The 113,913-nt window shown below is 71.8% G+C and carries 103 protein-coding genes and 1 pseudogene (2 of these 104 cut by a window edge); 40 read left to right on the forward strand and 64 right to left on the reverse strand.

The features are described from left to right. Positions 1 to 521, forward strand: partial view of an Lrp/AsnC family transcriptional regulator gene (locus GNZ18_RS28405; protein ID WP_156219614.1) — the 3' portion only. Its footprint begins 490 nt before the window's first position; only the last 521 of its 1,011 coding nucleotides appear in the window; the start codon falls outside the window, past its left edge; its stop codon occupies positions 519 to 521. On the opposite strand, the gene pcrA is transcribed toward GNZ18_RS28405, so the two are convergent. From pcrA to dhaK, 4 genes are all read right to left on the reverse strand, one after another. Beyond that, positions 497 to 2,758, reverse strand: coding sequence for a DNA helicase PcrA (gene pcrA, locus GNZ18_RS28410; RefSeq protein WP_214618300.1), 2,262 nt, complete (start codon positions 2,756 to 2,758; stop codon positions 497 to 499). The two genes, GNZ18_RS28405 and pcrA, sit on opposite strands and share 25 nt — an antisense overlap. Positions 2,759 to 2,852: 94 nt before the next feature. Continuing rightward, complete coding sequence (gene dhaM / locus GNZ18_RS28415; RefSeq protein ID WP_156219615.1) at positions 2,853 to 3,248, reverse strand: dihydroxyacetone kinase phosphoryl donor subunit DhaM; 396 nt, start codon at positions 3,246 to 3,248, stop codon at positions 2,853 to 2,855. A 4-nt stretch (positions 3,249 to 3,252) separates the two neighbouring features. Continuing rightward, positions 3,253 to 3,885 carry a dihydroxyacetone kinase subunit DhaL gene (gene dhaL, locus GNZ18_RS28420; protein WP_312874801.1) on the reverse strand — a complete coding sequence of 211 codons (633 nt, stop codon included), beginning with the start codon at positions 3,883 to 3,885 and terminating at the stop codon, positions 3,253 to 3,255. Further along, the gene (dhaK, locus tag GNZ18_RS28425; RefSeq protein WP_156219616.1) at positions 3,882 to 4,877 is read right to left on the reverse strand and encodes a dihydroxyacetone kinase subunit DhaK; all 996 of its coding nucleotides are present in this window, start codon (positions 4,875 to 4,877) and stop codon (positions 3,882 to 3,884) included. The genes dhaL and dhaK overlap by 4 nt, the downstream gene beginning before the upstream one ends. Positions 4,878 to 5,046: 169 nt before the next feature. Here dhaK and GNZ18_RS28430 point away from each other — a divergent pair, with 169 nt between their 5' ends. The 3 genes from GNZ18_RS28430 (at position 5,047) to GNZ18_RS28440 (ending at position 8,094) form a co-directional block, all read left to right on the forward strand. Next, complete coding sequence (locus tag GNZ18_RS28430; RefSeq protein WP_156219863.1) at positions 5,047 to 5,727, forward strand: PIG-L deacetylase family protein; 681 nt, start codon at positions 5,047 to 5,049, stop codon at positions 5,725 to 5,727. A gap of 182 nt (positions 5,728 to 5,909) precedes the next feature. Then, positions 5,910 to 6,800 carry a serine hydrolase gene (locus GNZ18_RS28435; protein WP_173390907.1) on the forward strand — a complete coding sequence of 297 codons (891 nt, stop codon included), beginning with the start codon at positions 5,910 to 5,912 and terminating at the stop codon, positions 6,798 to 6,800. A gap of 118 nt (positions 6,801 to 6,918) precedes the next feature. Continuing rightward, positions 6,919 to 8,094 carry an FAD-dependent monooxygenase gene (locus GNZ18_RS28440; RefSeq protein WP_156219619.1) on the forward strand — a complete coding sequence of 392 codons (1,176 nt, stop codon included), beginning with the start codon at positions 6,919 to 6,921 and terminating at the stop codon, positions 8,092 to 8,094. Positions 8,095 to 8,161: 67 nt separating this feature from the next. Here GNZ18_RS28440 and GNZ18_RS28445 read toward each other — a convergent pair whose 3' ends face one another. From GNZ18_RS28445 to GNZ18_RS28455, 3 genes are all read right to left on the reverse strand, one after another. Further along, entirely contained in the window at positions 8,162 to 8,962 is an 801-nt protein-coding gene (locus GNZ18_RS28445; RefSeq protein WP_173390908.1) for a DUF4190 domain-containing protein, read from the reverse strand. A 159-nt stretch (positions 8,963 to 9,121) separates the two neighbouring features. Continuing rightward, entirely contained in the window at positions 9,122 to 9,763 is a 642-nt protein-coding gene (locus tag GNZ18_RS28450) for a LuxR C-terminal-related transcriptional regulator (protein ID WP_308166087.1), read from the reverse strand. Continuing rightward, positions 9,760 to 11,013, reverse strand: coding sequence for an ATP-binding protein (locus tag GNZ18_RS28455; protein ID WP_156219623.1), 1,254 nt, complete (start codon positions 11,011 to 11,013; stop codon positions 9,760 to 9,762). Before GNZ18_RS28455 ends, GNZ18_RS28450 begins: the two co-directional genes overlap by 4 nt. A 144-nt stretch (positions 11,014 to 11,157) precedes the next feature. Here GNZ18_RS28455 and GNZ18_RS28460 point away from each other — a divergent pair, with 144 nt between their 5' ends. The 4 genes from GNZ18_RS28460 (at position 11,158) to GNZ18_RS28470 (ending at position 14,330) form a co-directional block, all read left to right on the forward strand. After that, positions 11,158 to 12,432: a PspC domain-containing protein gene (locus tag GNZ18_RS28460; protein ID WP_173390909.1), complete on the forward strand. Its 1,275-nt coding sequence runs from the start codon at positions 11,158 to 11,160 to the stop codon at positions 12,430 to 12,432. Continuing rightward, entirely contained in the window at positions 12,425 to 12,652 is a 228-nt protein-coding gene (locus GNZ18_RS28465; protein ID WP_156219626.1) for a hypothetical protein, read from the forward strand. Before GNZ18_RS28460 ends, GNZ18_RS28465 begins: the two co-directional genes overlap by 8 nt. Before the next feature lie 92 nt (positions 12,653 to 12,744). Beyond that, on the forward strand, positions 12,745 to 12,831 hold the full coding sequence (locus GNZ18_RS44095) for a putative leader peptide (protein WP_372490868.1): 87 nt from the start codon (positions 12,745 to 12,747) through the stop codon (positions 12,829 to 12,831). Positions 12,832 to 12,989: 158 nt separating this feature from the next. Then, positions 12,990 to 14,330 carry a dicarboxylate/amino acid:cation symporter gene (locus tag GNZ18_RS28470; RefSeq protein WP_156219628.1) on the forward strand — a complete coding sequence of 447 codons (1,341 nt, stop codon included), beginning with the start codon at positions 12,990 to 12,992 and terminating at the stop codon, positions 14,328 to 14,330. Positions 14,331 to 14,591: 261 nt separating this feature from the next. Here GNZ18_RS28470 and GNZ18_RS28475 read toward each other — a convergent pair whose 3' ends face one another. Beyond that, the gene (locus GNZ18_RS28475) at positions 14,592 to 14,993 is read right to left on the reverse strand and encodes a cupin domain-containing protein (protein ID WP_156219630.1); all 402 of its coding nucleotides are present in this window, start codon (positions 14,991 to 14,993) and stop codon (positions 14,592 to 14,594) included. Between the two features lie 239 nt (positions 14,994 to 15,232). On the opposite strand from GNZ18_RS28475, the gene GNZ18_RS28480 reads away from it, so the two are divergent. The 4 genes from GNZ18_RS28480 (at position 15,233) to GNZ18_RS28495 (ending at position 27,326) form a co-directional block, all read left to right on the forward strand. Further along, the gene (locus tag GNZ18_RS28480) at positions 15,233 to 16,777 is read left to right on the forward strand and encodes an alkaline phosphatase D family protein (RefSeq protein ID WP_156219632.1); all 1,545 of its coding nucleotides are present in this window, start codon (positions 15,233 to 15,235) and stop codon (positions 16,775 to 16,777) included. Between the two features lie 531 nt (positions 16,778 to 17,308). Further along, positions 17,309 to 21,220, forward strand: a complete 3,912-nt coding sequence (locus GNZ18_RS28485) for a bifunctional glycosyltransferase/CDP-glycerol:glycerophosphate glycerophosphotransferase (protein WP_173390911.1) — start codon at positions 17,309 to 17,311, stop codon at positions 21,218 to 21,220. 14 nt (positions 21,221 to 21,234) lie between these two features. Beyond that, positions 21,235 to 24,921: a CDP-glycerol glycerophosphotransferase family protein gene (locus GNZ18_RS28490; protein ID WP_173390912.1), complete on the forward strand. Its 3,687-nt coding sequence runs from the start codon at positions 21,235 to 21,237 to the stop codon at positions 24,919 to 24,921. A 1,985-nt stretch (positions 24,922 to 26,906) separates the two neighbouring features. Then, positions 26,907 to 27,326, forward strand: a complete 420-nt coding sequence (locus GNZ18_RS28495; RefSeq protein ID WP_156219637.1) for a RidA family protein — start codon at positions 26,907 to 26,909, stop codon at positions 27,324 to 27,326. 163 nt (positions 27,327 to 27,489) lie between these two features. On the opposite strand, the gene GNZ18_RS28500 is transcribed toward GNZ18_RS28495, so the two are convergent. The 17 genes from GNZ18_RS28500 to GNZ18_RS28580 form a co-directional block, all read right to left on the reverse strand. Beyond that, the gene (locus tag GNZ18_RS28500) at positions 27,490 to 28,077 is read right to left on the reverse strand and encodes a hypothetical protein (protein ID WP_156219639.1); all 588 of its coding nucleotides are present in this window, start codon (positions 28,075 to 28,077) and stop codon (positions 27,490 to 27,492) included. 433 nt (positions 28,078 to 28,510) lie between these two features. After that, complete coding sequence (locus GNZ18_RS28505; protein WP_156219641.1) at positions 28,511 to 28,933, reverse strand: hypothetical protein; 423 nt, start codon at positions 28,931 to 28,933, stop codon at positions 28,511 to 28,513. 49 nt (positions 28,934 to 28,982) lie between these two features. After that, complete coding sequence (locus GNZ18_RS28510; RefSeq protein ID WP_312874802.1) at positions 28,983 to 29,684, reverse strand: class I SAM-dependent methyltransferase; 702 nt, start codon at positions 29,682 to 29,684, stop codon at positions 28,983 to 28,985. A 110-nt stretch (positions 29,685 to 29,794) separates the two neighbouring features. Further along, the gene (locus tag GNZ18_RS43305; protein WP_156219645.1) at positions 29,795 to 30,883 is read right to left on the reverse strand and encodes an SRPBCC family protein; all 1,089 of its coding nucleotides are present in this window, start codon (positions 30,881 to 30,883) and stop codon (positions 29,795 to 29,797) included. Positions 30,884 to 31,123: 240 nt separating this feature from the next. Further along, positions 31,124 to 31,978, reverse strand: a complete 855-nt coding sequence (locus GNZ18_RS28520) for an FAD binding domain-containing protein (protein WP_156219646.1) — start codon at positions 31,976 to 31,978, stop codon at positions 31,124 to 31,126. After that, on the reverse strand, positions 31,975 to 34,419 hold the full coding sequence (locus GNZ18_RS28525) for a xanthine dehydrogenase family protein molybdopterin-binding subunit (RefSeq protein WP_156219648.1): 2,445 nt from the start codon (positions 34,417 to 34,419) through the stop codon (positions 31,975 to 31,977). The genes GNZ18_RS28520 and GNZ18_RS28525 overlap by 4 nt, the downstream gene beginning before the upstream one ends. Next, positions 34,416 to 34,907, reverse strand: coding sequence for a (2Fe-2S)-binding protein (locus tag GNZ18_RS28530; RefSeq protein WP_156219649.1), 492 nt, complete (start codon positions 34,905 to 34,907; stop codon positions 34,416 to 34,418). Before GNZ18_RS28530 ends, GNZ18_RS28525 begins: the two co-directional genes overlap by 4 nt. A gap of 384 nt (positions 34,908 to 35,291) precedes the next feature. After that, positions 35,292 to 35,999: a peptidoglycan-binding protein gene (locus GNZ18_RS28535; protein ID WP_156219651.1), complete on the reverse strand. Its 708-nt coding sequence runs from the start codon at positions 35,997 to 35,999 to the stop codon at positions 35,292 to 35,294. Then, the gene (locus GNZ18_RS28540; RefSeq protein ID WP_156219653.1) at positions 35,999 to 36,247 is read right to left on the reverse strand and encodes a hypothetical protein; all 249 of its coding nucleotides are present in this window, start codon (positions 36,245 to 36,247) and stop codon (positions 35,999 to 36,001) included. Before GNZ18_RS28540 ends, GNZ18_RS28535 begins: the two co-directional genes overlap by 1 nt. A 133-nt stretch (positions 36,248 to 36,380) precedes the next feature. After that, positions 36,381 to 36,707, reverse strand: a complete 327-nt coding sequence (locus GNZ18_RS28545) for a hypothetical protein (RefSeq protein ID WP_156219654.1) — start codon at positions 36,705 to 36,707, stop codon at positions 36,381 to 36,383. A gap of 33 nt (positions 36,708 to 36,740) precedes the next feature. Beyond that, a complete protein-coding gene (locus GNZ18_RS28550) occupies positions 36,741 to 37,721 on the reverse strand; it encodes a bile acid:sodium symporter family protein (protein WP_156219656.1) in 981 nt (326 codons plus the stop codon). Positions 37,722 to 37,749: 28 nt separating this feature from the next. Beyond that, positions 37,750 to 38,622: an isocitrate lyase/PEP mutase family protein gene (locus GNZ18_RS28555; RefSeq protein WP_214618283.1), complete on the reverse strand. Its 873-nt coding sequence runs from the start codon at positions 38,620 to 38,622 to the stop codon at positions 37,750 to 37,752. 209 nt (positions 38,623 to 38,831) lie between these two features. Continuing rightward, the gene (locus GNZ18_RS28560) at positions 38,832 to 39,752 is read right to left on the reverse strand and encodes a hydrogen peroxide-inducible genes activator (RefSeq protein ID WP_156219658.1); all 921 of its coding nucleotides are present in this window, start codon (positions 39,750 to 39,752) and stop codon (positions 38,832 to 38,834) included. 72 nt (positions 39,753 to 39,824) lie between these two features. Next, positions 39,825 to 41,873: a transglycosylase domain-containing protein gene (locus GNZ18_RS28565; protein WP_173390913.1), complete on the reverse strand. Its 2,049-nt coding sequence runs from the start codon at positions 41,871 to 41,873 to the stop codon at positions 39,825 to 39,827. A 689-nt stretch (positions 41,874 to 42,562) separates the two neighbouring features. Continuing rightward, positions 42,563 to 43,030 (reverse strand): NUDIX domain-containing protein, encoded by a 468-nt coding sequence (locus GNZ18_RS28570; RefSeq protein ID WP_312874803.1) that lies wholly within the window; start codon positions 43,028 to 43,030, stop codon positions 42,563 to 42,565. Further along, a complete protein-coding gene (locus GNZ18_RS28575) occupies positions 43,027 to 44,244 on the reverse strand; it encodes a DegT/DnrJ/EryC1/StrS family aminotransferase (RefSeq protein WP_156219662.1) in 1,218 nt (405 codons plus the stop codon). Before GNZ18_RS28575 ends, GNZ18_RS28570 begins: the two co-directional genes overlap by 4 nt. Continuing rightward, a complete protein-coding gene (locus GNZ18_RS28580; protein ID WP_173390914.1) occupies positions 44,241 to 45,332 on the reverse strand; it encodes a Gfo/Idh/MocA family protein in 1,092 nt (363 codons plus the stop codon). The genes GNZ18_RS28575 and GNZ18_RS28580 overlap by 4 nt, the downstream gene beginning before the upstream one ends. A gap of 170 nt (positions 45,333 to 45,502) precedes the next feature. Between GNZ18_RS28580 and GNZ18_RS28585 the strand changes: the two genes are divergently transcribed. Beyond that, positions 45,503 to 47,032 carry a peptide deformylase gene (locus GNZ18_RS28585; protein WP_156219666.1) on the forward strand — a complete coding sequence of 510 codons (1,530 nt, stop codon included), beginning with the start codon at positions 45,503 to 45,505 and terminating at the stop codon, positions 47,030 to 47,032. On the opposite strand, the gene GNZ18_RS28590 is transcribed toward GNZ18_RS28585, so the two are convergent. Then, complete coding sequence (locus tag GNZ18_RS28590) at positions 47,011 to 47,259, reverse strand: hypothetical protein (RefSeq protein ID WP_156219667.1); 249 nt, start codon at positions 47,257 to 47,259, stop codon at positions 47,011 to 47,013. The genes GNZ18_RS28585 and GNZ18_RS28590 overlap by 22 nt on opposite strands. A 246-nt stretch (positions 47,260 to 47,505) precedes the next feature. On the opposite strand from GNZ18_RS28590, the gene GNZ18_RS28595 reads away from it, so the two are divergent. Next, a complete protein-coding gene (locus tag GNZ18_RS28595) occupies positions 47,506 to 47,886 on the forward strand; it encodes a hypothetical protein (protein WP_156219669.1) in 381 nt (126 codons plus the stop codon). A 59-nt stretch (positions 47,887 to 47,945) separates the two neighbouring features. On the opposite strand, the gene GNZ18_RS28600 is transcribed toward GNZ18_RS28595, so the two are convergent. Next, positions 47,946 to 48,143 (reverse strand): DUF397 domain-containing protein, encoded by a 198-nt coding sequence (locus GNZ18_RS28600; RefSeq protein ID WP_156219670.1) that lies wholly within the window; start codon positions 48,141 to 48,143, stop codon positions 47,946 to 47,948. A 132-nt stretch (positions 48,144 to 48,275) separates the two neighbouring features. Here GNZ18_RS28600 and GNZ18_RS28605 point away from each other — a divergent pair, with 132 nt between their 5' ends. From GNZ18_RS28605 to ahpD, 8 genes and pseudogenes are all read left to right on the forward strand, one after another. Further along, entirely contained in the window at positions 48,276 to 48,533 is a 258-nt protein-coding gene (locus GNZ18_RS28605) for a hypothetical protein (RefSeq protein ID WP_214618277.1), read from the forward strand. Continuing rightward, positions 48,505 to 49,026: a DUF6879 family protein gene (locus GNZ18_RS28610; protein ID WP_156219672.1), complete on the forward strand. Its 522-nt coding sequence runs from the start codon at positions 48,505 to 48,507 to the stop codon at positions 49,024 to 49,026. Before GNZ18_RS28605 ends, GNZ18_RS28610 begins: the two co-directional genes overlap by 29 nt. 29 nt (positions 49,027 to 49,055) lie before the next feature. Beyond that, the gene (locus GNZ18_RS28615) at positions 49,056 to 49,916 is read left to right on the forward strand and encodes a helix-turn-helix domain-containing protein (protein WP_156219673.1); all 861 of its coding nucleotides are present in this window, start codon (positions 49,056 to 49,058) and stop codon (positions 49,914 to 49,916) included. Positions 49,917 to 50,022: 106 nt separating this feature from the next. Next, positions 50,023 to 50,298: a hypothetical protein gene (locus GNZ18_RS28620; protein ID WP_156219675.1), complete on the forward strand. Its 276-nt coding sequence runs from the start codon at positions 50,023 to 50,025 to the stop codon at positions 50,296 to 50,298. Next, positions 50,295 to 50,765: an ATP-binding protein gene (locus GNZ18_RS28625; RefSeq protein WP_156219677.1), complete on the forward strand. Its 471-nt coding sequence runs from the start codon at positions 50,295 to 50,297 to the stop codon at positions 50,763 to 50,765. Before GNZ18_RS28620 ends, GNZ18_RS28625 begins: the two co-directional genes overlap by 4 nt. Positions 50,766 to 50,867: 102 nt before the next feature. Then, positions 50,868 to 51,076 (forward strand): annotated as a pseudogene (locus GNZ18_RS40925) (BldC family transcriptional regulator). 337 nt (positions 51,077 to 51,413) lie between these two features. After that, a complete protein-coding gene (locus GNZ18_RS28635) occupies positions 51,414 to 51,968 on the forward strand; it encodes a peroxiredoxin (RefSeq protein WP_214618272.1) in 555 nt (184 codons plus the stop codon). A gap of 68 nt (positions 51,969 to 52,036) precedes the next feature. Beyond that, on the forward strand, positions 52,037 to 52,579 hold the full coding sequence (gene ahpD / locus GNZ18_RS28640) for an alkylhydroperoxidase, AhpD family (protein WP_156219680.1): 543 nt from the start codon (positions 52,037 to 52,039) through the stop codon (positions 52,577 to 52,579). A 40-nt stretch (positions 52,580 to 52,619) separates the two neighbouring features. On the opposite strand, the gene guaA is transcribed toward ahpD, so the two are convergent. Further along, the gene (guaA, locus tag GNZ18_RS28645; protein ID WP_156219868.1) at positions 52,620 to 54,191 is read right to left on the reverse strand and encodes a glutamine-hydrolyzing GMP synthase; all 1,572 of its coding nucleotides are present in this window, start codon (positions 54,189 to 54,191) and stop codon (positions 52,620 to 52,622) included. Positions 54,192 to 54,415: 224 nt separating this feature from the next. On the opposite strand from guaA, the gene GNZ18_RS28650 reads away from it, so the two are divergent. Beyond that, entirely contained in the window at positions 54,416 to 55,366 is a 951-nt protein-coding gene (locus GNZ18_RS28650) for a zinc metalloprotease (RefSeq protein ID WP_312874804.1), read from the forward strand. A gap of 172 nt (positions 55,367 to 55,538) precedes the next feature. Here GNZ18_RS28650 and GNZ18_RS28655 read toward each other — a convergent pair whose 3' ends face one another. Continuing rightward, positions 55,539 to 56,291 (reverse strand): DNA alkylation repair protein, encoded by a 753-nt coding sequence (locus tag GNZ18_RS28655; RefSeq protein WP_156219682.1) that lies wholly within the window; start codon positions 56,289 to 56,291, stop codon positions 55,539 to 55,541. Positions 56,292 to 56,489: 198 nt separating this feature from the next. Here GNZ18_RS28655 and GNZ18_RS28660 point away from each other — a divergent pair, with 198 nt between their 5' ends. After that, on the forward strand, positions 56,490 to 57,395 hold the full coding sequence (locus GNZ18_RS28660) for a zinc metalloprotease (protein WP_156219683.1): 906 nt from the start codon (positions 56,490 to 56,492) through the stop codon (positions 57,393 to 57,395). Here the strand turns inward: GNZ18_RS28660 and GNZ18_RS28665 are convergent. Next, a complete protein-coding gene (locus GNZ18_RS28665) occupies positions 57,383 to 59,185 on the reverse strand; it encodes a GMC family oxidoreductase N-terminal domain-containing protein (RefSeq protein WP_312874805.1) in 1,803 nt (600 codons plus the stop codon). The genes GNZ18_RS28660 and GNZ18_RS28665 overlap by 13 nt on opposite strands. An 8-nt stretch (positions 59,186 to 59,193) precedes the next feature. Next, a complete protein-coding gene (locus tag GNZ18_RS28670) occupies positions 59,194 to 60,768 on the reverse strand; it encodes a succinic semialdehyde dehydrogenase (protein WP_156219685.1) in 1,575 nt (524 codons plus the stop codon). Between the two features lie 260 nt (positions 60,769 to 61,028). Here GNZ18_RS28670 and GNZ18_RS28675 point away from each other — a divergent pair, with 260 nt between their 5' ends. Both GNZ18_RS28675 and GNZ18_RS28680 read left to right on the forward strand, forming a co-directional pair. Continuing rightward, positions 61,029 to 61,676 carry a TetR/AcrR family transcriptional regulator gene (locus tag GNZ18_RS28675; protein ID WP_156219687.1) on the forward strand — a complete coding sequence of 216 codons (648 nt, stop codon included), beginning with the start codon at positions 61,029 to 61,031 and terminating at the stop codon, positions 61,674 to 61,676. 118 nt (positions 61,677 to 61,794) lie between these two features. After that, positions 61,795 to 62,484 carry a phosphatase PAP2 family protein gene (locus GNZ18_RS28680; protein WP_156219689.1) on the forward strand — a complete coding sequence of 230 codons (690 nt, stop codon included), beginning with the start codon at positions 61,795 to 61,797 and terminating at the stop codon, positions 62,482 to 62,484. On the opposite strand, the gene GNZ18_RS28685 is transcribed toward GNZ18_RS28680, so the two are convergent. From GNZ18_RS28685 to guaB, 4 genes are all read right to left on the reverse strand, one after another. Continuing rightward, complete coding sequence (locus GNZ18_RS28685) at positions 62,454 to 64,475, reverse strand: NACHT domain-containing protein (RefSeq protein ID WP_156219690.1); 2,022 nt, start codon at positions 64,473 to 64,475, stop codon at positions 62,454 to 62,456. The two genes, GNZ18_RS28680 and GNZ18_RS28685, sit on opposite strands and share 31 nt — an antisense overlap. 343 nt (positions 64,476 to 64,818) lie before the next feature. Next, complete coding sequence (glpD, locus tag GNZ18_RS28690; RefSeq protein WP_156219692.1) at positions 64,819 to 66,558, reverse strand: glycerol-3-phosphate dehydrogenase; 1,740 nt, start codon at positions 66,556 to 66,558, stop codon at positions 64,819 to 64,821. A 107-nt stretch (positions 66,559 to 66,665) separates the two neighbouring features. Beyond that, on the reverse strand, positions 66,666 to 67,781 hold the full coding sequence (locus tag GNZ18_RS28695) for a GuaB3 family IMP dehydrogenase-related protein (RefSeq protein ID WP_242889504.1): 1,116 nt from the start codon (positions 67,779 to 67,781) through the stop codon (positions 66,666 to 66,668). 81 nt (positions 67,782 to 67,862) lie between these two features. Then, on the reverse strand, positions 67,863 to 69,362 hold the full coding sequence (gene guaB, locus GNZ18_RS28700) for an IMP dehydrogenase (protein ID WP_156219693.1): 1,500 nt from the start codon (positions 69,360 to 69,362) through the stop codon (positions 67,863 to 67,865). A gap of 240 nt (positions 69,363 to 69,602) precedes the next feature. Between guaB and GNZ18_RS28705 the strand changes: the two genes are divergently transcribed. Continuing rightward, the gene (locus tag GNZ18_RS28705; RefSeq protein ID WP_214618267.1) at positions 69,603 to 69,989 is read left to right on the forward strand and encodes a DUF5319 domain-containing protein; all 387 of its coding nucleotides are present in this window, start codon (positions 69,603 to 69,605) and stop codon (positions 69,987 to 69,989) included. Positions 69,990 to 70,001: 12 nt separating this feature from the next. Here GNZ18_RS28705 and GNZ18_RS28710 read toward each other — a convergent pair whose 3' ends face one another. From GNZ18_RS28710 to groES, 4 genes are all read right to left on the reverse strand, one after another. Further along, a complete protein-coding gene (locus tag GNZ18_RS28710) occupies positions 70,002 to 70,862 on the reverse strand; it encodes a hypothetical protein (RefSeq protein ID WP_156219695.1) in 861 nt (286 codons plus the stop codon). 107 nt (positions 70,863 to 70,969) lie between these two features. Next, positions 70,970 to 71,662, reverse strand: a complete 693-nt coding sequence (locus tag GNZ18_RS28715) for a sigma-70 family RNA polymerase sigma factor (RefSeq protein ID WP_372492413.1) — start codon at positions 71,660 to 71,662, stop codon at positions 70,970 to 70,972. 344 nt (positions 71,663 to 72,006) lie between these two features. Then, on the reverse strand, positions 72,007 to 73,635 hold the full coding sequence (gene groL / locus GNZ18_RS28720) for a chaperonin GroEL (RefSeq protein ID WP_156219696.1): 1,629 nt from the start codon (positions 73,633 to 73,635) through the stop codon (positions 72,007 to 72,009). Positions 73,636 to 73,720: 85 nt separating this feature from the next. Continuing rightward, positions 73,721 to 74,029: a co-chaperone GroES gene (gene groES / locus GNZ18_RS28725; protein ID WP_067454521.1), complete on the reverse strand. Its 309-nt coding sequence runs from the start codon at positions 74,027 to 74,029 to the stop codon at positions 73,721 to 73,723. Between the two features lie 247 nt (positions 74,030 to 74,276). Here groES and GNZ18_RS28730 point away from each other — a divergent pair, with 247 nt between their 5' ends. From GNZ18_RS28730 to GNZ18_RS28740, 3 genes are all read left to right on the forward strand, one after another. Next, positions 74,277 to 75,506: a class I SAM-dependent methyltransferase gene (locus GNZ18_RS28730; RefSeq protein ID WP_156219698.1), complete on the forward strand. Its 1,230-nt coding sequence runs from the start codon at positions 74,277 to 74,279 to the stop codon at positions 75,504 to 75,506. A 609-nt stretch (positions 75,507 to 76,115) separates the two neighbouring features. Next, complete coding sequence (locus GNZ18_RS28735; protein WP_214618264.1) at positions 76,116 to 77,768, forward strand: hypothetical protein; 1,653 nt, start codon at positions 76,116 to 76,118, stop codon at positions 77,766 to 77,768. 170 nt (positions 77,769 to 77,938) lie between these two features. Further along, complete coding sequence (locus tag GNZ18_RS28740; protein ID WP_156219700.1) at positions 77,939 to 78,922, forward strand: phosphotransferase family protein; 984 nt, start codon at positions 77,939 to 77,941, stop codon at positions 78,920 to 78,922. A 40-nt stretch (positions 78,923 to 78,962) separates the two neighbouring features. Here the strand turns inward: GNZ18_RS28740 and tsaD are convergent, their stop codons facing one another. The 8 genes from tsaD to GNZ18_RS28780 all read right to left on the reverse strand — a co-directional run bounded on the left by tsaD (position 78,963) and on the right by GNZ18_RS28780 (position 86,497). After that, positions 78,963 to 79,997, reverse strand: a complete 1,035-nt coding sequence (tsaD, locus tag GNZ18_RS28745; RefSeq protein WP_156219702.1) for a tRNA (adenosine(37)-N6)-threonylcarbamoyltransferase complex transferase subunit TsaD — start codon at positions 79,995 to 79,997, stop codon at positions 78,963 to 78,965. Next, a complete protein-coding gene (gene rimI, locus GNZ18_RS28750) occupies positions 79,997 to 80,485 on the reverse strand; it encodes a ribosomal protein S18-alanine N-acetyltransferase (protein ID WP_308166085.1) in 489 nt (162 codons plus the stop codon). Before rimI ends, tsaD begins: the two co-directional genes overlap by 1 nt. After that, the gene (gene tsaB, locus GNZ18_RS28755; RefSeq protein ID WP_214618261.1) at positions 80,482 to 81,162 is read right to left on the reverse strand and encodes a tRNA (adenosine(37)-N6)-threonylcarbamoyltransferase complex dimerization subunit type 1 TsaB; all 681 of its coding nucleotides are present in this window, start codon (positions 81,160 to 81,162) and stop codon (positions 80,482 to 80,484) included. Before tsaB ends, rimI begins: the two co-directional genes overlap by 4 nt. Positions 81,163 to 81,187: 25 nt before the next feature. Further along, on the reverse strand, positions 81,188 to 81,985 hold the full coding sequence (locus GNZ18_RS28760) for a hypothetical protein (RefSeq protein WP_156219704.1): 798 nt from the start codon (positions 81,983 to 81,985) through the stop codon (positions 81,188 to 81,190). Between the two features lie 129 nt (positions 81,986 to 82,114). Beyond that, entirely contained in the window at positions 82,115 to 82,546 is a 432-nt protein-coding gene (gene tsaE / locus GNZ18_RS28765) for a tRNA (adenosine(37)-N6)-threonylcarbamoyltransferase complex ATPase subunit type 1 TsaE (protein WP_156219874.1), read from the reverse strand. Positions 82,547 to 82,596: 50 nt separating this feature from the next. Then, on the reverse strand, positions 82,597 to 83,694 hold the full coding sequence (locus tag GNZ18_RS28770; protein ID WP_156219706.1) for an alpha/beta fold hydrolase: 1,098 nt from the start codon (positions 83,692 to 83,694) through the stop codon (positions 82,597 to 82,599). Positions 83,695 to 83,705: 11 nt separating this feature from the next. Further along, positions 83,706 to 84,830 carry an alanine racemase gene (gene alr / locus GNZ18_RS28775; RefSeq protein WP_156219708.1) on the reverse strand — a complete coding sequence of 375 codons (1,125 nt, stop codon included), beginning with the start codon at positions 84,828 to 84,830 and terminating at the stop codon, positions 83,706 to 83,708. 161 nt (positions 84,831 to 84,991) lie between these two features. Then, on the reverse strand, positions 84,992 to 86,497 hold the full coding sequence (locus tag GNZ18_RS28780) for an NAD(P)H-hydrate dehydratase (RefSeq protein ID WP_156219711.1): 1,506 nt from the start codon (positions 86,495 to 86,497) through the stop codon (positions 84,992 to 84,994). A 246-nt stretch (positions 86,498 to 86,743) separates the two neighbouring features. Here GNZ18_RS28780 and GNZ18_RS28785 point away from each other — a divergent pair, with 246 nt between their 5' ends. The 3 genes from GNZ18_RS28785 (at position 86,744) to GNZ18_RS43310 (ending at position 88,365) form a co-directional block, all read left to right on the forward strand. After that, the gene (locus GNZ18_RS28785; protein ID WP_156219875.1) at positions 86,744 to 87,604 is read left to right on the forward strand and encodes a helix-turn-helix domain-containing protein; all 861 of its coding nucleotides are present in this window, start codon (positions 86,744 to 86,746) and stop codon (positions 87,602 to 87,604) included. Positions 87,605 to 87,643: 39 nt separating this feature from the next. Next, positions 87,644 to 87,862 carry a DUF397 domain-containing protein gene (locus GNZ18_RS28790; protein WP_214618256.1) on the forward strand — a complete coding sequence of 73 codons (219 nt, stop codon included), beginning with the start codon at positions 87,644 to 87,646 and terminating at the stop codon, positions 87,860 to 87,862. Positions 87,863 to 88,146: 284 nt separating this feature from the next. Next, a complete protein-coding gene (locus GNZ18_RS43310) occupies positions 88,147 to 88,365 on the forward strand; it encodes a DUF397 domain-containing protein (protein WP_156219713.1) in 219 nt (72 codons plus the stop codon). A 57-nt stretch (positions 88,366 to 88,422) separates the two neighbouring features. Here GNZ18_RS43310 and GNZ18_RS28800 read toward each other — a convergent pair whose 3' ends face one another. From GNZ18_RS28800 to glmS, 3 genes are all read right to left on the reverse strand, one after another. Further along, the gene (locus GNZ18_RS28800) at positions 88,423 to 89,418 is read right to left on the reverse strand and encodes an ABC transporter permease (protein WP_156219715.1); all 996 of its coding nucleotides are present in this window, start codon (positions 89,416 to 89,418) and stop codon (positions 88,423 to 88,425) included. Between the two features lie 7 nt (positions 89,419 to 89,425). Continuing rightward, positions 89,426 to 90,388: an ABC transporter ATP-binding protein gene (locus GNZ18_RS28805; protein ID WP_312874806.1), complete on the reverse strand. Its 963-nt coding sequence runs from the start codon at positions 90,386 to 90,388 to the stop codon at positions 89,426 to 89,428. A gap of 151 nt (positions 90,389 to 90,539) precedes the next feature. Beyond that, positions 90,540 to 92,384 carry a glutamine--fructose-6-phosphate transaminase (isomerizing) gene (gene glmS / locus GNZ18_RS28810; RefSeq protein WP_156219717.1) on the reverse strand — a complete coding sequence of 615 codons (1,845 nt, stop codon included), beginning with the start codon at positions 92,382 to 92,384 and terminating at the stop codon, positions 90,540 to 90,542. A 139-nt stretch (positions 92,385 to 92,523) separates the two neighbouring features. Between glmS and coaA the strand changes: the two genes are divergently transcribed. Further along, on the forward strand, positions 92,524 to 93,465 hold the full coding sequence (coaA, locus tag GNZ18_RS28815) for a type I pantothenate kinase (protein ID WP_156219719.1): 942 nt from the start codon (positions 92,524 to 92,526) through the stop codon (positions 93,463 to 93,465). A gap of 92 nt (positions 93,466 to 93,557) precedes the next feature. After that, entirely contained in the window at positions 93,558 to 95,723 is a 2,166-nt protein-coding gene (locus GNZ18_RS28820) for a DUF4132 domain-containing protein (protein ID WP_156219721.1), read from the forward strand. Here GNZ18_RS28820 and GNZ18_RS28825 read toward each other — a convergent pair. The 6 genes from GNZ18_RS28825 to GNZ18_RS28850 form a co-directional block, all read right to left on the reverse strand. After that, a complete protein-coding gene (locus GNZ18_RS28825; RefSeq protein ID WP_156219723.1) occupies positions 95,720 to 97,348 on the reverse strand; it encodes a DUF885 family protein in 1,629 nt (542 codons plus the stop codon). The two genes, GNZ18_RS28820 and GNZ18_RS28825, sit on opposite strands and share 4 nt — an antisense overlap. 11 nt (positions 97,349 to 97,359) lie before the next feature. Beyond that, entirely contained in the window at positions 97,360 to 98,076 is a 717-nt protein-coding gene (locus tag GNZ18_RS28830) for an ABC transporter permease (protein WP_156219725.1), read from the reverse strand. Beyond that, a complete protein-coding gene (locus GNZ18_RS28835) occupies positions 98,073 to 98,984 on the reverse strand; it encodes an ABC transporter ATP-binding protein (protein ID WP_214618249.1) in 912 nt (303 codons plus the stop codon). Before GNZ18_RS28835 ends, GNZ18_RS28830 begins: the two co-directional genes overlap by 4 nt. After that, entirely contained in the window at positions 98,981 to 99,859 is an 879-nt protein-coding gene (locus GNZ18_RS28840; RefSeq protein WP_156219727.1) for an ABC transporter permease, read from the reverse strand. The genes GNZ18_RS28835 and GNZ18_RS28840 overlap by 4 nt, the downstream gene beginning before the upstream one ends. Beyond that, a complete protein-coding gene (locus GNZ18_RS28845) occupies positions 99,856 to 100,812 on the reverse strand; it encodes an ABC transporter ATP-binding protein (RefSeq protein WP_156219729.1) in 957 nt (318 codons plus the stop codon). The genes GNZ18_RS28840 and GNZ18_RS28845 overlap by 4 nt, the downstream gene beginning before the upstream one ends. Positions 100,813 to 100,896: 84 nt before the next feature. Then, entirely contained in the window at positions 100,897 to 101,853 is a 957-nt protein-coding gene (locus GNZ18_RS28850; RefSeq protein WP_214618247.1) for a DUF389 domain-containing protein, read from the reverse strand. 102 nt (positions 101,854 to 101,955) lie between these two features. On the opposite strand from GNZ18_RS28850, the gene GNZ18_RS28855 reads away from it, so the two are divergent. Together GNZ18_RS28855 and GNZ18_RS28860 are read left to right on the forward strand one after the other, a co-directional pair. Then, positions 101,956 to 102,609, forward strand: coding sequence for an HNH endonuclease family protein (locus tag GNZ18_RS28855; RefSeq protein WP_156219732.1), 654 nt, complete (start codon positions 101,956 to 101,958; stop codon positions 102,607 to 102,609). A gap of 15 nt (positions 102,610 to 102,624) precedes the next feature. Beyond that, positions 102,625 to 102,957 (forward strand): hypothetical protein, encoded by a 333-nt coding sequence (locus GNZ18_RS28860; RefSeq protein WP_156219734.1) that lies wholly within the window; start codon positions 102,625 to 102,627, stop codon positions 102,955 to 102,957. A gap of 16 nt (positions 102,958 to 102,973) precedes the next feature. On the opposite strand, the gene glmM is transcribed toward GNZ18_RS28860, so the two are convergent. The 3 genes from glmM to rplM all read right to left on the reverse strand — a co-directional run bounded on the left by glmM (position 102,974) and on the right by rplM (position 105,667). Beyond that, entirely contained in the window at positions 102,974 to 104,320 is a 1,347-nt protein-coding gene (gene glmM / locus GNZ18_RS28865) for a phosphoglucosamine mutase (RefSeq protein WP_214618244.1), read from the reverse strand. A 275-nt stretch (positions 104,321 to 104,595) separates the two neighbouring features. After that, entirely contained in the window at positions 104,596 to 105,114 is a 519-nt protein-coding gene (rpsI, locus tag GNZ18_RS28870; protein WP_214618243.1) for a 30S ribosomal protein S9, read from the reverse strand. 100 nt (positions 105,115 to 105,214) lie between these two features. Further along, on the reverse strand, positions 105,215 to 105,667 hold the full coding sequence (gene rplM, locus GNZ18_RS28875) for a 50S ribosomal protein L13 (RefSeq protein WP_214618242.1): 453 nt from the start codon (positions 105,665 to 105,667) through the stop codon (positions 105,215 to 105,217). A gap of 288 nt (positions 105,668 to 105,955) precedes the next feature. Between rplM and GNZ18_RS43815 the strand changes: the two genes are divergently transcribed. From GNZ18_RS43815 to GNZ18_RS28890, 3 genes are all read left to right on the forward strand, one after another. Continuing rightward, a complete protein-coding gene (locus GNZ18_RS43815) occupies positions 105,956 to 106,864 on the forward strand; it encodes a CAP domain-containing protein (RefSeq protein WP_156219739.1) in 909 nt (302 codons plus the stop codon). A gap of 173 nt (positions 106,865 to 107,037) precedes the next feature. After that, positions 107,038 to 108,372: a hypothetical protein gene (locus GNZ18_RS28885; RefSeq protein WP_156219741.1), complete on the forward strand. Its 1,335-nt coding sequence runs from the start codon at positions 107,038 to 107,040 to the stop codon at positions 108,370 to 108,372. Positions 108,373 to 108,396: 24 nt separating this feature from the next. Continuing rightward, positions 108,397 to 109,899 carry a hypothetical protein gene (locus tag GNZ18_RS28890; protein WP_156219742.1) on the forward strand — a complete coding sequence of 501 codons (1,503 nt, stop codon included), beginning with the start codon at positions 108,397 to 108,399 and terminating at the stop codon, positions 109,897 to 109,899. Between the two features lie 282 nt (positions 109,900 to 110,181). On the opposite strand, the gene truA is transcribed toward GNZ18_RS28890, so the two are convergent. The 5 genes from truA to rpsK all read right to left on the reverse strand — a co-directional run. Next, positions 110,182 to 111,042, reverse strand: a complete 861-nt coding sequence (gene truA / locus GNZ18_RS28895; protein WP_156219743.1) for a tRNA pseudouridine(38-40) synthase TruA — start codon at positions 111,040 to 111,042, stop codon at positions 110,182 to 110,184. Between the two features lie 268 nt (positions 111,043 to 111,310). Next, a complete protein-coding gene (gene rplQ, locus GNZ18_RS28900; protein ID WP_156219745.1) occupies positions 111,311 to 111,859 on the reverse strand; it encodes a 50S ribosomal protein L17 in 549 nt (182 codons plus the stop codon). A 91-nt stretch (positions 111,860 to 111,950) separates the two neighbouring features. Continuing rightward, the gene (locus tag GNZ18_RS28905; RefSeq protein WP_131741171.1) at positions 111,951 to 112,964 is read right to left on the reverse strand and encodes a DNA-directed RNA polymerase subunit alpha; all 1,014 of its coding nucleotides are present in this window, start codon (positions 112,962 to 112,964) and stop codon (positions 111,951 to 111,953) included. 112 nt (positions 112,965 to 113,076) lie between these two features. Beyond that, entirely contained in the window at positions 113,077 to 113,703 is a 627-nt protein-coding gene (gene rpsD / locus GNZ18_RS28910; RefSeq protein ID WP_156219747.1) for a 30S ribosomal protein S4, read from the reverse strand. Positions 113,704 to 113,723: 20 nt separating this feature from the next. Beyond that, positions 113,724 to 113,913 carry the final stretch of a 30S ribosomal protein S11 gene (gene rpsK / locus GNZ18_RS28915; RefSeq protein WP_021596710.1) on the reverse strand. It continues 212 nt past the right edge of the window, so 190 of the gene's 402 nt are visible here — the last part of the coding sequence; its start codon lies beyond the right edge, outside the window; it ends in the stop codon at positions 113,724 to 113,726.

Consider the following 113,913-nt stretch of genomic DNA (forward strand, 5'->3'; position numbering starts at 1 on the left):
GGCCGTCCCTCGAAGCCTCCGACGCCTCCGACGACCGGCCGCCGTCCCCCGCCGACCAGGCCCTCCTCGACGTCCTCGGCCGGGACGGGCGCGCCGGGCTCGCCGACCTCGCCGAGGCCACCGGCTGGTCGCGGGCCACCGCCGCGCGCCGGCTGGCCGCCCTCCGCGCCCGCGGGTCGGTCTTCTTCGACGTGGAGGTCGAGTCGCGGCTGCTCGGCGCGCGGACGCAGGCGCTGCTGTGGATGTCGGTCGTCCCGGCGCGGCTGGACGGGGTCGCCGCGGCCCTCGCCGGGCACGAGGAGATGGCCGTCGTCGCGACGACGACCGGCCCCACCAACCTCGTCGCCCAGGCCCTCTGCTCCGGGTACGCGGACCTGCACCGCTACCTCACACGGCGGCTGGGCCCCCTGGAGGGGATCCGGTCGCTGGAGACCGCGCCGGTGCTGCGCACGCTGAAGCGCTCCGGCCCGCTACCCGGCCCCGCGGGCTCACCGCGTCAGAGCTTCTCCACCGGCGCGTAGCGCAGGACGAGCCGCTTGACGCCGTACTCGCCCCCGAAGTCGACGCTGGCGGCGGCCTTCTCCCCCGCGCCGTCCACCGAGACGACGGTGCCGAGGCCGAACGAGTCGTGGGTGACCTTGTCGCCCGCGGACAGGGACGGGACGTCGCGGTTGCCCGGGGACCGCGCCCCGGGGCGGGCCGCCATCCGCGACATCGCCGGGGACGAGGTGGAGGACGCCTCGCGCTCCCACTCGACCAGCGTGTTCGGGACCTCGCCGAGGAAGCGGGACGCCGGGTTCACCTGCGGCGCGCCCCACGAGCTGCGCATCGCGGCGCGGGAGAGGTAGAGGCGCTGCCTGGCGCGGGTGATGCCCACGTAGGCGAGGCGGCGCTCCTCTTCGAGCTCCTTGGGGTTGCTCATGGCCCGCAGGTGCGGGAAGACGCCGTCCTCCATGCCGGTGAGGAAGACGACGGGGAACTCCAGGCCCTTCGCCGTGTGCAGGGTCATGAGCGTGACGACGCCCTGGTCGCTCTCCTCGGGCTGCTCGCCGGGCGGGACGGGGCCGCCCTTGGCGCCGCCGGGGATGGAGTCGGCGTCGGCGACGAGCGCGACCTGCTCCAGGAAGTCGGGCAGCCGGCCCTCGGCGGACTCGCCGTCGAGGCGCTCCTCGAACTCGCGGGCGACGGCCTCCAGCTCCTGGAGGTTCTCGACGCGGGTCTCGTCCTGCGGGTCCTTGGAGTTCTGGAGTTCGGCGAGGTAGCCGCTCCTGTGCAGGATCCGGCCGATCAGGTCGGCCGGGGTCGCGGTCTCGGCGGCCTCGCGCAGCTCGTCCAACAGCGCGACGAACTCGCGGACGGAGTTGATCGAGCGCGTCGCCATGCCGGGCACGTCCTCGGGGCGGCGGAGGGCCTGCCAGAACGAGACGCGCTCGCGGGACGCGTGCGCCTCCACGCACGCCTCGGCGCGGTCGCCGATGCCGCGCTTGGGCACGTTCAGGACGCGGCGCAGCGACACCGTGTCCTCGGGGTTGGCGAGGACGCGCAGGTAGGCGAGGAGGTCGCGGATCTCCTTGCGCTCGTAGAAGCGGACGCCGCCGACGACCTTGTATGGCAGGCCGACGCGGATGAACACCTCTTCGAAGACACGGGACTGCGCGTTGGTGCGGTAGAAGACGGCGACGTCGCCGGGCCGCGCGTCACCGGCGTCGGTGAGCTTGTCGACCTCGTGGGCGACGAACGCGGCCTCGTCGTGCTCGTTGTCGGCCACATAGCCGGTGATCTTGTGGCCCGCGCCCTGGTCGGACCAGAGCTTCTTGGGCTTGCGGTCGGCGTTGCGCTCGATGACCGCGTTGGCCGCCGACAGGATCGTCTGCGTCGAGCGGTAGTTCTGCTCCAGCAGGATCGTGGTGGCCTCGGGGTAGTCGCGCTCGAACTCCAGGATGTTGCGGATCGTCGCGCCCCGGAACGCGTAGATCGACTGGTCGGCGTCCCCGACCACGCACAGCTCCGCCGCCCCGATCCCCTCGATGGGCGCGGTCAGCTCGCGAACCAGCTCGTACTGCGCGTGGTTGGTGTCCTGGTACTCGTCGACGAGCACGTGCCGGAAGCGGCGCCGGTAATGCTCGGCCGCCTCGGGGAACACCTGGAGCAGGTTGACCGTCATCATGATCAGGTCGTCGAAGTCCATGGCGCCGGCCTGCTGGAGGCGCGCCTGGTACATCTCGTAGGCCTCGGCGAGCGTCTGCTCCATGTGGGTGGACGCGCGGTTCTTGAACGTCTCGTAGTCGATCAGCTCGTTCTTCAGGTTGGAGACCTGGGCGCTGAACGACTTCGGCGGATACCGCTTGGGGTCGAGGTCGAGCTCGCGGCAGACCAGCGCCATCAGGCGGTTCGCGTCGGCCTGGTCGTAGATCGAGAAGCTCGTCGGGAAGCCGAGCCGCTTGGCCTCGCGGCGCAGGATCCGGACGCAGGCGGAGTGGAACGTCATCACCCACATGGCGCGCGAGCGCGGGCCGACGAGGGCGTCCACGCGCTCCTTCATCTCGGCCGCGGCCTTGTTGGTGAACGTGATCGCCAGGATCTGCCCGGGGTGGACGTCCCGCTCGCCCAGCAGGTGGGCGATGCGGTGGGTGAGCACGCGGGTCTTGCCCGAACCGGCGCCCGCGACGATCAGCAGGGGGCCGCCGGAGTGCACGACGGCGGCGCGCTGCTGCGGGTTGAGGCCGTCGAGCAGGGGATGGGATTCGGTCTTCGACATCACGTGCGAGTGTACGGCGCGGCGCGGACGTTTTCGGCGCCCTCGGCGGTACCAGCGCGTTTCCCAGCGGGTCGCCCGGGGTGACCGGCGCGGTTCAGCGCAGCTTGCGGTGGTCGCGGGCGGCCTCGGCGGCGTCGCGGACGGCGGCGAGGCCGGCGCCGGTCGCGGCCATCGACGCGGCGGCCACCGCCCCCTCGACCAGGGGCGCGTCGGCGAGCAGCACGGCGACGTCGCCCGCGTCCTCGGCGTCCTCGATGAAGGTCCGCGCGGTGAGCACGGAGCTGCCGAGGTCGGCCAGCAGCAGCACGCCGTCGCCGGCGTCGGCCCGCGCGACCGCGTGCTCGACCAGCTCGATGCTGGTGCCGAGGCCGCCGTCCACGTCGCCTCCGGCGGGCTCGACGACGGCCTTGCCGACGCCCATCGCGCGGGCGAGTTCGGCGGCGCCCTCGGCGAGCGCGGGGCTGTGCGAGATCAGCACGATTCCGACCATGCGGTCATCCCTCCACGGTGACGTCGGCCAGCGCCCGCAGGATGAGCGCGGTGGACGCGGCGCCCGGGTCCATGTGCCCCTCGCTGCGTTCGCCCAGGTAGCTGGCGCGCCCCTTGCGCGCCCGGAGCGGGACGGTCGCCTCGGCCCCCTTCGCCGCGCCGTCGGCGGCGGCGCGCACGCAGGACGCGAGGTCGGCGCCGCCCGCCAGCGCGCCCTCGTATGCGGAGACGGCCGGGATCAGGGCGTCCACCATGGTCTTGTCTCCCTCGGCGGCCTTGCCGAGCTCCTGGACCCCTTCCAGCGCGGCGGCGAGCGCGGCCCCGAGCGCGGCTGCGTCGACCTCCGTCCGGTCGCCGAGGGCCTTGCCCGCGCGGCGCAGCGCCGTGCCGTACAGGGGGCCGGACGCGCCGCCGGTCTTGGACACGATCGCGCGGCCCGCCGTGAGGACCACCTTCCCGGGCGTCGCGTCGTCGGACAGCGCCCCGACCGCCTCGGCGGCGGCGCCGAACCCCCGGTCGAGGTTGAGGCCGTGGTCGCCGTCGCCGACGGCCGCGTCCAGCCGGGTGAGGTGCTCGGCGTCGGCGGAGACGAGGTGCGCGGCGTGCCGGATCCAGGCCGCGAGGCCGGCGGCGTTCACCGGCCCCACCGCAGCGCCGGGGTCTGCACGGGCGCGTCCCACAGCCGGGTCAGCTCGGGGGTCAGCCGGCACACGCTGACCATGCAGCCCGCCATCTCCAGGCTCGTGACGAACGGCCCGACCAGCGGGCGGACGACGCTCGCGCCGTGCCCCTCCAGCCACCGCGCCGCCTCCGCGTAGGCGACGTACTGCTCGATCAGCGGCGTCCCGCCCATCCCGTTCACCAGCACGAGCAGCTCGGCGCCCGCGACCGGCATGTCGGCGTCGATGGCGCTGAGCGAGGCGTCGACGATCTCGGCGGCCGTGCCCGCCTTGACCCGCTCGCGGCCGGGCTCGCCGTGGATGCCGATGCCGAGCTCCATCTCGTCGGGGCCCAGCTCGAAGGTGGGCTCCCCGGAGGCGGGCACCGTGCACGGCGACAGCGCGACGCCGAACGACCGGCTGCGCTCGTTCACCTCGCGCGCCGCGGCCGCGACCGCGCCGAGGTCCGCGCCCTCCTCGGCGAGCGCGCCCGCGATCTTCTCCACGAACAGCGTCGCGCCGGTGCCGCGCCGCCCGGCGGTGAAGGTGGAGTCCTCGACGGCGACGTCGTCGTCGACCACGACGGTGGCGACCTCGATGTCCTCGTCCTCGGCCAGCTCGGCCGCCATGCGGAAGTTCAGGATGTCGCCGGTGTAGTTCTTCACGACCAGCAGGACGCCCGCGCCGCCGTGCACCGCCATGGTCGCGGCGATGATCTGGTCGGGCACCGGGGAGGTGAACACCTCGCCCGCGCACGCCGCGTCCAGCATGCCGTGGCCGACGAACCCGGCGTGCAGCGGCTCGTGGCCCGAGCCGCCGCCCGACACCAGGCCGACCTTCCCCGGCCGCGGCGCGTCGGCCCGGCGGACCGTCCCGCTCGCCGCGTCGACCCGCAGCGAGGGGTGGGCCGCGGCGAGGCCGCGCAGCGCGTCGGAGACGACGTCCGCCGGGGCGTTGATGAGTTTGCGCATGTCTCAGCTCTACCCCGGCAGCGCGCCGCGTCCCAGGCCCAATCGCGATCAGCACCGGAACCGCCGTGCGAGCGCACGATGGCGGGGGCGAGAACCTTGATCGCCGCATAGGCTTGAAGCCGTGACCAACGTTCTGGACGACGGCGAGGTGCAGCGGATCCTCGCCGTGATGGCGCATCCCGACGACGTCGACTTCGGCGTGGCGGGATCGGTGGCGAACTGGACCGACCGGGGCATCGAGGTGGTCTACCTCATGGTCACCGACGGCGACGCGGGCGGGTTCGACGACGGGCTCACCCGTCCGGAGATGGCGGCGCTGCGGCGCGAGGAGCAGCGCGCGGCGGCCAAGTGCGTCGGCGTCGGCGACGTCCGGTTCCTCGGCTACCCCGACGGCCGGGTCGAGGCCACGCTCGACCTGCGCCGCGACATCGCCCGGGTGATCCGGCAGGTCCGTCCCGACCGGGTGGTCATACCGACGCCGGAGCGGAACTACGAGCGGATCTACCCGAGCCACCCCGACCACCGGGCGGTCGGCTCGGCCGCGCTGGACGCCGTCTACCCCGACGCGCGCAACCCCTACGCCTTCCCCGAGCTGCGCGCCGAGGGCCTGGAGGCCTGGACGGTGCGCGAGGTGTGGCTCTCGGGCGGCTCGTCGGTGAACCACCATGTCGACATCACCGACCAGTTCGACCGCAAGATGAACGCGCTGCGGGCGCACGCCAGCCAGACCGCCCACATGGGCGACGAGCTCCAGAAGATGCTGCGCGGCTGGTTGGGCGCGCAGGCGGCGGCGGCGGGCCTCCCGGAGGGGCGGCTCGCCGAGTCCTTCCAGGTCGTCGAAACGGCCTGACGCGCTCGCCCCCGCGGCGCAGCTTCCGGATTGGGCGGTCGGATTCCCGCAAGCCGGTAATGGACGACAAAGGATCCGTACGGGTGTAACGCCGCAAGGTGAGCGTTCCGCGACCCCGGGTAGGGCCGCCAGTGATCATGGCGGCTCGGGGGGCCGCCGCCGTCGCGCGAATCGGGGGATCGATGCGACGCCAGCTCATCATGCCCGTCGTCGCGGCGGGCGCGGCGCTCACCGCCGGGGCCGGGCTCACCGTCTGGGTCGTCTCGGACGGGCCGGAGCGCGAGAAGGGCGTCCAGGCCGGGGCCACCGCGCCCCTCGGACGCGCCGCGGGCGCCGTGGCGGCGCGGCCGCCGCTCGACACCGCCGCGCTGCGCCGGAGCGTGCGCGCCTACGCGGCGACGCGTCCGGGCGAGGCGGGCGTGATGGCGACCGACCTGCGCACCGGGCGCGCGTTCGGGGAGAACGAGAGCGGCCGGTTCGTGTCCGCCAGCATCATGAAGGTCGACATCCTGACCGGTCTGCTGATGCAGCGGCAGCAGCGGCGCCGGAGCCTGTCGGCGCGGGAGCGCGACCTGGCCGGGCAGATGATCAGGGAGAGCGACAACAACGCCGCCGACGCCCTGTACGCGATGTCGGGGGACCGCTCGGGCATCGGCAGGTCGAACAAGCTCATCGGGCTGACGCAGACCACGCCGTTCCGGTCGTCGTGGGGCTCCTCCCTCACCAGCCCGGCCGACCAGGTCCGCCTGCTCACGACGCTGGCCTCCCCCGGCAGCCCGCTCGGCGCGGCCGGACGCGGATACGTGCTGGGTCTCATGGGCTCGGTCATCCGCGAGCAGGCGTGGGGGGTGAGCGCGGCGGCACGGCCCGGCGAGCGGGTGGCGCTGAAGAACGGCTGGACGCCCGTCCACGAGCAGGGGCACGGCTGGTCGGTCAACAGCATCGGCCGCATCACCGGGCCGGACCACGACTTCCTCGTCGCGGTGTGCAGCCGCGAGAACCCGACCATGGAGTCGGGCGTGGACACGGTCGAGCACGTCGCCGATCTCGTGGTGTCCGCGATGCGGCGCTGAGCCGCTCAGCTCGGGATATCAGCGCGGTGTCAGGGGCGGGCGCCCCCGTAACCGCGGCGTCAGCGTGTTCTCAGCACGGGCGGCGACCCTTCAGGCACGACGAGATGAGGGGTGCCTGATGCGGAACACGACGGTACTGGTCTCCGGCGCGAGCATCGCCGGGACGGCCACGGCGTACTGGCTCGACCGGCACGGTTTCGAGGTCACGGTGGTGGAGCTGTCGCCCGGCCCGAGGCCGGGCGGGCAGGCGATCGACGTGCGCGGTCCCGCGCTCGACGTCGCCGAGCGGATGGGGGTGCTCGACGGCCTGCGGCGGCGGAGCACCGCGCTGCGCGGGATGTCGGTGGTCGACACGTCCGGGAAGGAGCTCTACCGGACGGACGAGCGCACCTTCAGCGGGGGCGACCTCGACAGCCCCGACGTCGAGATCCTGCGGGACGACCTGGCCGCCCTGCTGTCCGCCGCGTCCGGCGACCGGGTCGAGTACCTCTTCGGCGACTCGATCGCGACCCTCGACCAGGACGGCGCCGGGGTGCGCGTCGTCTTCGACGGCGGGACGGCCCGCACGTTCGACCTGGTCGTCGGCGCGGACGGGCTGCGCTCCAACACGCGCCGGCTCGCCTTCGAGGACCCGGCGCCGCTGCGCTACCTCGGCGGCTACCTCGGGGTGTGGACGGCGCCGAACACCTTCGGGCTCGACCACTGGCAGACGGTCATCCACACGCCGGACGCCGACACCTACGGCGCGATGATGATGAGCGTCCGCGACGACACCGAGATCCGCGCCTACGTGGGCTTCGAGTCCCCCGACCCGATCGACTACGACCACCGCGACGTGCCCGCGCAGCGGCGGCTGCTCGCGAGCCGGTACGCGGACGCCGACGGCGACCTGCGGCGGCTGGTCGAGACGATGGCGGACGCGCCCGACTTCCACTTCGACGCGCTGGCGCAGGTCCATCTGGACACCTGGTCGCGGGGGCGGGTCGCGCTGGTCGGCGACGCCGGGTACTGCGGGTCCCCCGCGTCCGGGCAGGGCACCAGCATGGCCATGGTCGGCGCCTACGTGCTGGCCGGCGAGCTGAAGGCCGCCGGCGGCGACCACGTCAGGGCGTTCGCCGCCTACGAGGACGAGCTGCGCGACTACGTCACGGCGAACCAGGCGTTCGGGGAGAGGGGGATGACGGACCTGGGCGAGGAGCTCGCCAGGCTCGCGGAAGGCGCCGAGTCCCCCGAACCCTACGACCTGGCCGAGCTCGCCGCCATCGTCGACTCCTACAAGCTCAAGTCCTATTAGGGGCCGCTGAGGGAGGCGTCCCCGGACCGGGCGGCGGGCCGGCCGCCCAGCGTGCGGGTGGTGCCCGTCAGCGGTGGATCGGACGGGTGAGCTTCTTGCCCTCGGTCGCGTGCACCGCGACGCAGGTGACCGCGCGGTCGCCGCGCGTCCACGACTCGGCCGTCGGGTAGTAGTAGGACGTCGCGAGGCTGCGGGCGGCGGGCTCGCGACGCATCCGCGGCGCGACGAGCCGCTTGCAGCCGGCGGACGCCTTCTGGCTCATCTCGCGCTCGCTCGGGAACAGCCCGCCGAGCTTGAAGGTGGCGAGCACCTCGCCGTCGTGCGGGCCGGTGCACGGCACGACCTTGACGCTCTCCACCTCCACCGGGCCCTCCGAGGCCGTCGAGGTGGACGCGCCGCTGCTGTCGTTGATGCAGTCGCCGACCTTCATCTTCTTGGCGGCGACGTCCTTGGGCTTGGTGATGGAGATCTTGGGCTTGGCGCCGCCCTTGCCGTCGTCGTCGGAGCCGCCGCTGGTGGCGGAGTAGATTCCCGCCCCGATGCCGATCACCAGCCACAGGCACGACAGGACGATGCCCGCCATGGCGAGCCCGCCGCCCTTGCCGCCCTTCTCCTTGATCTGGCGGCGCGCGATGAGGCCGAGGATGAGGCCGAGCACGCCGAGGCAGCCGAGCAGGCCGGTGACGAACGCGGCGATGGCCATGCCGTTGGTCTTGTCGTCGTTGCGCTGCTGCCCGAAGCCGGGCCCCGCGCCGGGCATGCCGGGGGCGCCGGGCGCGCCGAAGGAGGACGGCTCGCCCGGCATCGGATAAGGGGACGGCGGGGGCGGATCGATGCCCGGCTGTCCGGGTCCAGGTGGATAGGTCATGGGGAGCGACTGTCCCATATCTCCGGCATCGCGTGATCTTTGAGACCGAAGTATGAATATTACGATTTGTTCACAGTCGCGCCCGAACCGTTGCGCATAAGCGCAGGTTGCGCGCATGGGGAGCGCCGTGACCAGCGTGGACGCGGTGCGGCGAAAACGTCAGACGAGTCGCCGGGCGGCAGCCCAGCGTGACAGCTCGTGGCGGTTGGAGAGCTGGAGCTTGCGCAGCACGCTGCTGACGTGCGTCTCCACCGTCTTCACCGAGATGAACAGCTCCTTGGCGATCTCCTTGTAGGCGTAGCCGCGGGCGATCAGCCGCAGCACGTCGCGCTCCCGCTGGGTGATCTGGTCGAGCTCCGGGTCGACGGCGGGGACGTCGGTCGCGGCGAACGCGTCCAGCACGAAGCCCGCGAGCCGGGGCGAGAACACCGCGTCACCGTCCGCGACGCGGCCGATCGCGTCGGTCAGCTCCGCCCCGGAGATCGTCTTGGTCACATAGCCCCGGGCGCCGCCCCGGACGACGCCGATCACGTCCTCCGCCGCGTCCGACACCGACAGGGCGAGGAACTTGGACGCGACGCTCCCGTGCAGGCGGCGCAGCACCTCGATGCCGCCGCCGCCCGGCAGGTGGACGTCCAGCAGCACCACGTCCGGCTGGACGGCCTTGATCACCGAGACCGCCTCGTCGACGTCGCCGGCCTCCCCGACGATCTCCACGCCGCCGCCCAGCTCCGCCTTCACACCGGTCCGGAACATCTGGTGGTCGTCGACCAGCACGACCCGCCTCAACGCCTCGCTCACGATCTCCTGATCTCCAAACGCACCTCGGTGCCCTCGCCCGGCGCGGTCCGGACGGTCGCCTTGCCGCCGTTGCGCTCCATACGTCCGATGATGGACCCCCGGACGCCCATCCTGTCCTCCGGGACCTGGTCGAGGTCGAAGCCCTTGCCCCGGTCGCGGACGAAGATGGCGATCTCCTCGCCCGCCACCTCCGCGTAGACCGACACCGACGGCGCCTCCGCGTACTTGGCGGCGTTCACCATCGCCTCCCGCGCGGCCTGCAGCGCCGCGCCGAGCCGCTCGTCCAGCACGGTGTCGCCGACGCAGACGACCTCGATCGGCACGCCGTGGTCGTCCTCGACCTCGCCCGCCGCCTCCCGGATCGCGGCGGCGAAGGTCTGGTCGGGGTCGGCGCGCGGCTGGTAGAGCCACGTGCGCAGCGTCCGCTCCTGGGACCGCGCGAGCCGCTGCACCTCGCGGGGATCGGCCGCGTTCCGCTGGATGAGCGTCAACGTGTGCAGGACGGAGTCGTGGATGTGCGCGGCGAGTTCCGCGCGCTCCTGGGAGCGGATGCGCTCGTGCCGTTCCGCGTCCAGGTCCTGCCAGAGCCGCACCACCCACGGCGTGACGATCACCGCGACGCCGGTGAGGATGATCAGCATGGCGATGACGACCGAGCGCGCCTGCCCCGCGTCCACCTTCTGCGCCACGACACCGCCGATGCCGCCGACGACCAGCAGCAGGCCGACCAGGCTGCGCAGCCACCGCTGGCGCAGCGGCAGCACCCAGCGCTGCCGCTGGTCGCGGTCGGCCTGCTGCCACAGGATCGCCGCGCCGACGCCGCCGACGATGAACGGCCACAGCGCCAGCTTCACGATCCCGACCCCGAGCGGCAGCGCCGCCAGCCCGATCGTGAGCGCGCTGTAGGCGAGGAGCTTGCCCCAGTCGCGGCCGCGCCTGCCCTGGCCGCCGGCCCCCGGCTCGGTGTCCGGATCCCGGCGCGGGACCAGCACCCAGAACGCGGTGTAGGCGGCGACGCCGAGCCCGCTCGCCGTCGTCAGCGCGACGAACGCGAGCCGGACGATCAGCACGTCCACGCCGAGGTGGTCGGCGAGCCCGCGGCACACCCCGGCCACGAGCCGGCCGCGCACGGCCCGCTCCAGCCTCGGGCGCGGCTCGTCCTTCTTCCTGGTCGGGGGCGTCTGGTCCGCCGGGGCGCGCGGATCGGCGCCGCGGCCGTCCGAACCGGCCCCGCCGCTCACCGCCGCCATGATTCCTCGCGATCCCCCACGTCACCGATCGTCACACGCCGACCTCCCACCCCGCATCAGGGAACCTCCCCCGGTTCCGGCTCAGGGTCGGGTCAGGGACCTCCCGGATACCGCGCGGAGCGGCCGGACGCCACGATGGTGACCATGGGCGAGGAGCAGAACCAGACCACGGGCGGGGCGCACGCCGCCGGACCGGCGGGACAGCTCGGCTACCTGCGGCTCGCACGCGACCCGCAGCGGCGCGTGCTGGCCGGGGTGTGCACCGGGCTCGGCCGCCACACCGGCATCGACCCGGTCGTGTACCGGGTCGGGTTCGGGATCCTCGTCCTCGCGCACGGGCAGGGGATCATCCTCTACGTCGTGGCGGCACTGCTGATGCCGGGCTCTCCCGGCACGTCGTCGCCGATCGAGCAGGTGTTCCGGCGCTGGTTCGACGCCGCGGCCGTGCTGACGATCCTCGGCGCGCTGCTGTGCGTCGGCGTCGCGGGCAGCCTGTTCGGCGGCGTGTCCTCGGACGCGATCGCGCTCGTGGTGGTATTCGGGCTGGTGCTGCTGGTCTCGCACGCCCGGGGGGTGGACCTCGTCTCGGTCGCGCGGTCGGTCCCGGAGCGGTTCGCGGGGCATCCGCCCGAGACGTCCGCCTTCTCGCAGGACCGGGGCGCCGCGTCCGGGACGGGCGGCGGCCTGCCCGAGGGCATGATCGACCTGGCCGACTACGGCCGCTCCTCCTCGGCCACGTCCGTCGACGACACGCCCTACGCCCCGCCCGTCCGGCCCGCGCCCGCTCCCGCGCCGAAGCCGGAGCGGGGCACCTCACCGGTCGCGTCGATCACGCTGCTGGCCGCGATGGCGGCGGGCGCCGCGATGATCCCCGTCGCGCGCACCTACCCGGCGCCCGACTCCTGGCTCATCGTCATGGCGCCCGCGCTCGCGGTGATCGGCTTCGGCCTGGTCCTGGGCGGCTGGCTGCGGACGCGCGGGCTCGCCACCGCCGGGACCGTGCTCACGCTGGCGCTGCTCACCACGTCCGCCGCCGCCGAGGTGCCCCGGCACGCCAAGTACGGCGAGGTGGAGTGGCGCCCGTCCGACGCGAGCCAGACCAACCAGGAGTACAAGGTCGGCGCCGGGCGGGGCACGCTCGACCTGACCGCGCTCCCGGTCGTCCCCGGCCAGAGCATCACGATCAACGCCGGTGTCACGTTCGGGGAGCTGCGGGTCACGCTCCCGCGCGGCGCCCGCGTCCGGCTGGACGCCCGGATCAGCCTCGGCGACCTGCGCGTCGAACTCCACACCACCAGCGGCCCGAACGCCAAGGTGAAGCGGGTGCTGGAGCCCGAGGGACCGGCCGTCGCGAACCCGCCGGAGATCATCCTGCGCATCCGTGGCAGGATCGGCGACGTGGAGGTGTCCCGTGTCTGACGGCCCCCGGGACCGCCGTCCCGCCCGCCGCCGGTTCGACCCGGCGGGCCCGGTCTCCGGCGTGTTCTTCCTGGCCCTCGCCGGGATCTTCCTCGCCGACGGGCTCTCCGACGACTCCGTGCTGCCCGCCGCGACGCTGATCCCGGTCGTCCTGATCGGCCTCGCGCTGGTCGGCACCGTCCGCATCATCACCCGGGGACGCCGCCGAAACCTCCGCTGAAAACGGCCGCCATCGCCTATTCCCGACCATTGTGATATAGATCATGATGGTGATCGGGAACCCCCGGTCCGTCCCCGTCGTTGAAGCAACCCGTGAAGTTCTCCGAGAAGAGCGTTCTGCTCGTGGCCCGGCTGCACGTCGACCTGTGCCGCCTGGCCAGCGTGCTGTGTCACGCGTGAGCAGCCGTCCCCACTGACGGCCGTCCAGGCCGGGTCAGGCCCGGCCAACGGGAGGCCGTCGTCCTCCCCGTCCGCCTCCCGCCTCTCTTCTCCCTTCCATCCTCTCGCCGCCGCGCCCTGCCCACGGCCGGCGCGGCGACCGCGCCTGGAGACCTTCAATGAACCTACGTGTCTGGAAATGGCAGTTCTGGCAGCAGATCGTGCTGTCCCTCGTCCTCGGTGTGGCCGTCGGCGCGCTGATCCACAACCTCACCGACGACGGCCAGGCGACCGCCGAGGACTGGCTCGACCCGTTCGGCGACGTCTACGTCAGCCTGCTCAAGATCGTCGTCGTCCCGCTGGTGTTCGCCGCGATCGTGGTGAGCGTCGGGCGGCTGCGCAACGTCGGCAGCGTCGCCCGCCTCACCGGCAAGACCCTCGGCTGGTTCGTGGTGACCTCCGCGATCGCCACCGCCATCGGCCTGGCCGTCGCCCTGATCATCAAGCCGGGCAAGGGCCTCGGGAAGCTGGCGAACGAGTCGACCGAGACCGACCCCGTCACCTGGACGCAGGTCCTGCACAACCTGTTCCCGTCCAACATCATCAAGGCGATGGGCGACGGCAACGTCCTCGGCGTGGTGACCTTCGCGGTGCTGTTCGGCGCCGCCCTGGTCGCGATCGGCGAACGCGGCGAACGCATCACCGGCATCATCGACGACCTCTACCTGGTCATGCAGAAGGCCGTGTGGTGGGTCGTCCGCCTCACCCCGATCGGGTCGTTCTTCCTGATCGGCTCGGTGGTGGCCACCTACGGCCCGAGCTCGCTGGAGCCGCTCGCCAAGTTCACCGGCGCGATCTACCTCGCCGTGGCCATCATGCTGCTGCTCGGCTACCCGATCCTCCTCCAGGTCTTCGGCCGGGTGAACCCGCTGAAGTTCCTGCGCAACTCCTGGCCGGCGATCGAGTTCGCCTTCGTCTCCTCCTCCTCGATCGCGACGCTGCCGATCGCCCAGCGGGTCTCGATCGAGCGCAACGGCGTCCAGCCCGAGTACGCCAACTTCGCCCAGCCGCTCGGCGCGACGATCAAGTTCGACGGCTGCGGCGCGATCTACCCGGCGGTCGCGGCGGTCTTCGTCGCCCAGTACACCGGCGTCAGCCTCGGCATCGCCGACTACGCCCTGATCGCCCTGGCCGCCGTGATCGGCCAGCTCGGCACCGGCGGCACCCCCGGCCCGGCCCTGGTCGCGCTGACCCTGACCCTGACCACCGTGGGCCTCCCGCTCCAGGCGGTCGGCTACCTCATCGCGATCGACAAGGTCATCGACATGGCCCGGACGGCGCTGAACGTCACCGGCCAGCTCACCGTCCCCGTCCTGGTGGCGAAGTCCGAGGGCCTGCTGAACGAGGAGATCTTCAACTCCAAGCCCGTCGAACTCACCTCGACCGACGCCGACGAGACCCGCGACCACGACCGCGAGCGCCCCCGCCGCGAGCCGCCCCCCGAACCGGCCCCGGCCTGACCCACCAGAGGCGCCCCTCCCAAAAGGGAGGGGCGCTCTTCTTTGGGCCGGAGGCCGCGCGGCTCCTATGCGCTGGGGCCGCGCGGTTTCCTATGCGTGGGAGGGTCGCGCCACGACTCCAACCGTCACGCGAGCGCGTAGCTGACCGGTGGGGGCGAAGCCGAAGGCGAGCCCCCACCGGGAAGATCGCGAAGCGATGCCGCGCTCGCCAAAGGCGCGGTCAAGGTGCGAGCCGCCAGGCGAGCGCCTTGGGCCGTGACTTCATGAACACAGTGTGACGGCGTAGGCGGGGCCGGGGTTGGTGAAGGCGCGGGCTCCGCCGCCGTGGACGCGGACGCGGTTGGCGCGCAGGGGGCGTTCGGTCACGCCGTCCGGGGTGATGACGACCTCGGCCAGCTCACCCGCGACCAGCGTGCTGACCTGGTGGTGCACCTCGTCGCGGCGGCCGGGCGGCCAGGTCGTGAGCCAGACGCGGGCGCCGTCGGCCTCCTCCAGCACGACGGTGACGGGCACCGGGCCGAAGGCGGCCAGCCGCCACCACGTCTCGGGCCGTGCCGCGAGGTCGTGGACGCGTGCCGCGAGCCGCCCGACGGTGGGCGGGCGGGTGATGATCGTGCGTCCGTGCGGGTCTTCCTGACCACGCATGGTGAGGTCGGGAACCATGTTCGTCCTTCGGTGTGGGCCGGATCCTGGGAGGGAGATCAGCGACACGAAGGACACAGCGCGCTGGCCACGCGGCGGAGCGCCACGGGCCCGTTCAGAGAGACTCGCGCTGGCATGCGTCAAGGCAACACTCGTGACCGAGCGTTGTCAAGTCGATCGCACGAGTTCATCGCCCGTCCACCATCGCGCCGTCGCGAACCGCGAGCATGCGCGCAGAGATCAACGGAACGGAGTGGCCCATGGACCGTCGAAGCGTGCTGCGCGGTGGACTGATCACAACCGGCGGGACGGCCCTCGCCCTGGTGGCCGGCGGGCAGGCGTCCGCGCTGGCCCGCGCCGGTGCGCCCGGCCTGGTCCGGGGCGGTCGCCCGCGCCTGACCCACGGCGTGCAGAGCGGTGACGTGACCGCCCGCGAGGCGGTCGTCTGGGCGCGCGCGGACCGTCCGTCCCGCATGCTGGTCGAGCTGAGCCGCCGCCCCGACTTCCGCGGGGCGCACACCATCAAGGGCCCGGTCCTGTCCCCCGACACCGACCTCACGGGCAAGGCGTTCCTGCGGGGGCTGCCCTCCGGCGAGGAGGTGCACTACCGCGTGCGGCTCGCCGACCTGGACCGGCACCTCACGTCCGCGCCGGTCAGCGGCCGGTTCCGCACCGCGCCGCGCCGCGCGCGGGACATCCGCTTCGTCTGGTCCGGCGACCTCGCCGGTCAGGGCTGGGGGATCAACCCCGAATTCGGCGGCTACCGCATCTTCAAGGCGATGGACGCGCTGGACCCCGACTTCTTCCTGTGCAGCGGCGACCTCGTCTACTCCGACGGCCCGCTCACCGAGACGGTGAAGCTGCCGGACGGCGGCACCTGGCGCAACATCGTCACCCCCGAGAAGACCAAGGTCGCCGAGACCCTGGCCGAATACCGGGGGCAGTTCCGCTACAACCTCCAGGACGCGAACTTCCAGGCGTTCAACTCGCGCGTCCCGATGCTCTACCAGTGGGACGACCACGAGACCCTCAACAACTGGTACCCCGGCGAGATCCTCGACCTTCCCCAATACACGGAGAAGCGCGTGGACGTCCTCGCGGCCCGCGCCCGCCGCGCCATGTTCGAGTACACCCCGGTCAAGACGGCCCGCTCCGGCCGCCTCTACCGCAAACTGTCCTACGGGCCCTTGCTGGACGTCTTCGTCCTCGACATGCGCACCTACAAGTCCCCGAACGACGCGAACAACTCCCCCACGCAGAGGGACGGGCTCCTCGGGGCCGAGCAGGCCGCCTGGCTCAAGCGGGAGCTGCGCCATTCCAAGGCCACCTGGAAGGTCATCGCGAACGACCTTCCGCTGGGGCTGGTCGTCCCGGACGGAACCGCGCAGGAATCCGCGTCCCAGGGCGACAACGGCGCCCCGCTGGGGCGCGAGCGCGAGATCGCCGACCTGCTCTCCTACGCGAAGAAGCACCGCGTCCGCAACATGGTCTGGCTGACCGCCGACGTCCACTACACGGCGGCCCATTACTACGACCCGTCCAAGGCTGCCTTCTCGGACTTCGACCCCTTCTGGGAATTCGTCTCCGGCCCTCTGAACGCGGGCGCATTCGGACCTAACGCCTTGGATGGCACATTCGGTGCGGAGGTGAAGTTCGTCCAGGCTCCGCCTCACGCCAACACTTCTCCGGCCGAAGGCTCCCAGTTCTTCGGCGAAGTTGACATCGACGCGCATTCGCGGGCCCTGACCGTCCGTCTGCGCGACCTGAACGGCAAGACCCTTTTCACGAAGACCCTGAACCCGTAGTCGCTCTGCGCCCGTCCGCCCCGGAGGTTCTCCTCCGGGGCGGACTTCATTTTGTAGGGCGAGGGGGGGCGGCCGGGCGCGCCAGAACTCGACGTCTCCGCCCGCCCGTTCTCGATCAGGTCATCCGCCGGTCGGCGTCTCAGCGCGCACACCTGTTTCAGGGGCGACTGCCCCACTAACTCGTCCACCCCCCGCGAACGAGTGCGCCACCTCGGCCGGGCTACGGATCCCCCGCCGCCCCGGGTTTTCCACAGAATGACGTTCTACTTCTGCCGGGCGGGCGTGGGTCCGAGCATGGGGTTGTCGGGCTCGGACGTGCGAGGACGGGCCCGGCGGCGAGGGTGACCGCACGGTCATCGGGCCGAGGTTCAGGGGGCGGTAAACGTGGGCCAGGGCAGGTCAAGTCTGCGTCAGGCGACAGCCTTGCAATCGCGATGCGTGTTCGGATCGACGCGCCAGGTCACCATGCTCGGTGTGGCGAGGTTCCGCTCGCCCTCAGGCGGCACCGCGCGAAACCGACCTGGAGGCCGCATGTCCCCAAAGCTCAGTGTCGTCGTCCCGTTCCACAACACCGAGGAGTACCTCCGGGAGTGCCTGGAGTCGCTGGCCGGGCAGAGCTACCGCGACCTGGAAGTGATCATGGTGGACGACGGGTCCACCGACAACGGCGCGGTGATCGCCAAGGACGTGTGCGGCCGCGATCCCCGGTTCCGGCTGCTGGTGCGGGAGAACGAGGGCCCTGGGCCCGCGCGCAACGCGGGGGTGGAGGCGGCGACCGGCAAGTACCTGGCCTTCGCCGACGCCGACGACATCGTCCACCGCGACGCCTACGCGCGGCTGGTCGGGTCGTTGGAGAGGACGGGCTCGGACTTCGCGTGCGGGAACGTCGAGCGGTGCGACGGAGACCGGAGCTGGCAGTCGGTCCTGCACGACGGGCTGTTCTCGGAGTCCCGGTCGCGGACGCACGTCTCGTCCCACCCGCTGCTGATGCGCGACCGGACATCGTGGAACAAGGTCTACCGGCGCGCGTTCTGGGAGAACGCCGAGCTGAGGTTTCCCCCCGGCTTCTACGAGGACCCGCCGGTCATGGCGCGGGCGCACGCGCTGGCCTCCTCGGTGGACGTCCTGAAGGACACGGTCTACTACTGGCGCAAGCGTCCGGGGTCCATCACCGAGGACCGCCACGGCTGGGACAACATCTCCCAGCGGATGCGATCGGTGAGCCTCCTGCGGGCCGGGCTCGCCGACTACGCGCCGCACCTGCTGGGCGCCTTCGACGAGCACGCGCTGGTGGGCATCGACCTGCGCGTGCTCCTCGACGCGCTGCCCCGGACCGACGACGACCACCTCGACGAACTCGTCGGCATCGGCGCCGCGCTGGCCGAGAAGATCAGCTCCCGCGTGCTGAAGCGGTTCCCCGCGATCCTGCGGCTGCAACTGCACCTGCTGTGCCGGCGGATGGTCCCCGAGCTGCTGGAGGTGCTGCAGTTCGTCCAGCTCGGGTCGCCCGCGCAGGCGCCGAGGGTCCGGCGCGGGCTGCGGCCGCGCTGGTTCGCCGAGTACCCGTTCTTCGAGGACGCCGAGCGCGCCGTCCCGTCCCACGTCTACGACGTGACCGACGAGCTCACCCCGGCCGCGGCCATCGACCGGGTCCTCTGGGTGGACGGGCGGCTCCGCATCGAGGGCCACGCCTACATCAGGCACCTCGACTCCTCCACCGAGGACGGCTCCCGCATCCGGCTCTGGCTGCTCGCCTCGAACCGCCGGGGCCTCATGCGCGTGCCGGTGCAGCGGATCCGCCGCCCCGACGTGACCGCGCGCTCCAAGCAGCCCGTGGTCTCCTACGACTGGTCCGGCTTCGTCGCGGAGATCGACCCGTCCAACCTCAAGATCTTCGGACGCTGGCGCGACGTCGACTGGATCCCCTGCGTGGAGATCATCAACCGGGGGCTGTGGCGGCGCCGCACGTTCGGCAACCCGGCCCTCACCAGCCGCCAGTGGCCGCAGGAGCGCGAGTGCGCGCCCGGCGTCCTGGTCCAGGGGGTGGCGGGCAGGCGGCGGTTCGTCCTCCAGGTGCGGCGGACCACGGCGCAGATCGTCGGCTGCCACCTGGAGGGCAACGAGCTCTGGCTGGACGGCTGGAGCCGCGCCCCCCTCGGCGACGAGCCGCAGATCACCGCCACCCCGAGGGCGGGCCGCGCGACCGTGGTGGGCCCGATCGACGGGCCCGGCGTCCTTCCCGCTCCCGTGCCGAACGCGGCCACGTCCGACGGCACACCCGAAGGCGCGCTCCAAGCGCTGATCAGCGTGGCCTCCGGCAACGCGCCCGACAGCCCGCCCACCGGCCTGGCCGTCGACCCCCGCGACCTCGGTGAGCGGGAGCCCGGATCGGCCGGCGCCGGTCCTGGTGAGACGAGCCGCGCCGGCGACGACCCGCACGACGGCCGACCGAACGACGCGCACCCCAAGAGCAACGCCGCACACGACCGAAGAACCCCCGAAGCCACCGGAGACCTCCGGACGCCCTCCGAAGCCGCCGGAGGCCGTACCTCAACCGATAAGGCGGCCGATGAATTCGAGAGCCGCACGTCGGAGAACGGCAGAGGCGGCACGCTGCTCCGCCGAGCCGTGCGCGCCACGAACGGCGGCACGGCAAGCAGACCGGGCATACGGAAGGCCACCGGCACCACCGAGGCGGGCTTCCGGGCGAAGCTGCCGCTGGCCGGGCTGGCCCGGCGGCCCGGGGACTGGGAGATCTCCCTGCCCGGCGGAATCAGGCCGCACCTCGACGAGAGGGCCGCCGGAGCGGTGTTCCCCTTCCCCGGCGGGGAACTGGAGATCGCACCCACGCGCCGGAACACGCTCCGCATCGTCGTGCGCGAGCGGGGCCTGGCCGTAGACCAGGTGGTCTGGGCCACGGAAGGGGCCTTGCACCTGGCCGGTTCCTGCCCCGACCCCGCGTCCCGCCCGGCCGTGCTGCTGCTGCGCCGCCGGCGGTCCAGCGAGGAGCACACGGTCCCGCTGCACTGGGACGGCGACCGTTTCACCGCGACGTTCTCCCCGGCGCGGATGCCGGTGCTCGGGCTGTCCCGGCCGCTGGTCGCGGGCCGGTGGGACGTGCTGGCGGCGGTCGGCGGGAAGGAGGAGCCCGTCGTCATCCGCCGCAACACGCTGCGCGACCTGCCCGAGCCGCACGAGACCGGCCTGCACAGGGTCATCGTGCGCGCGCGCAAGGCCGACCACCTCCAGCTGCGGATCGAGACCGCGCTGGACGAGGACGAGCGCGGCGCGTACGCGCAGGAGCGGCTCCGCTCGGGCCACTACCGGCGCCACCTGAACCTGCCCGTCCGCGAGCTGGCCCTGTTCGACGCCTACAAGGGGCGCCAGTACTCGTGCAACCCGCGCGGGATCTACGACGAGCTGCGCCGCCGCGACACCGGCATCGAATGCGTCTGGGTCACCGAGAACGGCCAGTTCGGCAAGCCGACGGGCGCGCGCACCGTCCTCGCCGGAACGCGCGAGCACTACGAGGCCCTCGCACGGGCGCGCTATGTGTTCGGCAACTGGTCGCAGCAGCGGTGGTTCGCCAAGCGCGAGGACCAGACCTATGTCCAGTGCTGGCACGGCACGCCGCTGAAGAAGCTGGGCTACGACGTCAAGGAGATGCCCTTCAAACGCACCGAGGGCCTCAACTGGATGGAGCACGACGTCCCGCAGTGGGATCTGCTCCTGTCCCAGAACGCGTTCTCGGTGCCACTGTTCCGGCGGGCGTTCGGCTACGACGGCGAGATCCTCGAAAGCGGCTATCCCCGCAACGACATCCTGAACAGCCCGCACCGCGAGGAGATCGCCCACGCGGTGCGGCGGCGGCTCGGCATCCCGCAGGACAAGAAGGTCGTCCTTTACGCGCCCACCTGGCGGGACGACTTCCATCTCACGATCGGGAAGCGGGCGTTCCGCCTCGAACTCGACGTCGACCGGTTCAGGACGGCGCTGGGACGCGACCACATGCTGCTCCTGCGCACCCACTACCTGGTGACCGACCGGCCGCGATGGCGCCCTGGCGACTGCGTCCTGGACGTGTCGGTCTACCCCGACATCTCCGAGCTGTTCCTCATCAGCGACGTCCTCGTCACCGACTACTCCTCGGCCATGTTCGACTTCGCCGTCACCGGGCGGCCGATGCTGTTCTACACCTACGACCTGGAGCGCTACCGCGACCACGTGCGCGGCTTCTACTTCGACTTCGAGGCCGAGGCGCCCGGCCCGCTGCTGTCGACCTCCCGCGAGGTCATCGACGCCCTCGCCGAGCCCGACGTGCTCGACACCGGGTTCGCGGCGGCCCGCTCCGCGTTCGCCGCGCGCTACTGCCCGCTCGACGACGGCCGCGCCGCCTCCCGCGTGCTCGACCGCGTCCTCCAGGACGCCACGTCCACCCACTGAGAACGGAGCCTCCCGTGCCGCCCAAGATCAGCGTCGTCGTCCCGTTCCACGACGTCGAGGCGCATCTCGCCGAGTGCCTGGAGTCGCTGGCCAGGCAGACCCTCCGCGACCTGGAGGTCGTCATGGTCGACGACGGGTCCGCGGACGGCGGCTCCGTCATCGCGAAGGAGTTCGCCGACCGCGACGACCGCTTCGTCCTGGTCCAGCGCGGCCACGAGGGGCTCGGGCCGGCCCGCAACGCCGGTGTCGCGCGCGCGGGCGGCCAGTACCTCGCCTTCGCCGGAGCGGCCGACACCCTGCCGCCCTACGCCTACGAGCTGCTGGTCCGCACGCTGGAGGCGACCGGGTCCGACATCGCGGGCGGCAACGTCCTGCGCCTGGACGACGACCGCGCCTGGCAGTCGCCGCTGCACGCCGGGGCCTACGCGGCCACGGTGAAGCGCACGCACATCACCCGCCATCCGGCCCTCCTCCAGGACCGCACCGTCTGGAACAAGGTGTACCGGCGCTCGTTCTGGGACGCGCACCGGTTCGAGTTCCCCGCGATGTCCCACGAGGACCCGCCGGTCAGCCTGGAGGCGCACGTCCTCGCCTCCGCCGTGGACGTCCTCGACACGGCCGTCTACTTCTGGCGGCACCGCCAGGAGCCGCCCTCCCCGAACCCGCAGGCGAACGCCGCCGACCGGATCGCCTCGCTGGAGATGGTGCGCGGGATCCTCGGCGACCACGCGCCCGCGCTGCTCCCCGTCTACGACAAGCACGCCCTCGACCTGGACGTCCGCGCCCTGATCCTCGCGCTGCCCACCGCGTCCGGCGAGCACCGCGACCGCCTGCTGGAGGCGGGCGCCGACATCGTCGCCGCCGCGGCCCCGTCCGCGTTCCAGGGGCTGGAGGCGATCAAGCGCCTCGAACTGCACCTGCTGCGCGAACGGATGCTGCCCGAACTGCTCGACGTCCTCCGCTTCGAGGAGAACGGGCTGCACGACGTCCCGCTGGTGAGCCGGGGCAGGCGGCGGCAGCGCTGGTACGCCCGCTACCCGTTCTACGGCGACCGGGCGCGGGCGGTCCCGGACGAGGTCTACGACGTCACCGACGAGCTCAGGCTCCACGCCGAGGTCGACCGCGTCACCTGGGACTCCGGCTCCCTGGTCGTCCAGGGCCACGCCCACTTCGACCGGCTCGCCGTGACGTCCGCCAAGGACTCCCGCATCCGGATCTGGATGCACGACGCCAAGACCGGCAAGGAGATCCGCCTCCCCGTCGAGCGGATCCCCTGCCCGGAGGCCACGGTCCAGTCGGGGCAGTCGCTGGTCTCCTACGACTGGTCGGGGTTCTCCATCCGGATCGAGCCGGAACTCCTCCAGGACGGCGACGACTGGCCGACGGTGACGTGGGAGCTGTTCGCCGAGGTCACCGCGTCCGGCTGCAAGGCCGTCCAGCGCCTCACCTCCGCCGAACCCGCCGTGAACTGGGCGGCCCCGCGCCAGGTCGACGAGCACGTCGCCGTCCAACCCGCCGCCGACCAGGGATTCGTCGTCCACGTCAAGCGCGCCAAGGCCGTCGTCACCGGCTACCGCCGTGTCGGCGACCTGCTGGAGATCACCGGCTGGACGCGGCTCGCGCTCGGCCCCGGTGCCGCGATCGTCGCCACCCGGCGGCACGGCGGCCCGGAGGTCCGGGGCGAGGTGACGGTGCGTCCGGCGGCGGGCATGCGCATGGACAGGGGCACCGGCTTCGACTTCATGGCCACCCTCCCTCTGGGCGCCCTCCACTCCGACCCGGAGGCCGCCGAACGAGGCCCCGCCACCCACCTGCGCGACGCGATCGACTGGGACATCCGCCTCCTCGGCGCCGACGGCCCCTTGCGGCTGACCGTGGCCCGCACCCTCCCCGGCGCCCGCTTCGCGACCCGGGGCCGCGAGTTCGCCCTCACCCGCACCGCCTACGGCAACCTGCGCGGCGTCGAGCGCAGCTTCCGCCCCGTCGTCACCTCCGTCCGGTGGACCGCCGACGACCGCCTCACGCTGACCGGCGACCTGTCCGATCCCGACCACCGCCCCACCCACCTGATCCTCCGCCGCCGTCCCTCGGGCGACGAGCACCGCCTCCCCCTCATCTGGGACGGCCCGACCTTCACCGCCACCTTCGCCCCCGGCGCCATGCCGCTCTTCGGAACGGCCGGGCCCCTGACCACCGGCCTGTGGGACCTGTTGGCCCCCACTCCGGGAACCGCCAAAAGAGCCGATGGCACTCCCACTGCGAGCAGCACCACGGCCTCGCCCCCTCCAAAAGCCGCCCAGACAACGGCAAGACCCGCGCGTCCGACCAAGCCGACGCCCGCAACGGTCAAGTTCAAGCCGAACAGAAGACACGCGCCCACGCAGAACGCCGCCCCACCGACCTGTGCGGAACCCGGAGAGATCCCGGTCGTCGTCGAACGCGCGGTGATATCCGACCTCCCGGAATGGCGGGCGGCCGGAACACACGAATTCGAGGCCCGCGTCCACCAGACGGACGCGCTGCAACTGAGGAGCCGTACCGTCATGGCCGAGGACGAACGCGGCGGGCACGCCCAGCGCCTCCTCTGGGAGCGCGACTACCCCGTCTACCTGCGGAGCCCGCTGACAGAGCTGGTGGTGTTCGACAGCTACGGCGCGTCCCAGTACAGCTGCAACCCCAGAGCCATCTACGAGGAGATCACGCGGAGCCATCCCGGGCTGGAGTGCGTCTGGATCTCCACCGACGGCCAATTCAACGTCGAGGGCGACGCCAAGGTCCTCATTGCCGGGACGAGAGAGCACTACCGCGCGCTCGCGCGCGCCCGCTACATCGTCACGAACTACGGCCTCGCCCCGGGATTCGCCAAGCGTCCCGAGCAGACGTACATGCAGACATGGCACGGCACCCCGCTGAAACGCCTCGGCTACGACCTCAGCGACCTGCACTCCCAGCGCGCGGAGAACCTCCGCTGGATCGACTACGAGGTCCCCCGCTGGGACGTCGTGCTCTCCCCCAACACGTTCACCTCCGACACCATGCGGCGGGCCTTCCGCTACGAAGGCGAGATCCTGGAAACGGGATATCCGCGCAACGACGTCCTGAGCAGCCCGGAGTTCGACCGCCTCGGCGCCCGCGTCCGCGAGCGGCTCGGGATATCGGCGGGCAAGAAGGTCGTCCTCTACGCCCCGACATGGCGCGACGACCACCACCTGGCGCCGGGCCGCCGGGCGTTCTCCATGGAACTAAACGTGGAGGCCCTGCGGCGGGCGCTCGGCGACGACCACGTCCTCCTCGTCCGCCCCCACTTCCTGATCACCGAAGGTGACCGCCCGAGATCGGACGGCTTCACGATCGACGTCTCCCGCTACCCCGACATCGCCGACCTGTACCTGGCGTCCGACGTCCTGGTGACCGACTACTCCTCCGCGATGTTCGACTTCGCCTGCACCGGCCGCCCCATGCTCTTCTACACCTACGACCTGGCGCGCTACCGCGACCACACGCGCGGGTTCTCCCTCGACTTCGAGACCGAGGCCCCGGGCCCCCTCCTCACCACCTCCACCGAGGTCGCCGAGGCACTCCGGGCGATAGACGAGATCCAGGACGCCTACGTCGACGCCTACGACACGTTCTTCGACAAGTACTGCCCCCACGACGACGGAAAGGCCGCAGCCAGAGCAGCCGAACGCCTCCTCGCGTGACCCACCACAACACCCCACCCAGGAGGACGCCCTAACCACCGAACCGCAGACAAGGCGACAACAACCCCATCCGCTCCCCCGTCCCAAGCGCGGACGCGCCCCATACGCGCCCACGCCTCCTAAGGGCGGACACACATCCCACATGCAGCCGCGCCCCCCATACGGGCGCCCCGCCCACATGGGGGCACCCCTCCCACACGCAGGCGCGCCTCCTATTTGCGGAGCGCCCCTCCTATATGCGGGGCTGCGGGGCGTCCCTCCCACGCGCAGGTGCGCCGCCTTACGCGGCCACACCCTCATACCTCGGACCCCCTTCCACACGCACGCACCCCCCTGCGCGCGCCGCATCCCGCGCGCGGACACACCTCCCACGCGCAGAAGCACCCCATATACGGACACCCCTCTCCCACGCGGGCACGCCTCCCCCGCGCGCGACGCCCCTCCCCATGCGCAGGTGCGCCGCCTTACACGGGCACACCCCCATCCCCGGGGCCCCACCCACACGCGTGCACCCCCCTATGCGCGCACACCCTCATGCGCGCGCCACATCCTGCACACGACACGCCTCCCACGTGCAAACGCGCCCCATATACGAACACCCCTCCCACACGCGGGCACCCCTCCCACACGCGGGCACGCCTCCCACACGCGGGCACGCCTCCCCCGCGCGGGACGTCCCTCCCATGCACGGGTGCGCCACCTTAGGCGGGCACACCCCCATACCTCGGGCCCCCACCCACACGCGCGCACGCCCCCACGCGCGCGCCGCGTCCTGCGCGCGGACACACCTCCCACGCGCAGACGCACCCCATATACGAGCGCCCCTCTCCCACGTGGGCACCCCCTCGCGACCGCCCGGTCGCGCTGGGCGGGCGACCCGGCCGACGGGTCCTCGACCGCTTCCCCGGCCCGATGGACGTGCTGCCCCACGCGCGGGACGTCCCTCCCATGCGCGGGTGCGCCGCCTTATACGGGCACGCCCCCCATCCCGGGCCCCACCTACACCCGCGCACGCCCCTATGCGCGCACGCCCCCATGCGCGCGCCGTATCCTGCGCGCGGACACGCCTCCCACGCGCAGACGCACCCCATATGCGGACACCCCTCTTACACGGGGGCACCCCTCTTACACGCGGACGCGGCTACCCCGCGCGACGTCCCTACCATCCGCAGGTGCGCCGCCCTACGCGGGCATGCCCCCATCCCCGGGCCCCACGTGCCCCCTATGCGCGCGCGCACGCCCCCATACGCGCGCCGCATCCTGCGCGCGGAAACACCTCCCACGCGCAGACGCACCCCATATACGGACACCTCTCTCACACGCGGGCTCATCTCCAACGCGCGGGACGTCCCTCCCATGCACGGGTGCGCCACCTTAGGCGGGCACACCCCCATACCTCGGGCCCCCTCCCACACGCGCGCGCCGCATCCCGCGCGCGGACACACCTCCCAGGTGCAGACGCGCCCCATATACGAGCGCCCCTCTTATATGCCGGGCGCGCCTCCCTCGCGCGGGACGCCCCTCCCACGTGCAGGTGCGCCGCCTTACACGGGCACACCCCCATGGATCCCACCCACGCGCGCGCACGCCCCCTACGCGCGCCGCATATGCAGGCGGACACCACTCCCGCGTGCAGGCCGCCCCCTCCTGCACGCGGGCATACCTCCCACGCGCGGCGCGCTCCCCATGCGCGGCGCGCTTCTCATATGTGGGGCGGCCCTCCCGTGCGGGCGCGTCTGCGGTGTCTTCGGCGCGCTCGGGGGGTTCGCGCCGATCGTCGGCCCGGTCATGGGAGGCTTCGTACTCGCCTGCCTCATCCGGTACTGGATTTTCCTCATGAACGCGCCCATCGGCGCAACAAGCAGCGTGTGGCAATGCGATGAGGGTGCGGTTGATACGAAGGCAGCGGCTTGTGGAGACCGCTCGGGGAACCGCAGTTGATTTTCGCCCGTTTAGATACTAAGGACCATCCGAAATGGAGCGTAATGACTGACCGCGTCACCCTCGTCCGCAACCAGCGCCTCGCCCAGGTCGTCGAATACGCCTACGCGGCGACCGCGTCCCTTCCCTCGACACGGGCCATCTGGACGGCCGGAGCGTGCCCACTCGACAGCGACGGCGCCACCGTGGCCGTCGGCGACTACGCAGGCCAGGCCCACCAGGTGATGCGCAACCTCCAGGAGGCCCTGCGCGGCGCCGGCGCGACACTGAGCGACGTTGTGAAGACCACCGTGTACGTCGCCTCCTCCAAGCAGGAAGACCTCGTTCAGGCTTGGCGGGTCGTCCGCGAGTACATGGGCGACCATGATGCCCCCAGCACGCTCCTCGGTGTCGCGACACTCGGCTATGACGACCAACTCGTCGAGGTCGAGGCCGTCGCCGTGATCGACGATTCGCACAGTTGAGCCGACCTGCGCACACTCGTCCGAAAGCTGTCTCGGACTCCCTCGGGCGCGCCGCCGTTGGGCAGGCGCTCGACCTGCGGCCGGATCACCGTTCCGGAGATGACCGGCGGCGGGACGGGAAGGTCCGCATACAGCGCTCCGTGAGCCAGCCAACTGTCGGCGGCTATTTGCGGGTGGTTTCTACCTCGGGAAGCGGGTTCGCCGTGTAAAGGCTCGCGCCCGTACCGATGCCGCCCCTGGACTCGTTGGTCACCTTGGGGTCGATGAGGCGAAGGATCCCGGTACACGAGGTGGGGCCGTCGAGTTGCGCGGTCAAGGTGATCGAGTCGGTGGGCACGCTGAGGTCGTAGAACCGGACCTCGTGGGAGAGAGGGAACCGTCCGCGTTTGTCGTGCAACCGCCAGGTGAGCCGGGCTTCGGAGGCGCAGGCCATGTCGGACTGAAAGTCGAGGTGGCCGTCGAAGAAGTACTCGGGACCGGCGTGAAAGATGCGTTCGGACCAGGTCCTTTTCAGATGTGGCACGGTAAAGATGGAAACCACGGCATTTCCTGCGGACAGCCGGTAGGCGAGCGCCTTGCCGGCGTGGTGACGGTTACCCGACTTGGGCACCGAGACCTGCCAGGGCGTGACTCCGGCGGAGAGCCGGGTCGAGGTGATCGCCTTCTTTTCGGAGTGGACCATCGGATCGACCACCCCAAAGGCAATAATTCCCCCGACCAGCATCACGATGGCGCACACGACGAGCGCCACGACTGTGCCCAAAAAGATCCGCTCGGTACTAGAGAAAGCGATGGAGGACCGCTCGGCGGCGCTCCCAGGATCCGGCGGCCGTGGCGCGGATGCCGCGCTCAGTGGCGTAGGGCCGCGGCCATCACGGCTCCTCTCGGACACGACCGGCCCTCCGAACGATGCAGCTGGCGACGGCAGAGCTGTCGACCAAGATATGACGCCCGGCCGACCGTGCGAGCTTCCCGCGCCGCCAGGTTCCCGCTACCCACGCTGCGGTCCTGCTGATGGCATCGCGTATCAAGGCGCCCTCCGCGCTGACGCCGGTGGGAGGCGTAGCCGGCCCAGGATCTCCCGGCCGGGAGGGCGCGTTCAGCGGTGTAGGCCATGGGCCCCAACGGCTGGTTCACCAGGGAGGCGGCGCCCGCCTCCGGCGCAGGCTGGACGGCCCCGGGCTTCAGACGTCCCGGCGAGCAGGTCGATCGGACGGGGGCAGGCGCTCCAGGGCGCCGTCGATGAGGTCCCAGCCGTTGATCTCGGCTGTTCCGGCGGACGCGAAGTCGTGTCCGCCCGCCAGAGCTTCGTCCAGCAGGGCACGGACGACACCGGGGCGATGCAGGTTGAGGTAGGCGCGGTCGCTGGTTCGCAGCACTCCGCCGTCGTGGAACATGCCGTCGTTGACGATGCGGCCCGGTCCTTCGTGGAAGACGATGAACAACCGGCCAGGCGCCCCCTCCTGCCGCAGGCTCAGGACCTCTCGGCAGCCGTCGCAGCGCGGACGGCCTTCCTCGTCCCGGTAGCGCTTGTGACGGTGGCCCGCACCCCATCTATAGGTGAGCGACCCGACGAGGAGGCGGCGGACGGGACGGTTTCGGGCCATGTCGGACGAACATAGCCGGTGTCCGAATGGTCCGCGCGACCCGAGCGCGTCAACCGGGGCGGTGGGCGCGGGCGAACAGGCAGGTGCCGGGCCAGGTCGCGATGGGGAGGCGGCGTTCGAGCGCCGCCGCCAGGCGTAGGGCTTCGTTGGTGAACGGGTGGAGCGGTGCCAGGTCCTCGTAGTGCGCGCTGCGATGGCGGAGCAGGCGCAGCGGGGGACGGAGCAGGACGCCGCGGCTCCAGACCCGGTCGAGGAGCAGACCGGCGCCGTCCAGCAGGTCGACCAGTGCGCGGCGCGTGTAGCGGCGGACGCGGCCGAGGGACACGTCGTGCGCGGACCACAGCGCCATGTCGCACGGGACGGAGAGCAGCACCGTCCCACCGGGACGCAGCACGCGTGTGATCTCGGCGGCGGCACGCGCGTCGTCCTCGATGTGCTCCAGGACGTCCATCGCCAGCGCCATGTCGTAGCGCTCGGAGGGGAGCGGCAGGTAGCGCGCGTCTCCCTCGTACGCTTCGACGCCGTGGGCGCGTGCCAGTGCCACGGCCACGGGGTTGAGGTCGATCGCCGTGGCCTGCCAGCCGTGCGCGGCGAGTTCCTTGGAGTTGCCGCCCGCTCCGGCGCCGATGTCGACGGCGTCCCCGGGGACGCTGTACCGCAGCAACTCCCTGGACAGGATCGCGCGGCGTTCGCGGTACCACCAGTTGTCGTTCTCGATCCGCGCGACCCGCTGGAGTTCGATGGTGTCCACGGCACAAGCCGACGCCATCAGGGTGCCTTCGGGCCATCGTCGCCGCCGCCCGCGGAGGGATCGTTGACGCTGCCTTGACCCCTCCGGGGCGCTGCCGACGCTCGGCGCGTTCAGCGGGACTTGCGGCGGCGGGCCAGGAAGCGGACGGCCAGGAAGAGGGCGACCCCGGCGCCCAGCACCGGGGCGGCGCGCTTCGCCAGCGAGGGGCCTGCGAACTCCAGCAGGTCGATCGCGTCGTCCACGGGTTGGGCGCGGGTGGCCTCGGCCGCGTGCCGTCCACGGGACGCCGCCGCTTCGGGGACCTCCGCCTCGGAGGGCTTGGACGGCGCGGCCTTCGCGCTCACCTCCGACTCCGGCTCGGCGGACGGCTTGGTGTCGGACTCTCCAGACTTCTCGCCCTCGGGCTTCGGAGACGCGGAGGCTTCGGGCGCCGAGGACGCTTCCGCCTCGCTGGCGCTCTCCGCCTTCGCGGTCGCGTCGGCCGTCGCAGCCGCGTCTGGTTCTGCGGCCGCGTCCGGTTTGCCGGCACCAGCCAACTTCGCGGCCACGGCCGGCTTTGCGGCCGCGTCCGATTTTGCGGGCGCGTCCGGCTTCGCGGTCGCCTCCGGTTTGGCGGTCGCGTCCGGCTTCGCGGGCGCGTCTGGCTTTGCGGTTGTGTCCGGTTTTGGGGTCGTGGCCGTGGACGGTTCGGGGGTCGTCGTTGGCTTTGTTGGGGGCTTGGGCTCTGCTTTGGTGGGGGTGGTCGGCGCGGCGCCGGGGGACTCCAGTTCGGCGGCCAGGGCCTTCGCGAAGCGGGCGACGATCTTGGAGCCGACCTCGGACAGGATGTTGCGGCCGAACTGCGCCGGGCGGCCGGTCACGTTGAGCTTGGTCTGGACGGTCACGCGGGTCGTGCCGTCCTCCTCGTGGAGTTGCGCCTGAATGGTGGCGGACGCGGTGCCCGAACCGCGCGCCTCCTTGGCGGCGGCCTCCAGCGTGACCGAGCGGGACGCCTCGTCGGCCGAGACGATGCGGGCGGTGCCGCGATAGGTGATGGTCATCGCGCCGACCTTCACCTTCAGGCGTCCGGTGTACTCCTCGCCCTCCGTCGAGTCGAGGGTCGCGCCCGGCATGCAGGCGGCGACGCGTTCCACGTCCAGCAGAACCGGCCAGGCCTGGTCCACCGGCACGGGGACGGTGAAATCGTGGTCTAGTTCCATGATCGCAGTCCTTCTCGTCCGGAGACCTTGCTCGCGACCTTACGACCGCCGCCGGGGGCGCCGCCAGTCGGGGGACACGCGGCCCCGCCCCGGCGCGTCCGGGCCTCGTTACATGATCATGTTCGCATCGTCCCGGCCATGCTCCCGACGACCCGCCCAGGTACCGCAGTCTCGGGCTTCGCGGCGTCACACCGCACCCGCGCCCGCCCTGTCCCGGACGCGGGCGCGGGTGCGGCATGGTCAGGAGGCGGCCGCCGCCAACGCCCGGGCGGTGAGGACGGTCGCCAGATGCCGTCGGTATTCAGATGAACCATGCAGGTCGGCGGGCGGCTCGGCACCGTCCGCGGCGTGCTCGGCAGCCGAACGGAACGCCGCCTCGGAAACGGCGCCGCCCGCGACGGCACGCTCGACCTCGGACGCGCGCACAGGCGTGGAACCCATGTTGGTGAGCGCGATCCTGGCTTCCCCGACCGTACCGTTCTCGCGGCGGACGGCGCAGGCCACGCCCACGATCGCCCATGCCTGGGCCGTCCGGTGGAACTTCTCGTAGTGCGCGCCCCAGCCCGCGCCCAGCTTGGGGATCCGTACGCTGAGCAGCAGCTCGTCGGGCTCCATCGCGGACGTCATCCAGTCCACGAAGAAGTCCGCGGCCGGGATCTCCCGCTCGCCCCGCACGGAGCGCACGAGGAACACCGCGTCCAGCGCGAGCGCCACGGCGGGCAGGTCTCCGGCCGGGTCGGCGTGCGCGAGCGACCCGCCGAACGTCCCCCGATGCCGGACGGCCGGATCGGCGACCGTCTCCGTCGCCCGCGCGATCAGCGGGGCGAACTCGCGGACCAGCGGGTCCCGGACGACCTGGTGGTGCGTGGCCATCGCGCCGATCATGAGCGTGTCGCCCTCGTCGCGGATCTCGCGCAAGGGGTCGACGCGGTCGAGGTCGATCAGCGAGTCGGGGTAGGCGAGGCGGAGCCGCAGCAGCGGCATGAGGCTCTGCCCGCCGGCGAGGATCTTGGCGTCCTCGCCCGCGTCCGCCAGCGCGGTGACCGCCTCGTCCACCGTGCCCGGACGGACGTAGTCGAACGTCGCGGGGATCATCGGGTGCCTCCCTCGGAGCCGAGACCGCCGCCCGCACCGGGTGCGGTGCCGCCGGGCGGCGCCCCGGAGCCGCCCGTTCCTGAACCGGAGCGCAGCGCGCGCCACACGCGTTCGGGTGTGCACGGCATCGCGACGTCGTGGACGCCGTACGGCCGCAGCGCGTCCACGATCGCGTTGACGACCGCCGGGGTCGAGGCGATCGTGCCCGCCTCGCCGACGCCCTTCACGCCGAGCGGGTTGGACGTCGCCGGGGTCTCGGTGCGTCCGGTGATGAAGTGGGGCAGATCCGCCGCCGACGGGACCAGGTAGTCGGCCATCGTGGTCGTCGTCAGGTTCCCCTCGGCGTCGTAGACGGCCTCCTCGTAGAGCGCCTGGGCGATGCCCTGCGCGAGGCCGCCGTGCACCTGGCCCTCGACGATCAGCGGGTTCACGACCTTGCCGACGTCGTCGACCGCGACATAGCGGTGGATCCGCACCATCCCGGTCTCGGTGTCGACCTCGGCGGCGCACAGGTGCGTGCCGTGCGGGAAGGAGAAGTTCTCCGGGTCGAAGGTGGCGTCGGAGTCCAGGGACGGTTCGAGGCCGTCCGGCAGGTCGTGCGCGGTGAACGCGGCGGACGCGATCTCCTGGATGGTCCGGCCCTCCTCGGGGACGCCGCGGACGCTGAACCGTCCGCCGTCGAAGTCGAGGTCGGTCTCGGCGGCCTCCAGCAGGTGCGCGGCGACGCGGCGGGCCTTGTCCACGACCTTGTCGCAGGCCGAGGACAGGGCGATGCCTCCGACGGCGAGCGACCGCGAACCGTAGGTGTCCATGCCCTTGGGCGACACGGCGGTGTCACCGTGCAGGACCTTCACGTCCTCGAACGGGACGCCGAGCCGGTCGGCGGTGATCTGCGCCCACGCCGTCTCGTGGCCCTGCCCGTGCGGGGACGTGCCGGTGACGACCTCGACCTTCCCGGACGGCAGCACCCGCACCGCCGCGTGCTCCCATCCTCCGGCGCCGTAGGACAGCGAGCCCAGCACCCGGGACGGCGCGATGCCGCACATCTCGGTGAACGTGGACACGCCGATGCCGAGCTGCACCGGATCGCGCCGCTCGCGCCGCGCCGCCTGCTCCGCGCGCAACGCGTCGTAGTCGAACAGCCCGAGCGCCTTCTCCGTCGCCGACTCGTAGTCGCCGGAGTCGTAGGTGAGGCCCGCGACCGTCTCGTAGGGGAACTCCTCGTGCCCGATCCAGTTGCGGCGCCGCACCTCGATGGGGTCGAGGTCCAGTTCGGCGGCCAGTTCGTCCATCAGCCGCTCGATCGCGTAGGTGGCCTCGGGACGGCCCGCGCCCCGGTAGGCGTCGGTCGGCGTCTTGGTGGTGAACACGCCCGAGCAGGTGAAGGAGTAGGCGTCCATCTTGTAGATGCCGTTGAACATGAACGCGCCGAGCAGCGGGATGCCGGGCGTGACGAGCATCAGGTAGGCGCCCATGTCGGCGAGCAGGTCCACCTTCAGGCCGCGGATCCGGCCGTCCCGCTCGGCGGCGAGCGTGAGCCGCTGGATCTGGTCGCGGCCGTGGTGGACGGTCATGTTGCCCTCGCTGCGCGACTCCGTCCACTTGACGGGACGGCCGAGCCGCCGCGCGAGCAGCAGCGCGATGACCTCCTCCCCGTACACCTGGAGCTTGGACCCGAACCCGCCGCCGACGTCCGGCGCGACGACCCGGAGCCGGTGCTCGGGGATGCCGGTGACCGTCGCGAGCATCAGCCGCAGGATGTGCGGGATCTGCGTGGAGGAGTACAGCGTGAACTCCTCGCCCTCCGGAACGCACAGCACCGCGCGCGGCTCCATCGCGGACGGGATCAGCCGCTGCTGGACGTACCGGCGCTCCAGGACGACCGGCGCGTCCCGCAGCGCCGCGTCCAGGTCGCCGTTCTCGAACACCCACGTGTAGGACTTGTTCGTCCCGAGGCCGGTGTGGACGAGGTCGGCGCCCTCGGCCAGCGCGTCCTCCATGTCGGTGACGGCGGGCAGCGGCTCGTAGTCGACGTCGATCTCCTCCAGCGCGTCGATCGCCGCGTACCGGTCGCGGGCGACGACGCAGGCCACGGGCTCGCCGACGTAGCGGACCTCCGCCACCGCCATCGGCGGGTGGTCCGGGTGTTTCATGTCTTCGGTGACGACCCAGGCGCAAGGCAGCGCGCCCTGCTCGTCCGCGATGTCGGAGCCGCTGAGTACGGTGACCACACCGGGATGCTCGCGCGCCGGCGAGGTGTCGACGCGGGTGATGCGGGCGTGCGCGTGGGGGCTGCGCAGGAACGCGACGTGCAGCGTCCCGGCGGGGGTGATGTTGTCGGTCCAGCGCGTCCGTCCGGTGACGAGGCGGGCGTCCTCGCTGCGCTTGCGCGGCGCGCCGACCTCCTTCGCCGCCGCGGGGCCCTCGGCGGTGGCGGTCATGGCGCCACCTCCCGCTCCGACGGCTCGCGCATCTCCCCGGCCGCCCGCCGGACGGCCCGGACGATGTTCTGGTAGCCCGTGCAGCGGCACAGGTTGCCCTCCAGCCCGTCCCGGATCTCCTCCTCGGACGGGTCCGCGTTCTCCCGCAGCAGGTCGATGGACGCCATGATCATGCCGGGGGTGCAGTAGCCGCACTGGAGCGCGTGCTCCTCGTGGAACGCGCGCTGCATCGGGTGCTCGGTGCCGTTCAGCCCCAGGCCCTCGACGGTCGTGACATCACGCCCGTCGGCCTGGACGGCGAGGACCGAGCAGCTCTTCACGCTCACCCCGTCCATCAGGACGGTGCAGGCTCCGCAGTTGCTGGTGTCGCACCCGACGGGGGTGCCGACCTTGCCCAGCCGGTCGCGCAGGTAGTGGACGAGCAGGACTCGCGGCTCGACGTCGTCCTCATACGTCGCGCCATCGACATCGACACGGATACGTGGCATGCGTTCTCCCAGGGACGTCTCGGGGTTGGCTGGAGAGGGACGTCCTCGGGCGGTGCGCGCTGGTCGGGCCACGTCATCGGCCACCTCGTCATCGGCCACCTCCGCGAAAGGCGACCTAACGAACGTATGCCGAGGTTGAAGTGTGTACCAGTCCCCGGCGCCGTTTGTTTACCCGGGGGTTGCGTACTTTATTTGGAATCCCGCCCGACCTCGCGCGGCCCACACGCCACAACCACGGCGCCACCGGAACAACACCAGCGGCGCGGCGGCACAGGCACGGCGGCACAGGCACGGCGGCGGCCACGGCTTCGAAGGCAGCGCGCCCCGCCCCGGTGCGGTGGCGCCGCACCGGGGCAGGTCACGCGGGCTCCAGGAGCGCGGGATTCAGTTCACGCGGAGCAGGACGGGCCAGGTCTTCTGGCCGACGACGCCGTCGGAGGGGATCCCGCCCCACTTCTGGACGGCCTTCACCGCCTTCTCGGTCGCGTCGTCGAACTTGCCGGTCATCTTGATCTCGGGGTGGCTGCGGGCGAGCAGCAGCGCCTGCACGCTCTGTACGTGTTCGCCCGTGGCGCCCTTGGCGAGTTGCGGCAGTTTCTTCACCATGTCCTCCGTCCAGTTGCCTCCGCCGTAGGCGGGGCGTCCGTATCCGGCGATGACGTCCGACGCGCGTACGCGGCGTTTGCACGCGTTCGCGGTGTTGGCCTCGATGGTCTGGACCCGTCCTCCGCCGAGGGCCTTCTCGACGATCCCGACGTGGTCGATGGCGCCGACCGAGTTGGAGGCGCCCCAGTCGAAGAAGACGATGTCACCGGGCTTGGCCCGGTTGACCTCGGCCGTGGTGCCGACGTGCCAGCGCCCGACCTTCTGGAAGTCCTGGGCGTGCCAGACCGTGTAGGCGCGGTCGCCGCCCGGGAGGACGGCCGCCGCGTTGCCGCTGTGCCTGGCCCAGAACGTGATGGCCATGTCGCACCACGAGGCGTCGAGGAACTCGTCGCCGTGCCGGGACGCGTACTCCCGCGTGATCCTGTTCGGCCGTCCGGCCATCCCGAGGCACCTGCGGGCCTCGGCCAGCATCTGCGCCGCGCCCATCAGCCGTCCTCCGCCGGGACGTCGTCCCCCGAGCCGTCCCCGGTGTCACCCTCTGTGTCACCCTCCGCGTCGCCCTCCGCCGAGGTGTCGCCCTCCGCGCGGAAGACGCCCTCGGCGTCGGGCTCGCCGTAGAGCTGGCGGAGGACCGCCTCTTCGTCGGCCTCGGTGGCCCGATCGACATCGGGATGAACATCGACTTTGCCCATATGGGCCAGTTCGCTCGCGTCCGTTCCTGTCTGGGGGGTCACTACTCCTCCGTATGGTCGGCGGTGGCCGTCCCGCTACGTGGGCGACCTCCGACCGACAGTAATGGGTCTCCCCATTAGACATCCGGAATTCGCCCTAAATCACTCATGGCGTGGTAACAACCTGCTACCTGGATCATTCATCCTGTGACTCCTCGGGGGCCACGTGGGTGAATGTGCCGTCGAAAGGGCCGCTGGACGATCCGGGCGACATGCCGCTCGACGAGCCGGCGACCTCGTTGATGATGTCGCTGCCCGGGCTCCCGTTCCCCTTGGCGAGGTTGAGGGAGCGGTCGACCTCCAGGAGGCTGTCGTTCCCCGCGTCCTCCCCGCTGTTGTGGACGTTGTAGAGGTTGACGTTGAGGTCGCGCATCACGGGGGCGGGTTCCGCGGACGCGGTTCCGGCCGTCCCGATGCCGATGACGCATGCGGCGGCGACGGTGACGAAGACTCTGACCAGCATGGCTTCCTTCCAAGCGAGAAGACGGGTGGGGGGTCAGGCGGTGGCCTCGGCCGGTTCACGGCCGTGCGCCGGCCGGGTGGCGTAGCGCTGGGCGAGCCACGAGCACACCAGCAGTTGGAACTGGTGGTAGAGCATCAGCGGCAGCACCGCCGTGCTCACGCTCGCCTCGGCGAAAAGGACGGTCGCCATGGGCAGCCCGCTCGCCAGGCTTTTCTGCGAGCCGCAGAAAAGGACGGCGATGCGATCGGCGTCGTCGAAATTCGCGAGGCGTGAAAGCAGACCGGCGGCGCCCAATGCGACGGCCAGCAGCCCGACGGTGACGAGTGCCAGGACGCCGAGTTCCGGGGGCGCCAGTTCGTCCCAGACGCCGCTGGCCACCCCCTGGCTGAACGCCGTGTAGACGACCAGCAGGATCACGCCCCGGTCATAGAGCGAAAGCGGTTTGCGGCGGGCCCGCACCTGGTCGCCGATCCAGCGCTGGGCGGCCTGGCCGAGCAGGAAGGGCAGCAGCAGCCGCAGCGTGATGTCGCCGATCGAGCCGAGCGAGAACCCGCCCTCGACCGAGATCAGCGCCGCCGCCATCAGCGGCGTGAGCACGACCCCGACCAGGTTCGACAGCGAGGCGCTGCAGATCGCGCCCGCCTCGTTGCCGCCCGCGATCGAGGTGAGGGTGATTGAGGACTGCACCGTGGACGGCAGCACGCACAGGAAGACCACACCCGTGGAAAGCGGATCGTCCAGGAAAAGGGAGCACGCGATCCCGAGCACGGGGAACACCGCGAACGTCACCGACGATATCGCCGCGTGCAGCCGCCAGTGGCGCAGGCCGCGCAGCGCCTCGGCGGTGGAGAGGCGGGCTCCGTAGAAGAAGAACAGAAGGGTGATGGCGACCGTCCCCGCGTGATGGAGAACACGGCTCGCGTCTCCACCGGCGGGGAACACCGCGGCGATTCCCACAGTGCAGAGAATCGCCGCGATGTAGGGGTCGATATGCAGACGCGTCAGCACGCGCATGTGATCGCCCGCTCCGAGGAACTGCGGATCAGCTCGACGATCCCGCCAGTTGCCGATCGACCTCGGAATGGTTCCGGCTGATGTTGCGCTCCAGCAGCGCGATCGACTCCTTGACGCCGACGCTTCCGGCGGTGGCCTCGGGGAGCCGTCCGTCGTCGCCCTTGAGCCGGCGGAGCGCGTCCTCCATCGCGGTCTGCGCCGCGAACAGGCACGGCGTGCTGTAGATCGCGACGTTCACCCCGAGATCGGCGAGTTCGGGGAGCGAGACGCGCGGCGACTTGCCGCCCGCGATCTGGTTGAACAGCAGCGGCTTGTCGCCGATGACCTCGCGGACCCGGCGGATCCACTCGACGCTGCGGACGCCGTCGACGAGGATGACGTCGGCCTTGGTCGCGGCCAGCGCCTCGGCCCGCCGGAGGATCTCCTTCTCGTCGCCGGCGTCGGTGCGGGCGACGACGACGAGGTCCTTGCGGGTGCGCAGGACGAGGTCGAGCTTCTCCAGGTACTCCTCCAGCGGCAGGATCCGCTTGCCCTCCACGTGCCCGCAGCGGCGGGGGCGCTGCTGGTCTTCGAGGATGACGCCGGACGCGCCGATGAGTTCGAGCTGCTCGACGACATGGCAGGCGACCTCGGGGTCGACGTAGCCGTCGTCGATGTCGACCAGCAGGTGCTTGCCCGGGAAGGCGAGCCGGAGCCGCTGCACGAACGCGACCATGTCCGGCCAGGCGATGAAGCCGATGTCGGGCAGCCCGTAATAGGACGCGGCGAACCCGAAGCCGGAAACGAACAGGCCATTGTAGTGCTGGGCGGCGACGGAGGCGGAGAACATGTCGAACACGCCGATGAGGGGCGTGACGCCTTTCGAGTGGATCTCGCGTCGCAGCTCGTCTCCGTATTTCACGTACCACTCCTTGATCTTGTGTACCGGGGGAGGGCGCCCGACCGGGGGCGCCCGTACCAAGAATTGATCACGGAATTTACCCTCATTCCGTGACAGGAACAGTTACTCATCCATGCCGTATAGAAGCGGTAAGCACTGGGTATACTTCACGCAAAATCGGACTCTGAACCGTCCAACTTGATCGCCAATTTACCGATTTATGGCGAGGACTAGTGGGTACGAATTTCCTCGGTGGCGGCGTGGACGGTGGCGGCCAGCGCCGCGAACTCGTCCGCGCGCGGGGAGGTGGAGCGAAACCCGAGCCCGATTCGGCGGAACGGCGCCGGGGACGCGAACCTGTGCAGCGACAGGTTCGGCGCCCGCCGCGTCTCCACCGGCAGAGCGGTCTCGGGGACGAGCGTCACGCCGAGCCCGCCCGAGACCAACTGCACGAGCGTGGCGAGGCTCGTCGCATATGTCGCGGCCGCCGCGCGCGCCCCGACCTCGCGGCACACGTCCAATGCCTGGTCGCGCAGGCAGTGCCCCTCATTGAGCAAAAGCACGTCGAGGTCGCTCAGCGCCTCGCGGGAAACGCCCCCCGGCGTGTCCTCCACGTCATACGACGATGGCGTCACCAGCACGAAATCCTCGTCATAAAGGACCAGTTCGGTCACGCCCGAAACGGGGACGGGAAGGGCGAGCAGCACCACGTCCAGCCGTCCGGCGAGCAGTTCGGCGACGATCTGGTCCGTCTGCTCCTCGTGCACGGAGAGTTCCAGCTCGGGAAACTCCTCCGCCAGCCGCGGCAGGACGATCGGCAGCAGGTAAGGCGCGACGGTGGGAATCACTCCGACCCGCAACGGCCCGACGAGCGGCCCGCGAACGGCGTGGACCTCCTCGACCATCCGGTCCAGTTCCGCGAGCACCCGCTCGGCGCGCCGCGCCACCCGCTCCCCCGCCGGGGTCAGCAGCACCTTGCGCGTCGTCCGCTCGACGAGCCGCGTGTCGAGGGTCTCCTCCAGCGCCGCGACCGACCCCGACAACGCCGGCTGGCTCATGCGCAACGCGGCGGCGGCGTCCCGGAAATGCAGGTGTTCGGCGAGCGCCAGAAACGCCCGCAACTGCGCCACCGTGGGCCTACCGACAGCCATCCAGAACCCCCGCGCACGACACTACCGGACGCCCGCCGATCGCCCCTGTTTCGGTCGTCCCCGGCCCTTATCTCAGTTCGGCTGCTTGCAGGCGGGCTTCGGGCGGTCGGACGGCTCGCACAGTCGCCGGAGCCTGGGGTCGGCGGACGGTGTCGCTGTGGGTTCGGCGGTCGGCGCCGGTGAGGTCTTGGTCGCGGTGGGCGGTGCCGGCGAAGGCGTGGCGGCGGGTTCGGTCGCCCAGTCCTTGGTCTGGCCGGTGAACAGGGGCTCCTGGAACGGTTCGTTCGGCATGTCCCGGGTGGCCTTGCCCATGAACGAGCGCCAGATATCCGCCGGAGCCGTCTCTCCGGAGACCGTGCCGTGCTGTTCCGCCAGACCTTTCAGTGGCGCGCCGCTGGTGTCGGTCATCATCACCGCCGTCGACAGCCGCGGAACATAGCCGACGAACCATGCCGCGCGGTTGCGGTCCGAGGTGCCCGTCTTACCGGCGACCTCTCGTCCGGGCAGGGCCGCGCGTTGTCCGGTTCCCGAGCGGACGGTCTCCCGGAGCGCGTAGGTCACCTGGGCGGCCTGCTCGCCGGTGAGCACGCGGCGCCCGCGCTTCCGCCAGGGCAGCGGGACCTCCTTGCCCCGCGCGTCGACGATCTTCGTGATGACATGCGGGCGGACGGTCAGACCTCCGTTGGCGAACGTGGCGTATCCCGCCGCCTGGACCGCAGCGGAGACGTTGGCGGTGCCCAGCGCGACACCGACCTGGCCCTTGAACGGCGCGAGCGCGGAATGCGGGACGCCGAGATCCTCGGCGGTGCGCATGACGTTGGGGAGCCCGGCCTCGAACGCCAGCTTGACGTAGCCGGTGTTGACCGAGAGGGCCGTCGCCTTGGCCAGGTCGATGGTGCCGAGCGAGCCGATGCTCTCGTCGTTGGACACCAGATAGCCGGGGGCGGTCATCGGGGTCAACTGCCCGTCCGGCGCGAACTTCCGCGGCGAGACACCGCTCACCAGCGACCGGACGTTGTAGCCGCGCCGCAGCGCCGCCGCCAGCACGTAGGGCTTGAAAGTGGAGGCGGCCTGCGCCACCGGGTTGAAGACGCCGTCGTACTGGCTGCGTTTGGGATCGCCGCCGTAGAACGCCTTCACCGCTCCGTCCCGCGGATCCACCGCGATCAGTCCGGTCCGGACCGTTCCGGGCCAGCGGGGTTCGCCCGCGTCCCGCATCGCCTCCTCGGCGTAGCGCATCCAGCGCTGGTCCAGGCTCGTGTAGATCTTCAGGCGCCCGTTCACCACGCTCTCGATCGGCACGGAGAGTTCGCGCAGCTCGTCCAGAACGCGCTGCCGGACCATCAGGGTCTGGCCGGAGACGCTCACGCCCTGCCATTCGTCCCGGGTCCGGGGGAAGCGCTCCCGGTCGGCCTGCGCGCGGGTCAGCTTGCCCAGGGACACCATCCCGTCGATCACGTACCGCCATCGGGCCCGCAGAGCCCGTGCGGGCGGGTCGTCCCCCTGGCTGTGGAAGTACGCGGGTCGCTGGATCATCGCGGCGAGCAGCGCCGCCTGGGACACCGACAGGTCCCAGACGTCGCGGTCGAAGTACGCCCGCGCCGCCGCCTGGACCCCGGACGCCTGGCGGCCGAAGTAGACGGTGTTGAGGTAGAGGGTGAGGATCTCCTGCTTGCTGCGGTGCTCGTCCAGCTTGAGCGCGACGAAGATCTCCTTGAACTTCCGGTCGAGCGACCGCTTCCGGCTGAGGCCCTTGAAGTAGTTGCGGGCCAGTTGCTGGGTGATCGTCGAACCGCCCTGCGACCCGCCGCCGGACGCGCCCTTCGCCACGGCCCGGACCATGCCCACGGGCGAGATGCCATGCCCTCCGTAGAAGCCGCGGTCCTCGGCGGCGATGACGGCCCACCGCACGTGCTCCGGGATCTGGTCGTACCGGACGCCCTCGCGGTTGGCGCCGAGACGGAACGCGGGCGTGCGGCCGTCGGCGTAGTAGACCGCCGTCCCTTCGTCCGTCACGCCGTCCTGCGGTTCGGTCGGCAATGGCGTGCGCACGTACGCGACGACGACCGTCACGACCAGCAGGAGGCAGAACGCGAGGCAGCCGCAGAGAACACCGCGCACCCAGCGGTACAGCCTCGGCCACCTCCTCCGTAGAGCGCCCCACCCTCGAAAGGCCTGGAGGAGTTTCCGGAGATGGCGGCGGTGGGCGGGCACGGGACGACGATGGGACGGTGTCCGGCGACGCATTCAACCTCATTCGACGTGGGTGTACGGAAATCGGCCGCCACCCAAGGTCGCCACGCGCCGGAGTCCTCACGGCACGTCAGAGAACACGCAAGACCAATGCGAAATCGTCAAAGGCCGACCGGGTGACGCTGCGGAAAAACGCAGCCAAAATCGGTACATGCCACGTCTGTGGCCGGTGGTACCACCGGGACCGGATCCGCGAAGGCGCATCGGCCCGGCGGAGTTCGCTCCACCGTTGATCAACTCAATCACGGCAGAACAGACCCCACAACCGCTTTGCGCAAATCCCCACCCCACCAGGCCACCGCACACGCAAGGCCCACCCACACCTGAAAGCCCGCACCCCTGGTCAGAGCACGATCACCTGGACGCGCCTCCCGATGTCGCCAAGTGACCGAGCCCACACAACGAGACCTCGAATCCTCTCCACCCCGAACGCCGATAGGCCCCTTCAGAGAACGCGGTCCCCCTGCTTGTTGCTCTACCGACGAGACAGCGCCCGTTTGTAGTCGCGCTGGACAGGGTCAGCCTCCATGCGCCGCGCGCGACACCTCCATCACGTCCTATAGGACGGCTGCGCCCCAGTCGCGAATCGTCTGCGCGGTCTCGTCAGTGAGATCAGAGTCGTCCACGTCCGCGGAAGCGAGCCACCGATAGCCGGTGTGCTCGGCCGACAGTATGATCGGCCGCTCATAGTGAGCGATGCCGAAGGTGTATTGCCGAGCCTTGCGTCCGGACCCGGACACGTAATCAAAATTTGTGACGAAGCCGGGGTCCAGAACGAACGGCCCGGTCCAGCCGATCTCTTCGCCAAGTTCCCGGCGCAGCGCGGTGAGGAGGTCCTCGCCGGGCTCGACGCCGCCGGACGGCAGTTCCTCGATGCCGGGCATGAACGCGTCGTCCCCCGAACGGCGCAGGACGAGTATCTCCCCGCCGCGATGGACGACGGCGCCCACCACAAGCTTCTGTACCCCGTCACGCTCCGCATCAGCGATCAAACGTCGCAGGTCTATCCCCGAGGTGGTGGTCACCGAGCGAGCCTAGCCGGGTCGGCGGATGACGTGACGGTGGCGAGGGACTCTCTCAACGCGTCGATCGCGGTGTCAAGGTATTCCTGCCCGGCTGGGCCGTCGTCGGTGGGTACGGCGATTCGCAGGGAGTTGGCGGCCAGGCGCTCGGCTACCTGCGGGTCTGATCGAATGTAGGCGGCCCGGTAGTTGGTGACCGGGGATCTGGGCGCCGTGAAGATCGGGTAGGTGTGCAGAGGCCGCATCGAGTCACATGTGGTGATCTCGCGATACCTCTGCTGGGCGAGCACGCGAAGCAGATCGTCACGAGTAAAGCCGGCAGTTGCCGGTTTGATGGTGAACACGAAGGCATAGAAGGTCGCGACCCGGTCGGCGCCGACGGGAGTGAGTACATCGATGCCGGGGACCCCGGCCAGCAGGTGCACCAACCGTGCGGCGTGGCGTCGCCGCACGGCCAGCCAGCCGTCCAGACGCCGCAGGTACACCTCGGCCATGGCAACCCCGAGCGGATGAGCACGGTACTTGAGCCCAAGGCCGGTTTCGGCGAACCGGTACAGCGGTGATTCCGCCCGCACCCCGGCCAAGGCCCGCTTGTTGAAATGTCCGAGGAGGGTGGCCTTCTCGTACACCTCCTGATGTGGAGTGGTCAGGATGCCGCCTTCGCCGGCGGTGATGGTCTTGCGTCCTTGCAGGCTCCAGCATGCGGCGTCGGCGAGTTCACCGACACTGACCCCCTCACGGACGGCGCCGTGAGCGTGCGAGCAGTCCTCCACCATCATCAGGCCGCGCGCGTCGCACCAGGCCCGTAGCCGTCGGCAGTTCTGCGGATTGCCCCACATATGCGTCACCACCACCGCCTTGGTGCGGTCGTTGACCAGTTCCGCAGCCCGGTCCAGGTCAAGCTCGCCCTGCTCGTCGACATCGGCCAGCACTGGGACCGCACCCAGTTGCAGCAGCGGGGTCGCGGTGGCGAAGAACGTGTAGTCCTGCACGATCACCTCGTCACCCGGACCGAGGCCGAGAGCGTAGTAGGCCGAGTGCAGCGCCGCGGTGCCCGAGGAGGTCAGCAGGCCGTACGGGCTGTGGTGACGGGCGGCGAAGGCGTCCTCGAACCGGGCGATGACGCCTGACCGGTCATAGAGCGAGATGTCGGTGTGCAGTTGCCGAGTGACGGCGGCGGAGACCTCCGCGTCGATCGGCGGCCAGGAAAGCGTCATGACGTGACGCCTTCCAGCGTCGGGGAGGCACCGGAGGCGGGGGACGTTGGGGCGCAGGCGACCGCGATGGGACGATGAAGCCGCACCGAGGTGAAGGCGGCCTCCATGAGCGCGGTCGCGGCGATCCCGGCCTGTGCCTCCATGGCAGTGACCGACCTATCACCGAGGGTCCTGGTGTGATGGCGCAGCATCGCCGCCCACGGGTCGTCCTCGACCGCAGTGAGTTCCACGCATCGGGCCGATCCGCCGGGAACGGCGGTGACCTGGAGCAGGGCTCGGTCCGCGGACACGGTGATCCGGCCGTGCTCGGCGACCAGGTCGACCTCGTCAGCACGTCCCTCGCAGCGGGACAGGTAGACGCTGCCCGCGCAGCCGTCGGTGTGCGTGATCGTCAGGTGGGCACTCTCCTCCACCTCGACGGGTGGACGGTGTGCCGGTGAGGCCGCGGTGACCGCGTACACCGTAGCGGGATGGGCGTGGTGGCGCTCGTAGCGGTCGGCGGTGTGCCTCACGGAGTACCGACCGGTGAGACGGCTGATCAGGTCGAACGCGTGATAGCCGAGGTCGCAGATCGCTCCCCCGCCAGCGCGGTCGGCCGAGGCTCGCCAGGTGCCGGTGTAGTCGCCGGTAGGCCGGGTGATGCGGATCCGGTACGACAGCAGCCGCCCCCATGCCGCCAACCGGTCGGCAGCGATCTGCAGGAGCTGCCCGTGCGGGCGGTGAGCCAGCACCCGCACGTCGCGACCGGTGAGTTGGACGGCGTGCTCCAGGCTGAGAGCGTAGGGCTTCTCCTTCCACACCGCGATGCCATCGTCGGCCAAGCGCAGCGTCAACTCCTGGTGGAGGTCGTGCGGGCAGGCCAACACAGCGACCTCGTACGGCCCAGCGTCCAAAGCCTTGTCCACGTCGGGGAACACCGGGACGACGGACGGCAGGTGCCCGGCGGCCGCAAGCTCGGCGACGCGGGCCGTGGTGGTCGGGTCGGGGTCACAGATCGCCGCGACCTGCAGCGCAGGCCCGGCGCGGCGCAACGCGGGCAGCAGCACGCTGGTCATGCGCTGGCCGGCGCCGACGATCAGGAGCCGCATCTGTCGACCACCCCTTGGCGCGTTGGTGGAGATATTGCTGGTCATCGAGGACCTCCTCAGATTGCCGTCACAGGAGAGGAGATCTGTGATGGCCTCGGTGAAGCCATGCTGAGACGCCTTCATTCATGGTTCATTCACGCCTTCACCGGGATTGGAGGGAGGATCGGGCCATGGCCACCCAAGAGCCCGACGAGTACCCCGTCGGCGAAACCGTGCAGGGCGCGGCGTCGTTCGGCGCGGCCCTGACCCTGTGGCGTGAGCACCGTAGGACGTCCAAGAAGAAGCTGGCCGCCGCGATGGGTTTCGACCCCTCCTACATCAGCCATGTGGAAGCCGGAAGACACGCGGCCGGCGAGGAGTTCGCGCGCAAGGCCGAGAGCGTCCTGAACGCGGGCGGCGCGTTGTGGCGGGCTTGGAGGACCGAGGGGACGGTACGAGCCCCGGGGGCCGCGGTCGTCGAAGGCTTGGTTGTGGACGAGGATCACGCCCGTCTGCACTATGACGGGCGGCTGTACCGCCCTACCCAGCGCCGCCGACTGTTCAATGGCGGCGCCGAGCCGGTCACCCGGTACCTGATGCGGATCAGCGTCGACCGCTACCCCGGCCAGCCTGAGCGCTCCAACGCCCTGTATCGGGCCCGGCCGCTCACCTTTGACGAGCTCGCGCTGACCGCCAGCTGCGACGGCGAGCCGATGAACTGGACGCCGAAGCAGGACCGCGACTCCTTCAAGGAAGCATGGCTGTGCCTGGAGAACGAGCGGGGCCGGTTCCCGCTCTACCCCGGGCAGCGGGCTCTGCTGGAATACGGGTACGCCGTCGATGACCAGCGTTGGGGCCTGTGGTTCCAGCGGGCCGTGCGGCTCCCGACTCGGCACCTGTCGGTCGAGTTGGTCTTTCCCGCAGCCCTCGATCCGATGGTCTGGGGCACTGAGACCTCCACCACCGCTGAGGCCGTGCCACTGCGCACCCCGATCATCCGCAGCGTCACCACGATTCCCGACGAGGTGGGTGAGCAGGTGGTGTTCTCCTGGGCCACCGACGATCCACCGGTGGGTGCTCGCTACCGGCTTGAATGGCGTTTCCGTGCCCGCGACGGCGACGGCGACGGCGACGGCGACGCCGACCAGCCCCGCCCTGAACTGCGCACTGCCAGTGACCGTATGAAGGCCGCCGGCATCGTCCAGCATGGCGACCCCATCCTGTCCAGGGCCGCACGGCTTTTCGACCTGCCCGCCGAGGCCGAGGCGGCGAGCGACGTCCTGGACCGATTGTTCGCCGCGATGCAGCGAGTCCGCGAGCACCATGTGTTCGGCAAGGGGATGGGGCTGGCCGCCCCGCAGATCGGCATCAGCCGCGCCGCCGCGATCGTCCAACCTCCGGACCCCGACACCGAACCGCTCGTGCTCCTCAACCCCCGCGTGATCGGCTCGTCGGCCGAAACCGACGAGCAGTACGAAGGCTGCCTGAGCTTCTTCGACGTGCGTGGTCTGGTCCCTCGACCGCTGCGGCTGGAGGTCGAGCACACCCGCCTGGACGGACAGCGAAGCATCATCGTCCTGGACACCGGTCTCGCCCGCTTGGCGGGACATGAGATCGACCACCTATACGGACGGCTCTACACCCACCGCATGCGCGACGGCGTCGAACCCATCCCCGTCGAGCAGTATCGAGGCACTGGTCAGGCGTGGTCGTACAGGTGAGGCGACGCCCGAACGGCGTGCGGGGAGCTTTTCATTCCGGCCACCATCTGGGTTCCCGTTGAGGGCACCAGTTGGTACAGGCCGTTGCGGCACGCGGGCGACCCGGCCGGGTGGCGAGCGGGGGTCGAGTCGGACCGTTCGGTGATCATCCAGGTGGACGACGGTGCCACCGATCGCGGGGGATGGCCGACCAACTCAAGCAGCGCGCCGCGCATGCCGATGTCCACCAGGCGGCTCCCCCAGGACATCATCCGGGCGACCGACGAGCGATGGGCGGCGGCGGGGAGGCCGGAAGCGTCCCGGTACGGAGTCACGGTGACCCCGGAAACCCAAACCATCTGGCTCGACACCCCTACCAACCCGCAGAGCGAGGGCATGTCCTAGAGCTGACCCGGGGGATAGCCCCATGGTGAGGGCTGGAGGGGGACTCTAACGTCGCGCTGGTGGGCGGCATGGCGACAAGTGGAGGACTCATGAGTTCGCTTACCGCGCGCGACAAGGCGCCTTGGACTGTGACGGCGGCGATCGCGGGGACGTTCGTCCTGCTCGCGGCCCACGTGTTCGCGCTGGTCTATCCGCCGCATGTGCCCGCGGACTTATTCCACGTGGTGTGGGGCACCGCCTTCTGCGGGCTGGCCGTGCTGCTCAGGCGCCCGCGCAACTGGGCCCGGGTGTGGCTGACCGCGCTCATCGCGATTCAGTTCGTGGGCAAGGGCGTGGTGTTCGTCCTGGAAGACCGCACCGGAGTGCTCGTACTGATCGTGGTCGGCTGGACGGTGATGATCGCAGTGCTGGCCTTGCTCTGGGTCCCGCCCTCCGGCCGGTTCTTCGGAAGCGCACCGAGGACGAGCTGACCGAGATCCCTGCCTGAACAAGAGGGGCCTCGACTCATGTCGGGGCCCCTCTTGGGCGACTACAGATCGTGGTTGCCGGACTTGATCCGGTCGAGAAGGCACGCGAGGGCGTCACGGCTGATGCTGAGGTGGGGGGCTTGCGGGGCCTTGCTGTCCCGGAACCGGATCAAGCCACCCAGCGAGGCCAGTTCGACGCAGTCTTGCCCCTCGGTGTAGCTGGAGGTACGCCACCGCGCCTCTGCGACCTGCTCAGTCATGGACTCCCTCTCGTGATGTTGTCTGGTTGCGATAGGTCAAAGTAGCGGCAGCGCTCCCTTGACCGTTGCACAGATCAGAGCGATGTTGCCTCTTGAGGCGCAACTACGCGCAACATTCGGCAGGAGGTCCCGATGGCCGGTCTACGGTTGGTGGCGATCGATCCGGATACGGACGGCGCTCATTGCCCGGCTCTGATCATGGAGGGGACCGGCGACCTCCTGTTCCAGGGAACGCATGTGACGTCGGAGGCCGAACTGTCGGCGGTGGACGGCCTGAGCCCCATCGGTCCAGGCGAGGTCGTGATCCGCATCCCCGCCCGAATGCGGAATGTCCTGTTGAGAGCACTGATGGAGGAAGTTCATGCGGACCCTGGAACTGAGAGGCTTTGACGAGCTGATCGGCGATTGCAGGACGCGAGCGCTCCACCTGGAAATGCGGGACGCCTATGTTCCGTCCGACCCTTCTTTCCGGGCATTCACCGGAGAAGGGCCGGCCTACGACCGAACCCGGCGAGAAGCCGACTGGCACACCCTGATCGCTCCTGCCATAGCCAGGGGTGTGTCGGTACGACGAGCGCGCATCGTATCCGAGCCTGTCACGCCGTACGTAATGTTCGAGCACGCCGTCACGGAGTCGATGAATCTGGCAGCAGGAGAGGAGGTTCGCTGGCTCCCTCGCCGGTACACCAGCGACCTGGCGTTGCCCGGAAATGACTTCTGGCTGTTCGATGACGGCCTTGTTCGCTTTCACCACTTTGCTGGCGACGGGGAGCACATCGAGGACGAGCTGACCGATGACCCTGATGCGGTCAAGCTATGCGCGTCGGCCTTCGAAGCCGTGTGGGAGCGGGCCATCGACCACCACGAGTACCGGATCAGCTAACGCCCCCGAAGCCGGGGTAGGTCGCTGCCATGCCATCGTCGCCCTCGCCGTCCTCCAGTGTCCAACGTGCACGTCAGTCACTCGCGGACAGGCTCCGCGAGCTTCGCCAAGCCGCCGAGTTGTCAGGGACGGACCTCGCCGCCGCCGTCGGCTGGCACAAGAGCAAGGTCAGTCGCATCGAGAAGGCCGTGCAACCGGTCACCCAGGCCGATATCCGGGCATGGTGCGACGCCTGCAATGCCCAGGAGCAGGCGGACGACCTCACAGCATCGCTTCGGGCCGCCGAGGGCGGCTACGTCGAGTGGAGGCGTTTGGAACCAACGGGGCTGCGGAAGCTACAGGAGTCCTACGTCCCGCTGTACGAGCAAACCCGGTGGATGCGTGTCTACCAGCCCCACGTCATCCCTGGCCTGTTCCAAACCGCCGGGTACGCGCGGGCCTTGCTGGGCGCCATCACCGAGTTTCGCAACATACCCAACGACGTCGAAGCCGCAGTAGAGGCAAGACTAGGTAGGCGTCGTGTCCTGACGACGGGCGGCCATACGTTCGTGTTCCTGATCGAACAATGCGTCCTCGACTACCGGATTGGCGAACCCGAGGTGATGGCCGACCAGCTCCGCCATTTGTTGCAGGACATGTCCCTGCCATCGGTTTCTGTGGGCATCATCCCAGCGGACGCACCTCGCCCGATGTGGGCCACCGAAGGATTCACCGTCTACGACACCTCGCAAGTCCAGATCGAACTCCTCACGGCCAACGTCACCGTCAGCGTGCCGAGCGAGCTGAACACCTACTTCAAGGCCTTCGACGAGCTGTCCGCACTCGCCGTCTACGGCTCGGCGGCCCGCGAGTTGGTCGCCGCGTCCCTGAGAGCACTCGGAGCCGGCTGAAGCACAACTGCGGCGCAACAGCGCGCAACGTCATGGACCAGCGCCTCAACGATGGGTCAGTGTCTCATCACACAGAGTCGCCGACACGAAGCCGGAGGTAGTGGCCATGTCCCTCAGCAGCCACCGCAGCAGCGACATTCCGCACATTGATGCGGCTGATCCACTTCCGGGTGCCGGAGAGCGGGTGGGGCGCTGGGCGGAGCCTTATCAGCGGGCTGAAACGGAAATGTGGGTGGTCCACCTTCGGCTTCCCGAGTTGCTGGGGGATGACGTCCGTCTGGTGGACACTCTCACTGCTACTAACAGGGAAACCCTCTCTGCGCTAATGGAGCAGCAGGACGCTCTGGCCGCCGATGCCGGGCTGCGGGTGAGTGAGACATGACCGCGCGGCTGAGTGGGCGACGGGTCGCGGCGCAGGCTTCTTCGCTTCCGGCGGTGCGGCACAAGGTGGCCAGTACGCCGAGTGTGCTGCCGGATGTGCGGTGTCTGGTGCGGGCGGCGGCGGTGGGCTACGGCATCGAGGGCGAGACGGCCGAGGATGCTGTGCTTGTTGCCAGTGAGTTGGTCACCAACGCCATTCGGGCGAGTGCGTGGCCGATTGCTTTGCGGATGTTCGTGTCCAAGGACGGGTTCCACATCGAGGTCCACGACTTCTCCAGGAAGAAGCCCAGGAAGAGCGAACCCGATCTGACGATGCCGTCTGAGCCGGTGCCCGATGACGCACCCGATCCGCATGGGTGGGGCATGGGCATCGTGGAGACCCTGTCCCGGCGCCATGGCGTGCGGATTGAGCGCGGCGGCAAGACCGTGTGGGCCGTGCTGCGCATCGCCTCTGGCCGACGTCCCTGAACTCCTCCGGGCACACCGCGTCCGCTATCGGCGGCTGGGGAGTCGGCCTGGCGGAGGCCCCGCCGGTGTGCCCGGAGGTCCAACCCCCCTAAGGAGACCTCCATGCCACGACAGACACCTGAATACGAAGTCCTACTGACTCCGGCGGAGGTGGCCACCATGTTCCGGGTGGACGCCAAGACCGTCACGCGGTGGGCGAAGCTGGAGAAGATCCCCTACGTCTGGACGCTGGGGGGTCACCGGCGCTACCCCGAAAGGCCGTCCGCGCGCTGCTCGCGCAGGGGGCTACGCAGCGCGAGGTTCAGGCGTAGGGAAGGTGGCCTGATCGGCGTTGTTAGGGGGTGGAGGCGGCAGACGGTATGGTTACGGCGGGTTAGTGGCGCCTTGGGCGTTCTTGGTGTGATCTACATCTACTCATCCCGGGCCCTTGCGGGCCGCGTGACGGCTTCTTCGCAGGTCAGTGGGCCTTGGCGGGCGCTGATAGGCGCTTCCTATCGATCTCTTGGGATAGATCGATTTCTCTTTTCATGGGGGCTGCGGCACGCTGAGTGACATCAGCCGCCGGCCCCCGCCAGCGCCTGGCGGCCTCCCATCACCTTTTTCTGCCTCGGGTCAGAGGCAGTTCATCTCGTAGACGAAGGAGCCTGCGTGCTTACTGTCGGTGACCAGTTCCCCGAGTACGAACTGACCGCCTGCGTCTCGCTGGACCCGGACAACGCGTTCGAGACGATCAACCACAAGACCTACGAGGGCAAGTGGCGCGTCGTCTTTTTTTGGCCGAAAGACTTTACTTTCATCTGCCCGACTGAAATCGCCGAGTTCGGGCGGCTGAACGAGGACTTCGCCGACCGCGACGCGCAGGTGCTCGGCGCGTCCATCGACAACGAGTTCGTCCACTTCGCGTGGCGCAAGGACCACCCCGACCTGCGCGAGCTGCCGTTCCCGATGCTCTCGGACCTGAACCGTGAGCTGGTCGAGGCGCTCGGCATCCTCACCGAGGACGGCGTGGCGCAGCGGGCGACGTTCATCGTCGACCCGAACAACGAGATCCAGTTCTCCATGGTGACCGCCGGCTCCGTCGGCCGGAACGTCACCGAGGTGCTGCGGGTCCTCGACGCCCTCCAGAGCGACGAGCTGTGCCCCTGCAACTGGAACAAGGGCGAGGACACCCTCGACGCCACCAAGCTGCTGGCCGGGGTCTGACCCTGCCGACGGTACGGCCGGCCGCGCCCGCCGCGGCCGGCCGTTTCTGATCGAGAGGACGCATGATCATGAGCGTTGACGCGCTGAAGTCCGCCCTTCCCGGGTACGCCAAGGACACCAAGCTCAACCTGGGCTCGCTGACCTCCACCTCGCAGCTCACCGACCAGCAGCTGTGGGGGACGGTCCTCGCCTGCGCGTTCGCCACGCGCAGCGCCGTCGTCCTGCGGGAGCTGGCCGAGGACGCGGCCGACCACCTGTCGGCGGAGGCGTTCGAGGCGGCCAAGGGGGCCGCGTCGATCATGGCGATGAACAACGTCTACTACCGCGCGACCCACCTCATCGGCGACGACGCCTACGCGACGCTGCCCGCCAAGCTCCGGATGTCGATCATCGGCAGGCCCGGGGTGGACAAGCTCGACTTCGAGCTGTGGTGCCTCGCGGTGTCGGCGGTCAACGGCTGCGGCCGGTGCCTGGAGTCGCACGAGAAGGTGCTGCGCGACGGTGGGCTGTCGCGCGAGCTGATCCAGGAGGCGCTGCGCCTGGCCGCGGTGGTCAACGCGACCGCCGCCACGCTGGACGCCGAGGCCGTGCTGGCCCCCGCCGGGGTGTGAGCGACGACGAAGGCCCGGACGCTCGCGTCCGGGCCTTCCGTCATTCCCACTCGATGGTGCCCGGGGGCTTGGACGTGATGTCCACCGTGACCCGGTTGACCTCGCGGACCTCGTTGGTGATGCGGGTGGAGATCCGCTGGAGCACCTCGTAGGGGAGCCGCGCCCAGTCGGCGGTCATCGCGTCCTCGCTGGTCACCGGGCGCAGCACGACCGGGTGGCCGTAGGTGCGCAGGTCGCCCTGGACGCCGACGGACCGCACGTCCGCCAGCAGGACGACCGGGAACTGCCAGATGTCGCGGTCGAGCCCGGCGCGGGTCAGCTCCGCGCGGGCGATCGCGTCGGCGTCGCGGAGGATGTCGAGGCGTTCGCGGGTGACGGCGCCGATGATGCGGATGCCGAGGCCGGGGCCCGGGAACGGCTGCCGCCACACGATCTCGGCCGGCAGGCCGAGCTGCTCGCCGAGCGCGCGGACCTCGTCCTTGAACAGCGTGCGCAGCGGTTCCACCAGCGTGAACTGGAGGTCGTCGGGCAGGCCGCCGACGTTGTGGTGCGACTTGATGTTGGAGGTGCCGGTGCCGCCGCCCGACTCGACCACGTCCGGGTAGAGCGTCCCTTGGACGAGGAACCTGACCGGTTCGGTCTCGCCCTCGACGATCTCCCGCGCCGCCTGCTCGAAGACGCGGATGAACTCGCGGCCGATGATCTTGCGCTTCTGCTCGGGGTCGCTGACGCCGTCGAGGGCGGCGAGGAAGCGCTCCTGGGCGTCCACGACGTGCAGGTTCACGCCGGTCACCGCGACGAAGTCCTTCTCGACCTGCTCGGCCTCGCCCTTGCGCAGCAGCCCGTGGTCGACGAACACGCAGGTCAGCTGGTCGCCGATGGCGCGCTGGACGAGCGCGGCGGCGACGGCGGAGTCGACACCGCCCGACAGCGCGCAGATCGCGCGGCCGGTGCCGACCTGCTCCCGGACGGCCTCGATCGACTCGTCCGCGATGTTGACCATCGTCCAGTTCGGACGGCACCCGGCGCCCTCGTACAGGAACCGCCGCAGGATCTCCATGCCGTGCTCGGTGTGCAGGACCTCGGGGTGGAACTGGACGCTGAAGAACCCGCGCTCGCGGTCTTCCATACCGGCGACGGGCGTCACGTCGGTGCTGGCGGTGACGGTGAAGCCCTCCGGGGCGGCGCTGACGAAGTCGCGGTGCGACATCCACACCGCCTGCTCGTGCGGCAGCCCGGCGAACAGCATGCCCGGCGCGGTGACGGCGACGGTCGCGCCGCCGTACTCGGCGACGTCGGAGTTCTCGACCGTCCCGCCGAGGGCCCGCGCCATCACCTGGTGGCCGTAGCAGATCCCGAACGTGGGGACGCCGAGGTCGAACAGGCCCTCGGGCGCGGCGGGGGCGCCCTCCTCGTACACCGACGCGGGGCCGCCGGACAGGATGATCGCCTTCGGCCGCTTGGCCAGCATCTCGGCGGCGGGCATCGTGGACGGCACGATCTCGCTGAACACATGGCACTCGCGGACGCGCCGCGCGATGAGCTGCGCGTACTGCGCGCCGAAGTCGACGACGAGCACGGTGTCAAAGGACTGGTCTGCGGCCACCAACAACGCCTTTCGCACGGGCCGGAAGGGTTCCCCAGTCTACGGGCGCCTGCCTGCGCCGATGTCGCCGCCCCCGGACACGTCCGCCACTTAGCGAAACTGGCCGATAACGGTCAGCGATCATTTACCTTGATCACACGCGCAGCAGTACTTCGCTCTGATACCTGTTGATGACACCGTGTGCTCGGCCGGTTCCCGTCCGCGTTCGTTCGTCCCATTCCAGGAGTGTCGTGAAGCTGCTCGCCGCCGCCCTGATCGCCGCCCTCGTCCCCGCCGTCCCGTCCATGCAGGCCGCTCCGGCGGGCGCGCCGGGCCCGGGCACGGCGGCGGCCGGACGCGCGGACTGCGCGTCCCCCGAGGCCCGGCTCCGGCCCGGCGCCCAGGTCCGCGAGCGCAACGACCTGACGCCGGGGCAGGCCGCCGCCACCGAACGCGGCCTGGACCGGATCCTCACCCGGCTCGGCCTCGCGGGGCCGGGCGCGCCGGCGTCCCCGCGCGCCGCCAAGCGGCTCGCGGCGCCGATCAACGTGCCGGTGTACTTCCACGTGCTGCACGACGGCGCCAGCGGGAACGTGTCCGACGCGGGGATCAGGCGGCAGATCACCGTGCTGAACGACTCCTACGGCGGACGCAACGGCGGCGCCGACGCCGACGTCACGTTCAGGCTCCAGGCGATCGACCGGACCGACAACGCCCAGTGGTACGCCGACCCCGAGCGGTACGAGCGCACCTACAAGCCGCGGCTCCGCAAGGGCGGCAAGAACACCCTGAACCTCTACAGCGCCTACATCGGCGGCGACCTGCTCGGCTGGTCGACCTTCCCGTGGAAGTACAGGTCCGAGCCCGAGATGGACGGCGTCACCATCCACTACGCCAGCATGCCGGGCGGCTCGATCGAGCACTTCAACAAGGGGTTCAGCGCCACCCACGAGGTCGGCCACTGGCTCGGGCTCTACCACACCTTCCAGGACGGCTGCGGCGGCATGGGCGACCGGGTCGCCGACACGCCCGCCGAGCGCGACCCCACCAACGGCTGCCCGTCCGGCAAGGACACCTGCCCCGCCCCGGGCGAGGACCCCGTCCACAACTACATGGACTACAGCTACGACACCTGCATGACCTCCTTCACCCCCGGCCAGGCGACCCGCGTCCACAAGTCCTGGGCCGCCTACCGCGCCTGACCGACCCGCTCGACGCAGGCCCGCGCCGCGCACGGGCCTGCGTAGCGCGCGACAAGGGCGCCCCTGGCAGGACAGCAACGACCCGGGCAAGGGGCCGTGCGGGCGCGCCCCAGACATGCGGCGGCCCTCCGGTGCGGGTCGGCGGGCGGTGCAGCGGGGCGAACGCGGCCGGTCAGCGGGTCCGGTAGGCGGATCGCAGGCGGGCCGCGCCGGGTTCGGGTAGGCGGCGGACCGCTTCGCGGAACGTCACGCCCGAGATCGTCGCGATGTGCTCGTCGACCCAGGCGGTCACCCAGGCCGGGTCGCGTTTGGAGTGCTCGCGCAGGACCCAGCCGAGGGCCTTGCGGATGAAGAACTCCTTCTCGCCGATCAGCGCCTCGCCGAAGCGTGCCAGGCGGTCGAGGTCGGGCTCGCCCGTCCGGACGCCGGGGAGCAGCGCAAGCATCGCCGTCCGCCGGATCCACATGTAGGGGTCGCCGACCCACGCGTCCAGCACGACGCCCAGGTCCGGGTCGCGGACGACCAGCGCGCCGACCACCTTCTCGGCGAGGTGGTCGACGTAGACCCAGCTCACCGAGTCGCGGATGAGCCGCTCCGCGACCGGCAGGTCGCGGGCCTGAAGGACGTTCACCCGCCTGGACAGCACCTCGATCGCCGCCATCCGCGCCTCGTGCACCGGGCGGCCGCCCTCCGACGCCGTCCACAGGGTGTGGACGAGCGCCAGCAGGTCCTCCCGCGACGGCTCGCGGCGCACCGCGGAATGGGCCACCTTGCGCAGCGCCGGAACGGGCACGCCGATATGCGCGAGGTCGCTCTTGAGGTAGCGCCGCTCGCTCTCGGCGCGGGACGCCTCGCCCAGCGCGCGCAGCTCGGCCAGGACGCGCGCCGCCTCCCCCTCCACGTCCACGTCCACGTCCACGTCCATGGACGTCACGCTACGCCCCGCCGCCGACAGCCCTGACAGCCCCGCACGGCCTCCCGCTACGGCGCCGAATTCGGCAATGTATGCGCTGGTTCGTCCAGGATTGCCAAAGACGCCGCAGGTATTGCCTACCAACCTGGTTCCAGCGACAACTCCGCTCCCCCGCGCGCGTCCCCACCGCGCCCGCTCCCAAGGAGTTTCATGAAACGCGCTGGAATCACGACCGCGATCGGCATGCTCGCCGCGTTCACCGCGTACGCGCCCGCCGCCACGCCCGCCCTCGGCACCGCCGCCGCGTCCACGTCGGCCAATGCTCGCACGAGCGACTGCGCCCCCCAGAACATGCAGGCCAGGGTGCGCGCCGGGGCGCACGTGACCGAGCGCAACCAGCCCGGGGCCGCCAGGGTCGCGGCCATGGAGAAGGACTTCCGGAGCCGGTTCGCCGCGTCCGGCGGGACGGCGAAGGCCATCAACGTCAAGGTGCACTTCCAGGTCGTCTACGGCAGCGCGGGCAACCTGTCGGACGCGACGATCACAAAGCAGATGGACGTGCTCAACAAGGCGTACGCGTCCAGCGGCGTGACGTTCACGCTCGCCGAGACCAAGCGGACGAACAACGCGACCTGGTTCGGCGACCCCGAGCGCAACGAGTCGGCGATGAAGAACGCCCTGCGCGCGGGCGGCGCGCAGGACCTCAACCTCTACACCGGCAACCTCGCCGGCGGCCTGCTCGGATGGGCGACGTTCCCGGCCGACTACCGCTCCAAGCCCAAGCTGGACGGCGTCGTCATCCACTACCAGAGCGTGCCCGGGGGCTCCCTCACCAACTACAACGAGGGCGACACCGCGACCCACGAGGTCGGGCACTGGCTGGGCCTGTTCCACACGTTCCAGGGCGGATGCAACGGCGCGGGCGACGAGGTGGCCGACACCCCGGCCGAGCAGAGCCCCGCGCAGGGCTGCCCGACCAACCGCGACACCTGCACCTCGCCGGGTGTGGACCCCGTCCACAACTACATGGACTACGGGTACGACTCGTGCATGACGGAGTTCACGGCCGGCCAGAACCAGCGCATGGCCGCGCAGTGGGCCGCCTACCGCAACTGATCGTGTGATCCCGGCCCGGGGCGGTCGCCGCCCCGGGCCGGGTTCCGCACGGGGATCGTGGTGAACAGCGCCGCCGGGGCGCTCGGAGGCACGACCGGATTCCGCGGCGGGACGGCCGCGACGCGGCGGTAGCCGAAGCCGAGTTCGGGACGCGGGTCGTCCTCGCCGAGGTTGGGCCAGAGCGCCATCGCCCGCTCGGCCTGCGCGGTGATCGTGAGGGACGGGTTGACGCCGAGGTTCGCCGACACCGCCGAGCCGTCCACGATGTGCAGGCCGGGATATCCGTAGACGCGGTGGTAGGGGTCGATGACGCCGGACTCCGGGGAGTCGCCGATCACGCAGCCGCCGAGGAAGTGCGCGGTCATCGGGACGTCGAACAGGTCGCCCCAGGTGCCGCCCGCGATGCCGCCGATCTCCTCGCCGACCAGGCGGGTCGCCGTGTGGCCCTCGGGCAGCCAGGTCGGGTTCGGCTCGCCGTGCCCGGCGGACGCGCGGACGTCCCATCCGAACGGGCCCCGGCGCGGCCGGAGGGTGATCGAGTTGTCGCGGGTCTGCATGACGAGCGCGATGACGGTCCGCTCCGACCAGTTCCGCACGTCCAGGAGCTGGAGGACGTCGCGGGGCCGCCGCGCCGCCGCGCGGGCGAACTTCAGCAGTCGCGGCGTGTGCGGTTCGCCGGGGCGGTCGCCGTCCACCAGCAGGGTCTGGAGGCCCGCGAGCAGGTTCGAGCCGCGCCCATAGCGGACGGGCTCGATATGGGTGTCGGGCGTGGGATGGAACGATGACGTGATCGCCACACCTGCGGAGTAGTCGGGGCCCGGCTTGCCGCGCCGCCGTCCCGCGCCGAGGATCGCCTCGGAGTTCGTCCTGGTCAGCGCGCCGAGCCGGTCGGACAGGTCCGGGAGGACGCCGGTCACCCGCAGCTTGTGGAGGAGCTTCTGCGTCCCGTAGGTCCCGGCGGCGAGGACGACCTGCCGCGCCGTCAGCGTCCTGCGGTTGCGTCCGAACGACCCCGTCCGGACGATCTGGACCTCGTACCCGCCACCGGCCAGCGGCGCGACGCGTGTGACGCGGCTCAGCGGCATCACCCGCGCGCCCGCGCGCTCGGCCAGGTAGAGGTAGTTCTCGGTGAGCATGTTCTTCGCGCCGTGGCGGCAGCCGACCATGCATTCGCCGCACTCCATGCAGCCTCGGCGGCGCGGACCGGCGCCGCCGAAGTAGGGGTCGGCGCTCTCGATGCCGGGGCCGCGCCCGAAATGGACGCCGACCGGGGTCCGCACGAACGTGCCGCCCACCCCCATCCGGTCGGCGACCTTGCGCATGACCTCGTCGGCCGCCGTGACGGTCGGGTTCCGCACGACGCCGAGCATCCGCTCGGCCTGCTCGTAGAAGGGTGCCAGCTCGTCGCGCCAGTCGGTGATGTGGGCCCACTGCCGGTCCTTGAAGAACGGCTCCGGCGGCACGTAGAGCGTGTTGGCGTAGTTGAGCGACCCGCCGCCGACGCCCGCGCCCGCCAGCACCAGGACGCGGCTCGACCGCGCGCCGCGGATGAGGTGCATCCGCTGCATGCCCGTCAGGCCGAGGCCGGGCGCCCACAGGTACCGCGCGATCCGCCAGTTCGTCCTGGGCAGCGCCGGGTAGCGGGATCCGGGCGCGCCCGCCGGGTTCGTGTCGAAGCGGCGGCCCGCCTCGATCACGCCGACCCGGTAGCCCTTCTCGGTCAGCCGCAGCGCCGCGACGCCGCCGCCGAACCCCGACCCGACGACGAGGACGTCGAAGTCATACCGCACGACTGTTCCTATTTGATCCGAAGCCACTTCATGATCTTGACACCGCCGGCCATCAGATCGGCGAACTTCTCGTAACCGAGGCCGCCGGGCGGCTCAAGGTCCATCAGATGTTGGCTCGCCACGGTCTTGACCTCGGTGAACCGGAGCATGCCCTCGGAGCCGTGCCGGCGTCCGACGCCCGACTGCTTCATGCCGCCCATCGGCGCGTCGTGCGAGGCGTAGGCAGCGCCGTAGCCGTCGTTGACGTTGACGGTGCCCGCCTGGAGCCGGGCCGCGACGCGGCGTCCGGCGGCGGCGTCGCGCGTCCACACCGAGGCGTTCAGGCCGTAGGGGCTGGCGTTGGCGCGCTCGACGGCCTCGTCCAGGTCGCGGTACCGGTAGACGGCGACGACCGGGCCGAACGTCTCCTCGGCGCACAGGTCCATGTCGGCGGTGACGTCCGCGAGGACCGTCGGCGCGTAGAACAGGGGGCCCACGTCCGGCCGCGCCTTCCCGCCCGCCAGGACGGTCGCGCCCTTCTCGACGGCCTGCTCGACGTGCCGCGTCACGCCCTCCAGCTGGCGCGCGTGGGTCAGCGAGCCCATGTCGGCGTCGAAGTCGAGGCCGGTGCCGAGCCGCATGCCCTCGACCAGTTCCACGAACCGGGGGACGAAGCGGTCGTAGACGTCCTCGTGGACGTAGAGCCGCTCGATCGAGATGCACAGCTGCCCGGCGTTGGTGAAGCAGGCGCGGACGGCGCCGCGCGCGGTGCGCTCGACGTCGGCGTCCGCCATCACGATCATCGGGTTCTTGCCGCCGAGCTCCAGCGAGTACCCGACCAGCCGGGGCGCGACCTTCGCCGCGATGGCCCTTCCGGCGCGGGTGGACCCGGTGAAGGCCACGTAGTCGGCGCCCTCGACCAGCGGATCGCCGATCTCGGACGGGTCGCCGACGACGACCTGCCACAGCTCGGGCGGCAGCCCGAGGTCGACCAGCAGGTCCCTGACCCACAGGCTCGACAGGCACGTCTGCGTGTCGGGCTTGTGGACGACCGCGTTGCCCGCCATCAGCGCGGGCAGGATGTCGCCGGGGCCGAGCGTGATCGGGTAGTTCCACGGCGAGACCAGCCCGACGACGCCCTTCGGGTGCCGCAGCTCCTGGACGCGGGTGAGCCCCGGCACCATGCCCTGCCTGCGGCGCGGCCGCAGCAGCCGCCCGGCGCGGCGCGCGTAGTAGAGCGAGCACAGCGCCACGTCGAGGAACTCCTCCGTCGCGTGGCGGCGCGCCTTGCCGGTCTCCAGTTGCAGGACGTCGAGCAGCTCCGCGCGCCGCGCCACGAGCGCGTCCGTCAGCCGCAGGAACGGCTTGACCCGCTCGCGGACGGGCAGCGCCGCCCACGTCCGCTGGGCCTCGCGCGCCCGCTCGTAGGCGCGGCGCACATCGACCGCGTCCGACAGCGGGACGGTCGCGAGCGGCTCACCGGTGAAGGGCGCGACGACCGTCGCCGTGGCGGCGCCGCCGGAGACGATGTGCGAGGTCAGCCGGGCGATACGAGCGTCGGAAAGGGTGCGCTCCCCCTGGGCGGGGGCCGTCGGGGATGCCATGGAGCCAGCGTATGGTCCCCGGCCGTCCATTGCTACCCACAAGTAACGAGGCGGTTGTACGGGTATGCGTGAGCTGCCCCGGTTTCGTCGGCGGGGGCACCGAAGCGGACCGTTCCAACACCGTCCGACTTGGGCAACTCGGCGAATGACCATGTGCGGCCGGTGTATCCCGGACAGCAGGAGGAGAAACCGGCGTCGCCCCCCGAACGTTCGCTGCCGCCCGTCCCGGGGCGCGCCCGACCCCCCGAAGGGAAGTGCGCATGAGCGACACCCACGGACCGCCCGAGGGTGACGGACGTGTCCGGGGCGCCCCGCCGTCCGGGACGGGCGGCAGACCGCCGGACCCCGCCGTCCCGCCCGCGCGGCGGGGGCGGCGCGAGCAGACCCGCGCCCGGCTCCTCGGCGCCGCCGAACGCCTCTGGGCCGAGCGCGGCATCCACGGCGCCTCGCTGGACGACATCGCGGCGGCGGCCGGGCTCACCAAGGGCGCCGTCTACTCCAACTTCGCGGGCAAGACCGACCTGCTGCTCGCCCTGCTCGACCGCTTCACCCACGACCGCGCCGGGCACGGCGTCCTGGACGACCTCGAATCGGCGGCACCGGACGACGCGGAGTCGCCCTACACCGAGGTGGAGGAGCGCGCCCGGCGGATCGCGTTGCTGATGGTCGAGTTCTGGCTGTACGGCATGCGCGACTACGCGGCGGGCTGGCGGATCGCCGACTGGTACGCCGAGCGCCGCGCCCACCTGGCGCGCGACCTCCCCGAGGCGGGCGGCGTCGCGGCCGGCGACCGCGCCGTCCTGGCGCTGGCGATGGAGATCGGGCTGCCCTTCCAGCACCTTCTGGACCCCGAGCGCGTCCCCGCGCATCTGCAATCCGTGGGTCTGGAACTGCTCCGCGAAACCTGACCGGCATGGGCCGCCGCGTCGCCCGGGATTCCTTCTTCTGCCATTTCTGGAGCGAAACAACTACTATCCAGACATAGCGGCTAAAGGCCGATTCCGTCCCCGGGGGGTCTGTCCCGACGTGCCCGACCCTCCGCGCGAGCCCATCACCCGGCTGGTGAGGCGGCTCCGGAGGAGGTCGGCGCGGGACGCGGGAGCGGGTCCCTGGCTCCGGATCGGGGTCAAGGCGGCGGTGCTCGGCGGGCTCCTCGCGCTCTACGACCCGCTCAACCGGGGCCCGGCGCGCTGGTCGCCCGAGATCCCGCTGGACGAGCACATACCGCTGGTCAAGCAGATGGTGGTCCCCTACGTCTCGGTGCTGGCGCTCGGGCCGCTCACCCTGCTGTTCCTGCTGGTCACCTCGGTGCGGCTGGCACGCTCCATGATCATCTCAGGCATCCTGCTGCTGGTCGCCGCCTACCCGTTCTACGTGTTCGCGCAGACGCACATGACGCGTCCCGAGGTCACCGGCGACGACGTGTTCGCCGGGCTGCTGCGCGCGGTGTACGGCGGGGACGACGCCTACAACTGCTTCCCGAGCCTGCACACCGGCTTCTCGGTGATCATCGCGGTGCACTGGCTGCGCTACGACCGGCGCGCGGGCGGGCCCGTCGCGCTCTGGTGCGCGCTGATCATCGCCTCCACGCTGCTCGTCCGCCAGCACTACATCGCCGACATGCTCGCCGGGCTGGCGGTCGCGGCGCTCGCCTGCTGGACGGCGCTCCGCGTCGTCGGGCCGCCTCAACTCTCCGAGCGGGCCAGCTCGCCCTGAAGGAACACGTGCTGGAACTGGTACACCGGCCCCACCCTGCGCAGGACGCCCCGGCGGTGCGCCTCGTCGAGGAAGTCCATCAGCCGCCAGGGCGGCGGCGTCTTGCCCCGGGGCCACAGGAGCATCGTGTAGAGGAACAGGTGCACCGACGCGACCACCCCCGCCCGCCCCTTCGCCGACCTCAGCGCGAGCACCCACGGCAGCCCGTACAGCAGCCCGCCGCACAGTGCGCTGCACACGCCGAACACGACGCCGATCACCGGATGCACCAGGAACCAGCCCACGCCGCCGCTGGTCAGCCCGTAGGCGAGGCCGAAGAACAGGACGACGCGCCGGTCGCGGCGCAGCAGCATGCGGGGGCTGCCGATCCGGACGGTGGCGTCCGGCTGGGCACCGCTGTAGGCCAGCCCGAGAGGGACGCCGACGACCGAGCCGACGAGGATCGCGCCCCCGGCCCCGCCCAGCAGGAAGCCCGTCACTCCCCCGCACAGGGCGGCGAGCAGGCTGCCGAGCAGCATGGTCTGCCACTTGCCCTGCCAGCCGAACTGGAGTTCGGACGGGATCGGCAGGTTCCGCGCCGCCGGGACGGCCATCCCCACGCCGCCGATGGCCGCCGCCACCCCGCCGGCCGCCACCCCCGTCGCCGGCCCCCATTTGAGCCAGGTCACCGCCCCGAACGACAGCCCCGCCGTCGCGGCGGCGATCCCCCCGCCCAGCAGCGCCGCCAGCATCCGCTGGCTGCGGCCCGCCAGCTCGGGCAGCGTCCACCACGCGATGTTGGCCATCTCCCGCTCGTTCATCCCCACCGCGATGAACCGCAGCCAGCGGCGGGCGTCGGCGCCGTGCCAGCCGCCGCGCCGGTCCCGCTCGGGAAGCTCGGGGAAAACGGCCGGGACGAGCCGCCGTAAGAGGTGGTCGCGAATGGTCTCGGCGTCGGGGAATCGGTCCGTCCGAAGCAGCTCGTCCGGACCGGTGTCCGGTGCCTTGTAGACCTCCCGGGCCAGCGCCACCATCAACGGCGTGGACAGCGCCTCGGCGAGCCGCCCCTCCGGCTCCTCGCGCAGCGCCGTGAAGACCGGCCGCCAGCGGGAAAGGCCGTCCATCATCCCCGAGAGGTAGTCGACGACCTTCTGCGGATTGAGGTCCTGGAGTTCGACCTGCCGCGCGTCGCGGATCGGCGCGCGGTCGCGCGTGGCGTGGCGGAACTGCTCGGAACGGCAGGTGACGATCAACCCGGGAAGCCACACGAGGGCCTCGTTGATCTGGTCGATGGGGTCGGGGCGCAGCGCGCCGCCGGGGGCGTCCCAGCTCAGCTCGTCGAGGCCGTCCAGGACCGGGAGCACCCGCCGCGTGCTCAGCAGCCGCTCGATCGTGTTCGGCGGATATCTGCCGCGGTTGCGCAGGAACAGGAACTGCATTCCGAGTTCCTGTTCCAGCCATTTCATGAGGCCCTGCTCGTGCGGCACCCAGTTCGCCAGCGACAGTTTGACCGGGACCGGCCCGCGGCCGGTCTCGGTGCGGCGCCGCACCAGGTCGAGCGTGAGCAGGACGGCGAGCGACGTCTTCCCCGTGCCGGGCTCACCGGTGATCACCAGCCGCCTGGAGCCGGACGCCTCGAACGCGTCCATCATCGTGGGGATGTCGACCACGGTGTCCTCGTCGAAGCCGGACAGCGTCCACCGGAACGGCACCAGGCCCGCGTGCAGGTCGAGCCGCCGCACGGCCGCCTCGCGGTGCCAGTCCTCGTCGACGAGCTCGGCGAGCTGCGCGGCGACGGCGTCGAGATCGTCCTCCGGCCCGAGATCGGCCCTGGCCTGGAGGATCAGCCAGATCACCACCACCACGGCCAGCAGGACCAGCGTCCACGGCCAGTTCCGCTGCCCCCACCCCTCGAAGGGCTTGGACGCCACGCCCATCAGCACCCCGACGACGAGCGAGAGCGCCAGCGACACGATCGCCAGGCGCGCCGACTCGCCCCTGCGGCGGCTCACCCGCGCCCACCACCACGGCTCCCGCCGTCCGCCACGACACGCGCCCCCTCGGAGTCTCGTCCGTCGCCGGCCGTGAAGCACCGTAAGCGCGCGGTCAGCCGCTGTCCATGCCTTCGGACACAGAGGTCAATTTCGGGCATGAATAAGAGCTAAGAGACCCTCGTCCCCAGTTGTCCGCAAGTGCCACGCCCATCGCCGCGATCGCGTCCGAAGGCGGGTACGAGCGAAGCGAGGACCTGATCGCAAAGCGAGCCGCCAGGCGGGTTCGGAGCGACGCGGCGATCGCACGCGGTGCCCGCCGAAGGAAGGCGCTCCGCGCCTGACGCCGAGGGCGCCGCCACGGTCACGGCGTGGCGGTGGGGACGATGTCGGGGGCGCCCAGGCGGCTGGCGGCGGCCTCCTGGTCGTCGTCCTGGGTCTGGGAGGCGCGCTCGGCCTGGACGCGCTTGCGGTAGTACTCGATCTCGCGGTCGCGCTGCTTCTTGGACCAGCCGAGGACGGGCGCGAGGAGGTCGGCGGCCTCCTGGACGACGCCGACGCCGCGGTCCCAGGTCTCGATCGAGATGCGGGTGCGGCGGGCGAGGACGTCGTTGAGGTGGCGGGCCCCCTCGTGGCTGGCGGCGTAGACGATCTCGGCGCGCAGGTAGTCGTCGGCGCCGGTGAGCGGCTTGGCGAGGTCGGGCTTGCCCTTGATGAGCGTGAGCAGGTCGTCCACCAGCGTGCCGTAGCGGCGCAGCAGGTGCTCGATGCGCGCGACGTGCAGGCCGGAGCGGGCGGCGAGGCGGTGCCGGGCGTTCCACATGGCCTGGAAGCCGTCGCCGCCCACGAGCGGGACGCGGTCGGTGCACGACTCGGCGACCTTGCCGTCCAGGCCGTGGGCGACGGCGTCGATGGCGTCCTTGGCCATGACGCGGTAGGTCGTGTACTTGCCGCCCGCCACCAGGACCAGCCCCGGGACGGGGTGGGCGACGACGTGCTCGCGGGAGAGCTTGGAGGTCTCCTCCGTCTCACCCGTGAGCAGCGGGCGCAGGCCCGCGTAGACGCCCTCGACGTCGTCGTGCGTGAGCGGCGTGGTGAGGACGGCGTTGACGTGGTCGAGGACGTAGTCGATGTCTGCCTTGGACGCGGCGGGGTGGGCCCGGTCGAGGTCCCAGGCGGTGTCGGTGGTCCCGATGATCCAGTGCCGCCCCCACGGGATCACGAACAGCACGGACTTCTCGGTGCGCAGCAGGATGCCCGTCGAGGAGTGGATGCGGTCCTTGGGCACCACGAGGTGGATGCCCTTGGACGCCTTCACGTGGATCTGGCCGCGGCCGCCGACGAGTTCCTGGATGTCGTCGGTCCACACGCCGGTCGCGTTCACTACCTGCTTGGCGCGGACCTCGGCGGTCGTGTCGCTCTCCAGGTCGCGGACGCGCAGCCCCGTCACCCGCTCGCCCTCGCGCAGGAACCCGACGCACTGCGTCCTGGACGCGATCTGCGCGCCGTACTCGGCGGCGGTGCGCAGCGCCATCATGACGTAGCGGGCGTCGTCGACCTGCGCGTCCCAGAGCTGGATCGCGCCGGTGAAGGCGTCCTTGCGCAGCGACGGCGCGAGCCGCATCGCGCCGCGCCTGGTCAGGTGCCGGTGCGCGGGGACGCCCCGGGTGCTGCCCATCTGGAGGGACAGCACGTCGTACAGCGCGACGCCCGCGCCGACGTAGCCGCGCTCCCACACGTGGTGGGTCGTCGGCAGCAGGAACGGGACGGGGCGCACGAGGTGCGGCGCGATCTGCTGGAGCAGCAGCCCCCGCTCGGTCAGCGCCTCCCGGACGAGGTCGAAGTTGTACTGCTCCAGGTAGCGCAGCCCCCCGTGGATCAGCTTCGACGACCGGGAGGAGGTGCCGGAGGCGAAGTCGCGCGCCTCGACCACCGCCACCGACAGCCCGCGGGTCGCGGCGTCGAGCGCCGCGCCCGCCCCGACGATGCCGCCGCCGACGACCACGACGTCGAACTCCTCGCGGGCCATGCGGTCGAGCGCCGCCGCCCGCTCGGCCGGTCCGAGCCGTGAGCTGCCGAGCCCGGTCACCGGTGATCCCGTCATCGCGATTCCCCCCAGTGCTGTTGGTACGAGCTGTACCTACCCAACAGTAAGGAAGGCTGCACGGTGGGAGGACACCGATTCCCGGTGACCCCGATCTCAGTCGGCGATCAGTCGTTCAGGCGGCGGCCCGCCACGACGACCTGCACCCGCTGGAACTCCTTCAGCTCGGTGTACCCGGAGGTCGCCATCGCGCGGCGCAGCGCCCCGATCAGGTTCATCGAGCCGTCGGCGACGTGGGAGGGGCCGTGCAGGATCTGCTCCATCGTCCCGATCGTGCCGAGGTCGAGCCGGGTGCCGCGCGGGACGTCGCCGTGGTGGGCCTCGCTGCCCCAGTGGTAGCCGCCCCCGGGCGCCTCGGAGGAGCGGGCGAACGGCGAGCCGACCATGACCGCGTCGGAGCCGCAGGCGAACGCCTTGGCGATGTCGCCGCTGTTGACCATGCCGCCGTCGGCGATCACGTGGACGTAGCGTCCGCCGGACTCGTCCATGTAGTCGCGGCGGGCGGCGGCCACGTCGGCGACCGCGGTCGCCATCGGCACCGCCACGCCGAGCACCGTGCGGGTGGTGTGGCCGGAGCCGCCGCCGAACCCGACGAGCACACCCGCGGCGCCGGTCCGCATCAGGTGCAGCGCGGCGGTGTAGGTGGAGCAGCCGCCGACGATCACCGGGACGTCCAGCTCGTAGATGAACTGCTTGAGGTTGAGCGGCTCGGCCCGTCCGGACACGTGCTCGGCCGAGACCGTGGTGCCGCGGATCACGAACAGGTCGACGCCCGCGTCGATCACGGCCTTGTGGAACTGCGCGGTGCGCTGCGGCGACAGCCGCGCCGCCACCGTCACCCCCGCCTCGCGGATCTCGGCGATCCGGCGGCCGATCAGCTCCTCCTTGATCGGCTCGGCGTAGATCTCCTGGAGCCGGTGGGTGGCGCGGACGTCGTCCAGCGAGGCGATCTCGGCGAGCAGCGGGCTCGGGTCGTCGTAGCGCGTCCACAGCCCTTCGAGGTCGAGGACGGCCAGGCCGCCCAGGCGGCCGACCGCGATCGCGGTGGCCGGGCTGACCACGCTGTCCATCGGCGCGACGACCAGCGGCATCTCGAAGCGGTAGGCGTCGATCTGCCAGGCGACGCTGACCTCCTCCGGGTCGCGCGTCCGGCGGGACGGCACGATGCCGATGTCGTCGAAGGCGTACGCCCGACGGCCGCTCTTGCCCCGGCCGATCTCCACCTCAGCAGCCACTGCGCCCTTCCTTACGTGATCCGAGTCCCGCCGGTGGCGGGAGCGAGCCCCGGAAGAGCTTACGTCAGCTCAGCGGCCCTGGTAGTTGGGGGCCTCCACGGTCATCTGGATGTCGTGCGGGTGGCTCTCCCGCAGGCCCGCCGGGCTGATCCGCATAAGCTGCCCGCGCTCCTGGAGCTCGGGGACCGTGCGGGTGCCCGCGTACCACATCGACTGGTGCAGCCCGCCGACGAGCTGGTGGGCGACGTTGGCGAGCGGGCCGCGGTAGGGCACCTGCCCCTCGACGCCCTCGGGGATCAGCTTCTCCTCGCTGCTGACGTCGGCCTGGGCGTAGCGGTCCTTGGAGAAGGACCCGCCGCGCTCCCGGTTGCGCATCGCGCCGAGCGACCCCATCCCCCGGTAGGACTTGTACTGCTTGCCGTGGACGAAGATCAGCTCGCCCGGCGACTCCTCGATCCCCGCGAGCAGGCTGCCGAGCATGACCGTGTCGGCGCCCGCGACCAGGGCCTTGGCGATGTCGCCGGAGTACTGGATGCCGCCGTCCCCGATCACCGGGATGCCCGCCTCGTGGGCCGCGCGGGCCGCCTCGAAGATCGCCGTGATCTGCGGCACGCCCACCCCGGCCACGACGCGGGTCGTACAGATCGAGCCGGGGCCGACGCCCACCTTGACCGCGTCGGCGCCCGCCTCCGCGAGGAGCTTCGCGCCCGCGTAGGTCGCGACGTTCCCGCCGACGACCTGGACGTGCGCCGCGTTCGCCTTGATCGCGGCGATCGTGTCGGCAACGCCCTTGGAGTGGCCGTGCGCGGTGTCGACGATCACGACGTCGGTGCCCGCGTCGATCAGCGCCCGGGCGCGGCGGATCGCGTCCTCGCCGACGCCCACCGCCGCCGCCACCAGCAGCCGTCCGTCGGCGTCCTTGGTGGAGGCGGGGTACTGCTCGCTCTTGGTGAAGTCCTTGGTGGTGATCAGGCCGCGCAGCCGGCCCTCGCCGTCCACCAGCGGGAGCTTCTCGACCTTGTTGCCCGCCAGCAGGGCGAACGCCTCGTCCTTGGTCACCTCGACCGGCGCGGTGACCAGCGGCATCGGCGTCATGACCTCGCGCACCGGACGGGAGGGGTCGGTCTCGAAGCGCATGTCGCGGTTGGTCACGATGCCGACCAGCACGCCCCGCACGTCGGTCACCGGCACGCCGGAGATCCGGTAGCGGGCGCACAGCTCCTCGACGTCGGCGAGCGTCGCGTCCGGCATGCAGGTCACCGGGTTGGTGATCATCCCGGCCTCCGAGCGCTTCACCCGGTCGGCCTGCTCGGCCTGCTCCTCGATCGGCATGTTGCGGTGCAGGACGCCGATACCGCCCTGGCGCGCCATCGCCACCGCCGTGCGCGCCTCGGTCACGGTGTCCATCGCCGCCGACACCAGCGGGATCCGCAGCGAGATCTCGCGGGTCAGCCGCGTCGTCGTGTCGGCCTCGCCGGGTTGCAGGTCGGAGTAGCCCGGCAGCAGCAGCACGTCGTCGAAGGTCAGACCCTGCGGGAGGAACTTGGCGGGCTCGGCTGCGGGGTTCATGACTACCTTCCCGTAGAGGTGGCGGTATCGGGCCAGGTCACGGCGACCCTGTCCCCATGGTAGGGCGTGACGCGCCGCACGGCGGGGCGGTTGCGCGAGCGGGCGAGTGGCGTTGGCGACACCCGGGGCGCACACGCAGCGTTCCCGCCGCCCGCGCATGCGCGCACTCTGGGTGATTGTTTGCGCACGGGGAGGCCCAGGGGGTGCACCTGCCGGTGCGTCGCGCAGTAGCGTGGGACCGTGCACGACGATGCCCCGCTCGACCCGTTCGCCGGAGATCCGGAGGATCCGGCGGCGTCGCTCGGCGACCCCGGCGACGACACCGCGCCGCTCAGCGTGGCGGAGCGGGAGGACGTGCTGGCCGATCTCGCCGACCTGGAGGTCTTCCGCGCCCTGCTGGAACCCCTCGGCGTGCGGGGCCTCACCGTCGACTGCGGCGACTGCGGCAAGCTCCACTACATCGACTGGGAGCTGCTGCACGGCAACCTGCGGCACCTGCTCGACCAGGGCCTGCCCCGCGTGCACGAGCCCGCGATGTCCCCCGACCCCGTCGACTACGTGAGCTGGGAGTACGCGCGCGGGTACGTGGACGGCGTCATCGACAGCGAAGAGGGCCGCGACGACTGACCCGCCGCCGCCCTAGGGGCGGTCGTGGGGAGTCTGGTAGGCGGTCGGCTGCCCTTTCGGGTCCTGCTCCTGCCCCTCACCGGTCGGCGTGGTCGGCTCGGGCGTCGAGCCCTCGGGCGTCGGCTGCTCCTGGGACGGCTGGGGCTGCTGGGGCGTCTGCGTCGGCCGGCCGGGCTCGCCCGACTGGCGGGGCGGCCCGGGGGTGCCCGGCTGCCCGGGCACGTACTCGCCGTTCTCGTTCGGGCCCTGCCGTCCGGGCTGGCCGTGCCCGCCCTCCTCGCCGCACCGGCCGGGCTGGACGCGCTGGTGGGCGCACGGCTGGGCGGGCGGGGGCGCGTACACCGGGGCCTCGGGAACGCGGCCGGGACGGTAGTGCCGCGAATAGGTCCGCTCCAGCCGCTGCTTGAAGCGCTCGTATTCGAGCCGCCTGTCGTCGACGACGCGTCCCGGGCGGGCCTCGGGCGCGGGGCCCGACGCACCGGGCTGCCGCGCGCCGCCGTGGCGCGCGGCGTCGGTGTCGCGGCCGTCGGCCCGGTCGGACGGGCCGGGCGTGCGCGACGCGGGCGCGGCGGACGGATGACCGCCCATCTCCCCGCCCGCGGCGGCGACGCCGGTGCTGGCGAGCATGGCGCCCGCCACGCCCAGCGCGACGATCGTGCGGGGGCCGCGGCGGCGCGGGCCGGGCCCGGAGGGCGACGGCTCGGGGGCGTCGCGGGTGGGTTCGGGGGTGGCCTGGGGCGGCTCGTCCACGTCGGTGACGAGCGCGTGCAGCAGCCGGACGGCGGGGTCGCCGTACTCAGCCGCGGACGTCGCCGCGGAACCGGCAGCGCGCCGCTCCGCCAGCTCCTCGATGAGCGCGTCGGTACGGCGCACCGCGCTCAGGTCTGCGGGCAGCGGGACCTGCGGCCGGCCACCCGGCGGCGGGGAATCGCCGGAATGCGAAGGCTCGGCCGGATCCGGGGCGCCAGGGCTCCGTTCCGTCAAGCGATCGACTCCTCTCTCGCCATCGCCCGCAGCCGGGCGAGCGCCCGGTGCTGCGCGACCCGTACCGCCCCCGCGGACATGCCCAGCACATTACCGGTCTCCTCCGCCGACAGACCCGCCACCACGCGCAGCAGCACCAGCTCGCGCTGGTGGTCCGGCAGCCGCGTCAGCAGATCACGGGCACGCTGGGCCTCGATGTAGCGGACGACCGTCTCCTCGGGGCCCGGCCGGTCGTCGGGGCCGTCGGGGAGGTCCTCGGTGGGCACGGCCGCGCGGACCGCGCTGCGCAGCGCGTCCGCGATCTTGTGGGAGGCGATGCCGAAGACGAAGGAGGCGAACGGGCGCCCCATGTCGCGGTAGCGGGGCAGCGCCGACAGGACGGCGATGCAGACCTCCTGCGCCACGTCGTCGGCGGCGTGGTACTGCCCGGAGACCCGGCCGAGGCGGGCGCGGCAGTAGCGGACCACCATCGGGCGGACCTCGCCGATCAGCACCTCGATCGCGCCCGGGTCGCCCTGGACGGCGAGCGAGGTCAGCTCCTTGAGGTCGCCGTCCCCGGCCTTCGCGGCGCGCAGCAGACGAACCCCGCGCCCTGGATCGCGGGGCGGCGGGGGTGCCGGCCCCCGTGAGGGTTCGTCAGCGCGCGCGGTCACGGTCCCGGCGTAGCATCCCTCGGTCACGTCAAGCATGATGCCCAGCGCCGCCGGGCGTGTCTCCACTGTCCTCGGCAACGGAATGGTCACAGTGCGGGGACGAGGCTCCAATTACCACACAACGCGGTCATGTGATCGCGGTCCGTGTCTAAAACGTTGCTCCTTGAGAAACTTGCACCAAAACATCCGCCTCGCTTCCGGCAGATGATGCGGACGCCTCCCGGCGCGCGAGACCCCCGTCCGGAAACCGGACGGGGGTCCTGTCGACCTTCCGGGGCGGGCGGAGCGTTCACCCGCCCGCCCCCGCGACCGCGATCGGGCCCGTAGGCCGGGCCCGCCACCCGCGTGGGCCGGTGCCGCGTGGGTCGGTGCCGCGTGGGTCAGTGGCCGTGCCCGTGCCCGTGGCCGTGCCCGCCGGCGGCGGCCTCGTCGGCCTCCTCCGGCTTCTCGACGACGAGCGCCTCGGTGGTGAGCAGCATGCCCGCGATCGAGGCGGCGTTGGTGACCGCCGAGCGGGTGACCTTCACCGGGTCGATGACGCCCTGGGCGACCAGGTCGCCGTACTCGCCGGTGGCGGCGTTGTAGCCGTGGCCCGCCTGAAGCTCCTGCACCTTGGAGACGACGACGTAGCCCTCCTGGCCGGCGTTCTCGGAGATCCAGCGCAGCGGCTCGACCAGCGCGCGACGGACGGCCTCCGCGCCGGTGGCCTCGTCGCCGGACAGGCCGAGGGTGTCGAAGCCCTCCTTGGCCACGTGCACCAGCGCGCTGCCGCCGCCGGAGACGATGCCCTCCTCGATCGCCGCGCGGGTCGCCGAGATGGCGTCCTCCAGGCGGTGCTTCTTCTCCTTCAGCTCCACCTCGGTGGCGGCGCCGACGCGCAGCACGCACACGCCGCCCGACAGCTTGGCGAGGCGCTCCTGGAGCTTCTCGCGGTCCCAGTCGGAGTCGGAGTTGTCGATCTCGACCTTGATCTGGTTGACCCGCGCCGCGATGTCGTCCGAGGAGCCCTCACCGTCGACGATGGTGGTGGCGTCCTTGGTGACGGTGATGCGGCGGGCGCGGCCGAGGTCCTCCAGGCCGATGGAGTCGAGCTTGAGGCCGATGGCCTCGCTGACGACCTGGCCGCCGGTGAGGGTGGCCATGTCGCCCAGCATCGCCTTGCGGCGGTCGCCGAAGCCCGGCGCCTTCACGCCGACGGAGGTGAAGGTGCCGCGGATCTTGTTGGCGACCAGCAGCGCCAGGGCCTCGCCCTCGACGTCCTCGGCCACCACGAGCAGCGGCTTCTTGGTCTGGGCGACCTTCTCGGCCAGCGGCAGGAACTCCTGCACGTTGGAGATCTTGCCGTCCACGATGAGCACGTAGGCGTCCTCCAGGACGGCCTCCATGCGCTCGGGGTCGGTCACCATGTGCGGCGACAGGTAGCCCTTGTCGAACTGGAGGCCCTCGGTGAACTCCAGCTCCAGGCCCATCGTGTGGGCCTCCTCGACGGTGATGACGCCGTCCTTGCCGACCTTCTCGAACGCCTCGGCGATCAGCTCGCCGATCTGCGCGTCCTGCGCGGAGATGGTCGCGACGTGCGCGATCTCGCTCTTCTCCTCGACCTCGCGGGCCGACTTGAGGAGCTGGTCGGACACGTACTGGGCGGCGGTGTCGATGCCGCGCTTGAGGCTCAGCGGCGAGGCGCCCGCGGCCACGTTGCGGGTGCCCTCGCGGACCAGCGCCTGCGCGAGCACGGTCGCCGTGGTGGTGCCGTCGCCCGCGATGTCGTTGGTCTTGGTCGCCACTTCCTTGGCGAGCTGGGCCCCGAGGTTCTCGTAGGGGTCCTCCAGCTCCACCTCGCGGGCGATGGTGACGCCGTCGTTGGTGATCGTCGGCGCGCCGAACTTCTTGTCGATGACGACGTTGCGGCCGCGCGGGCCGATCGTCACCTTGACGGCGTCCGCGAGAGCGTTGACGCCGCGCTCAAGAGCCCGGCGCGCGTCCTCCTCGAACTCCAGGATCTTCGCCATGCGGATACTCCTTGTTCACGCGATCCGCCCCGGCCACCCCGCCGAAGGCGGCGCGGACCGGGGCGGGTGCATCACGTCTCGGTGATTACTTCTCGATGACCGCGAGGACGTCGCGGGCCGAGAGAACGAGGTAGTCCTCGTTGTTGTACTTGACCTCGGTGCCGCCGTACTTGCTGTAGAGCACGACCTCGCCGACCTTGACGTCGACGGGCACGCGCTCGCCCTTGTCGTCGACGCGACCCGGGCCAACGGCAAGGACGGTGCCCTCCTGGGGCTTCTCCTTGGCGGTGTCCGGAATCACCAGGCCCGACGCGGTGGTGGTCTCGGCCTCAAGCGGCTGGACGACGATGCGGTCCTCAAGCGGCTTGAGAACAACCTTGGTGGCGGTCGTCACGATCTGACCTCCCCTTCGATTGGTCCTCGGCCGGCCACGGCTGACCGACCGGCACATGTGACAGAAGAGGCGACCCTGGACCGGCCTGTCGTCGCGGGTGCCAGACCGACCTTGTCGCTGTGTTTGGCACTCTCGCGGTGAGAGTGCCAGTGTGGAGACTATTCCGTGCCCGGTAGCCCGTCAACACGGACACGAAGGCGCCGGTCGGACGGCCGCGCGGCGTTCACGGGGCGATAACTTCCAGCTTATGGACATCGCGTCGTTCCGGGCCCTGCTGACCCCCGAGGGGCAGGACGTCCTGGAGGAGGCCGCCGCCGCGGACCTCGGCGAGGGCGCGCTGCTCGGCACGGCGTCGCGGCTGCGCGGGCGGCACGATCCCGCGCTGGTCGCTGCCGCGCTGACGCAGGCGCGGTTCCGCGAACGCGCGCTGGCCAAGTTCGGACGGGACGCGCGCCGCATGTACTTCACCCAGGCCGGGCTCGAACAGTCGACCCGGGCGAGCGTGGCGGCGCACCGCACGCGCCGGTTCGCCGGACGCTCCGGGACGACGCTCGAACTGGGGTGCGGGATAGGCGCTGACCTGATCGCCCGAGCGCGCGCCGGCCTCGCCGGGGACGGCGTGGAGATCGACCCGCTGACGGCCGAGGTGGCGAGGGCGAATGTGGCCGCGTTCGGGTTGGAGGACGTCGCGTCCGTCCGGGTGGGGGACGCGACAGAGGAGCGAACGGATGGCTATGCGGCCGTCTTCGCCGATCCGGGGCGCCGTACCGCGCGCGGCCGCGTCTTCGATCCGCGGTCCTATGAGCCGCCGCTCGACACCGTCCTGGAAATGGCGGGACGGGTTCCGGCCGCATGCGTGAAGGTCGCGCCCGGGATTCCGCACGAGGCCGTACCGGAGGGCGCCGAAGCGGAGTGGGTGTCGGTCGGAGGGGACGTGAAGGAGGCCGCCCTGTGGATGGGCGACCTCGCGGGAGACGTGGGCCGCAGGGCGACGCTGCTCCCCAACGACACCTCGTCCGGCGCTCTGGAGGAGGGGCACACGCTCACGCCGGGCGGGGTGGGCGATCCGGACGTGCGCCCCTGGGGCCGGTACCTCTACGAGCCCGACGGCGCGGTGATCCGCGCGCATCTGGTCGCGGAGGTCGCCGACCTGGTCGGCGGCGGGCTGGCCGATCCGCGGATCGCCTACGTCACCTCCGACGTGCTGCGTCCGACGCCGTTCGCCGCCGCCTACGAGATCGAGGACGTGCTGCCGTTCTCGGTGAAGCGGCTGCGCGCGGAACTGCGCCGCCGCGAGGTCGGCGTGCTGACGGTCAAGAAGCGCGGCTCGGCCGTGGACGTCGACCGGCTGCGCCGCGACCTCGGCTTCGGCGGGCGCCGCAAGCCCGAAGGGGGCGCGCTGACGGTCGTGGTGACCCGCGTCGGCGACGCCCCGGTGGCGCTGCTGACCCGCCCGGACGCGGCGCCCGGCCGCTAATCGGGCCAAAGATCTTCCGCGCGGACGGGGAACGCCAAGCGGTCCCGGGCGACGCGCCACGGCGGCGCAAATCATCGGCGTATTCCGGCATTGCGTTGTCCACGGTTCTCCCCTTCCCGGCAAGACCGGGGCCCGGCGCGGGAATCGGTTCCGCCGGGATCCTCAGGCGAAGAAACACCAAGGCAGGTTCAGCCGCCGGGCGGCGGGCACACCCAAATGCGACTCTGAAATGGCCCGCCGCCGACAGGCGGACGGCGCGCCCCGGCCGGCGCCCACCGCGCCGACCGTCCGCGAGCCGGGACGCGAACTGACGATGTTGGACGAGATGTACGGACAGAACACCGCCGCGAACCCGGCCGCGCATGCCCCGCACCCCCGCGCGGCACCGGACATGACCCGACCAACCCCCCAATGACCGACTAGTCAGAAATTTCCCTCACGCCCTGCGAACCGTCGCTTTTCCCCTCAATGGGATAACAGGCACATTCCGCAGAACTCACAATGTTCCCAGCTCCCCGTTTTCGTGGCGGTGCCCACGCACTACAGTGGCGACTTCACGATTCAATGCCGTGCGCCAATTCGTCGCGTCGGCACACGAAGGAGCATCGGGTGGAAACGAATCACAACTTCCTGCAGACGGGGGGTCAACCGGTCTCGGATCGGATGCGGGAGTTGCTCGCCCGTGCGGCGCAGGACCACGTCTACGAACAGCGCTCCCAGGGCCAGGTCCTGGACGAGATCCGCCAGCGGCTCGAAGGCATGGAGTGGCTGCTCCGCGAGGTCCGCGAGCGGGAGCTGAGCGGGCTGACCGGGCAGATCGACAGCGTTCGCGGGCAGGTCGACGACCTGTCCAGCAAGCCCCCGGAGTGGGCCGAGGGGCTGGCCGAGCACATCGAGGCGTTCGGCGAGCGGGTCAAGCCCGTCGCCGAGCTCCCCGCGCTGTGGGCCGACGTGGGCGTCGTCGCCGAGAACGTCGACGAGGGCCTGACGCGCATCCAGGCCGTCCTCGACTCCGCGCAGCACATCACCGAGGCCACGCAGCAGGCCGCGCAGCGCATGGACGAGATGGCCAAGCGGCTCGACCGGCTCCAGGGCAGCATGGAGGCCGCGTCCGTCCGCTTCAACCGGCTCGACAAGTCGCTCGCCGAACTCGGCCACCGGTCCGAGCGGCTGGAGCACTCGATCAACGGCGTCACGGCGCGGGTCGACCAGGCGCTCGGTGAGATGGCCGAGCGGATGGAGCAGGGGCTTGAGGCCGTCAACGGCCGGGTCGAGGGCGTCGGCGGCCGGCTGGACGGCCTCGACGGGCGCCTCGACGGCGTCGACGGGCGGCTGGAGGGCCTGTCGGGCAAGCTCGGCAGCCTCGACGGCCGGTTCGAGAGCATCGACGGACGCCTGGAGGGCGTGGGCGAGCGGATCGGGCGGCTCCCGGCCACGCTGGAGATCTCCGAGCTGCACCGGCTGCTGGGCGAGCTGGCGCGGCGGCCGGCCGTCGACCACGGCGACCGGTTCGACGCGCTGGAGAAGCACCTGGCCGAGGCCGTCGACCCGCTGATCGAGGAGCTGCGCGCCCGCCCGGACCGCGACGAGGTCAAGGCGACGATGTCGGAGATCGCCGAGACCGCCTACAGCGACGTCGCCAAGCGCATGGACGAGTTCTCCCGCCGCTTCGAGGACGTGCACGACGACGTCCGCAAGCGGATCGAGGGCATCCACGAGGAGGTCGCCAAGCGGGTCGACGGCGCGCTGGAGGAGTTCACCAACCAGGTCGACCTCGTCTCCCGCCGGGTCGAGGCGGTGCACATCGACATGACCAAGCAGGTCGAGTCGGTGCACAACGAGATGGCGCGGCAGGTCAACGGCGTCCACGACGACTTCGGCAAGCGCATCGGCGACATCCACGAGGACGTCACGCGCCAGGTCGGCACGATCCACGAGGACGTCGCCAAGCAGGTCGGCGACATCCAGGAGGACGTCGCCCGGCACGTCGGCGGCGTGCAGGAGGAGTTCGCGCGGCGGGTCGAGGGCATGCAGGACGAGGCCGGACGCCGCGCCGAGGCCGCGCGGGTCGAGTTCGCCAAGCGCTTCTCCCGCGTCGAGGACGAGGTCGGCAAGAAGGTCGACGGCGTCCACGAGGAGGTCTCCAAGCAGGTCAACGCGGTGCACGAGGACGTGCTGAAGCGGCTGTCCACGCTGGAGGAGACGATGCTCGCGCTCGCCGAGGCGCTGCTGCGCCCGCGCCGCGAGGGCGGCAAGGACTGAGCCGGCCCGGGGTGGGGGCGTGGCGCGGCGGCGACGCGGCCCCACCCGCCGATCCTCCGGGCGCCCCGCCCCCGCACCGGAGGATCTTGATCAAGGCACGTCGATGACGTGCAGAATGTTACGTTCCGTCTTCGCAAAATCACTCCCAATACCCTTCGGAATCCGTTTTCATGGATCTCGTGACCCACACTCCGGCTCCGACCGCGCCAGCCCGCGCCCAGCTCGGCCCGACCACCCTGCGCTGGGTGGAGGGCTGCCTGGGCAAGGGCGCCGAGGTGCGGATGATCCGGCCGCTGGCGGGCGGCACCGCCCACGCCAACCACGCGCTGCTCGTGGAGACCCCCTCGGGCACCGCCCACCGGCTCGTCCTGCGCCGCTGGACGCCGCGCGACGCCGTCCCCGCCGAGGCCGTGCCCGCGTCCGAGCGCGGGCCCACCGCGCGCCGCTGCTACGGCGACACCGAGTTCTCACCCGAGCGGGAGATCGCCGCGCTGGCGCTGCTGGCGGGCTGCCCGATCCCGACGCCCTCGCTGGTGGCCGCCGACCCGTCCGGCGCGTACTGCGACGTGCCCGCGCTGCTGATCACGCGGCTGGTCGGGCATCCGCCCCGGCCCGCGCCCGACGACCTGCCCGAGTACCTGATCCAGCTCGCGGCGGCGCTGCTGGCCGTGCACGCGCTGAACGGCGCGTCCACGATGCCCCCCTACGTGCCCTACAACCGGCTCGACGTGCGGGTCCCGCCCCGGCACGCGCTGCGCCCCGGCCTGTGGGACCGCGCGTTCGAGCTGGCCTCGGGCCCGCCGCCGTGCGCGCCCGCCCGGTTCATCCACCGCGACTACCACGCCGACAACACGCTGTGGTCCTACGGGAAGCTCACCGGCGTCGTCGACTGGTCGGACGCCTCGTCCGGCCCGATCGCGGTCGACATCGCGCGGATGCGCTGCGGCCTCGTCGTGCGGTACGGGCCGCGCGTCGCCGAGCGGTTCCTGGCGGCCTTCGACCAGGTGTCGGGCGGCTACGAGCACGACCCGTACTGGGACCTGCGCTGCGTCCTGGACCTGCTGCCCGAGGAGGAGGGCCGCGTCCTGGACGAGGCGAAGGTCCCCCTGCTGGAGGACCACCTCGCCGGGCTGGTCGCCGCGCTCAGCGCGTGACCGTCAGCAGCGCCTGACCGTCCTCGGCGCCTGACCGTCCTCAGAGCGTGATCGACTCGATCGGCAGGCTGGAGTCGGCCGGAAGCTCCAGGTCGGACGGCGCGAGCCCCGAGGCGACCAGCTCCGACCCGAGCGCCGCGACCATCGCCCCGTTGTCGGTGCACAGCTTCGGGCGCGGCACCCGCAGCCGGACCCCGGCGGCCGCGCACCGCTCCGCCGCGAGCGCCCGCAGCCGCGAGTTCGCCGCGACGCCGCCGCCGATCAGCAGGTCGTGCACGCCGTTGTCCTTGCAGACCTTGAGCGCCTTCTGGGTGAGGACGTCCACCACGGCCTCCTGGAACGACGCGGCGACATCCGCGACCGGCACCGGCTCCCCGGCCCGCTCCCTGGCCTCCACCCACCGCGCGACGGCCGTCTTGAGCCCGGAGAACGAGAAGTCGTAGGTGCCGTCGTTGTACTTGCCGCGCGGGAACGCGATCGCGGCGGGGTCGCCCTCGCGCGCCAGCCGGTCGATCACGGGCCCGCCGGGGAAGCCCAGGTCCAGGACCCGCGCGACCTTGTCGAACGCCTCGCCCGCCGCGTCGTCCACGGTGGCGCCGAGGGAGCGGACGTCGCTCGCCACGTCCGGGACCAGCAGCAGCGAGGAGTGCCCGCCCGAGACGAGCATCGCCACGCACGGCTCGGGCAGCGGCCCGTGTTCGAGCTGGTCGACGCACACGTGCGCGGCCAGGTGGTTGACGCCGTAGAGCGGCTTGCCGAGCGAGAGCGCGTACGCCTTCGCGGCGGCCACCCCGACCATCAGCGCGCCCGGCAGCCCCGGGCCCGCCGTCACCGCGAACGCGTCGACGTCGGCGAAGGACACGCCCGCGTCGGCCAGCGCCCGCTCCACGGTCGGAGCCATCGCCTCCAGGTGCGCGCGCGAGGCGACCTCGGGCACGACCCCGCCGAACCGCGCGTGCTGGTCGACGCTGGAGGCGATCGCGTCCGCGAGCAGCGTGTGCCCGCGCACGATGCCGACGCCGGTCTCGTCGCAGGACGTCTCGATGCCGAGCACCAGCGGCTCGTCGCGAATCATCACATCTCCCGTGAGAAGCCCACGGGACGGCGATGCAGCACCCGCCGCATCACGATCGCGTCCACGTTCGCGGGCTGGTAGTAGCGTCTGCGGACACCGACCCGGCCGAACCCGAACCGCTCGTAGAGCCGCCGGGCGCCGTCGTTGTCGGCGCGCACCTCAAGGAACACCGCCTCGCTCTCGCGGCGGACGGCCTCGTCGATCAGCGCGGTCAGCAGCGCGCCGCCGATGCCGCCGCCGCGCCGGTCGGCGCGGACCCCGATCGTCTGCACGTCGGCCTGCCCGCCCGCGACCGCGAGGCCCGCGTAGCCGACGATCTCGCCGCCGGTCTCCTCGGCGACGACGTAGTGCCTGGTCCTCGGCTGCTCGGCGAGCTCGTCCCGGAGCATGCCCTCGCTCCAGGCGTCCTCGGGGAACAGCACCGACTCCAGCGCGTGGACGGAGGGGAGGTCCGCCCCGGTCATCGGGCGCAGGACGACATCGCTCACGCCGGGGTCACCTTCTTGCGCGGCCCCGGCTCCTTCGCGTCGGGACGGCGCAGGTAGAGCGGCTCGGGCGGGAGCAGGGGGAGGCCCTTGAGCCCGGCCAGCCGCGCCACGGCCAGTTCGGCGAGCGCCGTCGCCGTCGGCAGCAGCGGCTCGTGGCCGGTGTCGCCGAACGTCTCCGGGTACAGGGCCGCGCCCTCGCCCACGACGGGCAGGCCCTCGGGCGCGCCGTCCAGGACGTCCGCCGCCGGGCCCACGGCCGGGTCGGTGGCGCGGGCGCGGCACGAGGCGTACCGGGCCCAGTAGACCTCCTTGCGGCGGGCGTCGGTGGCGACGGCGAACGGCTCGTCGCGCCCGGTGGCCGAGGCGATGACGTCCAGCGTGCAGACGCCGTGCACGGGGACGCCGAGGGCCTCCCCCATCGCTTGCGCGGTGACCAGGCCGACCCGCAGCCCGGTGTAGGGGCCGGGGCCGACGCCGACGGCGATCGCGCTCAGATCGGCGGGCGCGGCACCCGCGTCGGCCATCACCTGCGCGATGGACGGCGTGAGCAGCTCGGTGTGCCTGCGCCGGTCGACGGCCTCCGCGGCCCCCCTGGGCACGGCGCCCTCGCCGGGGGTCCACTCGTACAGGGCCACGGTGATCGCGGCGGTAGCGGTGTCGAAAGCCAGAACCAGCACGAGGCCAGTTTAGGAGGACGCGAGGTCAGGTCAGGTTTCGCAGCACGGCCCTGACCGCCTCCACGGCCCCGTCCACGGCCGCGTCGGCGGGGAGGGGGTCGCGCTCGTCCGACCCCGCGTAGTGGACGGTGACCAGCACGTTGATGGCGCGGATGTTGGCGATGGCCTCGCCCGAACCCTGGCCCTCGTCCACGCTGTAGACGGCGTAGCCCTCGTCGCCGACATCGTTCAGACCGCGCTTCTCGGTGAGTTCCCGGCCCGCCGGAAGCCCCTTGCCCGACTCGTCGTCCTCGCGCTCGGAGGCGAAGGCGGTGCGGGCGGCGTCGGTCGGCGTCCGCTGGGCGGCGGCGGCGATCGCGCGGAGCTCGACGGTGAGCTGCCGCTTGCGGTCGCCGGTGTAGGTGCCCCAGACGCACTGGTTCTGCCGGTCGTCGGCCTGGTAGCCGTCGGCCTGGTTGCGCGCGGCGCCCGGCGCGAGCCGTCCGGCGAGGTCGTCGCCCACCAGCGTGCACGCGTCGGGGACCAGGGACCGCTCGGCCTTGATCGTCGGGGTGCCGGTCATCGGGGCGCTCTCGGTGGCGCCGTTGCCCACGGCCCGGCCGGACGCGCCGCCGTCGCCGCCGCCGAGGAGGGCGAACGCGGCGGCCGCGCACGCGACGACGCCGGTCCCGACCCCGGCGAGCATGATCGCTGCCCGGCGCCGGCGGTGCGGACGGCGCTCGCGGACGGCGCGGTGGCTGCCGCTCCGGCGGCCCTCCTGGCCGTTCCGGGGGGTGTGGGGGGTCGTCTCCCCGCCAGAGCTGTATCTGTCGCTGCCGCTCACCTGATCCCACTCCTGCTTGCGAAATCTGATTTGTCGCGAGGTGAGGTTCGTTCCGGCAAAGAGTACGACATGTCCCGACTGTGGAGTTCAGTCGGACTAATGGACCGTTGAAAGGATCTTCCGCGGCGTTCAGCCGAGGTCGAGCTCCAGGTCGGACCAGCGATCACCGATACCCGTGATCGTTACTTCGCGGTCCTCGGCGGGCCCGTCCGAACGAGAAATGATCACTTCCAGCCGGTCGTCGGCGAGGCCCTCGGCGAGCCCTTCCCCCCATTCCACGATCGTCACCGATTCCTCGACGGAGGCGTCGAGATCGAGGTCGTCCAGCTCGGCGAAACCGCCCAGCCGGTAGGCGTCGACGTGGACCAGCGCCGGCCCGCCCGCGAGCGAGGGGTGCACCCGCGCGATCACGAACGTCGGCGAGGTGACCGGCCCGCGCACCTTCAGCCCCTCGCCGATCCCCTGCGTGAGCGTCGTCTTGCCCGCCCCGAGGCTGCCGGTGAGCACGAGCAGGTCCCCGGCGGCGAGCTTGCCCGCCAGCCGGACCCCGAGCTCCCGCATCTCCGCCGACGTCGGGACGGCGACAGTGATCCCCTTCACGCTCCCACCCTTCACGCGGTGCGCTCCTCGTTGCGGCCGGATTCATCGTGGCCGGGTTGTTCGCGGCCCGGACGGGCGCGGGCGATCAGGCGGCGCAGGCCGCCGGTGACCACGCCCGGGTACTCCAGCGGCAGGACGTGGCCCGCCTCGTCCACCTCCACCAGTTCCGCGTCCGGGAGCGCCTCGGCGATGCGGCGGCCGTGCGCGGCGGGGGTCAGCCGGTCCTTGCCGCCCGCGAGCACGAGGACGGGCACCCGGCCCATCGCCTCCAGCGCGGCGGCCTTGTCGTGCCCGGCCAGCGCCGGGTAGAACTCGGCGATCACGTCGATCGGGGTGGCCCTGATCAGCTGCTCCAGGAAGTCGACGACCGTGGGGCTGACCTGCTTGTCGGCGAAGGCCATCTTGCGGGTGACGACGAACGCCAGGTCGGCGCTCAGCCCGCGCGCCCGGTCGACCAGGTCGGCGCGGCGGCCGAGGCCGCGCAGCGCCCGGGGCGCCAGCGGGCGGACGAGCTTGGCCAGCACCAGCGGCAGCCCGAGCGTCAGCTCCGCGAGGTCCCCGCACGAGGTGTTGACCAGCGCCGCCCCGACCACCCGGTCGCCGAACAGCTCGGGGTGCCGGTCGGCCAGCGCCATGATCGACATACCGCCCATCGAGTGCCCGACGAGCACGACCGGCCCCTCGGGGGCGGCCGCGGTGAGCACCGCGTACAGGTCCTCGCCGGTCTGCTCGATGGTCGCGCGCAGCGGGTCGCTGCGGCCGCTGCGGCCGTGGCTGCGCTGGTCCCAGAAGACCATCCGGAGGCCGCGCAGGTCGCGGCGCTGGTAGTGCCACGCGTCCTGGTTGAGCGTGTAGCCGTGGCAGAAGACGACGGTCAGGTCGGCGGCGGCGCCGTCGATCTCGACGTGCAGTGGCAGGTCGTCGTCCGCGAGGACGGTCAGCTCCTCGCCGCGCAGCGTGCCGAAGGGCTCGTCGGCGTCGGGGTCGGGGCGCAGCCGTACCCGGCCGACGGCGAGGCGGCGCAGGCCGACGGCCGCGCCCACCCCGGCCGCGCCGACGCCCGCGACGGCACCGGCGATGCCGATCCTGCGCCTGTTCCTGCTGTCCATGCGCGCGTCCCCTACACCGCCCGGCCGGAGTACGCCCTCGGCACCCGGATCCCGATGCGGGTGACGATCTCATACGAGATCGTTCCAAGGGCGTCCGCCCAGTCCTGCGCGGTGGGCTCGCCCTGGTCACCGGGGCCGAAGAGGACGATCTCGTCGCCGGGGGCCATGTCGTCGTCCCCGAGGTCGATGACGAACTGGTCCATGCAGACGCGCCCGGCGATCGTGCGCCGCCGCCCCGCCGCGAGCACCTCCAGGAGGTTCGAGCCGTGCCTCGGGATACCGTCCCCGTACCCGGCCGGGACGAGCGCGAGCGTCGTCTCGCGCTCGGTGGTGTAGGTGAGGCCGTAGGACACGCCGCTGCCCGCCGCGACCCGCTTGACCAGCGCCGCGCTGGCGGCGAGCGTCATCGCGGGGCGCAGCCCGAACGTCCCGACCGACGGCATCGGCGTCAGCCCGTAGGCCGCGATCCCGGGCCGGACGATGTCGAACCGCGACTCCGGCAGCGTCAGCGTCGCCGCCGAGTTCGCGATGTGCCGCACCTCGAACCGCGCGCCGACCCGCTCGGCGTGCCGGGTCATCGCGCCGAAGGCGTCGAGCTGCGCCGCGATCGAGGGGTGGCCGAGCTCGTCCGCGCAGGCGAAGTGGGACATGATCCCGACGACCCGCAGGTGCCCGGACGCCTCGGCCTTCAGCGCCGCGTCCACCAGCGCGGGCCAGTCGCGCTCCCCGGCGCCGCCCCGGCTCATGCCGGTGTCGGCCTTGAGGTGGATCCGCGCCGGACGCCCGGCCCGCTCGGCCGCCCCGGCGACCTCCTCCACCATCCACACCGCACCGACGGCCAGGTCGACGTCGCGCGCCACGGCCTCCTCGTACGGCTCGCCGGGGACGCCCAGGCACACCAGGGTCCGGACGTCGACCCCGGCCTCGCGCAGCCGCAGCGCCTCGGCGAGCTTGGCCACGCCGAGCCAGGTAGCGCCGCCCGCGACGGCGGCGCGGCCGGCCTCGACCAGCCCGTGCCCGTAGGCCTCGGCCTTGACCATGGCCATGACCTCGGCGTCTCCCGCGCGCTCGCGCAGCAGACCGATGTTGTCGCCGATCGCGTCGAGATCGACGCGAGCCTCCGCTGAAACCCTCATGGCCACCCAGTGTGCCGTCATCTGTGCCGTGCCCGGGGCATACCGCCCCAGCTCACGCCCCCGACCGCGCCCTCCGCGGGCACCCAGGGTGCCCTCTACCCGCTTTGACGTCCATGTCCCCACCGTTGTTCGGGCCCCATCCGCCCCAGCTCGCACCGGCCTCAGCCCGCACCGGCCCCGGCGACGCTCCGGAACGCCTCGGGAAGCGCGGCGACCACGTCGGCGGCCGTGATCGGGGCCTCGCCGTGCCAGGGCTCGCCGTCCACGTAGGGCCCGGCGGAGGCCAGGCGGGCGGCGAGGCCGTGCAGGTAGGCCCCGGCGGCCGCCGCGTCCAGCGCGGGCATGCCGCCCGCGAGCAGGGCGCCGATCAGGCCGGACAGGACGTCGCCGGTACCCGCCGCCGCCAGCCGGGGCGTCCCGGTCGGGTTGACGCGGACGGGCCGGTCCTGCTCGGCGACCAGCGTCGTCGAGCCCTTGAGCAGGACGGTCGCGGGCAGCTCGGCGGCGGCGCCGCGCACGTGCTCCAGCCGGGACGCCTCGATCGCCTCGCGGCTGGCGCCGACCAGGCGCGACAGCTCGCCCGCGTGCGGGGTGAGCACGGTCGGCGCGGCGCGCCGCAGCAGGTCGCGGCGCCGGGCGAGGACCGTGAGCCCGTCGGCGTCCACGAGGACGGGCAGCTCGGTGCCGAGCACGGCCTCCAGCAGCGACTCGGCGGCCTGGGCGGTGCCGAGCCCGGGGCCGATCACCCAGGACTGGACGCGGCCGACCTTCGCCAGCGCCGCGCCGTCGCCGGGTTCGATCACGGTCGTGACGGCCTCGGGCCAGTTCCGCCGGACCAGCTCGACCGGGTGACGCACCGAGGCGAAGCGGACCATGCCCGCCCCGCCGCGCAGCGCGCCGCCGGCGCACAGGACGGCCGCGCCGGTGAACTCCTCGCCGCCCGCGAGGATGCCGACGACGCCGCGCCGGTACTTGTCGGACTCGGGGCCCGGCTCCGGCGGGCGGACGTCGGCGGCGCGCGGGGCCACCACGTCCGGGTCGGGAAGCTCGGGCCCGAGCCCGATGTCGACCAGCTCCACGACGCCGCAGTAGGACGCGCCGGGGTCGATGAGCAGCCCGGGTTTGTGGGTGCCGAACGTGACCGTGACGTCGGCCTGGACGGCGGCGCCCGCGACCCGTCCGGTGCCCGCGTCCACGCCGCTCGGCACGTCGCAGGCGACGACCGTCCCGAGCGCCCGGGACGCCCGCGCCGCCAGCGTCGCGTGGGGCTCGCGCAGGCCGCCGAACCCGCCGATCCCGGTGAGCCCGTCGATGATCAGATCGGCGGCGGCGATCGCGTCCGCGCCCTCGTCCCCGTCGTCGCGCAGCCGCCCGCCCGCGCCCAGCAGCGCCGCCAGGCCGCCCGCGTGGATCCTGGCCCCGGCCCGGACGGCCTCGACCCGCGCGCCCCGGCGGGCCAGCCTGGCGCCCGCGTACAGGGCGTCGCCGCCGTTGTCGCCGCCGCCGACCAGCAGCACGACGCGCGCGCCGTAGACGGCGGGCAGAAGCCCGGCGCAGACCGACGCCAGCCCGGCGGCGGCGCGCTGCATCAGCGCGCCCTCCGGAAGGCGGGCCATGAGCGCCTGCTCCGCCGCCCGCACCTTGCCGACCTCGTGCGCGTACCTCATCGCCGGCTCCTCTGGCCTCGACTCCGCCCGCCCCTCGCCACCTCCGGGCGATCACATACTTAGAGTGCCACGGGGACGCGCTCCGCAACCGTGTGAAATATGCGCTGCAAGTTACGACGTCATGTGCGCAAAATAATCTCCCGCCGTAGAATCATGGTCCATCGGTCCGATGTGTTCGCACTGCCGTGCCCCCGTGCGGCAGAATGCGGCCTGAACAGTCCGTCCAGGACTGGAGAGGCTCCGGCAATGAGCACTTCCCGAGGTCCCTCCGTCCGGCAACGTCGGCTCGCCGCCGAACTCCGCAGGCTGCGCGAACGCAGAAGCCTCACCGGGGACGAGGTGGCCGAGCGGCTCACCTGGTCGACCGCCAAGGTGAGCCGGATCGAGAACGCGCGGACCGGCGCGAAGATCAGTGACGTGCACCGCCTGCTCGACCTCTATGAGATCGACGGCTCGCGCAGGGCCGACCTCATCTCCCTCGCGCACGCCGCCGCCGAGCGGGACTGGTGGGAGGACTACCGCGACCTGCCGAGCCCGCTCGCGGACTTCATCGCGCTGGAGGCGGAGGCCACGGCCGTCCGGGAGTGGGGAAGCACCGTCTTCCCGGGGCTGCTGCAGACCGAGGCCTACGCCCGGCACGTGATCGGCGGGTGGAGCGCCCTCGCCACGCTGCCGCCCCAGGAGCTGGAGCGTCGGGTCGAGGTGCGGATGCGGCGCCAGGAACTCCTGCGCCGCGACCGCCCGCTGGAGCTCGCGGTGGTCATGGACGAGGCCGTTCTCTGCCGCCGGATCGGCGACCGGAAGGTCATGCGCGAGCAGCTTGAGCATCTTCTCCGGATGAGTGGGCTTCCGAACGTGACCGTGCAGATACTGCCACTCGACATCGCGCACTCGGTGTTGGCGGAAACGTTTATCCTGCTGGAATTCTCGCCGGTGCATGACATCACCTTTCCTGATATCGTGCACACCGAATCTCTGACAATCAGCCACTTTGCGGATGAGACCGTTACGTATATGTACAGGCTCGCCTATATGAATCTCGCTGGTCAGGCATGGGACGCCGCCGAGTCGAGGCGGCGCATCATCGAGGCCAGGGATGCCTGGTGACGGGCCGCGGAGTGGCCTTCACCATGTGAAAGGCACCTAGTGTCCCCTTTCGCCACTCCTGCTCCGCATTGGCGGAGAAGCGCCCACTGCGGGGCGAGCAACACGTGCGTCGAAGTGGCCGCACTGGCCGGTCCGTCCCTTTTCGTCGGGGCACGGGACGCGAAGCACGGAACGCAGAGCCCGGTTCTGTCATTCTCCCGGGGAGAGTGGCGGGACTTCGTCGGACGAGCCAAGAAGGGCGAATTCGACCTGGGCTGACGGCGCGCTGACGGCACGCCGATGGCATGAGAGGGCGGGCCCCGCGTCCCCGAGGGACGAGGCGGGGCCCGTGCCGAACGAACCGGGCCCGGAGGGGAGTGACACCCCCTCCGGGCCCGGTTCGCGGTCGGCTCATCCGAAACCCTCGTACTACCTCGCCGCTCCCGCCCCACCGGCCCCTCCCGCCCGCCCCTCCCCACCCGCGTCCGGTGATCTTGTTACCTTGTGCTCAGGCACCGGCAGCGCGGCCGCGGGCAGATGCAACTTTCAAGGCAGGAGCCGGAATGAGTTTCGATGCGACACCGCCCGCCCGATGGCGAAAGAGCGCCCGATGCGGCGCCAGCAATGGATGCGTCGAGGTCATGCGGCTGGACACCGGCATGATCTGTGTCCGCGACGGAACCCGCGCGGACGAGGAGGCCGCCGGCGTCCTGGAGTTCGCCGCCCCGGAATGGCGGCTTTTCGCCGCCCAGGCGAGGGGCGGCCGATTCGACCGGGCATGAGAATTGCGCACGGACTGAGATTCTCAATTCAATGGGGAATTGAGTGACGCGGCGTGTTCAGGCGATACGGACGCCTTTGGGGACGCGGTACAGCGGCGTCCGCAACCGGGACGCGCTGACCCATACGGCGCCCGCGCCGAGGACGAGGTCGAACGCCAGCCCGAACGGCCACACCGGCGGCCCGTCGGACCGCTCCGCATAGGAGGGGCGGTAATGGCCGTCGTCCAGGCGCAGCCGCCGCACGCCGCGGCTGATCGAGCCGAGCGGGTCGTTCGGCGGCGCCTCGTAGTAGTCCACGCGATGGCCCCCGGAGCCGGCGCCCTCGTCGATGATGATGCGGCGCTTGGGCAGGCTCGGCGCCGCGTCCGCGAGGATGACGACGGGGTTGGGCGCCAGCAGCCACCAGATCCGGTCGGTGCGGTCGTTGTCGTAGCCGTCAACCCCCTGCTCGGAGGTGATCGGGACCGCGATCGTGAACAGCAGCGGCGTCCCCACGATCAGCGCGAACACCGTCAGGTAGGACAGCAGCACCGAGGTGATGCTGCGCGCCAGCAGCGCCGACCAGCCCTGCGAGACCGCGCAGACGACGCCGATCAGCAGGGCGGTGACGAGCAGGACGGCCACGGCGCGCATCGGCCCGATCGCGCCCTCGGCGACCGGCCACAGCAGCGAGGGCACCGTGAGCAGCAGCACGACCAGGCCCGTCCCCCAGGACGCGGCGAGCTTGCCGAACGCGATGTCGCCGGGCGCGAGCGGGGTGACCTGGAGGGTGGCGAGCGTGCCGCGCTCGCGGTCGCCGTTGATCGACTGGGCGCTCAGCGCCGGGGTGATCAGCAGCGTGAGCACCAGCACCGCGAGCAGCACGCCGCCGAACATCGGCACGCCCGGGCTCCCGTAGCGGGACGTGGAGTCGGCCTCCAGCGCCAGCCGGAACAGCAGGGCCAGCCCGTTGACCACCGCGAACCAGACGGCGAGCAGCACCCGCCAGCGGCCCGTCCGCAGCCGGGTCCGAATCTCCTGCCGCGCCACCAGGGCGGCCCCGCGCGCCGTCATCCCGGCGTCACCTCCGGGTCTCGGTCATGGCGAGGTAGGCCGACTCCAGCGCGCTGCCCGCCGGGGCGAGGCCGGTGACCGGCACGCCCCGGGTGACGAGTGCGGCGAGCAGTCCGGCGGCCTCGGTCTCGGTGAGCGGTCCGACCTCGGCGCCGCCCGGCAGCTCGCGGACGGGCCCGAGCCCCGGATCGAGGCCGGGCAGGTCGTCGATCGCCATCGTCAGCGCCTCGGCGAGCCGCTCGCGGTCCAGCGAGCGTATCCGCCACCGGACGCGCGCGACGGCGGCCTCGGCGAGGTCGGCCATCGCGTGCTCGCCGACCGTCCGCCCGTGGTCGACCAGCACGACCCGGTCGGCGATCTCCTCCAGCTCGCTGAGGATGTGGCTGGAGACCAGCACCGCGACGCCGTCGGCCGCGAGCGAGCGCAGCAGGTCGCGCAGCTCGACGCGGGAGCGCGGGTCGAGGCCGGAGGCCGGCTCGTCCAGCAGCAGGACGCGGGGCCGGTGCACCAGCGCCCGCGCCACCCCGAGCCGCTGCTTCTGCCCCCGCGACAGCGCGTGGACGGGCTGGCCGGGCTGCTCGTCGAGGTGGACGAGGGTCAGCAGCGCCCTGATCCGGCGGGCCCGCGCCTCCTTCGCCAGCCCGTAGGCGTCGGCGAAGAACTCCAGGTACTCCTGGACGGTGAGCTGGTCGTACACGCCGAAGGTGTCCGGCATCCAGCCGAGCGCCCGGCGTGCCGCGCCGGGATCGGCGCGGACGTCGTGCCCCGCGACCCGCACCCGGCCCTCGCCCGGCCGCAGCAGTGTCGCGAGGATGAGCAGCAGCGTCGTCTTGCCGGCGCCGTTCGGCCCGACCAGTGCGGTGACCTGACCGTAGGGAACGGTGAGGTCGAGTCCGCGCAGCGCTTGCACCGGGCCGAAGCGCCGCGACACGCCGCGCGCCTCGATCCCGAGTCCTTCCGGGGCTCCCACAAGCCCACCTCCCGACACGCCGGGGTCTTCCCATGCGACGTGCCGGGACGGCGCACGGTTCCCGGCGACGTGTCGTTCCCGTCCCTCAACGCCCGGTCGGTACGCTCGGTGACCGTCTCTGTCCGGCGGTGATCGTCGGCGGTGATCGCTCCTACTCGACCGTCACGGACTTGGCGAGGTTGCGCGGCTGGTCGACGTCATGGCCCTTCGCGGTCGCCAGCTCGCACGCGAACACCTGGAGGGGCACGGTCGTGACCAGCGGCTGGAGCAGCGTCGGCACGGCCGGGACGCCGATCAGCGTGTCCGCGTACGGCTCGACCGACCGGTCGCCCTCCTCGGCGATCACGATCGTCCGGGCGCCGCGGGCGCGGATCTCCTGGATGTTGGAGACGATCTTGTCGTGCAGCACGTCCCGGGCCCGGGGCGGGACGATCACCACGACCGGCAGCCCCTGCTCGATCAGCGCGATCGGGCCGTGCTTCAGCTCGCCCGCCGCGAAGCCCTCGGCGTGCATGTAGGCCAGCTCCTTGAGCTTCAGCGCGCCTTCGAGCGCGACCGGGAAGCCCACGTGGCGGCCGAGGAACAGCACGCACCGCTCCCCCGCCAGCGACCGGGCCAGCTCCCGGACCGGCTCCATGGTCTCCAGGACCTTCTCCACCTTCTCCGGCATCCGCTCCAGGAGCTGCACCATGGCGAACACCTCGTCGCCCCACTTGGTGCCCCGCACCTGCGCGATGTAGAGCGCGATCAGGTAGACGGCGACGAGCTGGGTCAGGAACGCCTTGGTGGAGGCGACCGCGATCTCGGGCCCCGCGTGCGTGTACAGGACGCCGTCGCACTCGCGCGGCAGCGTCGAGCCGTTGACGTTGCAGATGCCGAGCAGCTTGGCCTTCTGCTCGCGGGCGTGCCGGACGGCCATCAGCGCGTCCATCGTCTCGCCGGACTGGGAGATCGCGATGACCAGCGTCGTCGGCGACAAGATCGCGTCGCGGTAGCGGAACTCGCTGGCCAGCTCCACCTCGCAGGGCAGCCCGGCCCAGTGCTCGATCGCGTACTTGGCGATCAGCCCGGCGTGGAAGGACGTCCCGCAGGCCACGATGATGATCTTGTCGACCTCGCGCAGCTCCTGGTCGGAGATGCGCATCTCGTCCAGCGTGAGCCGCCCGTCGGCGCCGATCCGGCCGAGCAGGGTGTCGGCGACCGCGCGCGGCTGCTCGGCGATCTCCTTGAGCATGAAGTAGTCGTGGCCGTCCTTCTCGGCGGCCGACACGTCCCAGTCGACGTGGTACTCCTTCACCTCGGCGGGGCGGCCGTCGAAGCCGGTGACCGTGACCCCGCCGGGGCGCAGCTCGACGATCTGGTCCTGGCCGAGCTCGATCGCGTCGCGGGTGTGGGCGATGAACGCGGCGACGTCGCTGGCGAGGAAGTTCTCCCCGTCGCCGACGCCGACGACCAGCGGCGAGTTGCGGCGCGCGCCCACCACGAGGTCGGGGTCGCCGGTGTGCACGGCGACCAGCGTGAACGCGCCCTCCAGGCGGCGGCACACCCGCCGCATCGCCGCGGCGAGGCCGCCGCCGGCCTTCAGCTCGTCCTCCAGCAGGTGGGCGACGGCCTCGGTGTCGGTGTCGGAGCCGAGCTTGTGCCCGGCCTCCTCCAGCTCGCCGCGCAGCGCCGCGAAGTTCTCGATGATCCCGTTGTGGATCACCGCGACGGAGCCGGTGCAGTCGACGTGCGGGTGGGCGTTGCGGTCGTTGGGCGCGCCGTGCGTCGCCCACCGCGTGTGGCCCATGCCGAGCGTCCCGGCGGGGAGCGGCTCGTCCTCCAGCGCCCCGCGCAGGTTCACGAGCTTGCCCGCGCGCTTGGCCGTCGCCAGCCCCCCCTCGGCGAGGACGGCGATCCCGGCCGAGTCGTAGCCGCGGTACTCCAACCGCGCCAGGCCCTCGATCACGACGTCGAGCGCGGGCCTGCCGCCCACGTAACCCACGATTCCGCACATGACGGCAAGCCTATGCAATGCCGCCGCCCCGCCCCACCAGCACGTCACCGAAAGATGTGGCGCTACCGTGTACGGACGGTGAAGAGGCGGGCGGCCAAAACCGGGAAGCCCGGCTGGGTGGATGGTTACTGTTCGACCCATGACGAGCGGATGGGACAGCGTGCCGAGCCCTTATGTGGAACTCTCCCGCGACGCCTGGCGCGCGCTGCGCGAGAACACCCCGCTGCCGCTCACTCCCGGTGAGCTGGACGCGCTGCGGGGCCTGCGCGACCCGATCGACATCACCGAGGTCGAGGAGGTCTACCTGCCGCTCTCCCGGCTGCTGAACCTGTTCTTCCTCTCGGACGGGCGGCTGCGCGACACCGTCAGCGGGTTCCTCGGCGGCGAGGTTCAACCGACGCCGTTCATCCTCGGCGTGGCGGGCAGCGTCGCGGTCGGCAAGTCCACCACGTCCCGGCTGCTGCGGACGCTGCTGGCGCGCTGGCCCGAGCATCCGAGCGTGGAGTTGGTCACCACCGACAGCTTCCTCTACCCCAACGCCGTGCTCACCGAGCGCGGGATGATGGACCGGAAGGGCTTCCCGGAGTCCTATGACCGGCGCGCCCTCGTGCGGTTCGTGTCGGCGATCAAGGCGGGGGCGGAGGAGCACGCGATCCCCGTCTACTCGCACCTGGAGTACGACATCGTCCCGGGCGCGACGCAGACCGTCCGGCGGCCCGACATCCTGATCGTCGAGGGCCTGAACGTGCTCCAGGCCCCGCCCGCCGGCCAGCTCGGCGTGTCGGACTTCTTCGACTTCTCGATCTACGTGGACGCGCGGGTCGAGGACATCCGGCAGTGGTACGTCGACCGGCTGTTCGCGCTGCGCCGCACCGCCTTCACCGACCCCCGCTCCTACTTCCACAAGTACGCCCACGAGCTCGACGAGGACGAGACCGCCGCGTTCGCCCAGCGGGTCTGGCGGGACGTCAACGAGATCAACCTCGTCTCCAACATCCTGCCGACGCGGGCGCGGGCCACGCTCGTCCTGCACAAGGACCGGGAGCACGCCGTCCAGCGCGTCCGGCTGCGCCGCATCTGAGGGGTCTGACAGGCTTTCCAGGGAACCGTCCCGTCCGTCCGCGAGTCGAACCCGCGATCACGAGGCCGGGCCGTCCCAGGGAAACAGGAGAGATGTCGCACACACCCCCCGAAGCGCCGCTGGAGTCCGTGCCGCCGCTGCTGGTGGAGCCGCCCTGGTCCGAGGGGGCGCCGCGCGACACCGAGCCGGTCGTCCTCAAGGGCCTGAAGGCTCCCCGGGTCGCGACCACGGTGCACTGGGCGCCGGGCCAGCGGGAGGAGTGGCTCGCGAAGGGCCGCGCCGACTACCCGCCGCTGGGCGACACCGACTGGGACGCCGCCGCCGCGTCGTTCGCCGACGGAACGATCCAGCAAGGCGAGCGCCTCCGCCGCCGCCAGTCGGCCTTCGACATCCTCCTGCACGGCCCCGAGGAGCACGGCCGCGCCCTGCTCGCCGACGAGCGCTACCACGCCGACCTCTCCGGGACGTTCGCGCTGCGCGGCATCGTCGCCCGCTACGAGCTGGACGCGCTGCCCCTCGTCCTCCACCAGGACAACCTCTGGGCGCTGTACCCCTTCTTCGACGCCCACATCGCCCAGCTCTGCCTCAAGCACAAGGACAACTCCTACAGCCACCCGGCGAAGGACTGGTTCGTCCAGCACGGCCCGGCCGCGATCGCGCTGATCGTCCCGGACCTGGTGCGCCGCCCCGGGCCCAAGCGCGAGCGGGCCGAGGTCCACGTCCGCTCCGTCGCGGACGCGCACGGGGGCGAGGCGGTGCTGGAGGCCGTCCGCCCCTACGGCGAGGAGGTGGTGCGGGCGGTCGCGTCGCTCGGCATCGACCCGCTCGACCGGTACCCGAGCCCGCTGCCGGAGATCGGCTTCGACGTGGCCGCGCTGCCGCCCGTCCTGCTGGCGGGACGGGAGTCCGCGCTGCCGGAGGCCGCCGTCCGGAACCTGGTCACGATGTTCCTGATCTCGACGCCCGAGAAGCCGTACGCGGGCGTCGAGCGGGTCGTGAAAGCCTGCGATCCCGAGTCGCTGGCCGAGTTCGCCTGGGCCCTCTACGAGGCCGACGACACCCGCCCGCGCTGGACGTCGCCCGGCGTCGAGTACGCGCTGCGCCTCCTCGGCGACGACCGGACCGCCGCGCGGCTCGGCCCGATCGTCGCGCGCTGGGACAAGGGCACGTCCTGGTACAACGGCGGCTCGTCCGCGCTGGGCGTGTTCACCTCGATCGGCACCGACGGCGCGCTCCGCCAGCTCCACCGGCTCGCGCAGAAGGCGAAGGACCAGCGGCGGATCCGCCGCCACAGCCAGTCGCTGATCGACGGCATCGCCCAGAGGCGCGGCCTGGACGCCGAGCAGCTCGCCGACCTGCTCGTCCCCGACCTCGGCCTGGACGCCTCCGGCGGTCTCACGCTCGACTACGGCCCCCGCCGCTTCACGGTCGGGTTCGACGAGCACCTCAAGCCGTTCGTCGCGGGCGAGGACGGCAAGCGCCGCAAGACCCTCCCCAAGCCCGGTGTGAGGGACGACGCCGCCCTCGCCCCGGCCGCCCACCAGCGCTTCACCGAGCTGAAGAAGGAGGCCAGGACCGTCGCCGCCGAGCAGATCAAGCGGCTCGAAGCGGCGATGGTGAAGGGCCGCCGGTGGACGCCCGAGGAGTTCCGGGCCCTGTTCCTGGCCCATCCCCTGATGTGGCACATCGCACGGCGCCTCGTCTGGAGGTCGGGCGAGGTCGAGTTCCGGGTCGCCGAGGACCGCAGCCTCGCCGACGTCCGCGACGACGCGGTCGAGATCTCCGCGCCCGTCGAGCTGCCGCACCCGCTGCGCCTCACCGCCCCGGACGCCTGGGCGGAGGTGTTCGCCGACTACGAGATCCTCCAGCCGTTCCCGCAGCTCGGACGCCCCGTCCACGCCCTCACCGCCAAGGAGCGGGACGCGGCGCGGCTGGAGCGGTTCGAGGGCGCGAGCGTCCACTTCGGCGCGATCCTCGGCCTTGTCGACCGGGGCTGGAAGCTGGGCCCGAAGGAGACCGGCGGCTTCCACCGCCACGTCTCGCGGGAACTCGCCGAGAACAGCCATCTGGTGATCGAACTGGACCCGGGCGTCCGCGCCGTCGCCCCGGACGAGTACGCCGAGCAGGAACTCCGGGTGGTCGCGCTCGCCAGAACGTCCTACGGCCAGGGCGAGCGCCTCCTCGCAGACCTGGACGAGGTCACCGCCTCCGAGCTGCTGGCGGAGCTGACCCGCCTCACCGGAGCGCCCGGCAGCTAGCCCATGGCCTCGGCGGTGTCCAGTTCGGTGCGGTCGCCCAGCAGTTCCCAGCGGAGCAGGGAGAGGGGGACGTTGCCGTTGCTCCACAGCCGGTCGTGGACGGTCCGCAGGGCGAAGGCGTCGCCCTGGCGGCGGTGCGCGTCGTTGATCAGGCGGAGTAGCTGGGTCTTGCCGATCTGGTAGGTCAGCGCGCGCAGCGGGGTCTCGGCCAGGTCGGCGGCCGAGCCCTCGACCTGCTCGACCTCGCCCTCCGCCTCGAACGAACCGAAGCGTTCGCGCTGCCAGACCTCCACCTCCGGCAGCGTGAACTCGCCGACGGCGAGCCGCACGTCGGCCTCGACCCGCTGGGCGCGGATCGCCATCATGTCCAGCGCGGTCCGCCGCAGGAACGGGTCGGCGTCGAACAGGCCCGCGCGCAGTACGAGTTCCTCGTGGTAGAACGCGATGCCCTCCACGGGCCCGGAGTCGTAGAAGAACCGGCGGAGCGGGTCGGGGTGGTGCCAGGACCGCGCGAGCTGGTCGGCGTGCACGCCCTCGTGGAACAGCGCCACCATCGGGTCGATCGCCTGGAGCCGGTCGTAGCCACCGAGCGCCGGGCCGGGCTCCTCGATGTAGCGGAACGCGTTCGCCGACGGACGCGACGGGCCCGTCACGTCGTGCGGCACGCCGAGGTGCTGGAGCGGCGCCAGGTAGCCGGGCATCGGCGCGAACAGGTAGCGGCCCACGTCCCCGGCCGGGGAGAGCAGGCCCTGCTCGTCGAGGAAGCGGGTGAGGCGCCGGTGGGCGTCGGCCTCGCGGGCGATCTGCGTGGACCGGTCGGGGAGGACGGGCGGGTCCTCGCCGCCCCGGTTGCGCTCGACCAGCTCCAGCCAGCGTGCCCGCTCGGCCTCCAGCCGGGAGACGGCGACCATCTCCTCGGGGGTGAACGGGGTGAGCGCGACGGCGCCGAGGAAGTGGCGCGCCGCGTCCGGGCCGGGCGACCGGTAGGGGCCCATGGACGGGCGCCGCGTCCGCAGCCATTCGCGGTAGTCGCCGAGGGCGGCCGCGGCGTCCGTCAGGGCGCCGCGCATGCGGTCGGCGTGCGGGGCGGGCAGCAGCGGGACGAGATGCTCGGCGACCTCCGCGAACTGGCCGCCGATGGGGTCGAGCTGGCGGATCGTGAAGTCGGCCAGCTCGGCGGCGGGCGCGTCGAGGTTGGCACGCGCGTGCTCCAGCGTCCGGGGGATGGACGCGGCCTTGGCGACCAGGTCGGCGGCGCGCCCTTCCCCGAACGGCGGCGGGGCCAGCAGCGCCTCGAACAGCACGCCGACCGACTGGTCGACGTAGAAGCGCGGGTTCGTCCGCCACAGCGGGTAGCGCTCCAGCTCCCAGCGGGCGCGCGCGAGCACCGACCCGAGCAGGTACCAGTCGACCTGGGCCGGGACGGGCGCGTCGCCGTCCCGCAGGCCCCGCCGGCGGCGCTCGAACCCGGCGAGCGCGTCGAGGCTCGCCTCCATCGCCGCCGCGGAGAAGTCCGGCACCCACCCGGCGGGACGCTCCAGGCGGTCGATGTCGTCGCCGGTCTGCGGTCGCCTGGCGGCGCGCCATGCCCAGATTTCGAGGCCCAGGCCGGTCAGGGCGTCCATGGCGGCTCCTTCTACTCGGCGTGGGCCACGGAGAGGGAGCGGAGGCGGTAGGCGGCCAGCAGGGTGCCTCCCAGGCTGACGACGATCAGCAGCGGGACCGCGACCGCGAGGTCCACCGTGGACTTGACCGGCGTCGCCGAGGTCATCGCGTCGGTCACCGACAGCGCCCACTGCTGGATCGACGCCGACTTCGCGCCCGGGGCGAAGTTGCCGAGCAGGCTCTCCCAGACCAGCGCGTACAGCAGGCCGATCGTGACGGCGTTGCGGCTGGCGACCGCGAGCGCCACGAACACGGCGCTGTAGGTGACGCCGCCGACCAGGACGCCGGCCGTGAAGGCGGGCGCCATCCCGGCCGTCGAGCCGGTGAGGACCATGCCCGCGAGCAGCGTCGGCACCACCGCGAACACCGCGACCAGCACGATCGCGACCGCCAGCTTGGTGAGCACGACGACCTGCCGGGGGATCGGCTTGGTCAGCACGTACATGATCTGCCCGTCGTCGATCTCCGGGCCGATCACGCCGGTGCCCGCGATCAGCGCGAGCAGCGGCAGCAGCGTCGCGAGCCCGAACTTCTGCAGGACGTCGGCGGAGATGTCCAGGTCGTTGTTGCCGGTGTAGCGCAGGACCGCCGCGAGGACGAGCAGCACCAGCGGCAGCGCGAGCAGCAGCAGCGCGCGGCGCCGGCCGAGCATCGCCCGGAACGTGATCATGGCAATGGTGCTGTTCATCGGGCCACCAGGTAGGAGAAGACGCTTTCCAGGGACTCGTCGGCCGGGGAGACCTCCCACAGCCGGACGCCCGCGTCCCGCGAGACCTGCGGGAGCAGCCAGGTGAACCGCTGGAAGTCGACGGCCTCGACCTGGAGCCCCTTGTCGGTGAGCTGGACGCTGCGCGCCGAGCCGTCCGCGATGATCGCGGCGGCGAGCCGCCGGTCGTCGGAGGAGCGCACGAGGAAGATGTGCGGCCGGTCGGTCATCAGCCGGCGGATCTTGCGGAAGTCCCCGGACGCGGCGTGCCGCCCGGCGACGATCACCTCGATGTGGCTGGCGAGCCGCTCGACCTCCTCCAGGATGTGCGAGCTGAACAGGATCGTGCGGCCCTCCTCGGCCATCCGGCGGATGAGGTCCATCAGCTGGAGCCGCTGCCGGGGGTCCATGCCGTTGAACGGCTCGTCCAGCAGCAGGACGGGCGGGTCGTGCACGAGCGCCGAGGCCATCTTGATGCGCTGCTTCATGCCCTTGGAGTAGTTGCCGATCGTCCGGTCGGCGGCGTAGTCCATCTCGACCTGGCCGATGGCGCGGCTCGCGGCGGCGGCCGGGTCGCGCAGCTTGTGCAGCTTGGCCATCGCCAGGATGAACTGGCGGCCGGTGAGGAAGTCGTAGGCGGCCTCCCGCTCCGGGACGAGCCCGAGGCTGCGGTAGATGCCCGGGTTCTGCCAGATCGGGGCGCCGTCGAGCGTGACGGTCCCGGACGAGGGCGCGAGGAACCCGCCCATCATGTGGATCAGCGTGGACTTCCCCGCGCCGTTCGGGCCGAGCAGCCCGGTGACGCCGGGTCCGACCGTCATCGAGACGCCGTTGACGGCGACGACGTTGCCGTACCAGCGCGACACCGCGTCCAGTCGCAGTTCGCTCACGACAGGCCAGCCTTCCGGAACCGGCGGTACAGGACCGCGACCGAGCCGAACACGATGGCGGCGCACATGGCGAGCGCGACCACGCCGCCCTTCAGACCGGGCGCCACCTGCACCGAGGACTTCTCCGCGTTGAGCAGCCTGACCTGCACGGTGTCGACCAGGTTGAACGGGGCGAACAGCCCGGCCCAGCCCGAGAGCGTGAAGTTGGTCTCGCTCTCGGCGATGCCCTGGACGACCAGCACGAGCGTGCTGCTCAGCATGAACACGGCGATCACGGCGGCGACGCCGAAGCCGCGCCGGGGCGTGAACGCCGCGACGACCATCCCGATCGCGGCGAGGACGAGCGCGAACAGCGCGCAGCCGACCAGCGCGGCGAGGTAGCGGCCGAGCTGGTCGGCCGAGTGCGGCACCTTCGTCACGAGGCCGCCGACGTACAGGACCGTGACGGGCACCGCGATGAGCGCGAACAGCGCGCTGGTCATCGCCGCGATCTTCGCCAGCACGAAGTCGAGGTGGCCGACCGGCCGGGAGAAGTACAGCGGGACGACGTGGAAGCGCAGCTCCCGCGAGGCCAGCACCGGCGCCTGCGTCGCCAGGAAGATCGCGATGATCACCTGGAGCGTCGGGGCGTAGGAGGAGTAGCGCATCAGCACGTCCTCCTCCTTGGTGACGGCGAACACCGCGACCGAGCCGGCGGCGGGCAGCATCATGATCGCCGCGAGGATGAACGGCATCACCTTGGCGCGGGCGGGGCGGCCGAGGCCGAACGCGGCGCGCAGGCTGTGCACGTACAGGGAGCGCAGCACGTAGGCGCGGCCGTTGCGGCGGCCGTCGTAGTGCCGGTAGCCGATGTCGTGGATCGTGCTGGTGCTCATCGCGGCGCTCCCTGCGGGAGGTTCGGGACGTTCGCGCCGGGCGGACCAGGCGCGGCGGGCGTCTCCTGGAAGACCTCTTCGATGTGGTGGCGGCGCTGCTCCATCCGGATCAGCCGCAACCCGAGTTCCGCGACGCCGTCGCGGACGAGGTCGTAGGTGCTCTCCCCCGCGATGTCGACGACGAGGAACCGGCCCTCGGCGCGGACGGCGGCGCCGTGCTCGTGCAGGACGCGGTGCAGGGCGTCGCGTCCCTCGTCGACCTCGACGGTGAGGACGCCGCTCTCGGTCGTGTACGCCTCGACGGCCTGGGAGCGCAGCAGCCTCCCGCCGTCGATGATGACGACGTGGTCGCAGACGCGCTCCAACTCGCCCAGCAGGTGCGAGGTGACCAGGACGCTGATGCCGAACTCGGCGCCGATGCGGCGGATCAGGTCGAGCATCTCGTCGCGCCCGGCCGGGTCGAGGCCGTTGGTGGGCTCGTCCAGGAACACGAGCTTCGGGTCGTGGACGAGCGCCTGCGCGAGCTTCACCCGCTGCCGCATGCCGGTGGAGTAGCCGCCGATCGGGCGGTAGCGCTCCTCGTACAGCCCGACGTGGCGGAGGGTGTCGGCGGCGCGCTCGCGGGCGGCGGTCGGCGGCAGCCCGCACATCCGCGCCATGTGCACGACGAACTCGGTGGCGGACACGTCCGGCGGGAGGCACTCGTACTCGGGCATGAACCCGACGCTCTCGCGGATCTTGACGCCCTCGCGGGCGATGTCCATGCCCAGCACCGAGGCGGTGCCGGTGCTCGGCGGCAGCAGGCCGAGGAGGATCTTGATGAGCGTCGACTTGCCGGCGCCGTTGGCGCCCACGAGCCCGACGACCCCGGGTTCGACGGCCACGGAGAGGTCGTCCAGGGCGGTCACCCGGGGGAACCTCATCGTCAGCCCCTGGGTGGCGATGATCGGCATACCCCGAACCTAGCGCCTGGCCCGCCGGCGCACGTCACCCTTAGGTGCTACGCGGTACGGCCGAAGGTCCGACATGCGGTCGACCTAGGTTCCCCTGCCGGCGGGAGCCCGCCCCTTCCTGTGGAGCACGAGCCTCCACATCAGGCGCTGGAGGAGCAGCGTCGCCGTCCCGGCGATGATCATGCCCGCGAAGTTGACGCCGAGTTGCAGCAGCGACCCGTCGATCTCGCTGCCGTGCCGGAGCGCGAGCGCGACCGCGAGGTTCCCGGCGGCGGGCACGGTCGTCACCGAGATGAACACCCCGACCAGCGCGGAGGACTTGCCCGCGGTGAGCGAGAGCACCCCGGCGGCGCCCGCGAGCAGCGCGACGATGAACGACCAGCGGTCGGGGCTGTAGATGAACGCGGTGAGGGGGCGGTCGTCCGGCAGCCGGGACGTCTCGATCACCCCGGTCCACCGGCTCACGACCGCGCACGCGTAGGTGATCGCGATCGCCACCGCGAACCCGACGATCAGGGCGCGCAGCGCCTCGACGATCCGCCACGGCTGCCGCCGCGTCAGCCCGTAGCAGATCGCCGCGACCGCGCCGAACTCCGGGCCGAGCACCATCGCGCCGACCACCAGCACCGGTGAGTCGATCAGCGCCGCGATCGCGGCCAGCTGGGTCGCCAGCGCGAGGAAGGCCACGAACGACCAGGTCAGCGCCGTCCCCTCGCTGACCTGCCGGTCGAGTTCCTCCCACACGACGGCGTCGTCGCCGTGGCCGGGGGCGCGCTCCTCGGCGCGCTCGGCCGCGTCCGACAGCGACAGGTCGATCTTCTCGATGCTGATCGAGCCGTCCCGTTCCAGGTCGAGGGCCTGGAGGGCGGCGAGCACCTCGTTGGCGGACTCGCGGGCGATGTCGCTCAGCACGAGGTCGCCGCTGGGGGAGCGCGCCGCGCCGGGGATCACGACGATGTTGGTGGCTCCGGCGCAGTCGGCGAGCGCCTCGCAGGCGTCGTCGGTGCGATCCGCCGGGACGATCGCTCTGAGGTGCAGCACGCGGTCCATCGTGCCGTAAACGCGCCACCGCTGGTCGTACAGTGTGATCGTTTATCGCGGACTTAACGGGCAAAGCACAACAAAAACGTGGGTGGTGGCGGTATGGCGTGGCGGAACCAGGTGGCGATCGCGGGGACGGTGCTGGCCGTCCTCGCGGTGAGCGGCTGCGAGGGGAAGGTCGGGCTGTCCGACACCTCCTCCCCGTCGGCGGCGCCGGGCACGAAAGGTTCGGGGCGGGATCTGTCCTCTCTGCGGGTCGCGTCCGAGGGCGACGGCGGCGGCTACAAGCGCGACCGGTTCGGGACGCGCTGGAAGGACACCGACCACAACGGCTGCGACCAGCGCAACGACGTCCTCGCCCGCGACATGGAGGACGTGCGGAAGAAAGGGTCGTGCGTCGTCCTGGCGGGCCGCCTGCACGACCCCTACAGCGGCAAGGAGATCACGTTCAGCAAGTCCGACGCGGCCGAGGTGCAGATCGACCACGTCTACCCGCTCGCGCTCGCCTGGCGGATGGGCGCCTCCCGCTGGGGCGAGGACCAGCGCGAGCGGTTCGCCAACGACCACGCGAACCTGCTCGCCGTCTGGGGCGTGCCCAACCGGCAGAAGAGCGACTCGGGGCCCGGCGAGTGGAAGCCGCAGAAGGGCTTCCAGTGCGCCTACGCGGTCAAGTACGTCGCGGTCGCCAAGAAGTACGACCTGCCCGTGACGCGTTCCGACCACGACGCCCTGAGGAGCTTCCTCTCCCGGTGCTGACCCTAGGATCGGGGGATGAGCAGCGAACACCATGACGCGTCGCCCAACGGCCAGGTCCACGGCGAGGCGGCGGAGCGTCCGCGCGTGCGCACCGAGCGCGGCGTCGGCGCCCGCGCGACCGGCGCCGAGGTGACCGGCGCGTCCGCCACCGGCCTCACGCTGCGCCTCGGCACCGGCCTCGGCTCGCTCGCGCTCGGCTCGGTGGCGGTCGGCGCGCTCGCGGTCGGCGCCGTCGCGATCGGCAAGCTCGTGATCAAGCGCGCGGTGGTCGAGCACCTCCAGGCGGGCACCGTGGAGATCGGGCACCTCAAGGTCGGCCGCCTGGAGATCGACGACCTGGTCCGCTAGCCGCCCAGGGCGGCCGCTATCCGCCCAGGGCGGCGCGGACGACGCCCGCGAGGCGCTCGGCCACCGCCTGCGCCTGGTCCTGCGCGGCCGCCTCGACCATCACCCGCACCATCGGCTCGGTGCCGCTCGGCCTGATCAGCACCCGGCCGGTGTCGCCCAGCTCCGCCTCGGCCGCCGCGACGGCCTCCGCAAGCTCCGGCGAGGTCTTCGCGCGCCCCTTGTCGACGTCCCGGACGTTGATCAGCACCTGCGGCAGCCGGTTCATGACCTTGGCCAGCTCGTCCAGCGGACGGCCGCGCCGCACCATCGCCGCCAGCAGGTGCAGCCCGGTCAGCACGCCGTCGCCGCTGCTCGCGTGGTCGAGCATGATCACATGGCCGGACTGCTCGCCGCCGAAGTTGAACCCGCCGTCCTTCATCGCCTCCAGCACGTACCGGTCGCCGACGGCGGTCTCGACCAGCGTGACGCCCGCCGCGCGCATCGCGAGCTTGAAGCCGAGGTTCGACATCACGGTCGCGACCACGGTGTCACCGGCCAGCGCGCCCGCCTCCCGCAGGTCCAGCGCCAGGATCGCCATGATCTGGTCGCCGTCCACGACCTCCCCGGCCCCCGTCACCGCGAGGCACCGGTCGGCGTCGCCGTCGTTGGCGATGCCCGCGTCCGCGCCGTGCTCGCGGACGGCGGCCTGGAGCGCCTCCAGGTGCGTGGACCCGCACCCGGCGTTGATGTTCAGGCCGTCCGGCGCGGCGCCGATCGTGATCACCTCGGCGCCCGCGCGGCGCAGCGCCTCGGGCGCCACGTCGCTGGACGCGCCGTTCGCGCAGTCCACGACGACGCGCAGCCCGTCCAGCGATACCGGCAGCGTCGTCATCAGGTGCGCCACGTACTGCTCGACCGCGCCGTGCGCCTCCCGCACCCGGCCGACGCCCGCGCCGGTCGGCGGGTCCCACGGCGCGCCGATGCCCGCCTCGATGCGGTCCTCGATGGCGTCGGGCAGCTTGAAGCCGTCGCGGTCGAACAGCTTGATCCCGTTGTCGGGGGCCGGGTTGTGCGAGGCCGACAGCATCACGCCGAGGTCGGCGTCCAGCGCGTGCGCCAGGTGCGCCACCGCCGGGGTCGGCAGGACGCCGAGCCGCAGCACCTCCACGCCCGCGCTCGCCAGGCCCGCCACGACCGCGGCCTCCAGGAACTCCCCCGAGGCCCGCGTGTCGCGCCCGACCACCGCCAGCGGCCGGTGCCCCCGGAACGCGCCCTCCTCGCCCAGGACCCGCGCCGTCGCGACGGACAGGTCCATGGCGAGCCGGGCGGTCAGATCACGGTTGGCGAGCCCGCGCACGCCATCGGTCCCGAACAGACGACCCACAGTTCAACTCTCCCGATAGAGACGAGAAGGGCCGCGCCGGGCCCCGTCCCAGATGTCCACAAGATCCGCATATGTTCCGGAGCCGACGTCCCGCGCGACGCCGCCCGGATCCGGCTGTCGATCAAACCTAACGGGCGCGCCCCTCCGGAGTCGCGTCAAGCCGGATATGGCGAGACACGGATGAGCGGCGCAGAACGGAAACCCCGGACACGGGCGAGCCGCCGCACCCCGCGCTGGCGGGATACGGCGGCTCGGACCGGCCTGGGCCGGGTCGATCAGCGCTTGCTGTACTGCGGAGCCTTGCGGGCCTTCTTGAGACCGGCCTTCTTGCGCTCGGGCACGCGCGCGTCGCGGGTGAGGAACCCGGCCTTCTTCAGCGCCGGGCGGTGCTCGATGTTCGCGAACTGGAGCGCGCGGGAGATCCCGAGGCGCAGCGCGCCGGCCTGGCCGGTGGTGCCGCCGCCGTTGACGCGGGCGAGCACGTCGAACTGGCCCTCAAGGCCCAGCAGCACGAACGGCTCGTTCACGATCTGCTGGTGGACCTTGTTGGGGAAGTACTGGTCCAGGGTGCGGCCGTTGATCTTCCACTGGCCGCTGCCGGGGACGATCCGGACCCGCGCGATGGCCTGCTTGCGGCGGCCGGTGCCCGCGGAGGGGCCGGTGGCGATCGGCTGGCCGATCGTGCTCTCGCCCGCGCCCTCGGGGGTCTCGGTGCTGTACTCGGACGGTGCGTCCTCGTAGGAGTCGAACTCGGCGCCCTCGGCGGGCGCCTCCGTGCCGGTGGACTCGTCCACGGTTCTCCTTGGTGTTCTAGCCAGGGCGGCTGGCCCGCATCAACGGGTGCCCCGGCGGCCACGTCTGTTCTTCCGTGCACGCGGTCGCGCGTGCGCGGGCCTACTTCTTGATCTGGCTGATCTGGGTGATCTCGAACGGGACGGGCTTCTGCGCCTGGTGCGGGTGCTCCGGACCGGCGTAGACCTTCACCTTCCCGAACATCTTCCGGCCGAGGGAGTTCTTGGGCAGCATGCCCTTGATCGCCTTCTCGACGGCCCGCTCCGGGTGCTTGGCCAGCAGGTCGGCGTAGGCCACCGAGCGCAGGCCGCCCGGGTATCCCGAGTGCCGGTAGGCGCGCTTCTGCTCCAGCTTGTTGCCGGTCAGCGCCACCTTGTCGGCGTTCACGATGACGACGAAGTCACCGGTGTCGAGGTGCGGCGCGTAGATCGGCTTGTGCTTGCCCCGAAGCAGCTGCGCGACCTGACTGGCGAGACGGCCCAGCACGACATCGGTCGCGTCGATGACGTACCACTGACGCTGGACGTCAGCGGGCTTAGGGGTGTACGTGCGCACGGTCGTAGGCCTTCGTTTCTCGTCGACTTCACAGCGGATATCCTGCTCGCGCCGATCAGAGGTCTGCATCCGACCAGGCGCTCCGGGACGCCGGGGACCGCGCGTTCACACGGGGACACACCGGCTCGTCGTTCGCGTTCGACCCCCCGCCCTGCGGGCAGGCGTCTACACACACAACAAACCCGCAGAATACCCAGTCGCCAGGGCTAGAGCAAATACGCCGCCCCCCTTGGCCGGGGTCGCCCATTTTGCTTGATCTACGGGTTTTCGGGCCTATAACGGGATAAGGTGCGCCCGACCGGTCCACGCCGGCACGCGCCGGCCCGCACCCGGGAGCCCCCGCTGTCCACTCCCCGCAGACCCGGCTCGTCCGCCGGACGCCACGAGCCCCGGCACCCCGCCTCCTCCCCCTCCGGCTCCCCGCCCTCCGCCGGCCGGCACTCGCGTCCGCCCGTCCCGCCGCCGCCCCGCCGCAGGCGCACCGGGACCAGGGCCATGATCGCCCTCGGCGTCACCGTCACCGCGTCCGCGCTGGCCGTCGGGACGGGCGTGGCGCTCGACCGGTTCGTCCTGCCCGAGCTGCGGTCCGAGCCGACGGCGGCCGCCGCGCCGTCCTCCACGCCGGTCGCGCCCACCCCGACCGGCATGCAGCGCACGACGAAGCCGCCGAAGCGGCCCCGCGCGAGCACGCCCGCGCTGGTGGAGACCTCGAAGCCGACGCCCACCCGGACGAGGCGGGCGCCGGTGCGGCCGACGCGGCGGCCGTCCGAGACCGCGAAGCCGGCGCCCAGCGAGACGCCGCCGCTGAGGCTGGCGGGCGGCGGCGCCGTGGCGACGGTCGCCTCGCTCACCAACGCCGAGCGCGCGAAGGCCGGCTGCAAGCCGCTGCGCGTGGACGCGCGGCTGGCCAGGGCCGCCCGCAGGCACTCCGCCGACATGGCGGCGCGCAACTACTTCGACCACACCTCGCGCAACGGCGACAGCCCCTGGAAGCGGATGGAGGACGCCGGATACCCGAGCCCCGGCGCGGAGAACATCGCCAAGGGGTACGCGACCGCCGCCGCCGTCGTGGCCGGCTGGATGAAGAGCCCGGGCCACCGCGCCAACATCCTCAACTGCGACCTGCGCGCCATCGGCGTCGGCATGGCGGCGGGCCGGGGCGGCCCGTTGTGGACACAGGACTTCGGCTGGACGTGACGCCCGCCCCGCCCCCTGACCGGCTCCCGACTGACCGGCCCTGACCCTGTAGGGGCACCGCGCGCGCACCGGGCGTGACCTTGGCAAAACCGCCGCCGCCCGGTTCGCCCCCATGTCATGGTGGGTGTTCCGAAGGTCCAGAGCCCTGAACGACGAACGGTAAGGTCCCACCCATGGGTTATCCGGGCGATCAAGGCAAGCCCGGCGGTCGGCCGTCCGTGCCGCCGCCGCACGAGCCGTACGGACCCGGAGGCGACAGGCCAGAGGCGTCCCCGTACGGCAGCGACCACGACGAGAGCCTTTTCGCGCCGCGCGCGGAGGCCGGGCCCGGACCCTCGGGCACCGACCCCTTCGGCGTGCCCGACCCCTTCGGCGCGCCTGAGCCGTTCGGCGGGTTCGGCGAGCCGTCCGCCACGCAGTCCTTCGGGCCGCCGGGGCAGTCCTTCGAGCCGCCGGGCCGGCCGGGACAGCCGGGCCAGCCGGGACAGTCCTTCGGGCCGCCCGACGACCCGTCCGGCCCGAACCCCTTCGGCGCCCCGGCCGCCCCGGCCGCCCCGTCCGGCGCGAAGCCCTTCGGCCCGGGGGACGAGACCGTCGCCGGGTCGCCCTTCGGCGCGCCCGACCCGCCGCCCGGCGCCAACCCCTTCGGCGCTCCGGACGACCCGTCCGGCCCGAACCCCTTCGCGCCCGCGGACCAGCCCGTCGCCGGGCAGTCCTTCGGCATGCCGGGCGAGCTGCCGCCCGGCGGGCGCGAGGAGATCACCGCGCCCGCGCGGCGCCGGAACCTGCCGCTGATCATCGGCGGCGCGGTGGCGGCGGGGCTCGTGCTCATCGGCGGCGGCGTCGGGGTGTCGTCGATGATGAAGGACGACCCGAAGCCGAAGAAGGCCGCGGCACCCTCCCCCACCGCGTCCAAGCCGCAGGCGCAGCCGAGCCCCGAGGTCCCGGCGCTGGAGCCGGTGAAGCTCAGGAGCCGCGCGACCGACCCGAAGGCGCTGACGCTCACCGAGGTGTTCGGCAAGTCGTCCTTCAAGGCGGGCAAGCAGAAGTACCTGCGGACGGCCGTGAACTCCAAGAAGGGCTGCACCGGCGTCGTCGGCGGCGCGACGCTGACGAAGACGCTCAAGAGGGGCGGCTGCGCGCAGGCCCTGCGCGCCACCTACGCCCTCGGCACGGGCAAGCTGATCGGCACCGTCGGCGTCCTGAACCTGAGGACGGAGGCCGCCGCCAAGCAGGCCGTGAAGGCTGCGGGCAACAAGGACGCCTTCCTCCAGGCGCTCCCCGGCAAGGGCATCTCCAGCACCAACGGCAAGGGCGAGGCGCTCGGCACGTCCGAGGTCTTCGGCCACTACGTCATCATGACCTGGGTGCAGCGGCCGGACGGCAAGAAGATCGACGCCAAGTACCACTCGGTCGTCCGCGCGTTCGGCGCGCAGCTCGTCAAGGGCAGCGGGCTCTCGCTGGCCCTGCACTACAGGGAAACCGAAGGCAAGCCTCTCCAAAAGTGACCGCTATGAATACGCTGTCTGCTTATGTCTGGACCTGAAGACACCCGGGAGCCCGCCGAGACGGCGGGGGCGCGGGCCGTACCCGCCGCCGCGGCTCCGCCGAGCTTCGGCGGCGCGGCCTCCCCGGACGAGGCGCCCTCCGGCGACGCGGCGAGCGCCGCCGCCGGAACGGAGCCCACGCCCCCCGCTCCCCGCTCGCTTCCCCCGTTCGGCCTGCAAACTCCCTGGTGGGCGGCCGAGACGCAGGACGCGGCCCCGGCCGTCCCGCACCAGGCCCCCGCGCCGGTCGAGGCGCCCTTGGCGGCACCGGTCGAGGTGCCGGCCGCCGCGCCCGTCACCGTGCCGGAACCACCCGGGGCCGCTGAGGAGCAGCCGCCGGTGCGGGCCGTCGTCGCCGCCGTGCAGGCCCCGGGCGATTCGCCCGGCCGGCTCGTCGCCGGACGGGGCGCCCCGAGCGTCGACTCGCGCCGCGCCGTCCCGGCCGAGCCGCTCCTCGGCCCGCCGCCGGACGACACCGACACCGACCCCGACGGCATCCCCGCCGTCCGGCCCGCGCAGCACCTCGTGAAGCAGCCCGAGGAGGCCCCGCCCGCCGGCCCGGAGCCGGAGCCCGAGCCCGAGGCGGCCGAGAAGGAGGCCGCGCGGCTGTCGGCGTTCGAGAAGGCCAAGGAGGCCGAGAAGCAGCAGGTGCCGCTGGCGCCCGTGCTCGTGCCGGACGCGATCCTGCCGCCCGGCGTCGTGCCGCCCACCGGCAGCGGGCCGTTCCCGAGCACCGGGTCCGAGCAGCCGCCCCCGCCCCGTCCCGACGGCGCCGCGCCACCGCCCATGCGCCCCGGCGGCGGGAACATGCGACGCCCGCTGCTGATCGGCGGGGGCGCGGCGGTCGTGCTGGCCGCCGTGATCGGGCTGTTCGCCATCGGCGGGACGGGGTCGGGCCCCGAGAAGGACAAGGGCAAGGCCGCACCTCCCACCCAGCAGGCCGCCACCCCGGCGCCCAAGCCGCCCCCCGTCGACATCTCCGACGAGAAGACCGACCCCAAGGAGATGGAGTTCACCGAGATCTTCCCGGCTCCCACGATCACGCTCGGCGGCCGCCCCTACGTCCGCGACCGCTGGTCGATCAACAAGGACCTGCGGTACGCGGCGAACGGCGCGATGCTGTCCGCGCTCACCAAGGAGAACTGCCGGAAGGTCGTCCGCGCCACCTTCCTCGACCGGAACCGCGACATCGCCGTGACCTCCGGCGTCGCGGTGCTGCCGACCAAGGCCGCCGCGCTCAAGGTCAGCCGGGCCGGAGACCCCGGGAAGTACGAGTGGTTCCGGGGGATGTCGGCCAAGCACGCGCCCGACATCGACCGCGCTGGCGGGTACGCGGCGTCCACCGTCCGCGGCCGGTACCTCGTCTACGCCTACGTGCAGCACGCCGACGGCAAGCCCACCAAGCCCGGCGACGCCATGATCAAACAGATCGCCCAGCAGTTCCTGGACTATGACGTCCGCCCCATCGAGGCCCGCGACCACGGCTGAACTCATCGAGCCCCGGCCCAAGGCACTCGCCTGGCGGCCGTGTTAATGAAGCCCCGACCCAAGGGGGCTCGCTGGCGGCTCGCCCCCTTGACCGCGCCTTGGCGGGCGCGGCATCGCTTCGCGATCTTCCCGGTGGGGGCTCGCCTCCGGCTTCGCCCCCACCGGTCAGCCACGCGCCCGCGTGACGGCTGAGGTCGCTGCGGAGGCGCCGCGTTGGCCCGTTCCCGCGAAGTTGAGGAAGGCGGTGCGGTCGCTGACGCGGGCCGCCTGCTGCATGTCGTGCTAGGCCGAGGGGTCCACAGGAGCCGCGGCCGTCGCGTTGAGGGTGCGGACGCGGCGCGTCTCCTGGGCGCGGCGGGCGAGGCTGTCGTCGCTCGGGTAGCGGATCTCCTCCAGCGACAGCCCGTGCGCGGGCGCCACGTTCACGCCCGAGTCGCGGACGCGGGCCGCCAGCACCTGCGCGGGCCACTCCGGCTCGCGCCGCCCGTCCCCGACCATGAGCAGCGCGCCGACGAGCGCCCGGACCATGGAGTGGCAGAACGCGTCGGCCTCCACGGTGGCGAGCGCGAGGTGCGGGTCGCGGTCGTCGCGCGCCCACTCGTAGCGCAGCAGCTCCCGGATCGTCGTCGCGCCCTCCCGCTTGCGGCAGTACGCGGCGAAGTCGTTCTCGCCGACGAGCAGCCGCGCGGCCTCATTCATACGGTCCAAACTGAGCGGACGCGGATGCCACAGGACGTCGTGCCGCCGCAGCGGCGCCACCCCGACCGGGTTGTCGCACACCCGGTACACATAGCGGCGCGACAGCGCGGAGAACCGCGCGTCGAACCCCTCGGGGGCGATCGACACGCGCCAGACCCGCACGTCGGGGGGCAGCAGCCCGGCCAGCCTGCGCGGCATCGTGCCGTTGATCGCCGAGTAGGCGGCGACGGGCACCACCAGATGCGCGACCTGCGCGTTCGCGTGGACGCCGGCGTCGGTGCGTCCCGCGACGGTGAGCATGGGCGGCGGGTCGAGCCGCAGTATCCGGGCCAGGGCGTCCTCGATCACGCCCTGGACGGTCCGCTGGTTCGGCTGGCGCGCCCAGCCCGCGAAACCCGACCCGTCGTACCCGATGTCGAGCCGGAGCCGTACGAGTGCGGTCATGTCAGCCGACGTGTCCTTCTGCAACGTCCGTCCGTTCCGCCGGACGGGCACCTCCGCCCGTCGGGCACTCCCTCAACACGCCCCCCGCTGAACCGTCGCCCCCCTGACGTGACCATGGGATCAAGTCTGGCAAAGATCAGGCCCACCGTCCCGTACCGACGGTGGGCCTGTTGGCACCGCGTCGCCCCGGTACTGGAAATCCCCCCGGTCTCACCGGGGAGCAAACCAGCACATGCGGGACGCGATGCCGGCGATCCGGCAGAGCGTGCTACTTGTCGTCCTCGGCCTTGTCCTCGGCCGGGGCCTCGGTGTCGGCCTCGGCGGCGGTCTCGGCGGCGGCCTCGTCCTTGGCGGTCGCCTCGGTGTCGTCCGCCTCGGTCTTGGTGAGCGTGACCTCGTCCTCGGCCGGGGCCTGCGTCGCGGTGGCGGTCGCCGGGGCGGTCGCCGTGGACGCCGACATCTGCTCCTGCACCAGCTCGATCACGGCCATCGGCGCGGCGTCGCCCTTGCGGGGGCCGAGCTTGGTGATCCGGGTGTAGCCGCCGGGGCGGTTCTCGAAGCGCGGCGCGATCTCGGTGAAGAGCTCGTGCAGGACGCTCTTGTCGCGGACCGTCCGGGCCACCAGGCGACGGTTGTGCAGGTCGCCCTTCTTGGCCTTGGTGATCAGCTTCTCCGCCAGCGGGCGCACCCGCCGGGCCTTGGCCTCGGTGGTGGTGATGCGGCCGTGCTCGAACAGCGCGGTGGCGAGGTTCGCCAGGATCAGGCGCTGGTGCGCGGCGCTGCCGCCGAAGCGGGGGCCCTTGGTGGGCTTGGGCATGGTGCTTCCTTCCTGCATCGGCCGTACCAGGTACCGATGTCAGCCGGACGCGGCCGGGGGAGGTCCCCCCGGCCGCGTGGGGTCGTGCCTTCTAGTACTGCTCGGTCTCGGCGTAGCTCTGGTCGTCGTCGCCGTAGTTGTCGGCCGCCGCGCTCGGGTCGAACCCGGGCGGGGAGTCCTTCAGCGACAGGCCCATGTCGTTGAGCTTCTGCTTGACCTCTTCGATCGACTTGGCGCCGAAATTCCTTATATCGAGAAGGTCCTGCTCGCTGCGGGCGACCAGCTCGCCCACAGAGTGGATGCCCTCGCGCTTGAGGCAGTTGTAGGAGCGGACCGTGAGGTTCAGCTCCTCGATCGGCAGGGCCAGGTCCGCGGCGAGCGCGGCGTCCGTCGGGGACGGGCCCATGTCGATGCCCTCGGCCTCGACGTTGAGCTCCCGGGCCAGCCCGAACAGCTCGACGAGGGTCTTGCCGGCGGAGGCCACCGCGTCGCGCGGCAGCATCGCCTGCTTGGTCTCCACGTCCAGGATCAGGCGGTCGAAGTCGGTGCGCTGCTCGACGCGGGTCGCCTCGACCTTGTAGGTGACCTTGAGCACGGGCGAGTAGATGGAGTCGATCGGGATCCGGCCGATCTCCTGGCCCGGCTGCTTGTTCTGGGCGGCCGAGACGTAGCCGCGGCCGCGCTCGACCGTCAGCTCCATCTCCAGCTTGGCCTTGTTGTTCAGCGTGGCGATGTGCAGGTCGGGGTTGTGGACCTCGACGCCCGCCGGCGGCGCGATGTCGGCCGCGGTCACCTCGCCCGGGCCCTGCTTGCGCAGGTACATGACCACCGGCTCGTCGTGCTCGGAGGAGACGACCAGCTCCTTGAGGTTCAGGATGATGTCGGTGACGTCCTCCTTCACCCCCGGGACGGTGGAGAACTCGTGGAGGACGCCCTCGATCCGGATGCTGGTGACGGCGGCGCCGGGGATCGAGGAGAGCAGCGTGCGGCGCAGCGAGTTGCCGATCGTGTAGCCGAAGCCCGGCTCCAGCGGCTCGATGGTGAACCGCGACCGGTACTCGTCGACCTGCTCTTCGGTGAGAGTGGGACGCTGTGCGATGAGCATGGTTGTGCCTTCTTCCCGCGGTGCCCGCTATTTGACTACCGCGTTCTGGATTGTTCCCAGTCTCACCAGGATCCCACGGATCGGGCCCGCGGGATCCCGGTGAGTTCGAGCCCTACTTGGAGTAGAGCTCGACGATCAGCTGCTCCTGGACGGGAGCGTCGATCTGCTGCCGGACGGGCAGCGAGTGGACCAGGATCCGCATCCGGTCGGCGTCCACCCCGAGCCACGCCGGAACCTGGCGCTCGCCCGCCTCGGCCTTGGCGACCTGGAAGGGCGTCATCTCCAGCGACTTGCCCTTGACGTCGACGATGTCGGCCTCGGCCACCTGGAAGGACGGGATGTCGACCTTCCTGCCGTTGACCTTGATGTGGCCGTGGCGGATGAGCTGGCGGGCCATGTCGCGGGACTTGGCGAAGCCCGCGCGGTAGACCACGTTGTCGAGACGGCGCTCCAGCAGCGTGAGCAGGTTCTCACCCGTCTTGCCGCCCTGGCGGTTGGCCTCGACGTAGTAGTTGTGGAACTGGCGCTCCAGGACGCCGTAGATACGGCGCGCCTTCTGCTTCTCGCGGAGCTGGAGCAGGTACTCGGTCTCCTTGGGCCGACCGCGTCCGTGCTCACCCGGCGGGTAGGGACGGATCTCGATCGGGCACTTGGGGCCCTCGCACTTGCTGCCCTTGAGGAACAGCTTCATCTTCTCGCGGCGGCAGAGCTTGCAGTCCGCACCGGTGTAACGAGCCATTGTTCTAGATCTCCCCTGCCTCAGACACGCCGACGCTTCGGCGGGCGGCAGCCGTTGTGCGGAACGGGCGTGACGTCCTGGATGGAGCCCACCTCAAGGCCGGTCGCCTGAAGCGAGCGGATGGCGGTCTCGCGGCCCGAGCCCGGGCCCTTCACGAAGACGTCGACCTTGCGCATGCCGTGCTCCATCGCGCGCCGGGCGGCGGCCTCG

The sequence above is a fragment of the Actinomadura litoris genome (assembly GCF_009733595.1).
GTDB lineage: Bacteria > Actinomycetota > Actinomycetes > Streptosporangiales > Streptosporangiaceae > Spirillospora > Spirillospora litoris.

Bases quoted from the DNA above. Each gene is read 5' to 3' on its own strand.
- GNZ18_RS28770 (WP_156219706.1), bottom strand. From the start codon at position 83,694: ATGGACAGCAGGAACAGGCGCAGGATCGGCATCGCCGGTGCCGTCGCG.
- GNZ18_RS28825 (WP_156219723.1), bottom strand. From the start codon at position 97,348: ATGGACGCCCTGACCGGCCTGGGCCTCGAAATCTGGGCATGGCGCGCC.
- GNZ18_RS28480 (WP_156219632.1), top strand. From the start codon at position 15,233: ATGGACCGTCGAAGCGTGCTGCGCGGTGGACTGATCACAACCGGCGGG.
- GNZ18_RS28715 (WP_372492413.1), bottom strand. From the start codon at position 71,662: ATGCTTGACGTGACCGAGGGATGCTACGCCGGGACCGTGACCGCGCGC.
- rpsD (WP_156219747.1), bottom strand. From the start codon at position 113,703: ATGGCTCGTTACACCGGTGCGGACTGCAAGCTCTGCCGCCGCGAGAAG.
- pcrA (WP_214618300.1), bottom strand. From the start codon at position 2,758: ATGTCGAAGACCGAATCCCATCCCCTGCTCGACGGCCTCAACCCGCAG.
- GNZ18_RS28800 (WP_156219715.1), bottom strand. From the start codon at position 89,418: ATGACGGCGCGCGGGGCCGCCCTGGTGGCGCGGCAGGAGATTCGGACC.
- GNZ18_RS28485 (WP_173390911.1), top strand. From the start codon at position 17,309: ATGTCCCCAAAGCTCAGTGTCGTCGTCCCGTTCCACAACACCGAGGAG.
- GNZ18_RS43305 (WP_156219645.1), bottom strand. From the start codon at position 30,883: ATGGAACTAGACCACGATTTCACCGTCCCCGTGCCGGTGGACCAGGCC.
- GNZ18_RS28620 (WP_156219675.1), top strand. From the start codon at position 50,023: ATGTCCCTCAGCAGCCACCGCAGCAGCGACATTCCGCACATTGATGCG.
- GNZ18_RS28520 (WP_156219646.1), bottom strand. From the start codon at position 31,978: ATGATCCCCGCGACGTTCGACTACGTCCGTCCGGGCACGGTGGACGAG.
- GNZ18_RS28820 (WP_156219721.1), top strand. From the start codon at position 93,558: ATGTCGCACACACCCCCCGAAGCGCCGCTGGAGTCCGTGCCGCCGCTG.
- glpD (WP_156219692.1), bottom strand. From the start codon at position 66,558: ATGACGGGATCACCGGTGACCGGGCTCGGCAGCTCACGGCTCGGACCG.
- dhaM (WP_156219615.1), bottom strand. From the start codon at position 3,248: ATGGTCGGAATCGTGCTGATCTCGCACAGCCCCGCGCTCGCCGAGGGC.
- GNZ18_RS28550 (WP_156219656.1), bottom strand. From the start codon at position 37,721: ATGCGCGTGCTGACGCGTCTGCATATCGACCCCTACATCGCGGCGATT.
- GNZ18_RS28845 (WP_156219729.1), bottom strand. From the start codon at position 100,812: ATGCCGATCATCGCCACCCAGGGGCTGACGATGAGGTTCCCCCGGGTG.
- GNZ18_RS28440 (WP_156219619.1), top strand. From the start codon at position 6,919: ATGCGGAACACGACGGTACTGGTCTCCGGCGCGAGCATCGCCGGGACG.
- GNZ18_RS28575 (WP_156219662.1), bottom strand. From the start codon at position 44,244: ATGACGCTTTCCTGGCCGCCGATCGACGCGGAGGTCTCCGCCGCCGTC.
- GNZ18_RS28530 (WP_156219649.1), bottom strand. From the start codon at position 34,907: ATGCCACGTATCCGTGTCGATGTCGATGGCGCGACGTATGAGGACGAC.
- GNZ18_RS28560 (WP_156219658.1), bottom strand. From the start codon at position 39,752: ATGGCTGTCGGTAGGCCCACGGTGGCGCAGTTGCGGGCGTTTCTGGCG.
- GNZ18_RS28610 (WP_156219672.1), top strand. From the start codon at position 48,505: ATGCGGACCCTGGAACTGAGAGGCTTTGACGAGCTGATCGGCGATTGC.
- GNZ18_RS28545 (WP_156219654.1), bottom strand. From the start codon at position 36,707: ATGCTGGTCAGAGTCTTCGTCACCGTCGCCGCCGCATGCGTCATCGGC.
- GNZ18_RS28445 (WP_173390908.1), bottom strand. From the start codon at position 8,962: ATGACCTATCCACCTGGACCCGGACAGCCGGGCATCGATCCGCCCCCG.
- GNZ18_RS28460 (WP_173390909.1), top strand. From the start codon at position 11,158: ATGGGCGAGGAGCAGAACCAGACCACGGGCGGGGCGCACGCCGCCGGA.
- GNZ18_RS43310 (WP_156219713.1), top strand. From the start codon at position 88,147: ATGAGTTTCGATGCGACACCGCCCGCCCGATGGCGAAAGAGCGCCCGA.
- GNZ18_RS28830 (WP_156219725.1), bottom strand. From the start codon at position 98,076: ATGAACAGCACCATTGCCATGATCACGTTCCGGGCGATGCTCGGCCGG.
- GNZ18_RS28840 (WP_156219727.1), bottom strand. From the start codon at position 99,859: ATGAGCACCAGCACGATCCACGACATCGGCTACCGGCACTACGACGGC.
- GNZ18_RS28860 (WP_156219734.1), top strand. From the start codon at position 102,625: ATGAGCAGCGAACACCATGACGCGTCGCCCAACGGCCAGGTCCACGGC.
- ahpD (WP_156219680.1), top strand. From the start codon at position 52,037: ATGAGCGTTGACGCGCTGAAGTCCGCCCTTCCCGGGTACGCCAAGGAC.
- GNZ18_RS28670 (WP_156219685.1), bottom strand. From the start codon at position 60,768: ATGGCATCCCCGACGGCCCCCGCCCAGGGGGAGCGCACCCTTTCCGAC.
- GNZ18_RS28605 (WP_214618277.1), top strand. From the start codon at position 48,276: ATGGCCGGTCTACGGTTGGTGGCGATCGATCCGGATACGGACGGCGCT.
- GNZ18_RS28675 (WP_156219687.1), top strand. From the start codon at position 61,029: ATGAGCGACACCCACGGACCGCCCGAGGGTGACGGACGTGTCCGGGGC.
- glmS (WP_156219717.1), bottom strand. From the start codon at position 92,384: ATGTGCGGAATCGTGGGTTACGTGGGCGGCAGGCCCGCGCTCGACGTC.
- coaA (WP_156219719.1), top strand. From the start codon at position 92,524: ATGACGAGCGGATGGGACAGCGTGCCGAGCCCTTATGTGGAACTCTCC.
- alr (WP_156219708.1), bottom strand. From the start codon at position 84,830: ATGAGGGTTTCAGCGGAGGCTCGCGTCGATCTCGACGCGATCGGCGAC.
- GNZ18_RS28785 (WP_156219875.1), top strand. From the start codon at position 86,744: ATGAGCACTTCCCGAGGTCCCTCCGTCCGGCAACGTCGGCTCGCCGCC.
- GNZ18_RS28625 (WP_156219677.1), top strand. From the start codon at position 50,295: ATGACCGCGCGGCTGAGTGGGCGACGGGTCGCGGCGCAGGCTTCTTCG.
- GNZ18_RS28595 (WP_156219669.1), top strand. From the start codon at position 47,506: ATGAGTTCGCTTACCGCGCGCGACAAGGCGCCTTGGACTGTGACGGCG.
- GNZ18_RS28430 (WP_156219863.1), top strand. From the start codon at position 5,047: ATGGCGCATCCCGACGACGTCGACTTCGGCGTGGCGGGATCGGTGGCG.
- GNZ18_RS28905 (WP_131741171.1), bottom strand. From the start codon at position 112,964: ATGCTCATCGCACAGCGTCCCACTCTCACCGAAGAGCAGGTCGACGAG.
- GNZ18_RS28525 (WP_156219648.1), bottom strand. From the start codon at position 34,419: ATGACCGCCACCGCCGAGGGCCCCGCGGCGGCGAAGGAGGTCGGCGCG.
- GNZ18_RS28505 (WP_156219641.1), bottom strand. From the start codon at position 28,933: ATGGCCCGAAACCGTCCCGTCCGCCGCCTCCTCGTCGGGTCGCTCACC.
- GNZ18_RS28495 (WP_156219637.1), top strand. From the start codon at position 26,907: ATGACTGACCGCGTCACCCTCGTCCGCAACCAGCGCCTCGCCCAGGTC.
- GNZ18_RS28470 (WP_156219628.1), top strand. From the start codon at position 12,990: ATGAACCTACGTGTCTGGAAATGGCAGTTCTGGCAGCAGATCGTGCTG.
- GNZ18_RS28585 (WP_156219666.1), top strand. From the start codon at position 45,503: ATGGCCACCCAAGAGCCCGACGAGTACCCCGTCGGCGAAACCGTGCAG.
- GNZ18_RS28890 (WP_156219742.1), top strand. From the start codon at position 108,397: ATGTCTGGACCTGAAGACACCCGGGAGCCCGCCGAGACGGCGGGGGCG.
- GNZ18_RS28615 (WP_156219673.1), top strand. From the start codon at position 49,056: ATGCCATCGTCGCCCTCGCCGTCCTCCAGTGTCCAACGTGCACGTCAG.
- GNZ18_RS28730 (WP_156219698.1), top strand. From the start codon at position 74,277: ATGGACATCGCGTCGTTCCGGGCCCTGCTGACCCCCGAGGGGCAGGAC.
- truA (WP_156219743.1), bottom strand. From the start codon at position 111,042: ATGACCGCACTCGTACGGCTCCGGCTCGACATCGGGTACGACGGGTCG.
- GNZ18_RS28885 (WP_156219741.1), top strand. From the start codon at position 107,038: ATGGGTTATCCGGGCGATCAAGGCAAGCCCGGCGGTCGGCCGTCCGTG.
- GNZ18_RS28780 (WP_156219711.1), bottom strand. From the start codon at position 86,497: ATGAGGTACGCGCACGAGGTCGGCAAGGTGCGGGCGGCGGAGCAGGCG.
- GNZ18_RS28435 (WP_173390907.1), top strand. From the start codon at position 5,910: ATGCGACGCCAGCTCATCATGCCCGTCGTCGCGGCGGGCGCGGCGCTC.
- tsaE (WP_156219874.1), bottom strand. From the start codon at position 82,546: ATGCGGGAGCTCGGGGTCCGGCTGGCGGGCAAGCTCGCCGCCGGGGAC.
- guaB (WP_156219693.1), bottom strand. From the start codon at position 69,362: ATGAACCCCGCAGCCGAGCCCGCCAAGTTCCTCCCGCAGGGTCTGACC.
- GNZ18_RS28740 (WP_156219700.1), top strand. From the start codon at position 77,939: ATGGATCTCGTGACCCACACTCCGGCTCCGACCGCGCCAGCCCGCGCC.
- GNZ18_RS28855 (WP_156219732.1), top strand. From the start codon at position 101,956: ATGGCGTGGCGGAACCAGGTGGCGATCGCGGGGACGGTGCTGGCCGTC.
- dhaK (WP_156219616.1), bottom strand. From the start codon at position 4,877: ATGCGCAAACTCATCAACGCCCCGGCGGACGTCGTCTCCGACGCGCTG.
- GNZ18_RS28660 (WP_156219683.1), top strand. From the start codon at position 56,490: ATGAAACGCGCTGGAATCACGACCGCGATCGGCATGCTCGCCGCGTTC.
- GNZ18_RS28535 (WP_156219651.1), bottom strand. From the start codon at position 35,999: ATGGGCGCGGCGCAGATGCTGGCCGAGGCCCGCAGGTGCCTCGGGATG.
- rplQ (WP_156219745.1), bottom strand. From the start codon at position 111,859: ATGCCCAAGCCCACCAAGGGCCCCCGCTTCGGCGGCAGCGCCGCGCAC.
- GNZ18_RS28600 (WP_156219670.1), bottom strand. From the start codon at position 48,143: ATGACTGAGCAGGTCGCAGAGGCGCGGTGGCGTACCTCCAGCTACACC.
- GNZ18_RS28655 (WP_156219682.1), bottom strand. From the start codon at position 56,291: ATGGACGTGGACGTGGACGTGGACGTGGAGGGGGAGGCGGCGCGCGTC.
- tsaD (WP_156219702.1), bottom strand. From the start codon at position 79,997: ATGATTCGCGACGAGCCGCTGGTGCTCGGCATCGAGACGTCCTGCGAC.
- GNZ18_RS28455 (WP_156219623.1), bottom strand. From the start codon at position 11,013: ATGGCGGCGGTGAGCGGCGGGGCCGGTTCGGACGGCCGCGGCGCCGAT.
- GNZ18_RS28580 (WP_173390914.1), bottom strand. From the start codon at position 45,332: ATGCGGCTCCTGATCGTCGGCGCCGGCCAGCGCATGACCAGCGTGCTG.
- GNZ18_RS28475 (WP_156219630.1), bottom strand. From the start codon at position 14,993: ATGGTTCCCGACCTCACCATGCGTGGTCAGGAAGACCCGCACGGACGC.
- groL (WP_156219696.1), bottom strand. From the start codon at position 73,635: ATGGCGAAGATCCTGGAGTTCGAGGAGGACGCGCGCCGGGCTCTTGAG.